The sequence below is a fragment of the Solihabitans fulvus genome (genome assembly GCF_008386585.1).
Taxonomy (GTDB): domain Bacteria; phylum Actinomycetota; class Actinomycetes; order Mycobacteriales; family Pseudonocardiaceae; genus Solihabitans; species Solihabitans fulvus.
In genome coordinates, this window is record NZ_VUOB01000074.1 from 1 (window position 1) to 101,750 (window position 101,750).

The window sequence follows — 101,750 nt, forward strand, 5'->3', positions numbered from 1 at the left end:
GAGGCCCTGGCGGTAGTCCTTGTCCGGCAGGGAGGGGATCCTGTCAGACCACAGCCTCCCAGACACAGCCACCATAACTAAGCAGCGACACGCTACTAGTGGTGCCGAAGCTAGTGATGGAGAAGGCGTCAGTGCGGAAGGCCGCAGCACAGCGGCGCAGCGGGCGGCCGCAGGCGAGTCGGGCACCGGGCGGGCGGGTGCGGGCACGGCCGGTTCGACCGACATCGGCGGCGGCTCGACTGGTCGGAGGCGTTCCTACCTCCTTTTGGGGGCGGACGGAAAACCCTTTGTCAGTCCGTCGCCGGGCACGTTGGGCGGTCATCGGCGACTGCGCATCTACGGCCGGCTGGACTGTCGGAGCGCGTTGCGGGCTATCGCCGCCGGGCACTACGTCCGACATCGGGTGTTCTTCGCCGACGAACGCACCGCGATCGCGTCCGGATACCGCCCGTGCGCGGTGTGCCTACCCGAGAAATATGCCGCCTGGAATAGGTTGAAATTGAGTCGATAAGGTTACGTTACGTAGTGGAGAACGGTAGTGATCGCATTACCGTGCGGCCACTCCCAGTGCAGCACAGGTGCACTCATTCAGAGCAGACAGCGCAATCGGTCGACTCGACAATCACCTTGTACGTCGCACAACGAATCACTTGGGACGTGCGCATCAGTTGATCAGTAACTCTCCGTTCGGCACGCGCGGCCACCGGAAGGACATCAGCACAGACACTGTCACCTGACCGGCGCAACTCGTCACACGCATTTTATGTTTCCGTGTGTGACCAGCTTGCTCAGATAACCGCGTCATGTTTCACTTGTAACGTTCCCGATTCAGGCGTGTGACGCGGTTCGGATGCATTAACACAGACTCCTGCATCCGTTCGGAGGGCAGCTTGTCATACAATTCTGTTGATATATCGAAGACGTTACCTGGGGGAGCATCAGCAGATAGCGCACATTTGCCTCAAGTTCACCAGGCCGATCGCTCGACGGCCCAACTTTCCGGTGAACTCGAAGATGTGCGGCTCGCCCTGGCCTCAGCAATGACCCAAATCACCGAGATGCGGCGGGGGGTCACGGCTGTCGACGAGTTTCTCCGCTCGCTGTCGACAACCGTTCTCAGCCGACCCGGGCACCCCGCCCCACCCGCCAACCCCGAGAGCATCTACCAGGAGGCCCTTCGACAGGTGCCTCGCTGGCATTTCTCGATGCTCAACGACATCGAACGGAACGACGCGTTCGCGGTCGCCCTGGAACGCCGGGTCAGACCGGGATCGCACGTGCTGGACATCGGCTCCGGCACCGGACTGCTGGCCATGATGGCCGTGCAGGCCGGCGCGGGGAAGGTGACCTCCTGCGAGGGCAACCCGCTCCTCGCCGAGATCACCAGGCGAGTGATCGCCGAGCACGGCCTGTCCGACAGGGTCACGGTTATCCCGCGCATGTCCACGGACCTCAGGGTCGGCGTCGATCTGGCCGAGCCCGCCGACCTGATCGTCTCGGAGATCGTGGACTGCGGCCTGATCGGCGAGGGCATCCTGCCGACGATCCAACATGCCAGGAAACACCTGCTCGCCCCGGGCGGCACGCTGCTGCCCGAACGGTCGACGCTGACCGCGGCACTGGTGGACAGCAAGGTCGTCGACGGCCTCAACCGCGTCACCTCGGCAGCCGGTTTCGACGTGCGGCTGTTCAACGAGGTGGCCACGAGGGGGCATTTCCCGGTGCGCCTGCCGACCTGGCCGCACCGGATCCTTTCCGAGCCGGTCGACCTGGTCTCCTTCGACTTCGAGCACGATTCCCTCGACGACGGTTCTGTCGATCTCTCCGTCCCGGTGCTCGCCGACGGCGTGGCGCACGGCGCGGTCGCCTGGTTCAGCATGGAGCTGGGCGGTGGAATCGTGCTGCGAAACTCTCCAGACAACCTCGGATCGCACTGGATGCAGGCATTCGTGCCGCTCCCTGAGCCGATTCCGGTCCATCGTGGACAGTCGTTCGAGTTCACAATCGAATGGCGCGAAGAACGTCTCTGGGCGACCTTCCCACAAGCGAGCGAGAGAGCAGAGGTAACGCGGTGAACTTTTCTCCTGTCTACCAACCTTTCGAGCTGAGCGCGGAGCAACTGCGAGAAGCCGCCCTGCATTTCGCGAGTAACCCGCTGTATCTCGACAACGAGGAGTGGGAGAACGACGACAACCCCTACCGCCGGCAGTTACGGCCGCAGGTCTTGCAGCACCTGGACTTCACCAAGAAGTTGTCGCGGAGCGAGATCCTGAACTACGAGAGCCTCGCCGCGCAGCGCCTGCTCACCACGATCTACGAGTCCGACCTGATGTTTCTCCCGCAGTCCGGCTTCGGCGAGAAGTACGAGGACTTCAAGCGGTTCTACAGTTCCACGAACCGCGCACTCGGCGAGATGATCCGACCCGCGCTCGAGCGTCACTCGTTCGGGTTCCTCGACGACGAGGTCGAGGTCACCGGCAAGTGGACCAGGGCGAGCCTGGAGGCGTTCCTGCGGGACCTGGAGAACGAGCAGCCCCAGCCCTCGCTGGCGGAGACCGCCATCGAGAAGTCCTCGGACCCGGCGCGGGCGGCCCGCATGTGGCTGATCCAGTTCATCCCGGACTTCATGTCCGAGGCGTCGCCGATGATCCGCAACGTGATGGGGCACTACGGGCCGGTGCAGTCGGACTGGTTCAAGGTGATCATCGACGAGTACGGCTACGGCGTGCACGACACGAAGCACAGCACGTTGTTCGAGAACACGCTGTCCTCGGTCGGGCTGCGCACGGACCTGCACCACTACTGGCAGTACTACCTGTCGAGCAGCATGTTGCTGAGCAACTACTTCCACTACCTCGGCAAGAACCACGAGCTGCTGTTCCGGTACCTCGGCGCGCTCTACTACACCGAGACGACGCTGGTGGACTTCTGCCGCCGCGCCGCGAACCTGCTCACCTCGGTGTTCGGCGAGGAGGCCGACGTCACCTACTTCACCGAGCACGTGCACATCGACACGCACCACGGCCGGATGGCGCTGGAGAAGCTGATCCTGCCGATCGTGGACGCCTGCGGCGAAGCGGTCATCCCGGAGATCGTGCGCGGCTTCGAGGAGTTCAAGGTCCTCGCCCAGGTCAACGACGAGGACTTCGCCGCGCAGATCGAGTGGATGGACGGCGGCCCGACCAACAAGGCGCTGCACGAGCCCGTGTGGGAGGGAATCCAGCAGGGGCGGGTCACGGCGCCGATCGCGGACCTCATCGAGCCGAGGGGCGAGTTGTCGAACACGCACTGCCACAACGGTGACGAGCTGTGCCACATCGTGTCCGGCACGATGAAGTTCGTCGCCGGCTTCAACTCGCACCAGATCCTCGAAGCCGGCCAGGGCACGGTGATCAGGAAGAACCGCCTGCACGGCGCGATCATCGAATCCGAGGAATGCGTCTACCAGATCCACTCCGTCGGGGACTACCGCGCATGCTTGTCCTGACCTTCGCGGTGTCCGGGGCGGGCAACTGCGTCGAGGTGGGCGGCGCGCCGTTCGTGTACGCGCGGACGACGCTCGGCTCCTTCGTGTTGCCCGCCAGGTGCAGCCACCGGGGCGGCCCGCTGCATCTGGCCAGGGTCGAGCCTGGTCGGGCGCGGCTGATCTGCCCGTGGCACGAGCAGGCGACGTCGGTGAAACGGTTGGCCAGAACGGGAATCCCCGCGGTGCGGCGGGGCGAGGTCGTCACGGCGGTGTTCGCCGACGCGACACCCGACAACTGGTCGACGGGGCATCTGCCGCTGTCGCCCGATCTGGACGGGACATCGGTGTCGGTCTGAGGCTGGAGGTCGTTCATGGGGTACGCCCCTGGCATGGCGGAGTTCGTCGGGCGTGCCGACGAGGTGATGCCGGCGGACTTCCACACGCTGCCGCTGGCCGAGCAGCGCCGCCGCTACGCGAGCCTCACCGAGGTGTTCCCCATCGAGCCACCGACGGACGTCAGTTGGACCGATGTGACGATCCGGCACGGGGATCACGCGGTGCCGGCGCGGGTGTACCGCCCGCACCGGCTGCGGAGCCGGGCGGTGCTGCCCTACCTCCGCGGCGGCGGTTTCGTGTTGGGTTCGCTCGACACGCATCACAGCCTGGTCGCGGAGCTGGCGGCCGCGACGGGCTGTCGCGCGGTGGCCGTCGATTACCGGGCCGCCCCCGAGCATCCCTTTCCCGCAGCGGTGCGGGACTGCTACCACGCGCTGTGCGGGCTGGCGTCGAGCCCGGAGGTCCTCGGGCTCGACGCCGCGCCAGACGCGGTCGTGGTCTGCGGGGAGAGTTCGGGGGCGAACCTGGCGGTCGCGGCGTGCCTGATGGCCCGGGATCTCGGCGGCCCGGTGCCGCGCGGCCAGGCGTTGATCAGCCCGGTGTTGGACTTCACCAGGTGGCGGCACGGCGGGGAGGACGCGCCGTTGCTCAGCGGCGGGGAGATGGAGCTCTACACCCGTTGCTACTGCCCGGATCCCGAGCAGGCCAAGGACCCGTATGTGTCGCCGCTGCTTGGCGCCGACTTCCACGGCCTGCCACCGGCCTACGTGGCCGGCGCGGAGCTGGACTCGCTGCTGCCCGACGCCGCCGCGTACGTGGAACGGTTGCGGGAGAACGACATTCCGGTGGAGTACGTGGTGACGCCCGGCGTGGTGCACGCGCCGGTCAGGGCCAGGCGGGCCAGCCTGGCGGTCGGGCGGATGTGGGACCGGTTCTGCGCCGCCGTCGGTCGACTGGCGCAGGCGTGATCACGGCAGCGTTCCTGCTCAGCTCGCTCGCGGTGATCATGACGCCAGGCCCCGACCTGGCCTTGATCACGCAGCTGGTCGTGCGGTACCGCAGGCGAGGTCCCGCGTTGGTCGCCGCGACGGGGATGATCAGCGCGGGCGCGGTGCAGGCGCTGCTGGGGTTCGTCGGGCTCGCGGTGTTGCTGCGGACGAATCCGGGGCTGTTCGCGGCGCTGCGCTGGGTCGGCGCGGCCGCCCTGTTGGTGTGGGGGCTGCTGGCGTTCCGCGCCGCGCTGCGGCCGGCCGCGCACGATCCCGCCGAGGCCGTCGTGCCGTCGCGGCGGGCGTTCCTCCAGGGGTTCCTGTGCACGGGATCCAACCCCAAGGTGGGGTTGTTCCTGATGGCGTTCCTGCCGCAGTTCGTGCCGCGCAGCGCGGCCCCGGCTCCGGCCATGGCGTTGCTCGGGGTCGTCTACCTGAGCATGGGCTTCCTGTGGCTGTTGACCTGGATCAACCTGGTGCATCCGTTGCGGCACAGGATGTTCGCGCCGACCTTCGTGCGGATCGCCGACGCGCTGGTCGGCGCGGTGTTCGTGACGTTCGCGGTGCGGTTGGCATTGGGCTGGTAGCGCCAACGCCAACCGCACCGGGAAACCGCGGTCAGACCCTCGTAGCCGGGATCGTGCCCATGCGGCCGGACTGGAAGTCCTCGAACGCCTGGACCAGTTCGTCCCTGGTGTTCATGACGAACGGGCCGTAGGCGGCGACGGGCTCGCCGATCGGCCTGCCGCCGAGGACGAGCACGTCGAGGTCGGGCTCCTTGCCGGACTGGGTCTCGGCCGCGTGCACGGTCAGCGCGTCGCCCGCGCCGAACACCGCGAGTTGACCCTTGCGGATCGGACGCTGCTCCGCGCCGACGGTGCCAGTGCCGGCGAGCACGTACACGAGGGCGTTGAAGTCGGCCCGCCACGGCAGCCGGAGCTGGGCGCCGGGGCTGACGGTCGCGTGCAGCAGGCTGATCGGGGTCTGGGTGGCGCCGGGGCCGGGGTGGCCGTCGATGTCGCCGGCGATGACGCGCACCAGGCTGCCGCCGTCCGGCGAGGACAGCAGCGCCACCTTGGCCGCCTCGATGTCCTGGTACCTGGGCTGGATCATCTTCTTGCTGCTTGGCAGGTTCACCCACAGCTGCACGCCGTGGAACAGGCCGCCAGACACCACGAGGTGCTCCGGCGGGGTCTCGATGTGCAGGATGCCCTGGCCCGCGGTCATCCACTGGGTGGCACCGTTCTCGATGACACCGCCGCCACCGATCGAGTCCCGGTGCTCCATGATCCCGTCGATCATGTAGGTGACCGTCTCGAAGCCGCGGTGCGGGTGCCACGGCGTGCCCTTGGGCTCGCCGGGGGCGTACTCGACCTCGCCCATCTGGTCCATGTGGATGAAGGGATCCAGGTCGCTGGTGTCGATGCCGGCGAAGGCACGGCGGACGGGGAAGCCCTCGCCCTCGAAGGCGCTCGGGGCGGTGGTCACCGACTTCACCCGGCGCTCGGTCGCGGTCGCGGCCGGTTCCGAGATCCTCGGCAGCACCAGTGGGTTGACCACCGTGACAGCTGGCATGGTCCTGCTCCTTCACGCTCGGGCAGGCACTTCACAGTCCCTGCGCGCCCCTCTCCGGGGTTCACCTCCCTCAACATAGTTGACGCTTCAATATTCCGCGTCGCGCCTTCGGGCGAATCCCGCAGGACCTGGGTCACACCCGTGACACCGACCACTGGGTCGGGGACCGAACGGAAGGATTTACCTGGTCAGACGATGCGCAGTCAGCCGATGCGCTGTCAGACGGCGTGCTGCCGGGCGAGGCGACGGCGGTCGACGATCATCGCGCGCCGCTCGGACTCGCCGAGCGCGCCCCACACGCCGTACTGCTCCTCCACCTGGAGTGCGTGCTCGCGGCATTCAGTCCGCACCGGGCACGCGCGGCAGATCGCCTTGGCCCGCTCCTCCCGCCGCTCCCGCGCCGATCCGCGTTCGGCGTCGGGATGGAAGAACAGCGTGCTGTTCGCCCCCCGGCACCGCGCCTGGAGCTGCCAGTCCCATTCGTCCGTGACCGGAACGGGCAGCCTACTGGTCTCGGTCATCGCACTCCCCTCCCTCCGACGAAGGCGCGACGCACTTCCCAGAGGAGACAGGGGACGCCGCGACCACTCCTCTCCTGGCTTTCCAGGACGGACAGGGTTCAAACCGATCAGCCGAGGCGATCTCGGCGATCGGGTGGTGATTCCGCCGAATCGTGGGCAGCGTCGGCCAATGGTGGGATACGACGTCACTCCAGCGGTGCTGGGCAGGCGGACCGGTTGCCTGACAGTGTGTCTGCGGTGGTGTGGTTGGAGGGCGGAGTGGTGGAACAGCAAGGGGCGGAGCAGCTTGCCGAGACGGTGGCGCGGTTGCGCGAGGAGTTGGCCGGGATGCGGGAGGGCCAGCGCGGGCGCGCCATCATCGAGCAGGCCAAGGGCGTGCTGGCGACCGCGTTGGGTGTGACCCCGGAGGCCGCCTTCGACCACCTCAGGACGCTGTCCAGGGCAGGCGACCGCAAGGTCGGGGAACTCGCCGCCCAGCTCGTGAGCGCGGTAGCGCCCGAGCCCGACCCGGTCGCCGTCGCCGAGCTGCCCCCGGCGACGGCCGAGCTGCTGCGCTCGGTGCGCCGGGGGCAGCCGCGCCCCGGCTCCTCGGCCGTCCGGGGCGTGGTGTCGCACCTGGTGCGCCACCACCGGCGCGGCGAGGAGGCCGGGGCGAGCGCCGAGGACCGCGCCGCGCTGCGGCTGGCCGTCGAGCGGGTGCGTGCCGCGGCCGACCCCGCCGACCTGTTGGCGGCCTTCCGCGCCGGCAGCGCGTGGCCGACCGAAGCGACCACCGACCTGCTGTACCTGCTCGAGCCCGACGGCGCGTTGCGCCTGCTCGCTGGCCATGGGTTGGAGCCCGGGGTGCTCTCCGCGTGGCGGCGCATCCCGACCTCGCTGGAGATGCCGCTCACGGTGGTCGCACGCTTCGGGCTGCCGCTGTTCTACGACGACCAGGACAGCGCCGTCGCGGCCTACCCGCAGACCCAGCAGCTCGGCGAGCCGCCGCACGCACTGGCGGTGCTGCCGCTGATCCGCGACGACCGGGTCACCGGGGCGCTGCGGCTCGGCTGGCCGCAGCCGCACCCCTTCACCGCCCGCGACCGTCGCTGTCTCGGCGCGCTGGCCGACGCGGTCGCCGGCTGGGTGGCCGACCACGGCACCGACACCGCCGCGTCCACGGCCGGGCCGCCAGCGCCCGACGCGGTGCTGGAGCCGCCGACGTCGGCGCTGACGATCGTGGTGGAGACCTCGCTGGACCCGATGCTGGTGCTCACCCCGCGCCGAGGGCGGGACGGGCGCAGCGAGGTGACGGACTTCCGGATCGACTACGGCAACAGGGCCGTGGTCGACGCGGACGGCCGCACCATCGAGGAGATCGTCGGGCGCAGCCTGCTCGAGCTGTATCCGTCGATGGCGGGCGGGCGGGTGTTCAACGCGCTGGTCGACGTCGTGCGGCACAACCGGCTCGCCGACATCGACCACCTCACGCCCGACCCGATCCTGGACGCGTCGCCGCTGGCCGGCCGCACCTACCGGATGCGGGCGGCGCGCCTGTGGGACGCGGTGCTGGTGACCTGGCATCCGGTGAGCAGGCCGGCGCCGTGGTCGGACCACACCGAGAACGAGGAGTTGTTGCGCAGCGCCGAAAAGGAGGACGTCGGCCTGTGGGTGTTCCATCCGGCGAGCGGGACGCTGCTCGGCAACCGGGTGCTGAGCACGATCCTCGGCAGCGACCCCGGCGGCGCGCCGGTCAAGCCGGAGGAGCTGCTGGTGCTGTTGGATCCGCGCGACCGCAGCCGCGCGCGGCGGGAGTTCCAGGACGCCGTGACCAGGGGAAACCAGCTGAGCACCGTGCTGAGGCTGGCCAGCGGGCCGGCCCGGCGGCGGCTGCACGTGACGGCCCGCCCCGAGTTCGACCGCGATGGCAACCTCGTGTTGCTGCGCGGGTCGAGCCGGCCGCTCGGCGACTAGCCTGCCAGGCCCCCAACGCGGCGCCAGGGCTCGTCGTCCCGGCTGTGCCCGTCGGTCCGCCTAGGCGGTGGCCGAGACACCAGGATCGTGATGTGCCGGCAGGTGTAGCCGCACCGTGCCAGGGGTATCCGGGTCGGGCGAGCCGAGCGAGAGGAGGCACGTCGGATGGTCGTCCAACTGGCACACCACGTAACGTCATGCCCGTCAGCAGGGTCGACCGTGCGCGCTGTGCCGCGGTCGTCGTGCACCGAGCAGGATGTGCCGAGGTGATCGTGCCCAGTTCCCGCCACAACAACCTGGAGCCGTCGAGTCCGATGTGGGATGTGGAGATTCGCGTACGAGCCAACCCGGAGCACCTGTCGACGGTCCGGGTGGTCGCCGGCGACCTGGCCATGCGCGCCGACTTCGACCTCGACGCGGTCGAGGACCTGAAGCTGGCCGTCGACCAGGTGTGCTCGACGCTGGTGGGTCTCGCCGTCGCCGAGTCGGACCTGACCTGCCGGTTCGAGGTGGCCGAGAGCGAGATCCGGGTGAGCGCCACGGCGGTCTCGGCGGGCGAGGCCCGGCCGGAGGACGACAAGTTCGGCTGGCGCGTGCTGACCTCGCTGACCGATTCGGCGCAGGTGGTGCAGCTGGGTGAGGCCGATCCCGGGAAGAACGGGGTGCGCGTCGAGTTCGTGAAGACGCCCTCGATGGCAGTCAACGGATGAGCCATCCGAAGTCGACGTCCCCGGCGCCCGACACGGCCAGACACGAGTACAGCCACCTCGCCCCGCTGTTCCTGCGCCTGGCGGAGCTGGCAGAGGACGACCCAGCCCGGGGCGAGGTGCGCGACGAGCTGGTCACCGGCCACCTGCCGTTGGCGCAACACATCGCGCAGCGCTTCAGCAACCGGGGCGAGCAGTCCGAGGATCTCGTGCAGGTCGCGACCATCGGCCTGATCAAGGCGATCGACCGGTTCGACCTGACGCGCGAGGTGGACTTCCTGTCCTTCGCGGTGCCCACGATCATGGGCGAGGTGCGCAGGCACTTCCGCGACACCAGCTGGTCCGTGCGGGTGCCGAGGCGGTTGAAGAACCTGCACCTGTCGATCAACTCGGCCGTCGGCGAGCTGTCCCAACAGCTCGGCAGGTCGCCGAGGCCGAGCGAGCTCGCCGCGCACCTCGACGTCTCCGTCGAGGAGGTCTACGAGGGCCTGGCCGCCGCCAACGCCCACCGCAGCACCTCGCTGGACGACCTGTTGGTCAACGACGACTCGACCAGCCTCGGTGACACCCTCGGCGAGCCCGATGTCGCGTTGGAGGAGATCGAGCAGCGGGAGGCCCTGCACCCATTGATCCAGCAGCTGCCCAAGCGGGAGCGGACGATCATCGTGTTGCGGTTCTTCGCGAACATGACGCAGACGCAGATCGCCGAGCAGGTCGGCGTCTCGCAGATGCACGTGTCCCGGTTGCTCTCCAGGACGTTGGCGAGGCTGCGCCGCGACCTCGCCGACGGGGAGTAGTCCAGGTCGCCGGGTCGACCGTCGCGCCGGCCCGGCGATCCGTTTGCCAGCGAACCGTTGTCAGCCAAAGGGGTGCGGCAGCAACAGCTCCACGTTGCGATCCGATGGCGTGCCGGCCCCGATGCTCTCGCGTGCCGCGTTGTCCCTTGTCTGCCAGTAGTTCGCGGCCAGCTCGCGGGACAGTGCGGCGAGCGCGATGGGATCCGCTTCGCCGGTCCAGGCAAGCGGGCCGACGTGGTCGAGCACGGTGCCGACGATCGACAGCGAGCCGTCCCGGTTGTCCAGCAGCTCGACGACCCTGGCCTGCTGCGGCCAGTCGATGTGCGACGCGGTGGTGACCTGCCAGAAACCGCCGGGCAGCACGGCGTTCTCGGCGCGCCGATGGCAGCGCACCGTGTTGGTGTGGGTGTGCCCGTTGACCCACAGCACGACGTTGGGGAACCGCAGCAGCAGGCGCAGCATCGGCTCGGCGAGCAGCCGACCTGACCCGTTGTCGTTGACGAGGCTGTCCAACGGGTGGTGGCTGAACAGCACGAACAGCCGGTCGGTCGCGTCGGGCTGGTCGACGAGCGAGCCGTCCTCGGCGAGGTGGCGGCGCGACCCCGCACGCAGCTGGTCCTCCAGCCACTCGAACTGCGCGAGGTCGAGCGAGCCCTCCCAGTGTCCGTGCGGGTTGACGGTGTCGAGGACGAGTCCGCGCACCACGCCGCTGTCGAAGGCGTAGTAGGCGGTGCCGTCGGCCACGTTGTCGTCGCCGAATCCGTGGCCGCGCGGCTTTCCGTCGGAGCGCAGGTGCTCGGCGACCCACTCGGTCCGCGTCACGTGCCGCCGCTCCGGGTCGGCGGTGACGGACACCATCGGGGATTTCGCGAGCGCGGCCACTGCGGAGGGCTGCGCGCTCGCCAAACCGAGCAGCAGCCCCAGTTCGTCGGCGCCCTCGGGCAGGCCGACCGCCTTGCGGGTGCCGACGGTGGCGCGCGCCAGTTCGACGGTCGGCGGCACGGTGCCCTGCACCATGTTGTCGTGGTTGCCGTGCACCGCGTACCACGGCATGGACAACCCGTTGGCCTGGAACGGTTTCGCGGCGGCGGCGAGCGCGCCGGGAGCCGTCGGGTAGCCGTACGCGGCGCGCGGCAGGTCGTCCGCGCAGCCCTCCGGCGTGCCGTCGGGATGCCAGTACCTGGTGTCGTAGGTGGCCGGATCGCTCGCGTGCACGCCCTCCCACCGGTTCGGGTCGCCCGAGCCGGGCCGCACCGTGCCGCCGTCGAGCACCGCGAGGTAGTTGCGCAACTCGTTGGCCTGGCAGGCATCCGTGGCGTCGCCGGTGGAGATCGCGAACGCCAGCGGCGTCGGCACGTCGTTGACGGCCCGGACCATGGCTTCCGCGACGTGCGTGGTGAACATCTCCTGCGGCCGGTAGGTGCCGACGGCCGGAACCTGCTGCCGGTGCAGGGAGTCCGGGTCCGCGTGGCGTTCGAGGAACTCCACGCGGGTCGGCGACTGCGCGTCCATCACGTGCAGGTCCGACAGGTGCGCGAAGGCCAGCACCGACACGCGGGTGTCGCCCCGACCCGGCGCGGCGGCGGCCAGGTCCTCGCGGACCACGTGCGGCTCGCCGGGGGCGGCCAACAGCCGCTGGTAGCCCCGGTCGTCCTTGCCCGCCCGGACAATGCGGCGACGCGCGGTGTCCACTACTCGCCCTCGGCGAGCAGCACGGGCTGCGGCGCGAACCGGACGGCGGCCTGTGCGCCCGGCTGGAGGTCGGCCGCAGTGACGCTTGGCAGGTCGGCCAGCAGCGTGGTGCCGTCGGGCAGCGTGGCGGTCACCCGCGTCACGGCTCCCCGGAAGCTGCGATCGCTCACCAGCGCCTGGCCATCGGCCTCGGCCGTGAGCGTGACGGATTCGGGCCGCAGCAACACCTTCACGAGTTGTCCGTCGCGTGCGCCGGCCGGTTCCGCCAACGTCAGCCGGTGGCCAGCGACCACGACCTCCTGCCCGGCGACGACACCGGGCACGTGGTTCATGGTGCCGACGAACTCGGCGACGAACGCCGTGGCCGGCCGCTGGTACAGCTCGGCCGGGGTGTCGCACTGCTCAAGTCGGCCCGAGCGCATCACGCCGACCCGGTCGGCGATGGACAGCGCCTCCTCCTGGTCGTGCGTCACGAACAGCGTCGTGATGCCGACCCGCAGCTGGAGGCGGCGGATCTCGTCGCGCAGCTGGGTGCGCACCTGGGCGTCGAGCGCGGACAGCGGCTCGTCGAGCAGCAGCACGCGCGGCTCGATGGCCAGCGCCCTGGCGAGCGCGACCCGCTGCTGCTGGCCGCCGGAGAGCTGGTGCGGGTAGCGGTGCCCGTGCGAGTCGAGGCCGACCAGCTCCAGCAGTTCCTGCGCGCGCCTGCGGCGGGTGGCGGCCGCGACACCGCGCAGCCGCAGCCCGAACGCGACGTTGTCGCGCACCGCGAGGTTCGGGAACAGGCTGTAGGACTGGAAGACCATGCCCATGTCGCGCTTGTTCGCCGGCACACCCGTCACGTCGCCGCCGTCGACGAGGACCTCGCCGGCGTCGACCTGCTCGAGGCCGGCCAGCACCCGCAGCGCGGTCGTCTTGCCGCAGCCGGACGGGCCGAGCAGGGCGACCAGCTCACCCGGCGCGATGGCCAGGTCGAGCCCGTCCAGCGCGGCGACCTCGCCGAACGAGCGGCGCAGCCCTCGGAACTCCACCGAGGTGCCCGCGCGCTTGACGGCCTCGGGTGCGGCTTCGGTAACAGTCATCGACAACGACCTCATGAGGCACTCGGGGTGAACGGCCGGAGTTCGCGGGTGCGGCGGCCGGACACGATGGAGAGCAGGAACAACAGCACGAAGACGATCAGCAGGCTCAGCAGCGACACCGCGACGGACACGCCGGCGTCGGTGCGGCCGGTGCTGACCATCCACACCGGGAAGGTCTGCATCAGCAGGATGCTGGACAGGGTGTACTCACCCATCACCAGCGCCAGGTTCAGCAGCGCCGCGCCGAGCACCGCGGTGCGGATGTTGGGCAGCACCACGCGAAGCAGCACGACCGGCCAGCTGGCGCCGAGCCCGCGCGCGGCCTCGACCAGGGTGGCCAGCGGGATCGCGGACAGCCCGGCGTCCAGCGTCCGGTAGGTGAACGGCAGCGCGAGGATCACGTACTCGAACACCAGGATCAGCGGCGTGCCGTTCACGATCTCGGGGGCGTCCTGGAACACCACGAGCACACCGTTGACCAACACGATCGGCGGAATCACCAGTGGCAGCAGGCTGATTCCCTCGACGAACCGCTTCAGCTTGGGGCGACGCAGGTGCACCCAGCTGACGGTGGGCACCATCAGCAGCAGCGTCAGCGCGACGGTGCCGAACGCGACCCACAGCGAGGTGAACAGCGTGTCCAGCAACCCGGGGTAGGACAGCAGCCTGCCCCACGCGGCGAAGCTGTGCGTGTTGTGCACGTCGCGGAGGCTGAACTCGAGCGAGGCGACCATCGGCAGCAGGAAGTAGAGGCCGGCGACCACCAGCACGATCACGGGCCAACGCGCGGCGCGGCGACGTTGCGTGCTCATCCCAGCCACCTCGCCGTCCGCCGCTGGATCCTGTAGTAGACGGCCATCACGAGCCCAACCACGATGACCATGCCCAGCCCCAGCGCCTTGCCGAGGTTCTGCTGGTCGGCGACGACGTTGCCGGACACCAGGGCGCCGATCTGGATCGGCACCAGGCCGATGATCCCGTTGGTCAGCGCCTCGGCCGTCGCGAACGCCGACAGGGAGTTGGCGAACAACAACAACAGGGACGCCAGGAACGGCGGCAGCAGCACGGGTCCCGCGACGTGCCGCCAGTACTGCCAGCGGGTCGCGCCGAGGTTCTCCGCCGCCTCGCGCCACTGCTCGCGCATGCCCTCCAGCGCCGGGGTGAACACGATCAGCATCAGCGGCACCTGGAAGTAGATGTACACGATCGCGATGCCGGTGAAGCCGAACAGCGTGAAGCCGCCCTGGTAGATGTCCAGGCCCACGGCGGCCAACGCCTTGGTGACGATGCCGATGCTGCCGAGCGTCGCGATGAACGCGAACGCCAGCTGCACGCCGCCGAAGTTGGCGAGCACACCCGACGCGCTCGTGACCGCCTTGCGCAGCACGCCATCCGGCCGACGGCTGAGGACGGCCTGCGCGAGGACGGCGCCGAGCACGGCACCGACGACGGCGGTCAGCGCGGACAGCTCGATGCTGGTGACGAAGGCCCGCCCGTACTGGTCGGACACCGCCGTGGTGACGTTGTCGGTGGTGAACGCGCCGTCGTTGTCCTGGAACGCGCCGACCACGACCATCACCACCGGCGCGGCGAGGAAGAGTCCGGTGTAGGCAAGGAAAGGCAGCAGGCCGAGCAGGCCCGCCGCGCGTGCTACCCACCGGCGTCCGGTGGGCCGGGCGGGCGCGGCGGAGAGTCCCGCCGCGCCCGTCCTGGTCGTCGTGTTGCTGACTGTCATCAGATCAGCCGAGCGCCTTCGCCCACTCCGCCGCGACAACCTTCTTGGCCGCGTCGATCTGGTCGTTGGTCGGGAACTTCACGTCGTTGGACACCTGCGGCAGCGCGGCGACAGCGGCCTTGTCCGCAGTGCCGGCTGCGGTCATCTTCGGCAGCCGCACCGGGCGGGACTGCCCCTTGAGCCACAGGTTCTGGCCCTCGTCGGAGAACAGGAACTCCTCCCACAGCCTGGCGGCGGCGGGGTGCGGCGCGGTCTTGCTGATGGCCTGGCAGTAGAAGTTCGAGTACACGCCGTCCGAGGGGACGGTGACCTTCCAGTCGACCTTGCCGGTCAGCTTCTTGGCGTAGCCGGCCTCGAGGTAGTCCCAGTCGACGGTGATCGGCGTCTGGCCGCTCTCGATGGTCGCGGCGTTCGCGCTGACCGGGATGAAGTTGCCGGCCTTCTTCAGGTCGGCGAAGAACTGGATGCCCGGCTTGATGTCGTCGAAGGAACCGCCGTTGGCCAGCGCCGCAGCGTAGACGCCGGCGAACGCCGCGCCTGCCTTGGTCGGGTCGCCGTTGAGGGCGATCTTGCCGGCGTACTCGGGCTTCTTCAGATCGGCGAAGCTCTTGGGCGGGTTGGGCACCTTGGCGGCGTCGTAGCCGATGGAGATGAAGCCGCCGTAGTCGTTGAACCAGTTGCCGGCAGTGTCCTTCTGGGTGTCGGGGATGTCGGCCCAGGTGGCGACCTTGTAGGGCGCGAGCAGGCCGTCCTTGGTCGCGGACAGGGCGAAAGCGCCGCCGAGGTCGAGCACGTCCGGCGCGCGGTTCTGGCCCTTGAGCTGCTTGACGGCGTTGATCTCGTCCTGGCTGGTGCCCTCGGGGTTGGTCTCGTTGATCTTCAGGCCGTACTTGTTCTTGAAGGCGTCCAGGATCTCGCCGTAGTTGGCCCAGTCGTGCGGCAGGGTGATGACGTTGAGCTCGCCCTCGGCCTTGGCCGCGGCGACCAGCTTGTCCATGCCACCCAGGTCGGCAACGGACACGGCAGTGTCGGGCTTGCCCGAACTGTTGCCGTTGCTCGCGGTGGTCGCGTTCGAGCCGCCCCCGCATGCGGTGGCGGACAGCGCCAGGATGGCGGTACCCGCGACGAGACCAACGAACCTTCTGTTCACTGCGATGTCCTCCGACGATGTGTGGTGTGCCCAGCGGACAGTCCACGAAGTGCGTTGCGTGGAGATGAACTGGTGATGGCGCGTCGCCGCCCCCGAGGTGCACGGTGGGCTGTCGCGCTCACTGTGCGACCACCCGACCTCGGCCGGTCACGAAAATCGGCCTCTGGCGAGCGGAAACGTGCTGGTGGGGGTGTCGAGCGGGGCTGACGGTAGTGCGGGCTTGGCTGGATAGGCTCAAACATGTCCGTACATGTAGGCAAACTTTCGGCGACGCCGACCGACCGGGCGCGGGGCCGGATCCGGCCCGGATAACCTCACTGACATGACGGACAGCCGGGACCACGAACAGAGGTCCCTCTATCGCCGGGTCGCTGACGATCTCAGGGCCGACATCGTCGCCGGCAACTACGGTGCCGGCGCCAGCCTGCCCTCGGAGAGCGAACTGGCCGCGCGCTACGACGTGTCGCGCGGCACGGTCCGCCAGGCGTTCTCGGCGCTGCGCGCGGAGGGTGTGATCGCGTCCCGACGCGGGGCGCGGCGAATCGTCCTGAGTGGACCGAGGCTCCAGAGCTTCACCGAGTTGCTCAGCTTCTCCCGGTGGGCACGGGCAGTCGGCGAGGAACCGGCCGGCCGGGTGGTCAGCCTGGAGCGCCGGGACGCCACCGCGCTGGAACGCGAGCAGCTCAACATCGCCGACGGCAGCCGGATCTACCACCTCACCAGGGTGCGCATGCTGTCGGGACGCCCGGTGATGATCGAGCGCACCGCGTACCCGGACCGGGTCGGCGCGCTGGTCGCGGGGATGGACCCCGACATCGAGTCGATCACCGAACGCCTCGCGGAACTCGGCGTGCTGTTCACCGACGCCGAGCACATCATCGACGCCGTGCCCGCCTCCACCGAGGACGCGCGCCTGCTCGACGTCCGCCCGAGGGTGCCGATCCTGCGGGAGCGCCGCCGCAGCACCGACCCCTCGGGCACGCCGGTCGAGTGGTCCGAGGACCGCTACCTCGGCGACGCCGTCGCGTTCACCGTGCACAACTCCGTCGCGGCCAACGCGCTGTCCCGGCAGCCCGGTCCCGGCCCGTCGACCAAGGCACGCTGACCGCCTCGGCCTGCGGATTGTGCGGCTCCTGTGTGCTTTGCGGGCTCTTGGGTGTTTTGCCGGCTCTTGTTGGTCTTGCGGCGCCTGTGGGTCTTGCGATTCTTGTAGGCTTTGCGGCTCCTGTGGGCTTTGCGGCGCTCAGGACCGCAGCAACCGGGCGAGCAGCGGTCGGAAGTGGTCGAAGCCCGGGGTCGGCGCGTCGGGATCCTTGGCTGCGTCGTCCCAGCGGCGCACGGCGACGGCGGCCCGCGCGTGCGGCAGCGCGGCGAACGCGCTGGCCTGATCCGGCGTCATCGGGCCGCCCTGCACCGACAGCGTGTACACCGACGCCTCGGACAGCGCCGCGACGTAGGCGGGCTCGACCGCGCACAGGTAGCGCTTCGCCGCGACGTGTAGCCGGATCGGCTCGGTGACCTCGGCGGGAAACCACTGCGCCAGCCAGGCCGCGCCGGTGTCGCTGTGCCGGTTGTCCTTGCCCGCCATCAGCTCCTGCCCGGTGACGCTGCCGTGGAAGTGGCCGACGTCGTGCAGCAGCGCTGCGGCGACCAGGTGCTCGGGCGCGCCTGCCGCCTCGGCGAGCGCGCCGGCCTGCATCATGTGCACGGCCACGGTGACGCGTTCGCCCAGGTACTCTCCAGCGCTCTCGCCGGCGAACAGGTCGGCGATGCGGTCGACGGGACTCACAGCCTCGGTCACGCGTCCACCTTTCGGCGCAGCACAGCAAGGGAGCTGATCAGCGAGTCCAGGTCGGCGTAGCAGCCCTGGAGATGACGGTCCCCGGTGTCGGCGAACGCGGTGCGCGCGTGCAGCACCCTGGTGTTGTCGAAGATCAGGCAGTCGCCGGGCGCGAGCCGGAACGTGAGCAGCAGGTCGGGTCGGACCAGCAACTCGGCGAACCGCCGGTAGGCCGCGTAGAACTCCACGATCCGTTGGTAGGGCAGGCGAAGCGGCTGGATGGACCGGTTGTTGAACCGCACCTCCCTGATCCGCCCCGCCGGGTCGACACCGATCAGCGGCCGGTCGGCGCGCAGCGCGGTGTCCGCGTCGGCGAAGGCGAACGGCACCGGTGTCCCGGCGAGCACCGCGAACACCTCGGGGTCCTCGGCGCGCAGCAGCGCGGCGGCCCGGAAGCCGTCGACGAGACCGGTCTCGCCGCCGTCGACCGCGTTGCGCAGGCAGTGCAGCAGTTGGAGGGTCGGCACGGGATCCCGGTAGGGATTGTCGGTGTGCGGCGAGATCGCCAGCCCGGTGAACGCCAGGTTGTTCGGCGTCGCCTCGACCCGCACGTCGAACAGCGAGCCGTAGTTGGTCTCGCGGACGTAGCCGAAGCTCTCCGCGACGTCACGCACCGCGCCGTCCTCGCAGGGCACGTCCCGCAGCAGCACGAATCCCTGCCGCAGCACCGCGTCGAGGCAGCGGACCCGCTCGGCCGGGTCGGCGAGGTAGTCCGCCCAGCTGCCCTCCGGCAGCCTGCCGCGCAGATCGTCTGCCAGCCAGAGCCGTTTACCGCGCTCGGTCCTGCCGTCGCCGGGATCGCCGTCGTCGAGCGCGTTGCCGGCCAGCCAGGACCTGCTGAAGGTGGACCGGTGGCCGTCGGGCCCGAGCACGACGGTCACCTCGGTGTCGGTCTGCTCGACCGCCGTGACGGCGGTGTCCTCGGCGAGGTCGGTTATGCCGAGGAACTTCTGCCCGGTGCGTGGGTCGCGGCACTCCACGCACGGGCAGTTGTCCCGGAGCCACAAGGCGGGGAACCGCAGCGTCGCGCCGTCCGCGTCGACGTCGAGGTGGTCGGAGTCGGCGGCGATCGATTTCGTCATGCTGACCTCCCGATCAAGTACTTGGCTGTACATGTTCAAAGGTGACTAGCCAACATTGACGTCAGGTGACAACGGCTCGACGTGGGGGGAAAGTTCGCACATCCGTCGGTGTACGGATGTCTCGACGGACGTGGGCGGTGATCGTCACGGGTAGCGCGACAGCAGAAACGGAGCCCGCCCATGTCCCCGCACAGCAACCACCTCCCGCACCCGCACGACAGCTGGAACTACGCGGCGCGTGGCGAGACACCGACCCAGCGGCTCGACCGCAACTACGGCGAAATCCTCCAGGAGGTGCGCGTCGCGCAGACCGGAGTGCAACTGCTGCTCGCGTTCCTGTTCACCCTCGCGTTCACCCCGAGGTTCACCGCGCTGACGGACTTCCAGCGCGGCGTGTACGTCACCAGCCTCATCCTCGGCGCGGCGGCGACCGCCCTGCTCATCGCGCCCGCCCCGTTCCACCGGGTGGTCTTCGCGAGGCGCCTCAAGCGATTGCTGGTCCGAGCGTCCGGCCTGTTCGCCGTGTTCGGCCTCGCCCTGCTGATGCTCTCGCTCAGCTCGGCACTGCTGCTGATTCTCGACGTGGTGCTCAACATCGCGCTCGCCGCCTGGATCGCCAGCGGCACGCTGCTGTGGTTCTGCACGTGGTGGTACGCGGTGCCGTTGTGGAGCAGGATGCGGCACGGCCGCGACGCGGCCGAATGGGAACCCGCTGCCGAAACCGCGCCCCCGGTCGCGCCGATCCGGCCCACCACCGACCGACAGGCGGGGTAGGGCGGTTCCGCTCGCGGCTCAGGAAACCCGGCCGGTGCCGGGCCGGGCCGTGGCCTCCCTGGCGATGTCGATGCGCGAGTGCAGGCCGAGCTTGGCCAGCACGTGCGAGACGTGCGTCGCCACCGTGCGCGGCGACAGGTAGAGCCGCGCCGCGATCTGCGGGTTCGACAGGCCGAGCACGACCAACCCCGCGACGGTCGCCTCGGTCGGCGTCAGGCTCTCCCATCCGCTGCGGGCCTGCCGATGCTTCACGCGCGGCCCCCTGCGTATGCCGTAACCGCGGAACCGCGCCTGGAGCCGCGACACGTCCCACGCCGCGCCGAGCGACGCGAACAGGTCGAGCGCCCCGGTGAACGCCGCCCGCGCGGACCCCCGGTCGCCGGCGTCGGCGAACCCGACGGCGGCAGCCTCCAGCGCGGCGGCCCTCGGCAACGGCCGACCCGCCTCGCGGTAGGCGTCGGCGGCCAGCAGCAGCGTCGCGGGATCGTCGTCGAGCAAACCCCGGCAGTACCGGGAGGCGGCGCGGCGGTGCGGTGCGGCGGCTGCCCCGCCGAGGGCCTCCGCGCGTCTGGTCGCGGCGCGGGCCGTCGCGCGGTCACCGACCAGCACGGCCAGCCGCACCGCGTCGGCGAGCAGATCCTCGACGCCGGTCCGGTTGCGCAGCGCGGCGCGGAGCACAGCCAGCGCCTCGACGGGCGTTCCCTCGTGCTCCAGATCCGCGCTGCGCGCAACGGCGAGCTGGCCGATCACCCTGCCGCCCAACTGTTCCGCGTAGGGCGCGGCCGCGGCAAGGTGCCGACGCGCGTCGGCCGGTTCGCCTCGGTGGAAGCAGATCAACGCCGCGACGCCGTGGTCGCAGCACGCGACGGTGGGGTCCTTCGACTCGTCAGCAAGCACGTCGACCTCGGCGATCGCGTCGTCCCAGCGCCCGGTGTCCAGCAGCAGCTGCCCGAGCGCGCTCTGCGCCTGCGCGAGGCGAACCACGCTGCCGGTGCGCTCGGCCGATCGCCGGACCTGCCTGGCCGCGGTCAGCGCCTCCGCAGGCCGGTCGAGTTCGCCGAGCGTGACCGCATGGTTGATCTGCAACAACAACCGCAGGTCCGTCAGCGCGGGATCGTCCTGCGACACGGCCAGCGCCCGTTCGAACATCGGCAGCGCGGCCGGCATCTCGCCGCGCACCATGGCCACGATGGTCAACACGTGCAGGGCCCACGCGGTGGTCCACCGGTCGGTGTCCTCGGCGAGCGCCGCGGTCGCGACCTCGCCGGCCCTGGCCACTTCGCCGAGATGCCAGTGGGTGCGGGCGGCGAGCACCGTGAGCCTGGCGCGCGCCCGCGCCGTCAGGTTCTCCCTGGCAAGCTCTTTGTCAAGCGCGACAAGCGATTCGCGGGCCCGGCCGGCCATCGCGCGGCACTGCATCAGGGTGCAGTGCAGATCGACCACGCGGTCCAGCTCGGCGACCTGCCCCAGCGCGTCGGCGGCGACCCGTTCCGCCGCATCGTGTTCGCCGACCCGGTAGAGCGCGTCGGCGAGCCGGCACAGCAGCACCTCGCGTCCCTCCGAGCCGGCCGGCGCGCTGGCCACCGCCCTGCGCAGGAACTCCACCGCGACCTTCGGCGCCTGGGCCGCGAGCACGGGCGCGGCGTCCACCAGCCACCGCAGCGCCCAGCCGTGTTCGCCCCGCGCCGTCAACGCGTCCGCGTCGGGGCCGTCGAGGGCAGGAAGCAGCTGCCTGGCGACCCGGTCGACCGACGCGCCAGCCTCGGCCAACGCGCGGGCGGCGTCGCGGTGCCAGGCCGCGCGCACGGCGGCCGGCAGCTGGCCGTAGAGCGCGGCGCGGATCAGCGGATGCCGGAACGCGAGCCCGTCGGTGGCCTCGGTGAGGACCCCGGCGGCGCAGGCCTCGTCGAGCGCGGCCACCAGGTCGGCGATCCTTCTGCGCAGCACGATTGCCAGGTCCGCGACGGAGAACTCGACGCCGAGCAGCGCGGCGGCGCGCACCGCGTCCCTGGTCGACGGCGTCAGGAAACCGAGCCGGTCGGCGATGGCGGCCGGCAGCGAGTCCGGCACGGGCACCTCGGCGACCTCGACCACCCCGGAGTCGGCGACCGCGACCCCGTTGCCCCTGGCGAGCGCGTCGACGAGTTCGGTGAGGTACAGCGGATTGCCCGCCGCACCATCGGCCAGCCTGCGCAGCCCGTCGCCGGGTGTTCCGCCGGTCAACTCGGTGAGCAGCCGACGCACGGCCTGCTCCGACAGTGGGCCAAGCCGCAGCAGCCCGTCGGCCTCGACGGATCTGCGCAGCGCGGCCACGTCGTCGCGGCGCGGCACCGGCCGGGTCGCCCCGATCAGCAGCAGCGGCAGCTGCCGCGCCGACCTGGTGAGCCGGCCCCAGACAGCGAGGGTGGCCGGATCAGCCCACTGGAGGTCGTCGATCGCCAGCACGGTCGGCGCCGCCGCGCACAGGTCGTCCACGAGCCCGACCAGCCGCTCGCCGGCTGCGGCGGTCAGGTCCGCGCTGTCGGCGGCCAGTTCGCCGCGCAGCAGTCGGATGATCTCCGTGCGCTCACCGTCCACAGTGGACCGATGAATCCGCAGGCACTCCAACAAAGGCAGCAGCGGCAGCGCCTGCCCCAGCTCGTCACCGGCGCCCCAGAACGCCTGACAGCCGCGCCGTTCGGCCGCGGCGCACGCGGCCCGCAGCAGCGTCGACTTGCCGATGCCCGGTTCACCCTCGACGAGCACCGCGCGGCCCCGGCCCGCGGCGGCCGCGTCGACCCAGCCGACCAGCCGGGACAACTCGTCACCGCGACCGATCAGCGCGCAACCCCGGACCGGGTTCGACATTTCTCGGATAATACTCGGTTAATAAAAGATTAACAATAGCTATACTGCTAAATTATACGAGATATCCGTCGACATTCTTCGGCGGTCTCGACAACGCGCCCCTAGCCACGTTCACGCCCGTCGCGCAGCGTTGGCCCGTTGTTTACCGATGATTCCCTCGCCCGCCATCCGTCCCGTGCGACCTTTGAGCCGCTGGAGCCCCGGACGAATTGTCAGCGGAGGTTCATCATGCGAATCAGACGAATGGTCGCCGCGATCGCCGTCGCTCTCGGCATCGCGCTGGTGTCCGTGACCGGGTTCGTCGCACCCCAGGTCGCGGTCGCCGGCACCGGCGGCACCGACGGCGGCGTCCCCTACGACTAACCACCCGACCGCGAACCCCGGTGGGCGGTGCCGTGACGGCGCCGCCCACCGAGGCGTTCTCGCGAGCCCGGCGCGGCCAAGTGCGATGATCGCCAGGTAGCGATCAAGCCACCTGGAGCACTCGTGAGTTCACTCGTCAACCACATCACCTTCGACAGCGCCAACCCGTACGCGCTCGCACGCTTCTGGAGCCTGGTCACCGGCCACCCGATTGGCGACGACGACCACCCAGGCGACCCCGAGGCCGCCGTGGTCCCACCGAAGGGCACCGGACCGCTGCTGCTGTTCGTCACGGTGACCGACGAGAAGGCCGCGAAGAACCGCGTGCACCTCGACATCCAGCCGACCGACCGCACCCGCGACGAGGAGGTCGAGCGGCTGCTCACGGCCGGCGCGACCCAGGTATCCGACCAGCGCAGGCCCGACGGCTCGGGTTGGGTCGTGCTCGCCGACCCCGAGGGCAACGAGTTCTGCGTCGAGCGCAGCGCCGCCGAGCGGGCCGCGCACTAGCCTGCCGGCTGCGCCGCCGGAGCGAGTTCGACCAGCGCGCACAACGACACCGGCAGCGGCTCGGTGTGCAGCACGCCCAGCCGCTGCGTCGCCCTGGTCAGCGCCACATACAGCTCGGCCGCACCGCGCGGCCCGTCGGCCAGGATCCGTTGCGGCTCAACGATGAGCACCGCGTCGAACTCCAGTCCCTTTGCGCCGTAAGGGGTGAACACCGGAGCCGACACGTCCAACGTCAGACCGTGCGGAGCGATCACCGCGACCGAGCCGTCGCCGACCCGCCCGAGCTCTCCTTCCACGGCGACGGCCACGGCGATCGGCAGGTCGGCGGCGTCGACCCGACGCGACCACGGCGCGATCCCGTTGCGCCGCACCGACTCCGGCGGGCTCATGGCGGGATCCGCCTCGGCGAGCACATCTGCGGCGACCGCCATGATCTCGGCCGGCGTGCGGTAGTTGACGGTGAGCTCCCGATAGGTCCAGCGCCCCGGCACGTAGCTGTCGAGCATGTCCGCCCACGACCTCGCTCCTGCGGCGGACTGCCGCTGCGCCAGGTCCCCCACCACCGTCATCGACCGACTGGGACACCGCCGCATCACCGCACGCCAGTCCATTTCGGATAGTTCCTGCGCCTCGTCGACGACCACGTGCCCGTAGGTCCAGTCACGGTCGGCGGCGGCGCGCTCGGCCAGCAACCGGTGATCGCGCTCGGCGTGCCGATCCGACAGGGCCGCCGCGTCAACCAGGTCGACGGCTCGCAGCAACTCCCCGGCCGGATCCTCTTCGGTGTCCAGGATCTGCAACACGCCCCGCGCGTAGTCGTTGGCAGCACTCCGTTCCCGTTCCGCACTTCGGTCCGCGGGGATCTCGGGACCGAGCAGATCGATCGCCTCGTCCAACAACGGGATGTCCGACACCGTCCACTCATCGCCCCGCGCCCGGAACAGGGCGTCGCGGTCCGCCGCCGGCAGCGACGAGGCGGCCACGGCCAACCTGTCCCACGAGGCGAACAGCTCGGCGAGCAGCCGCTGCGGAGTCAGCGACGGCCACAGCCCGTCCACAGCGGCCCGCAACGCCGAACTGGCGTCGAGTTCGGCGCGCACATCGGCGGCGAGATCCTCGGCGACCTCGTCCTCGCCGCCGACCCGCAGCCAGCCGGTGCCGATCAGCCGAACCGCCCGTTCGGTGAGCGAGGCGATCACCGCGTCCTGGAACACCTCGCGGGCCTCGTTGTGCGGCAGTCCGGTCGCACGAGCACAATCGCGCGCCGACTCGGCGACGCGCCGGTCCAGCCGCACCGTGACGTCCGACAGGTCGATCGCGATCGGCGCGGTCGGCAGCTCCTGCCGGTCGGCCACGGCCGCGACCAACACGTCGACCATGGTGGCCACACCCTTCACGCGCTGGGTGTCCGGCCAGTCGGTCGCCGTGACGGACAACCCGGGAAGCAGCTCGCCGAGCGTCGCGAACACGACGTCGGTCTCGCCGAGTGACGGCAGCACATCGCCGATATAGCTGAGAAATCCCGCGTTCGGACCGATGACGAGGACCGCGCGCCTGGAAAGCCGCTCGCGCTGCGTGTAGAGGAGGTAGGCGACGCGGTGCAGAGCGACGGCGGTCTTTCCGGTACCCGGAGCACCCTGGATGACGAGCACGCCGCCCGAACCGAGACGGATGATCTCGTCCTGCTCCGCCTGGATGGTCGCGACGATGTCCCGCATCGAGTCGGTGCGCGGGGCGTTCACGGCGGCCAGCAGCGCCGAATCGGTGTCCCGCTCACCGTTGACCGTGTCGAGATTGCCCATGTCGAGGACCTCGTCGTGAAAACCGAGAATGTCGCGGGACCTGGTGTGCAGCTGCCGTCGCCGCGCCACGCCCTCGGGATTGGCCGCCGTCGCGCAGTAGAACGGCCGGGCGACCGGGGCACGCCAGTCGACCAGCAGCGGCGCGTCGTCGAGGTCGTCACCGAGCAGGCCGATCCTGCCGATGTAACGCCGTTCACCCGCGTGGCCGTCGAGCCGCCCGAAACACAGGCCGTTGTCAGCGCCGCGCAGCCGCATCACCTGCGCCGACCAGGTCCGCACGGCCACGTCGCGCTGCCACCGCGCCTCGGGGTCCCGGGCCGACGCGTCCCCCAGCGCCCGCTCGAACCGGTCCACCGCAATCATTCGTTCCGCATCGAGACGTTGGTACAGAAAGTCGACGTGGGTGCGCTCCGCGAGCAATTCCAGTTCGCGCCAATGGATTGACAAACCGGCCCCCTGTTGCTACTGTTCTTATTATCAGTCGGCATGTCGCAGCTCCTTTGTGCATGCCGATTTTCCATTGTGCACCTCCTGTCAAGAAACCGCCCTCGCCGTGATCACGGGGCGGTTAGGCTGAGCCATGCAGACCATGATGTCCACGCTGTTAGGCGCGTTCGCCGGCCTCGTCGTGCTGATCGGCCTGGGGATGGCGGTGTTCGGGCTGATCCGCTGGACGTCGAGTCGCTCGCTCGCCAACGCCGGACACCGGGCGACCGGCGTCGTGGTCGACAACCAGATGGTGTCGCGCCAGGAACGCGGCCTGACCTTCCGGCCCGTGGTGACGTTCCGCACCGCTGACGGCGAGGACGTGACAACGACGATCCTCCAGCCCCGCCACCGCTCCTACGTCGTCGGGCGCTCGATCGAGGTGGTTTACCATCCCAACAACCCGACCAAAGCGGATCTCGCCGAGGGCTACCGTTCCATCGGTGTCCCGTCCGCACTCGGGGGATTGGTGATCGCGGCCATAGGGATCGGCTTCTTCTTCCTCATCCAGTCGGCGACAGACTCAGCCCCAACGGTCCCTGGCTTCAGCTCGAACGCGCCCCAGTACCCCACAAACGTCACTCTGCCCCCGAACTTCCAAACCGGGTTCCCGACCTTCAGATAACCACCCCAGGCCCCGGACACCCCCACCACCCACGCACCCAACCAGCCGCCCGCCTGACCAACTGCCTGCCAACAACCCAGCCTGACAACCGGCAGCCGCAGCATCACCCGCCCACTGAACTGCCACCCTGAGGCTGATAACGGAACCCATATCGCCGCCCGCCGATCAGCACCGGCGTCGTCACGCACCGACGCGCCCGATCGACGGCCACCAACGTCTCGGCAAGCAGTTCCGCCATCGCCTCGGGTGACCGACGCTCGGTGAACAGCACCCAATGCGTCCTGACCTCCCGATCAACGCCGGACTCCGGCTTCGTGCCATCCGTCCGCACACACTCGGCATCCCCGTGTCGGCGGCACGACCAGATCGTCGGCAGGTCCGCATCCACCGCAAACTGCACTGTGAACGCGTGACCCTTGGGACAGGCGAACTCGACAGGTCGCCGCGGCGCAAGATCGGTGTCGCGGTCCGGCTCATGGCTGACCGACCCGAGCCGATAACCGCTCAACGCTTCTCGTTGCATCACGACCTCCCCGCCGCAGGTGCTGGCACACCTGATGCACGGCTCGGGCATCCAAATGGTTCACCCCCGCCACCAGTTCAGCCGACGCCCACCCCCACCACTCCCCCTCATCCCCGCAACCACCTCCCCCCAATGTCCACAACAGACGATCACTCCGACACCAACTCTCGCCCTCTTACCAAGCCACAAGCCCCTCATCGTTGAAGAACCCACCCGTCGGCCCGTCCGCTTCGAGCGTGGCGAGCTGAACGGCGATCGCGGCACCCTGCGCGGCGGTCCGAAAGCCGCGGTGATCGTTCAGGTCCGTAGCGCAGTAACCAGGGTCGGCCGCGTTGACCAGGACACCGCTCTCCCTCAGCTCCTTGGCGTACTGCACGGTCAGCGAGTTCAACGCCGTCTTGGACGGTACATACGCTGCGGACGCGGGCATCTCCGCCAGCGGGCCGTTCGGGTCAGCCATCGCGGCCAGCGACCCCACGCCGCTCGAGACGTTGACGATGCGCGGAGCCGCCGACCGCAGCAGCAGCGGCAGGAAGGCGTTGGTCACCGTGATGACGCCGAAGACGTTGGTGTCGAACACTGCTCGCACCAGGTCGACGTCGGCGCTGCTCGGCGACTGCCCGTCACCTCCACTAATGCCGGCGTTGTTGACCAGAACGTCGAGCCGACCGAAACGATCGTCCACCTGCGCGGCGGCCGCCCGCACCGAGGCGGCATCGGTGACGTCGAGCGCGATGGAATGCGCTTCGCCGCCGGCCGCCCGCAGTTCGGCTGCGGCCTCATCCCCGCGACGCGGGTCCCTGGCCGCGAGCAGCACAGTCATGCCGAGTTCGGCGAGCTGAACGGCGATCTGCTGGCCGATGCCCTTGTTGGCCCCGGTGACCAGGGCGATTCGCGACGAACCGGTGGTGTTGTCAGTCATGAACCAAGCTCACCGCGCAAACGAGTGGAGCGCAAATACCGACTTGGTGCACACCGATACCCTCACGGTATGGATGACCCGGAGACGCGGGAACTGGCCTACTTCGTGGCCGTGGCCGAGGAGCTGCACTTCGGTCGAGCCGCCGCGCGTCTCGGTATGGCGCAGCCACCGCTGTCACGAGCGATCAGGCAACTCGAACGGCGGCTCGGCGTGACTCTGCTGGAACGCACCAGCCGTAGGGTGTCGCTCACCCCGGCCGGCGAGGTGCTCCTCCGCGAGAGCAGGAAGGCCCTGGAAGCAGTCGCCGCCGCGGTCCGCCGCACGCAGCGCGCCGGCAGACCGGAGCAGCGGTTGATCGTGGTGATGAAGCCCGGTGTCGACGGAAGCATGATGATGGACATCCTGACCCGGTACGAGGCCGAACTCGCCGCAGTCCCCGTGGACATGCTGGTCTGCGGCATCGGCGAGCAGGCCACGCTGCTGCGCGAGGGCCGCGCCGACATCGGCGTACTGCACAGCCCGTACGACGACTTGAGCGGCTTCGACACCGAGACACTCCGCGTGTACCGCTCCGTCGTGGTGCTGCCAAGAGACCACCGCCTCGCCGAGCGGCTGAGCGTACGCGTGGCCGACCTGCGCGACGAGACGATGCCGCGCTGGCCAGGCGCACCCAAGGACGGCGCTACCGGCCCGATGGTGCGGGACGTGAGCCAGTTGATGCAGCTCATCGCCCTACGGCGCACTATCGCGGTGATGCCGGAGTCGGTGTGCAGCCATCTCCGGGACGATCTGGTGGCTGTGCCTGTCGTCGACGCCGAGTCGACCACTGTGGTGATCGCCTGGCCGAAACGAAGCAGCTCACCTGCACTATCCGCGTTCGTCCGCGTCGCCGCTGCCCTGGCGAACCGCCATCGACTCCAAGCAGTGTCGCTGAACTGAGCCGCGCTCCAGCCTGGGCGAACCGCGCAGAACAGGACCGGAGCCCCGGCGAATCCGACTGTGCTGGAACACTTCTGGCCATGGGGTACCAGGACTACGCCAGCATGCGCGTTTCCATCGACAACGGCGTGGCGTTCGTGACGATCGACCATCCACCCATGAACCTGCTGGACGTGTCGCTGCTCGCGGAGCTGGATCGTTTCCAGACCGAGGTGCGCAACGACGCCGACGTCCGCGTCGTCGTGTTCGACAGCGCTGACCCGGACTACTTCGTGGCGCACTTCGACGTGGCGAACATCCTGAACCGACCACCGAGCCCGCCGCTGGCACCCGGTGAACTCAGTGCGTACCAACAGCTTCTGGAACGCTATCGGTCGCTGCCGCAGGTCACCATCACCGTCATCGAGGGCCGCATGCGTGGAGCGGGCGCCGAGTTCGCGCTCGCGTTCGACATGCGGTTCGGCGCCGTCGGGCTGGCCGTGCTCGGACAGCCGGAAGTCGGACTCGGTCTGGTGACCGGTGGCGGCGCCACCCAGCACCTGCCAGCCATGATGGGCCGCGCCCGCGCCTTGGAGATCCTGCTCGGCTCCGGCGACTTCGATGCCGTGGCGGCCGAGCGGTACGGATGGATCAACCGTGCCCTGCCGGCCGAACAGATCGGGTCGTTCGTCCGCGAGTTGGCGCTGCGCATCGCCTCGTTCCCGACCTACGCCGTCCGACTCGCCAAGCAGGCCGTGGACCTGCCAGCAACTCCCCTCCATGACCGGCTGAGCGAGGAGGCACGGCTGTTCATCCAGGCGAAGGCGGAGCCTGAGGCGATTCGCCGCATGCGAGCCTTCCTGGCGTCCGGTGGCCAGACCCGCGAAGGCGAGCTGGATATGGAGATCCTGCTCGCGAAGCTCGGACCTGGCGACGATGTGCCTGCGCCGTAGCGGCTTTAGCAGCCCGTCAGGCGTCAGGCCTTGGTCGGGTGCAGTCGGCACTGCCACTCAGTCCGTGAGACGGATCCTCTGCTTGGCCGGCTCAGTGCGGTTGGACCGGGCCAAGGCGAGATCAGTCGTCAGGGCATCGGCCCGGCCTTCGATCAGGTGTCCGGCCGGTGATGGGTACGTGGGTTGGCTGTAACGGCGGATCGGCGAGGGGCTCCGGGGCGCGCTCGAAGCGTCGACCGGTGGGGCTGGTGAAGATGAAGTGCCCCGACCCGGGTTGGTCGATCCGCCAGTTGGCCTTGTGCTTGGCGCGGTGGTGATGCCGGCACAGGGCTCCGAGGTTGTGGTGCGCGGTAGGGCCGAGCGGAAACTTCTTCGTATGGTCGAGATCGCAGCCAGCCGCCGGGCGGATGCAACCTGGAAAGCGGCAGGTGCGATCCCGCGCGACGATGTGGTCGGCCAGCGCGGCCGGCGGTCGGTAGGTGCGGCGGCCGTAGTCCAGCAGCGAGCCGTCCACCGGGTCGGTGAGCAGGCGACGCCACGTGCCATCTTCGGCGATGCGGCGGGCCAGAGCCGCCGGAATCGCTCCGTAGCCAACGAGGTCACCGGGGTTGTCGTCGACGCCGGCGAGGGTCGTCGCCGCCACCGTGACCTGGACCTGCGCCTGGATCCCGTTTCCGCCGGTCATCAGCCCGACGAAGGCGTCCGCACGGCGCTCGGCAGCGCTGCGGTCGTCGTTCGGTTTGGCGGATGCCCGAGCTGCCGCGTCCACTCGCTGATAGATGCTGATGGCTTGGTGGGCGGGCAGGTAGGCGATCAGTTCGGCCATGGCCTCTGGTTGGGGAAGGATCCGCACAGCGCGCTGCTTCGAACACACCTCGTGCCTGCGCTGGGCACCTTCGGGATCGACCTTGAGTACCGCACGACGGGTGATCTGTCGCAGCTGAGACACGGTCTGCCGAGGCGCACGTGCCAGGACTGAGGCTTCCACGATCCTGGTGTGGGTGTCCGACAGCGGCACGGTCAGTTCGTCCAGCGCGCGGGCTTTCAGCAGATCGATCTCTCCTCGTTCGAGGCTGCGCAGAGTGGCGGGCAGGCGGTTGGTCAGGCTGACTGCGAGGCCCAGGCGGTTGGCTGCGGCCGTGCGGGTCCACTTGACCGCCGGGGCGATTTCGTCTGCGGCGAACTCGCTGAACTGCCGCCCAGGCTTGTCGCTGGGGCGGAGAGCTGCGAACCGAGCCATTGCACGCAGTTGACGGGCTTCGATCGTGGCGACGAGCCGTTGGCTGTCGATGAGTATTTCCAGTACCTGGTCGGCGTCGAGCTGGTCGAGATCGCGGCCTATCACCTGTTCGAACAGTGCGACTGTGTCCAGGTACGCGAGACCGGGATCGGTCGCAGTGACTGCGAGCCAATCCAGGTCGAGCGATTCCTGTACGGGAGACATGGGTGAAGAATATCGAAGGAGAGGCGGTAAAGCTTCACTCTAAATGATGATCTTTATAGTGCAACCGGAGTGAGGACTCGAGAAAGAGCACGGTTTGAAGCATAACTTTGCACACAGGAAGCTACACACGGAGATACAAAATACCTGTTCAGAGGCATGGAAGGCGACCGGCGAGGTGCGACAAGAAGGAGGAGGACGGGGGCGGCGTCAACGAGACGAAGACCGTGAGATGGGCGTACGTAGAGGTCATTACGGAAGGCGATGCCCTGGAGTTCGACTGCGAGATGCACAGTCGAGCGTAGGACAAGGTAGAGGTAGGACTAGCCGTTAGGTATAGCTAGATACAGGTGACTAGGTATACGTAAGACCCGTACGTGGAAAATAGCCTTGAGAGATGGAAACTTAGGGATAAGGTACGAGGGATCGCGCGCATTGAGGGAGGTCCCGGCCACCGTAGGGTCCGCAGGACACGGCGGATTGCGGACCAGCCGAGAGGAGAGGATCAACGTGAGCACAGCCGGACATGAGGGTCGAGTTACGACGAGACAGAGAAACAGAGGGAAGGGCCGCACAGAACGAGACACGGAGGAGGTTGCCGAGCCGCCGGTGGAGACTGGGCTGATGGAGCGGATGCGGCCGGCTTGGCTGCGAGCCGTCGACCGAGGCCCGTCGCCGTGAGGACGACCTCGCAAGGAGGGTCGATGATGACGCGTCAGCGCAGCTACAGACAGACGACGGAAGGCAGACACAGTCGCCGCGGGACGCCGGGGCGCCCCTGGAAGCACGGGACCGGGTGTCAACGGGCGAGGCTTGACGACGATAGCTAATAAGATTAGCTTTTTAGCTATCGTGAGCAACTTGAGCTGAGAGTGAGTCGTGATGTCTGGGCTGAGGAACGCGAACCTGTTGCTTGCCCTGTTGCTCGAACTCGGCACGCTCGCCGCGGTGGTGTACTGGGGATTCGGCACGGATGCTGGTGTCGCCGTACAGCTGGTCGCCGGGATCGGTGCGCCGATCGTGCTCGCCGTGCTGTGGGGCATGTTCTGCTCGCCGAAGGCGGCCAAGCCGTTGCGTGGTGTGGCCCGCGTCGTTGCGGACGTGGCCTGGTTCGGGTGCGGAGCCGCCGCGCTGGCCGCGTCGGGCGCGATGACGCTCGCCGCAGCGTTCGGGGTGGCTTACGTGGTGAACCGGATCGGCGTGCTCACCTGGCACCAGGGGTCGGAAGCTGCGGCAGCGCCGGGGCGTGCAGCCACGGAGTGAACAGCTCTCCCAGCGTTCGGCCGGCGTGCCGTTCGGCCAGCGCGGTGAACTGGGCCGTGGTGACCGTGCCGTGCCGGTGGGTCGTGGTCCAGTCGGCGAGGAAGGCGAAGAAGACGGTGTCGCCGAGCGTTCGCCGAAGGGCGTGCATGGCAAGCGCTCCGCGCAGGTAGACGCGGTCGTCGAACATTCGCGCCACGCCGGGATCGGCCAGCACGAGATCCTGTGGGAGCGCAGCGACCTTGCGCCAGGCGCGGGCGGCATGTGCCTCGGCCGACTCGCTGCCGGACGCCTCCGACCACAGCCACTCGGCGTAGTTCGCCAGGCCCTCGTTCAGCCAAATATGCCGCCAGTCGGCGACGGTGAGGCTGTTGCCGAACCACTGGTGCGCGAGTTCGTGCGCGACGAGGTTCTCCGCGCCGCGCACGCCGTCGATGTGGTTGGCGCCGAAGATGGACAGGCCCTGTGCCTCGACCGGGATCTCCAGCTCCTCGTCGACCACGACGACCGCGTACTCGGCGAACGGGTAGGGGCCGAAGCAGCGCTCGAACACAGCCATCATCTGCGCCTGCCGGCCGAAGTCGTGGCCGAATGACGAGACCAGTGCGGGTGGGACGGCCGCGCGGATCGGCACCGAGCCGTCGATCACCTCTCCCAGCTCGTACCGCCCGATCTGGACGGTCGCGAGGTAGCTGGCCATGGGCTCGCTGCTCTCGTACAACCAGGTGGTCGTGCTGGCGCCGACGCGACTGGACACCAGCCGCCCGTTGGCGACCACCCGATACGCCGACGGCGCGGTCACCGTGATCCGGTAGCTGGCCTTGTCCGTTGGGTGATCGTTGCAGGGCAGCCAGGACGGCGCGCCGATCGGCTGCGCGGCGACCAGCGCACCATCGGTCAGTTGCTCCCAGCCGAGTTCGCCCCAGTGGCTGGGGATCGGCACCGGGGTTCCGACGTAGCGGACCTCGACCATGAACTCGGCACCCGCGGCGATCGGCCGGGTCGGCCAGATGTTGAGCTTGTGGCCTCGGTGGGTGAAGCGCGCGGCGGCGCGGCCGTCGATCAGCACGCGGTTGATCCGGAACGGGCCGAGGTCGAGGGTGAATCGGGTCAGCGGCTGGGTGGCGACGGCGGTGATCCTGGCTCGGCCGGCGAGGCGGCCGGTGCCGAGGCGGTAGTCGAGCTCCACGTCGTAGTGCTCGGTGCGGTAGCCGCCGTTGCCGTGCTCGGGTAGATAGGTGTCCGTCGAACTGCTCGCGCCGACACCCGCTGGCTGGGCACTCAACCTGCGTCCGCTCCCCTGCTCCGCCGCCGCGCCGTGATGGGTCCGCCCGGTCACCGCGCGCGGCGTGACCGGGCGCTCAGCCTACGTCTGTCCCTTGCCCTGCCACGACGTGATGGGGTTGCCGAGCCACCTGGTGTCCTCGGGGACGTTCTCTCCGCGCATCACCAGCGATGCTGGGCCGACCGTGGTTCGTGCTCCGATTGTCGCGCCGGGCAGCACGATGCCGTGCGGGCCGAGGGTGGAGCCCGGGGCCATCGTGACCGGTGCCATGCTCATGATCCGGTCGTGGAACAGGTGGGTCTGCACCACGCAGCCCCGGTTGACGCTGGCGCCGTCGCCGATGCGCACGAGGTCGGCCTCGGGCAGCCAGTAGGTGTCGCACCAGACGCCTCGGCCGATGCGGGCGCCGAGCGAGCGCAGCCACAGGTTCAGCACGGGGGTGCCGGTGACCGAGCCGGCGAGCCACGGCACGGCGAGCACTTCGACGAAGGTGTCCGCTAGCTCGTTGCGCCACACGAACGAGCTCCACAGCGGGTGCTCGACGGCGCGGAACCGGCCGACCAGCGTCCATTTCGCGGCGGTGGTGACCAGGCACGCCACGAGGCCCGCGGCCAGGAGCACCAGGCCGCCGCACAGCGCGGCCGCACCGAAGCCGGGTCCGGCGGCGATCGCCTCGAACGCGGCCAGGGTGAGCACCGCGAGCGCGACCGCGCACATCAGCGGGACCACCCGGCACAGCTCGACCACGGCCCTGGCGACCTTGAGCCGCCGGGGCGGGGCGAACGTGCGGCTCAGGTCGCCGTGTTCGGCGGCCCTGCGCAGCTTCATCGGCGGCATGCCGACCCAGGACGAGCCGGCCTTGGCGCGCTTCGGGGTGGCGGACAGGACGGCGACGAGACCGCCGTCGGGCACGGCGCGGCCGGGCGCGGTCATGCCGGAGTTGCCGAGGAAGGCTCGCTCGCCGACCCTGGCCTCGCCGATCTTCAGCCAGCCGCCGCCGAGTTCGTAGGAGGCGACCATGGTGTCGTCGGCGAGGAACGCGCCGTCGGCGACCGTGGTCATCTTCGGCAGCGCGAGCACGGTGGACGCCTCGACGTCCTTACCGACTTTCGCGCCCAACAGGCGCAGCCACACCGGGGTGAACAGGCTGGCGTACAAGGGGAACAGCACGGTGCGGGCCAGGTCCATCAGCCGCTCGGTCGCCCACGCCTGCCAGCCGACCCTGCTGTGCACCGAGTGGTATCCCTTGCGCAGTCCGACGCCGAGCAACCGCACGCTGCCAAGGACCAGCAGCGCGAACGTGACCAGCGAGGCGACCGTGGCGAGCGGGACGGCCAGCAGCGCGTGCGCGGTGGCGGCACCGAGGGTGTCCTGGCCGCGCAGGAACAGGCCGATGACGAGCAGGCCTGGGATCGCGCCGACCAGCGGCAGCAGGGACAGCACGAACGACGTCACGCCGTAGGCCAGCACCCAGCCGCGCGAGCGGTTCGGGCGGACGGACGGCCAGGACTGGTTGGCCTTGCCCGCCCTGGTGGCCGGCACGCCGGTCCAGCGCTGGCCGGCCGGCACGGAGCCGACGACGCCGGAGCCAGGGGCGATCTCGGCGCGCTTGCCGATCCGCGCCCCGGGGAACAGCGTGCTGCGCGAGCCGACGGTGGCGCCCGCGCCGATCCGGATCTTGCCGACGTGCACCAGGTCGCCGTCCAGCCAGGTGCCGGTGAGGTCGACCTCGGGTTCCACTGCGCTGCCCTTGCCGAGCTTGAGCATGCCGGTGATCGGCGGCAGGGAGTGCAGGTCGGCGTCGCGGCCGATCTTCGCGCCGAGCGCCCGCGCGTAGTAGGTCATCCAGGGCGCGCCTGCCAGGTTGGCCGCGCCGGTGAACGCGGCGAGCCGTTCGGCCGTCCACAGCCGCAGGTGCACCGAGCCGCCCCTTGGGTAGCTGCCCGGTCGCAGGCCGCGCAGCAGCAGCCGCGCGCCGGCGGCCGAGATGCCCATGCGCCCCAACGGGCTCAGGAACGCGACCCAGCCGAGCAAGACCAGCCACCAGGACACGGTCGGGGCCCACGGGACGGCGCCGAACCAGTGCAGGACGTTGTTGATCGCGGCGAGCGCCACCAGCCAGCGCAGGCCGACGAGGGTGAACAGCGGGATCAGCAGCAGGGTCTGCGCGATCGCCGCGCCTCGGGGCAGCGGGGTGACGGTGCGGCTGGTGGTGGCCGCGACACCGAGCTCGTCGAGGCGCTCGGCCAGCTTGCCGACCTTGGGGTGCTGGTAGATGTCGCTGACCGACACGCCTGGATAGTTCTTGCGCAGCAACGACACCAGCTGCGCGGCGGCGAGGCTGCCGCCGCCGTTGGCGAAGAAGTCGTCGTCGGCCTCGGTGATCTCGACGCCGAGGATCTCGCTGAGCTGGGTGGCCACCCAGTCTGCGGTGCCGCTCAGGCGCTTCTCGGCCTTCCGCCCGCCAGCGGACGCGGGCAGGGGCCACGGCAGTGCGGCGCGGTCGACCTTGCCCGAGGTGCGGGTCGGCAGGGTGTCGACGACGGCGAGCAGCGGCACGAGGGCGGCGGGCAGCACGGTGCGGAGCCGGTTCAGCGCGTCTGCCTGGTCGAAGTCCGCGCCCGAAGAGACGACGTAGCCGACGAGGATCTGGTTGCCAGCCTTGGTGGTGCGCACGGCCGCCGCGGCGCCCGCGACGTTCGGCAGCGCCTGTAGCGCGGCGTCGACCTCGCCGAGTTCGATGCGGCGGCCGCCGAGCTTGACCTGTTCGTCGGCGCGGCCGAGGAACAGCAGGCCCTCGGGCTCGGCGCGGACGAGGTCGCCGCTGCGGTAGGCACGCGTCCAGCCGAGGGAGTCCAGCGGACGGAACTTCTCGGCGTCCTTCTCCGGGTCGAGGTAGCGGGCGAGTCCGACGCCGCCGATCACCAGTTCGCCCTCGCCGCCCATGTCGACAGGTTCGCCGCGCTGGTCGACCACGGCGAGGTCCCAGCCGTCCAGCGGCAGGCCGATGCGGACCGGGCCGTCGCCGGTGAGCTGGGACGCGCAGGCGACGACGGTCGCCTCGGTCGGGCCGTAGGTGTTCCACACCTCGCGGCCCTCGACGGCGAGCCGCTCGGCGAGTTCCGGCGGGCAGGCCTCGCCGCCGAAGATCAGCAGCCGGACCTCGTCGAGGGCCTCGACGGGCCACAGCGCGGCGAGGGTGGGCACCGTGGACACCACGGTGATCTCCTGCCGCATCAGCCACGGGCCGAGGTCCATGCCGGTGCGCACCAGCGAGCGGGGCGCCGGCACCAGGCAGGCGCCGTGCCGCCAGGCCAGCCACATCTCCTCGCAGGAGGCGTCGAAGGCCACGGACAGGCCGGCGAGCACGCGGTCGCTCGGGCCGATGGGCTCCTCGCGGAGGAACAGCCTGGCCTCGGCGTCGACGAAGGCCGCGGCCGAGCGGTGGCTGACGGCGACGCCCTTGGGCTTGCCGGTGGAGCCGGAGGTGAAGATGATCCACGCGTCGTCGGCGGGGGTCGGGCGGCCCGGCGCGCCGATCGGCGCGCCGCGCATGGTCAGCGCGCGGTCCGCGCCGAGCACGGCGCACACGGCCGCCTCGGACCAGACCAGCTCGGCGCGCTCGTCCGGGTCCTCGGCATCGACGGGCACGTAGGCCGCGCCCGCGGCGAGCACGGCCAGGATCGACAGGTACAGCTCGACGGTGCCCGACGGCACGCGCACGCCGACGCGGTCGCCGACTCCGACGCCGGCTTCGGTGAGGTCGATCCGCAGTCTGTCTACTTCGGACAGTAGGCCGCGGTAGTCGAGGGTGGTCGTGCCGTCGTCGATCGCCGGGGCGTGCGGATGGCGGCGCGCGGTGTCGGCGAGTATGTCCAGGAGCGTGCGCTCGTCGGCCGCGGCGTGCGCGGCCAGCAGGAGCCCTTGCCTTGGCAACGTTGCAACGACCGAGTCCAGCAGGGACTGCGGTTCCTCAACGACGGTCATCGAACTCCCGTGGTCGACAGTACGTGGATGGGCACTGGACACACCGAGGATTCGGAACGCCCCAGGCGTTCGTGTGACGACGCCCGACGGAGGAGCTTATCTCGAAACCGGCGACATTGCTGGTGCGACTTCGTCACAGTGTCTTGATTCACAGTCCGTCAGGTTCGCACGATCGAGTGAAATCTGCTGGCCTGCAAGAGTTTACCACTCAGTCGTGCGCGAGTCCTGTTGCCACGGCGTGGATGAAGCCATCCGGATTGTCGAACATCATTGTGTGGCCGGCATTGCGCACCACGTCGAGGCGCACGCCGGCCGCGCGAAGTTCCTCCGCGCCGTCGAGGGGTTCGCCTCGCTCGCCACGGACGAAGGTGCGCGGGATGTCCATACGCAGCAGCATCTCCCGGACCGGAGGGAACGATTCGGCCCAGAATCCCGCAGCCGAGCGGTACAGGCCGACGCGGCCGGCCAGCCGCATGGTGGCGCGCCATTCGGAGTCGACGGCGGCCAGGACGTCCTCGTGGCCGCCGGAGACGAACCCGTCCTCCGTGTGACGACCGATCCGGCCGCGCTCGACGGCCGGGTCGAGGGTCGCCTCGGCCACCACGAGCCGGCTCACCAGGTCGGGCCGGCGCGCGGCGAGCACCACGGCGACCGAGCCGCCCATGCTGTGGCCGACGACCTCGGCTCCGGTCACACCGGCCGAGTCCAGCGCGGCGGCGACCGCGTCGGCGTGGTCCGCGATGCCGTAACCGAAGTCGGCGGGGCGGTCGCTGAGGCCGAAGCCGAACAGGTCGAGCAGGAGTTGCCGGCGGCCGGCGAGCAGCGGGTGCGCCGCCACGTGCGCGAACGACGCGCCGGAGGCGTTGCCCAGTCCGTGCAGGTAGACGCGGGCCGGCTCGTCGCCGGGCAGCTCCGACCAGCGGATTCGCGCAGTGCCGGGGCCAGTTTCCGCGTGTCGCATGACCACTCCAGTTCAGTTAAACCATCGATGTCGAGGTATCTCGGGATGAATATATAACGGACTCGCGATATCGACGCAAGGTGCGCGACACTGTCCGCATGCTGGAGTTGGCCATCCTCGGGTTCCTGTTCGACCGATCGCTACACGGCTACGACCTGCGCAAACGCATCGCCGCGCTGACCGGGCACGTGCGGCCGATCGCGGACGGCACGCTCTACCCCGCGATCAAGCGGCTGGAACAGGCGGGCCTGCTGAGCAGGGAGACGCAGCCGGGCCCCACCGCCGCGCCGCGACACATGCTCACGCTGACCGAGGCGGGTCGCGCCGAACTCAGGCGGCGGCTCGCCGAGCCGCACGAGCTGGACATCAGCGACGAGAACCGCTGGTTCACCCTGCTGGCGTTCCTCCGCCATCTGGCCGACCCGCGCCGGCAGGCCGCCGTGCTGCGCAGGCGGCTGGCGTTTCTCGAGGAACCGAGCAGCTTCTTCTACGAGGAGGACGGACGGCCGTTGGGCGCGGACGACTTCGCCGACCCGTTCCGGCAAGGGCTCCTGCTCATCGCACACGCGACCAGCGAGGCCGAGCTCCGCTGGCTGAGGTCGACCATCGACGCGCTGTGATGGCACCGCCCCCAGCGGGACCTGCGAGTGCAGCTTCTTCTACGAGGAGGACGGACGGCCGTTGGGCGCGGACGACTTCGCCGACCCGTTCCGGCAAGGGCTGCTGCTCATCCCGCACGCGACCAGCGAGCCGAGCTGCGCTGGCTGAGGTCGACCATCGGCGCGTTGTGAGAGTGCGCGCCCCAGCAGGACCTGCGAGTTTCGTCAGGAGTCGACGTGTTGCGCCAACTGAAAGTCAACGATTTTCCTGCGGAATTCCCAGCAGCATCGGGTATCCATTGAGTGACGGTGGCCACATTCGTGGTAGGAGCCCGATGGAGGACGCCGACATGCGCCATCACGCGAAGCACCACCCACCACAGGTCAAATCCCTCAACGACGAGCTCTACCGGATGCTGTCCTCGGGCGGGCGCGACGCCTACGGGGCCGCGCTGTTGGCCCAGTACGGCCTGCCCGGCCAGCGAATCCAGCACACCGGCCTCGGCCTCGGCCTGATCAGCGCGATCTGTTGGCCGGAGTCGGCGGACGTGCCCGCCCGCACCACCCACCTCATCTACGCCGGATGCACTCCGGCCCAGATCAGAACCAACCTCGCGGCGCGGGGGCTCGGCGGGCGCTCGGTCGCCGTGGTCTACCCGCCCGACGTCGACCTGGCGGACCTGGAGCGAGACGAGGACCGCTACCAGTACGCGGCCGAGGTCGACGACCCGTACGACGACTGAACAGCGACTACCGAAGAAGAGACCGCCGAAGAAGGACTGCCGAAGAGGGCTGTTGGGGCGTGCGCGGACGAGGCGACTGCCGAATCGGGCTGCTGGGGGCGTGCGCGGACGGGGCGCGGCCTGGTGCGAGCGTTGCCGCCCGAGGATCTTGGTGCCACGCTGGCGGGGGCGGCGTCCCCAACGGAGGAGCACCTGTGAACGCATCGATTCCGGCGAGCCCCGAGACCGTGTTCACCTACGGGTCGCCCGCGCTGAAGTTCGGGCCCGGCGCGTCCGCCGAGATCGGTTTCGACCTCGCCCAGTACGGGGTTCGGCGGGTCCTGGTGGTCACCGACGCCGGGGTGGCCGCCACCGGGTCGCCGCAGCGGATCGCCGACCAGCTCGGCGGTTACGGGATGCACGCCGAGGTCTTCGACGGGGTGCACGTCGAGCCGACCGACCTGAGCATGCGCGCGGCGGTCGAGCACGCGCGCGCGACGGGGCCGTGGGACGCGTTCGTCGCGGTGGGCGGCGGTTCCAGCATCGACACGGCCAAGGCCGTCAACCTGCTCATCACCAACGCGGGCGATCTGTTGGACTACGTCAACGCGCCGCTCGGCGGCGGGCGGGCACCGAGCGAACCGCTGCGGCCGTTGGTCGCGGTGCCGACCACCACGGGGACGGGCGCGGAGAGCACCACCACGTGCGTGCTGGATCTGTTGGCACTCAAGGTGAAGACCGGCATCAGCCACCCGAGGCTGCGGCCCACGCTCGCCGTGGTCGACCCCGAACTGACCATGACGCAGCCCGCCGGGGTGACCGCCTCCAGCGGGATGGACATCCTGTGCCACGCGCTGGAGAGCTACACCGCCAAGCCCTACACGGCATACGACCACAAACTGGCCGAGCAGCGGGTGCCCTACTGCGGCGCGAACCCCATCTCGGACATGTGGTCCGAGCGCGCGTTGCAGTTGCTCGCGCGGTCGTTCCGGACGGCGGTGCGCGACGGCGACGACGTGGCTGCACGCACCGACATGGCGCTCGCGGCGATGTTCGCCGGCCTTGGTTTCGGCAACGCCGGCGTGCACATCCCGCACGCCGTCGCGTACCCGATCGCGGGGCGGGTCAAGGACTTCCGGCCAGCGGGCTATCCCGCCGACGAGGCGATGGTCCCGCACGGCATGGCCGTCTCGCTGACCGCGCCGGAGGCGTTCCGGTTCACCTTCGACACGCAGCCGGAACGGCACGTCAGGGTGGCTGAGTTGCTTGCGCCGCAGCTGGATCGGCCGAACGACGCGGCCGAGCTGCTGCCGGCCGCGCTGCTCGAACTGATGCGCGACATCGGCATTCCCGGCGGCGTCGGCGCCGTCGGCTACGACGAGTCGGACGTGCCCGACCTGGTGGACGGCGCGATGAAGCAGCAGCGCCTGTTGGCCACCGCTCCGCTGCCGGTCACCGAGGACGACCTCGCCGCGATCATCACCCGGTCCATCGAACTCTGGTAGTCGCGGCGCTACGTTCGGCGTCCTCGCCCGTCAGGTTGTTCGTGGTGCCAACGCCGTCAGGGCGCCAACGCCGTCAGGGGGCCAGCGACACGAGGTTGCCGATGACGTAGCCGGCGAAGGTGCTCGCCAGCGGGCACGGGTCCCGGTAGTCCAGGGAACGCTCGTCGGCGACCTGGACGTCCACGACCACCAGCGACGTGGCCGCGACGCCGACCTCGACCGTGCAGCGTCCGTGGTCGGTGGCGTGCGGGTCGTCCGCGGTGCGCACCGCCGGGTAGCCGTCGACCTCGTCCGGCGTGAACATCGGCAGCGTGGACCGCTTCCGGTACAGGCCCTCCAGGCCGCCCGAGGTGAGGTCGACACCGGCGCGGTAGGACGGCCTTGCCGCCACGTTCGGGTGCCACGCGCAACGCCAGCCGTCGACCACCGAACCCGGCGCGGTGATGCCGAACTGGGCGAGCTGGTCCGCGCGGATCAGCGCGCACGGGTCGGCCCGGTACTTCGTCACTTCGAGGTCTTCCTTGACCAGCGGCGGAGACAGCCGGGACGGCGCGGTCGAGGAGGACGGCGCGGGCTGGGACTGGGGTTGGTCGGACGAGCAGCCCGCGAGCATCGCTGCGGCACCGGCGAGGCAGGCGGTCACGAGGACACCGACGGTCGCGCGCACGCCAGCCACCCACCTCTCGTCGGACCTCCGCGACCACCTTCGCACATCCGGTGTCCGGTCGGGGTGAGTCGGCGGGAACCAAGGCCCCGCCGTGCCCCCGAATGGACCACACGGCGGGGCGCGTGATAGCCAGGGTCCATGTCTCAACCTGACGACCTTCCCGGGCGGCCGCGCACGGCACGCCGCTCGTTGCCGCTGGTCGCGTTCGCGTTGCTCGCCGCGGCCGGCCTCGGGCTGGTCGGCGTGTCCGGCACGCTGATCGACCGGCCGGACGGGTCGGCCGGCAAGGCCCTGCTGCTGGCCGGGACCGCCGTGTTCGTGATCGGCGGGGCCGTCACGACGCGGCTGATCGGCAACGACATCGCGCGGCGGATGGCGCGGCACGGCATGGAGGCGCCCGGCGCGGTGGTCCGGATGGCCATCAGCATCACCGGCTACCTGCTGGTCGCGATCACCGCGCTCGGCCTGTTGTCGGTGCCGCTCCAGCAGTTGCTGGTCGGCGGTGCGGTCACGGGCGTGCTCATCGGCATCGCCGCGCAGCAGACGCTCAGCAACTTCTTCGCCGGCATCATGATCCTCGTGGTCCGGCCGTTCCGGGTCGGCACCGACATCTCCGTGCGCTCCGGTCCGCTCAACGGCCCGTTCACCGGCCGGGTCACCGCGCTCGGCCTGACCTACACCACCATGCTGACCGAGGAGGGGGTGCTGATGATCCCGAACTCCACGCTGCTGTCGGCCGGCATCACCACCCTTGGCGTGAAGCGCAACGACACCGGGCGCGACGATGCCGCGCCGCCCGCGCACAACATCGACTGACTCCGCCAGGCGGTGGGGGTGGGCCGCGATGTCAGTTGACGCAGGGGATGCCGCTGCCGTCCACCGGCAGTCCCTGCGGGCCTGACTCGGTCGTGGCGGGGCGGCCAGAGGTCGGCGCCGCGGTCGTGGTCGGCCCGGTCGTGGTCGCGTCCGGCGATGCCAGCAGGGCGGCCGGCATGGTGAAGTCGGGGCCGAGCGCGATCCGGAGGTGGCCGGCTGCCAACCCGGTGCCCGCCGCGACCTCGAGGCCGCCGAGCAGGGTGGCCGCGTTGTCCGCGTCGGCCTTGGCAGTGCCGCCGTAGGTCACCCCGGACGCGGCGTCGCCCGCGTTGCCCACCTCGCCCTTGACGAACCCGCGCGCCACCAACGCGTCGGCGACCTTGCCGGCCAGACCCGGTGTGCCGGTGGCGTTGTAGACGTCGACCGTGCTGCTCGGCTTCGGCGGCGGGGTCGTCGAGGTGCTCGGGCTTGCGATGCCGAACGCGCTGCGCACCATGGCCTGCACCTTGGCGACGTCGACGAGGTTCACGTCCTGCCCGTCGCGCTGGGCGTAGCTCTCGATGGGCAGCGTCGCGAACTCCAGCTTGCCGCCGGTGAGGTTCTGCGCCTGCTGCGCGAAGGACAGCACGTCCCACCCCGAGGAGATCACCACGTCCTTCTTGGCGACGTCGATGAGCTTCTGGAGCTTGTCGAGATCGGTGAACGTGCCCGCGCTGCGCAGCTTGTGCGCGACCGAGGCGAGGAACGCCTGCTGTCGGTGGGTGCGGTCGAGGTCGCCGTTGTCCAGCCCGTGCCGCTGCCGCACGAACGCGAGCGCCTGCGCGCCGTTGAGGGTCTGGTGTCCTGCCGGGAAGTCCGCGCCGGAGTAGTCGTCCTGCACGGCCTGGTTGAGGCAGACCTCGACGCCGTCCAGCGCGGTCGCCAGGTCGTAGAAGCCGGCCAGGTTGACCTCGGCGAAGCGGTCGATGGGCACGCCGAGGAAGTCGCGCACCGTCTGGATCGTGGCCTTGCGGCCGGCTTCCCTGCCCTGGGTCTCCAGGGCGCGCTGGTCGGTGACGCCCTTCTTGGCCAGATCCTGTTCGGTGTAGAACTTCGTCAGCCCGTACGCCTCCTTGATCTTGGCGTGGTCGTAGCCGGGGATCCCTTTGACCGCAACGAAGTCGTCGCGCGGGATGGAGAACGCGGTGACCTTGCCGTCGTCGTTGGGGACGTGCATGAGGATCAGCGTGTTGGTGTTGTAACCACCCTCGTTGCCGTCGCCCGCGTGCAGCTTGTCCAGGATGTCAGCCGGCAGCGGGTTGCCGTCCTGGTCCTTGCGGGAGTCCAGGCCGATCAGCAGGATGTTCGTCGCGCCGTCCCGCGACCTCGGCGCGTCGCCGCCGAGCGCGTTGGACGTGTTCAGCCCCTGGGTGAGGTCCCGCAGGTGCGTGTAGGCGATGCCGGTGACGAGCAGGATGAGCACGGACACGAGCCCGACGAACACGCGGCCGGCCAGCAACAGCGACCGACGGGACGCGTTGACCGGCGGCGGCACCAGCCGCACGGACCGCGACCCCAGCCTTGAAGCGGACCGACCGGGCCGGCCTCGACCGTCGGGAAACCGCCGCCCACCTTGCTCCGACACACGCTCCCCGTTCCGCGGACAAGCCACTGACCAGCAACAACAGGCACTCGGCGATGCGGGTCGCGGTCGGCGGTGTTGGCCGGCCCGACCGGCGAATGGGGCCCGCAGTTGCGCAATTGGTTGAGGGTAGCGCCACCGTGCCGGTCGGCCAGGTCAACTCGCCGATTCGTCGGAGCCGGCCATGCTCTGGTTGAGGGTGTCGGCGAGGCCGACCCTGGTGGCGACGATCAGCACCCGGTTGCCCTCGGCGAGCTGGTACCGGGGATCGGGCGACCAGTCCAGGTTCCGCGTGCCGTGGGACACCGCGATGGCCCTAACCTCGGTGTCGTTGATCGAGTCGAGCGTGCGGCCGACCAGCGCCGAGGTCGCCGTCACCGGCAGCTCGGCGATGAGCAGCGCGCGCCGCCCTACCGCGATCGTGCCGATGACCTGGCGTTCCACCATCGCCGCCGCGAAGGCGGGCGCGGCGAGGTAGGACACGCTGCGGGAGATGCCGATGCCGAAGTTGTGCTGCACCCGCTCGGCGAGGTCGCCGTCGAACAGCCGCAGCACCACGCGCAGGTCGTCGCGCACCGACCGGGCGTTCAGCGCGGCCTGGAGGTTCGTCACGTCGTCGCTGGTCACGGCCACCATCGCGCGGCTGGTCTCGACCCAAGCCGAGCGCAGCGTCTCCTCGCGGCTGGCGTCGGCGAACACCACGGGCACGCCGAGCCGCCTGGCCAGCGCGACGCCGGAGGCGTCCTGGTTGCGTTCCACGCCGACCACGGGGACGCCGAGGTCACGCAGCTGCGACATGACCCGCGCGCCGACGTTGCCGAGCCCGACGACGATCACGTGGTCCCGCATCCGCCGCACCCGGCCCAGCGTCGAGGACAGCCGGGCGCCGACCACCGCGTCGACGACGGCGGCCGTGACGACCGGGATCAGCGCGATGCCGACGATCGTGACGATCACCTGGGTGACCTTGTTGATGCCGCTGAGCCCGGTGTCGGGCTGCGCGGCGCCGGCCGCGTCGAGCAGCGTCAGGTAGACGGCGTCGGCCCACGGGATGTGGCCGGGCATCGCGAACAGACCGGTGCTGACCACGAGCAGGCCGAGCAGGCCGAGGAAGGCGATGCCGAGCTGCTTGTTCACCAGCACGCGCAGCGTGTCGAGCACCCCGAGCGCCTTGCGGCCGAGCACGCGGTACCAGGTCGGGTGGACCGTGGCCATCTCCAGCGGCGTGCCGTCCGCGACCGCGAGCACGAGGTCTCCCCCGGCCTGCCCGGGCGGCAGCAGTCTTGGCACGCCGGAGTGCTCGGTGTCCGCGATGCCGCAGACCGCGCGCGCGGCCGGCACCTGCTCCCGCCTTGCCACGTACAGGGTGCGGCCGGGCAGCCGCACGTGGTTGGGCGCGAGTTCGCCGAGGCCCGCCGCCACGAACCACGGCGCGGCCATCACCGCGTCCGACAGCACCGCGCAGTCGGCGAACAGGGTCCTGATCTGGTGGCCGAGGTCCATGTTGAAGATCCGGATGACCAGCCGGATGTCGGGGTTGAGCTCGGTGGCCCGCAGGGCGGCGTGGATGTTGCCGACGTCGTCCTGGGCGACCAGGGCGAGCGCGCGGGCGGTGGCGATGCCGGCATCGACGAACGCCTCGACGGACAGGTCGGCCGACTCGACGATGCGCACGCCGGGCAGCTTCGCGATCTGCGGGCCGTGGTTGCGCCGCTTCGACGGCAGGATGACGGTGACTTCCTCGCCGAGCCTGCTCACCAGTTCCTCGACGATGCGCCGGGCCAAGGGCGTGTCGCCGCACACGATGAAGTGCGATCGTTTGTCGCGGCGTAAACGTCCAGGCACGGAGCGGAGTCTAGATCACCTTCATGTGTCGCCGCGGTGTGTTGGCCGGATGCTGCCGACGCCCGCGCGGGCGTCGGCAGCATCCCCGGTGTCAGTGCGCGTTCTTGGCGAACTCCGTGGTGAAGGTCTTGGCGAGGTCGATGGTGTGCCCCTTCACGGTGGGATCGAAGGAGTTCAGCACGGTCAGCACGGTCTGCGGACCGTCGGCCGGCATGATGCCGTCGGTGGTGAACATCGCCTTGCCGGCGTCGAGTGCCTTGACGTAGTCGTCCTTGGTGATGTTGGCGTTGCTGACGTAGTCGGCCGGCAGCTTGTCGGCGATCTCGGCGGCGCTGTGGCTGCCGATCCACTTCAGCGTCTGCACGTAGGTGTTGGCGAGCTTCTGCGCGACGTCCTTGTGCGCGTTGACCCAGCTGGTCGGCATGTACAGGCAGGCGGCGGGATAGACGCCGCCGAGCGCGGCCCGCGCGCCCTCGGCCGTGCGCATGTCGACGAGGACCTTCGCATCGCCCTTCTTGAGCAGGGCGGTGATCGTGGGCTCGGTGGTCATGCCGCCCTGGATCTTGCCCTGTTCCATGGCCGCGATGAAGGTCTGTCCCGCCTCGACGGCCACGGAGTTGACCTGGTCCGGCGAGATGCCGGAGCGGGTGGCCAGGAACTTGGTGAGGAAGTTGGTCGAGGAGCCCAGGCCGGTGACGCCGACGCTCTTGCCCTTGAAGTCGGCGAAGCCGTGCACGTCGGTCGCCTTGGTGGAGACCAGCTCGACCTCGCCGGGCACCTGGGCGAACTGCACGATCGACTCGGTGACCTTGCCCTTGCCCTGGAGGTCCACGTTGTGGTCGTAGAAGCCGACCACGCCGTCGACGTTGCCGGCCAGCATCTGCGTCTCGGCGTCGACGCCGGCAGGCTCGTCGGACAGGTCGACCTGGAGGCCGTTCTTCGCGTACAGGTCGAGCTGCTTGGCCAGGATCGCCGGCAGGTAGATCTGCTTGTTCATCCCGCCGACCATGATCTTCACGTGGTCGGTGCCGCCGGAGCCCGAGCCGGAGCCCGCTGAGGACGAACCGCCTCCGCAGGCGGACAGCGCGAGTGCGAGCAGTGCGCCGATGGCGCAGAGCGCGGTTGTCTTCGTTGACATGACTCTCCTTAGGAAATGCGGGAAAACCGGAGGGGGACGCGGCTGACTCAGGCGGCCGTTTCCATGTCGGACAGCTGCGGCGGGCGCCAGGCGAGCAGGCGGCGCTCCAGCCGGCTGATCGCGGCCTCGGCCACGAGCGCGAGCACCGCCATGATCACCATGGCGGCGAAGACGCCGTCGATGTTGAAGTTGCCCTGCGCCTGGCGGACCAGCAGGCCGAGCCCCTTGTCCGCGCCGAGGAACTCGCCGACGATGGCGCCGATCAGCGCGAAGCCGAAGCTACTGTGCAGGCTCGCGATGATCCAGGTGAGCGCCGATGGCAGCACGACCTGCCAGGTGACCTGCGCGGAGCTGGCGCCGAGGATGCGGGCGTTCGCGATCAGGTTGCGGTCGACCTCGCGGGTGCCCTGGAAGGCGTTGAAGAACACCACGAAGAACACGAGCACGATGGCGAGCGCGACCTTGGAGGACAGGCCGAAGCCGAGCACGACGATGAACACGGAGCCCAACACGATGCGGGGCACGGCGTTGATCGCCTTGATGTAGGGGGCGAACACCTCGGCGAGCAGCCGCACCCGGCCGAGCGCGACGCCGCACACGATGCCGAGCAGCACGCCGATGACGAAGCCGAGCACCGCTTCCTCGAGCGTCACGCCGATCTGCTCCCACAGGGAGCCCGCGTCGGTGCCGGACTGCGCCCACGTCGTGAGCTGGTCGACGATTCCGCTCGGGCTGCCGAAGAAGAAGCTGTCGATCCAGCCCATGCTGCTGGACAGTTGCCAGCCGCCGAAGATGGCCACGAAGAGCCCGAGCTGGATGGCGCGGACGAGGAGCCTGCGGCGGCGCACGGCGCGGCGCGCGCCGACGTCGAGGAAACCGTTGCGGCCGCTGGACTCCGCTGTCTCGGCGGGTTTCCCGGTCGTGGGGTCGGTCCGCACGTCACCCTCCGGTGTGCTGATGGACATGGCTGCTCCTGGTCACTTCGCGAGGGTGGCGGTGCGGGCGTAGGCGACCTGGACCTCGTCGCGCAGCGACTCCCAGATCTGTTGGTACAGCTCGACGAACCGGGGTTCGAACCGGATCTCCTGGACCGTGCGGGGCCTCGGCAGGTCGACGGTGAAGACGTCCTTCACGGTCGCGGGGCCCGCCGTCAGCACGACCACCTTGTCCGCCAAGGCGATGGCCTCTTCGAGGTCGTGCGTGACGAACACGACCGAGGGCCTGGTGACCTCCCAGAGCGCGAGCAGCTCGTCGGACATGATGGAGCGGGTCTGCACGTCCAGGGCACTGAACGGCTCGTCCATCAACAGGATTCTCGGCTCGTTGATCAGGCTCTGGGCGAGCGCGACGCGCTTGCGCATGCCGCCGGAGAGCTGGTGCGGGTGGTGGTTCTCGAACCCGGACAGGCCGACCCTGCGCAGCCAGTCCCTGGCGGCGGCGAGCGCGTCCTTGCGCGCCTCGCCCCGGAACAGCGGGCCCGCGGCGACGTTGGCCAGCACGGTCTTCCACGGCAGCACCGCGTCGGTCTGGAAGACGAACCCGATGCCGGAGCCGATGCCCCGCACCGGGCTGTCGTCGACGAGCACCTGTCCCTCGGTGGCCCGTTCGAGGCCGGCGACCAGGGTCAGCGTCGTGGACTTGCCGCAGCCGGTCGGGCCGACGACCGCGCAGAACTCGCCGGGGGCGACGGTCAGGTCGAGGTCGCGCAGCGCGGTGTACGCGCCGCCGTCCGGGGTGCGGAACCGCTTGGTGACGTTCCTGAGTTCGATGGCTCCGGTGCCGCTGCCACCGGGGCTCTCCTGGCTTCGAGAAGTGGCCATTGCTCCGCCTTGCGCTGCCGGGTGTGACGTGGTGCACAGGACCGTAGGCAGCGGCGACGGCGAGGGCGATCCATGCGCGGCTTGTGCGGTTAGCGCGCATTTCTCGTGGTTGTGAGCCTTTTGCTCGCGGTCAGGCCCTCCCTATTAACCCGCCCGTGTTGCACACTTAACCCACTCAGTAAGCAAAATGGTTACGGAGTGTCACGTGAGGCGCAGCACAAAGCTGTCCACCCGGATTCTGGTCAGCCAGCTGACCATCCTGATCATCACCATGGTGATCGGCTTCGTGCTGTACGCACAACAAACCCGCGCCACCCTGGACACCCAGTACGAACAGCGCGCGCTGGCCATCGCCGAGACCGTCGCCGCCCTGCCCCAGGTGCGCGCGGCCGTGGCGGCCGGCGCGGACCCTTCGGGCACCGTCCAGGCGCTGGCCGAGCAGATCCGGCACGACGTCGACGCCGTCCGCTACGTCGTGGTCATCGACCGCGACGGCATCCGGCTCTCGCACCCGACTCCCGCGCAGATCGACAAGAAGATCGAGGAGCCCGTCGTCGCGCTGGACGGCCACACGCACGTCCGCACCGACCCAGGCAGCCTCGGCGACTCCGCGAACGGCCGCGCCCCCGTGTTCGGTTCGGACGGCAGGCCGATCGGCGAGGTGTCCGCCGGCATCCTCGAGGACAGGGTCGTCGGCCAGTGGTGGCTGGAACTGCCACCCGTCGCCCTCTACACCGCGCTCGCGCTCTGCTTCGGCGCCGCGGTGTCGCTGCTGCTCGCCAGGCGCCTCAAGAAAACGACATTCGGCCTGGAACTACACGAAATCGCGTCCCTGCTCCAGGAACGCGAGGCGATGCTGCACGGCGTCCGCGAGGGCGTGGTCACCTTCGACCAGGACGGCCGCGTCACGCTCATCAACGACGAGGCCCGCAGGCTGCTCGGGCTGCCGGGCAGCGCCATCGGCCAGCGGCTCGACGCGCTGCTGCCCGACGGCTGCCTCCGCGACGTGCTGTCCGGGTCCGTCGAGGGCACCGACCAGATCGTGCTCACCGACGAGCACTGCCTGGTGGTCAACCGGATGGCGGTGAACCTGCGCGGGCAGGCGCTCGGCGCCGTCGCCACCCTGCGCGACCGCACCGAGACGGAGGGTCTGCTGCGCGAGCTGACCAGCACCAGGGGGCTCACCGACGCGCTGCGCGCCCAGCAGCACGAGTTCGCCAACCGCCTGCACACCATCGCCGGGCTGCTCGAACTCGGCCGCACCGACGAGGCGCTCGACTACCTGACCGACACCTCCGGCATCGCGGAGGGCTTCGCCGAGTCCGTCAGCGACAAGATCGGCGATCCAATGGTCGCCGCGCTCGTGGTCGCCAAGGCGTCCGTCGCGGCCGAGCGCGACGTCGCGCTGCTGCTCACCGAAGACTCCTTTGTGGACGGTCTACTCGCCGAGCGGCACGCCGTGGTCACGATTCTCGGCAACCTCATCGACAACGCCATCGACGCGGCGGCAGGCGGTCCGTCGCCAGCGCACGTGACCATCCGGCTGCGCAGCGAGGCGGACCAGCTGTTCATCCGGGTCAGCGACACCGGACCGGGCATCCCGGTCGGCGCGGACGACTCGATCTTCCAGTCCGGGTTCACCACCAAACCGACCCGCGCCAACCTCGACCGGGGACTCGGCCTTGCCATCGTGCGGCGGCTCGCGCGCAGGCTGGACGGGCAGATCACGGTGTCCGAGGGACCCGGCCCGGTCTTCACCGTCACGCTGCCTGACCACGCGTCCGACCGGGGTTCCGGTGGTGCTTCCGACGACGCCGCCGATCACGCGGCCGATCACGCGGCCGACGCGTCAACCGGAGCGGAGCTCGGAGCATCCCCTGGAGCGGCCTCTGGAGCGAACCTCGGAGTGACCCGATGATCCGCACCCTCGTCGTCGACGACGACTACCGCGTCGCCGGCATCCACGCCGCCTACGTGAACAGGGTCGGCGAGTTCACCGTCGTCGGCGAGGCGCACAACGCGGCCGAGGCCGCCGCGGCGATCGGGCGACTGCGGCCCGACCTCGTCCTGCTGGACCTGTACCTGCCGGACGGGCACGGCCTCGACGTCGTCCGCGCCGTCGCCGAGGAAGCCATGCCGCACCCCGACTTCATCGTGATCACCGCAGCACGGGACGTGCAGAGCGTCCGCAAGGCCATGCAGCTCGGCGCGGTGCACTACCTGGTCAAGCCGTTCGGGTTCGGCAAGCTCCAGGACCGACTGGTCGCCTACCGCGATCTGCGCAGGCGGCTGCACCAGCTCGGCGAGGCCAGCCAGGACGACGTCGACGCCCTCTACGCCACCATGCGCACCCCGCCGTCGGCGACGCTGCCCAAGCGGCACTCCGCGCCCACGATGGCGCTGGTCCGCGACGCCGTGCAGCGCGCGGCGGCGGACGTCTCCGCCGCCGAGGTGGCCGCGCTGGTCGGCGTCAGCCGCCCGACGGCGCAGCGGTACCTGTCCTATCTGACCCAACAGGGCGTCGTGGAGCTGAGCCTGCGCTACGGCGGCCAGGGGCGGCCCGAGCAGCGCTACCGGACCAGCCACTGACCCGTCGCCACGGCGTCAGACCTGCGCGTGCGCCGACTCCGGCTCGGTGGCGGTGGCGGCAGCTGGCCGGCGACGGCGGATCAGCACGGCGGCGGCGGCCGCGGCGGCCAACGCGACCAGGATGCCGCCCGCCCAGTACCACCAGCCGGTGGACGAGCCAGGGGCGGCGGCGAGCGCGGTCGCGTCCAGCTCGTCGGAGTCCGTCGAGCACACCGTCGGCCGGTCCTCGCCGCCGACGTAGGCGCACGCCGACGCCGCCAGCCGCGTCGTGCCGGACGGCACCGAATCGAGCTTTCCCTTGCCCACCACCGTGACATCGGAGTTCGGCGGCAGCGAGACCGTCCACTCGATCAGCTGGTCGCCCTGCCGACCGTCGTGGTCCGCCGAGACGAAGCGGAGGCCCGGCGGCATGCTCTGTGTCAATCGCAGACCATCCACAGTGGACGTTCCCATGTTGCTGATCTTGACAAGGTAGGTCAGTTCGGCACCCCTGCCGACCTTCTGCTGACCGTCGTCGATGCTGATGGACAGCGACGGCGGCGCGGCCGGGTCGGCGGTGGCCGGCTGCACGAGCAGCACCGGCGCGCCGAGCGCCGCGGCCGTCAGGACAACTGCTGCGTGAGCTGAACGGTGACGCACGGAGAAGTCAGTTCCCTTCGCGGATGATGGATGGTTCATCGCCTGCTCCCGCGCCTGCGGGCGCCGAGCACGAACAGGCCGCCGGCCATCAACAGCGCCAAGCCGCCGAGCAGCACCGGGTAGACCACCGCGCCGGTGAAGGCCACGACCGGCTCCGGACTAGGCTGCAACGGGGTGGTCGTGGCGCACCTGGGATCGGCGGACCCCGGCGGGCAGTTGTTGCCGGGCGTGGTGGAGAGGACGGCGTTGCGCAACGCGCGGTCGCCGCCGACGGAGTCGTTGACCTTGACGCTGTAGGTGACGGTGGCCGTCGCCCCGACCGGGAGGTCGCCGGTCCACGTCAACTTCGGTGCGGTGTAGGTGGTTGAGCCGATGGTGGCCTTGGCGTCGGCGTTGTAGGCGGCGTTGTCCAGGACCCCGGTCAGGTCGTCGGTGAAGGTCGCGTCCTTGACGACGGTCTGGCCGGTGTTGCGAACAGTCACCTTGTAGGTCACCAGGTCACCGGGGCCCGCTTGCTTGCTGTCGGAGGTCTTCTCGATCGCCACACCCGCGATCGGCGTGGTGGTGGTGCACTTGGGGTCGGTGGATCCCGGCGGGCAGCTGGCGCCCGGCGTGGTCGAGCCGACGGCGTTGCGCAGCTGGAAGGTGCCGGCGGGGTTCTCCTTGACCGTCACGGAGTAGGTGACCGTGACCGACGCGCCGATCGCCAGATCCCCTGTCCAAGTCAGCTTCGGCGCGGTGTAGGTGGTCGAGCCGATGGTCGCCTTGGCGTCGGCGTTGTAGGCGGCGTTGGGCAGGACGCCGGTCAGGTCGTCGGTGAAGGTCGCGGCTGTGAGGACGGTCTGACCGCTGTTGGTCGCGGTCACCGTGTAGGTGACCTTGTCGCCCGGCTTGGTGTCGGCCTTGTCGGCCTTCTTCACGATGTCCAGGCGCGGCACCAACACCGTGGTCGAACACCTCGGGTCGAGCCGGTCGGCGGCGGAGTCAAGGCGTGTTGGCATCGGCACCGGACAGTTGTTGCCCGGCGTGGTGGAGGTGACCACGTTGCCGAGCTTCTTGTCGCCGGTGGGTGGGTCGTTCACGGTGACCGTGTAGGTGACGGTCGCGGTCGCGCCGATGGCCAGGTCGCCGGTCCAGGTCAGCTTCGGCGCGGTGTAGGTGGTGGCACCGGTGGTGGCCTTGGCGTCGGCGTTGTACTTCGCGTCGTCGATGACCTGGGTCATGTCGTCGGTGAAGGTCGCGCCGGTCAGCTCGGTCTGGCCGCTGTTGGTGACGGTGATGGTGTAGGTGACCTTGTCGCCCGGCTTGGCCTGGGTGGTGTCGGCCTTCTTCTGGATCGTCATGCCCGGCAACGGGGTGACGGTGCTGCACTTGGGATCCGTGGACCCCGGCGGGCAATTTCCGCCAGGAGTGTCGGAGGTAATCGCGTTGATGAGCTTGTGGTCGCCGGTGATCGGGTTGTTCACCTTGACGCTGTAGGTGATCGTCGCGGTCGCGCCGATCGGGAGATCACCCGTCCAGGTCAGATATGGCGCTGTGTAGGTGGGTTTCGCGCCGATGGTGGCGGCCTGGTCGTTGTTGAACTTCGCATCATCCAGGACCTTGGTGAGATCGTCGGTGAAGGTCGCGCCCGTCTGGACGGTCTGACCGGTGTTCTTCACCGTGACCGTGTACTTCACGGTGTCGCCGGGCTTGAGCGGATCGGTCGGCTTCGCACCGTCGCGTCCTGCGGTCTTGGTGATCTCCAGGCCGGCGATGGGCGTTGTCTTGCCGCACTTCGGGTCCGTCGAACCGGGCGGACAGTTGTTGCCGGGGGTGTCGGAGGTGACCACGTTGGTGAGCTTGAAATCGCCCTTGACCGGGTTGCTCACCGTCACGCTGTAGGTCACCGTCGCCATCGCGCCAATCGGCAGGTCACCGACCCACGTGAGCTTCGGAGCCGCGTAGGTGGGCGTGCCGATGGTCGCGGACTGGTCGTTGTCGAAGGTGGCGTCGTCGATGACCTTGGTCAGGTCGTCAGTGAAGGTGGCACCGGTCTGCACGGTCTGACCGGTGTTCTTCACCGTCACGGTGTAGGTGACCTTGTCACCCGGCTTAGCGTCCTGCTTGTCGACGACCTTGTCGATCTCCAGACCGGCGATCGGCGTTGTGGTGCCGCACTTCGGGTCCGTGGAACCGGGCGGACAGTTACCGCCAGGGGTATCGGAGGTGACCACGTTGGTGAGCTTGAAATCGCCCTTGACCGGGTTGTTCACCGTCACGCTGTAGGTCACCGTCGCCGTCGCGCCGATTGGTAGATTGCCGACCCACGTGAGTTTCGGCGCGGCGTAAGTCGGCGTGCCGATCGTGGCGGACTGATCGTTGTTGAACGTGGCGTCATCGACGACCTTGGTCAGGTCATCGGTGAAGGTGGCACCGGTCTGCACGGTCTGACCGGTGTTCTTCACCGTCACGGTGTAGGTGACCTTGTCGCCCGGCTTGGCATCCTTCTTGTCGGCGATCTTCGTAATCTCCAAGCCAGCGATCGGCGTTGTGGTGCCGCACTTGGGATCCGTGGAACCGGGTGGGCAGTTACCGCCTGGGGTATCGGAGGTGACGGCGTTGAGCAAGGTGAAGTCGCCCTTGATGGGGTTGTTTACCGTCACGCTGTAGGTGACCGTCGCCGTCGCGCCGATGGGCAGGTCGCCGACCCAGGTCAGCTTCGGCGCGGTGTAAGTGGGCGTGCCGATGGTCGCCGACTGATCGTTGTCGAAGGTCGCGTCGTCGATGACCTTGGTTAGGTCGTCGGTGAAGGTGGCACCGGTCTGGACGGTCTGACCCGTGTTCTTCACCGTCACGGTGTAGGTCACCTTGTCGCCAGGCTTCGCGTCCTTCTTGTCCGCGACCTTCGTGATCTCCAAACCCGCGATCGGCGTTGTGGTCCCGCACTTGGGATCCGTGGACCCCGGCGGACAGTTACCGCCAGGAGTGTCGGAGGCGACCACGTTCGTCAGCTTGAAGTCACCCTTGACCGGGTTGTTCACCGTCACGCTGTACGTGACCGTCGACGTCGCACCGATCGGTAGATCGCCGACCCACGTCAACTTCGGAGCCGCGTAGGTGGGCGTGCCGATGGTCGCCGACTGATCGTTGTTGAAGGTGGCGTCGTCGATGACCTTGGTCAGGTCGTCGGTGAAGGTCGCGCCGGTCTGCACAGTCTGACCGGTGTTCTTGACGGTGACGGTGTAGGTCACCTTGTCGCCAGGCTTGGCGTGGGTCTTGTCCGCGACCTTGATGATTTCCAGGCCCGCGATCGGCGTTGTGGTCCCGCACTTGGGATCCGTGGACCCCGGCGGACAGTTACCGCCGGGAGTGTCAGAGGTGACCACGTTGGTGAGCTTGAAATCGCCCTTGACCGGGTTGTTCACCGTCACGCTGTAGGTCACCGTCGAGGTTGACCCGATCGGCAGGTCACCAACCCACGTCAACTTCGGCGCCGTGTAGGTCGGCGTGCCAATGGTGGCCGACTGATCGTTGTTGAACGTGGCGTCGTCGACCACCTGCGTGAGGTCGTCAGTGAAGGTGGCACCGGTCTGGACGGTCTGACCGGTGTTCTTCACCGTCACGGTGTAGGTGACCTTGTCGCCCGGCTTCGCATTCGCCTTGTCGGCGACCTTGTGGATCTCCAGACCGGCGATCGGCGTTGTGGTGCCGCACTTCGGGTCTGTGGAACCGGGCGGACAGTTACCGCCAGGAGTGTCGGACGTGACCACGTTCATCAGCTTGAAGTCACCCTTGACCGGGTTGTTCACCGTCACGCTGTACGTGACCGTCGAGGTCGCGCCGATCGGCAGGTCGCCCAACCACGTCAACTTCGGAGCCGCATAGGTCGGCGTGCCGATGGTCGCCGACTGATCATTGTTGAAGGTCGCGTCATCGATGACCTTGGACAGGTCGTCGGTGAACGTCGCGCCCGTCTGCACGGTCTGACCGGTGTTCTTCACCGTCACGGTGTAGGTCACCTTGTCGCCCGGCTTCGCGTCCTTCTTGTCCGCGACCTTCGTGATCTCCAGACCGGCGATCGGCGTCGTGGTGCCGCACTTCGGGTCTGTGGAACCAGGTGGGCAGTTGCCGCCAGGAGTGTCCGAGGTGACCACGTTCGTCAGCTTGAAATCACCCTTGACCGGGTTGTTCACCGTCACGCTGTATGTGATGGTCGCGGTCGACCCGATCGGCAGGTCACCGACCCACGTCAGCTTCGGGGCCGTGTAAGTGGGCGTGCCGATGGTGGCGGACTGATCGTTGTTGAACGTGGCGTCGTCCACGACCTGAGTCAGGTCATCGGTGAAGGTGGCACCGGTCTGCACGGTCTGACCGGTGTTCTTCACCGTCACCGTGTAGGTGACCTTGTCGCCGGGCTTCGCGTCCTTCTTGTCGGTGACTTTCGTGATCTCCAGGCCGGCGATCGGCGTTGTGGTCCCGCACTTGGGATCCGTGGACCCCGGCGGGCAGTTGCCGCCAGGAGTGGTGGACGTGACCACGTTGGTGAGCTTGAAATCGCCCTTGACCGGGTTGTTCACCGTCACGCTGTACTTGACCGTCGCCGTCGACCCGATCGGCAGGTCGCCCAACCACGTCAGCTTCGGAGCCGCGTAGGTCGCCGTGCCGATGGTCGCGGACTCATCGCTGTTGAAGGTCGCGTCGTCGATGACCTTGGTCAGGTCGTCAGTGAAGGTCGCGCCGGTCTGGACGGTCTGACCGGTGTTCTTCACCGTCACCGTGTAGGTCACCTTGTCGCCCGGCTTGGCGTTCGCCTTGTCGGCGACCTTGGTGATCTCCAGGCCCGCGATCGGCGTTGTGGTGCCGCACTTGGGATCCTTCGATCCCACCGGGCAGTTGCCGCCGGGGGTCGTGGTGGTGACCACGTTGGTGAGCTTGAAATCGCCCTTGACGGGATTGTTCACCGTGACGCTGTAGGTGACCGTCGATGTCGCGCCAACGGGCAGATTCCCGGTCCACGTCAGCTTCGGGGCCGCGTAGGTGGGCGTGCCGATCGTGGCGGACTGGTCGTTGTTGAACGTGGCGTCGTCGACCACCTGCGTGAGGTCGTCGGTGAAGGTGGCTCCGGTCAACACCGTTTGGCCGGTGTTGTGGACCGTGACCGTGTAGGTGACCTTGTCGCCGGGCTTGGCGTCGGTCTTGTCGGCCGCCTTGCGGATCTCGATGCCCGACACCGGCGTCGACGTCCCGCACTTGGGATCCGTCGACCCGGTCGGGCAGTTGTTGCCTGGCGTGGTCGAGGTGACTACGTTTGCCAGCTTGTGGTCGCCGGCCGCTGGGTTGTTCACCGTGACCGTGTAGGTGATCGTCGCCGTCGCGCCGAGCGGGAGATCGCCGGTCCAGGTGAGCTTCGGCGCGCTGTAGGTCGCCGCGCCAGGACTGGCGGTGATGCTGCCAGCGTTGAAGGTCGCGTCGTCGATGACGTTCGTGAGGTCGTCGGTGAAGGTCGCGCCGGTCAACACGGTCTTTCCGGTGTTGCGGACCGTCACGGTGTAGGTGACCGTGTCGCCGGGGTTCGCGGACGCCTTGTCGGCCTTCTTCTCGATCTCCATCCCGGGCAGGGGTGTCTTGGTGGAGCAGTCGGGATTGGTGGAGCCCGGTTCACAGTTGCCCGGAACCGGCGTGCTGACCACGTTGCTGAGCTGGTGGTCGCCGGTGATCGGGTTGTTCACCCGCACCGAGTACGTCACCGTGGCCGTCGCGCCGATGGCCAGGTCCCCGGTCCACGCCAGGTTCGGCGCGGTGTAGGTGGCGGTGCCGACGCTCGCGGTGATGCTGCCCGTGGTGAACGTCGCGTCGTCGATGACGTTGGACAGGTTGTCGGTGAACGATGCCGCCTGCGCTCCCGTGAGCGGCACCTGGCCGGTGTTGGTGACCGTCACCGTGTAGGTCACCGTGTCGCCAGGGTTCGCCGTCGCCTTGTCCGAGGTCTTCTTGACCGTCATTTCCTTGCCGGGCGTGGTGGTGCTGCACGACGGATCCGTTGAGCCGGGGGGACAGTTGTTGCCCGGCGTGGTCGAGGTGACCACGTTGTTGAGCTTCTTGTCGCCGGGGTCGGGGTTCTTCACCGTGACCGTGTAGGTGATCGTCGCCTTCGCGCCGACGGCCAGGTCCCCGGTCCAGGTCAGCTTCGGCGCGGCATAGGTTGCCGTGCCGGGACTCGCGGTGATGCTGCCCGTGTTGAAGGTCGCGTCGTCGATCACCTGCGTGAGGTCGTCGGTGAACGTCGCGCCGTTCTGAACGGTCTGCCCCGTGTTGGTCACCGTCACCGTGTAGGTGAGCGTGTCGCCGGGCACGACCTGGGTGCGGTCGACCGACTTGACGATGCGCAGCCCGGACACCGGCGTGGACGTCGCGCACTTGGGATCGGTCGAGCCGGTCGGGCAGTTGTTGCCTGGCGTCGTGGACGTCACCACGTTGTCCAGCTTGTGATCCCCGGTGTCCGGGTTGTTGACCGTCACCGTGTAGGTGACCGTCGCCGTCGCGCCGACGGGGATGTCGCCGGTCCAGGTGAGCTTCGGAGCGGCGTAGGTGGCCGCGCCCTTGTCCGCGGTGATGCTGCCCGCGTTGACCGTCGCGTCGTCCACGACCTTGGACAGGTCGTCGGTGAAGGTCGCGCCGGACAGCGGCGTCTGTCCAGTGTTCTTCACGGTCACCGTGTACTGGACGGTGTCACCGGGGTTGGCGCTGGACTTGTTGGGCACCTTGGTGATCTGCATGCCCGAGACCGGCGTGGACGTCGTGCACTTGGGATCCGTCGAGCCGGTCGGACAGTTGTTGCCAGGCGTCGTGGACGTCACCACGTTGTCCAGCTTGTGATCCCCGGTGTCCGGGTTGTTGACCGTCACCGTGTAGGTGATCGTCGCGGCCTCGCCGACGGCGAGGGTGCCCGTCCAGGTCAGCTTCGGCGCGCTGTAGGTCGCCGCGCCCGCGCTCGCGGTGATGCTGCCCGCGTTGAAAGTCGCGTCGTCGACCACCTTGGACAGATCGTCGGTGAAGGTCGCGTTGGTCTGCACGGTCTGACCGGTGTTGGTCACCGTGACGGTGTAGGTCACCGTGTCGCCGGGGTTCGCCGAGGCCTTGCCGGACGTCTTGGCGATCGTCAACCCGGACACCGGCGTCGAGGTCGTGCACTTGGGGTCCGTCGACCCGGTCGGGCAGTTACTGCCCGGGGTCGTGGACGTGACCACGTTGTCCAGCTTGTGGTCCCCGGTGTCGGGGTTGTTCACCGTCACCGAGTAGGTCACTGTCGCAGTCGCGCCGACCGCCAAGGTGCCGGTCCAGGTCAGCTTCGGCGCGCTGTAGGTCGCGGTGCCGGGACTCGCGGTGATGCTGCCCGCGTTGAACGTCGCGTCGTCGATCACCTTCGACAGATCGTCGGTGAACGTGGCGTTGGTGACCGTGGTCTGGCCGGTGTTGCGCACGGTCACCGTGTAGGTCACCGTGTCGCCGGGGTTGGCGCTGGTCTTGCTCGGCACCTTGGTGATCTCGATGCCCGAGATCGGCGTCGTGGTGGAACACAACGGATCCGTCGAGCCCGCGACACAGTTGTTGCCCGGCGTCGTCGACGTGATCGTGTTGGTCAGCTTGTGATCGCCGGTGACCGGGTTGTGCACCGTCACCGAGTACGTCACCGTCACCGACGCCCCGACGGCAAGGTTGCCCGTCCACGTCAGCTTCGGCGCGGTGTAGCTGACCACACCGGCCGTGGACGGGTTGATGGCCTGGTCGTTGTTGAACGTCGCGTCGTCGACGACCTTGGACAGGTCGTCGGTGAAGGTCGCGTTGGTCTGCACGGTCTGACCGGTGTTGGTCACGGTCACCGTGTAGGTCACCGTGTCGCCGGGGTTCGCCGACGACTTGCTGGGCACCTTCGCGATGCGCAGCCCCGAGATCGGCGTCGACGTCGTGCACTTCGGGTCCGTCGACCCGCTCGGACAGTTGTTGCCCGGCGTGGTGGAGGTGACCGCGTTGACCAGCTTGAAGTCCCCCGTCACCGGGTTCTTCACGGTCACGGTGTAGGTGACCGTCGCCGTCGCGCCGACCGCCAGGGTGCCGGTCCAGGACAGCTTCGGCGCGGTGTAGGTCGCCGAGCCGACGCTCGAGGTGACGCTGCCGGTGTTGACCGTCGCGTCGTCGATGACGTTGGTGAGGTCGTCGGTGAAGTTGGCGTTGGTCAACGGGGTCTTGCCGGTGTTGCGGACGGTGACCGTGTACTTCACCGTGTCGCCGGGGTTCGCCGAGGACTTGTCGGCCGTCTTGTTCAGCTCCATGCCCGGCGTGTTGACCGTGGTGGTGCACTTCGGATCGGTCGACCCGGTCTGGCAGTTGCCGGTGTTGGTGCGGATTCCATTGACGAGCTGGTTGTCCCCGGTGTTCGGGTTCTTCACCGTGACCGAGTAGGTGACGGTAATGGTCTGGCCGGCCTTGACGGTGCCCGCCCAGGTCAGGTTCGGCATGGCCGCGGTGATGGTGCCGCCGGCGGGTCGGGCGACCGCGTCGTTGTTCCAGGTGGCGTCGTCCAGGACCTTGGTCAGGTCGTCCTGGAACTGCACGCCGCTGACGTCGACCGGGCCGTTGTTGTTCACCGTCACCGTGTAGGTGACCTTGTCACCCGGGTTCGCGGTGGACTTGTCGGCCTTCTTCTCGAACAGGACGGACTCGATCGGGAGGCGGTAGTCCTCGACCTCGCCGCTGTCGGCCAGTCCGGTCGGGCTCTGCACCTGGGTGGTGTCGTAGCCCGCCCGCAGTCGGGCGTAGGTGTAGCCGGCGACGATGGTGTTCGGCACGGTCCAGCTGAGCGTCACCGACGTGGCCCCCGCGGCGAAGTCGGCGCAGGCGCGCTCACCGGGGTTGTCGAAGACTCCGTTGCGGTTGAAGTCGATCCAGCCGCAGACCCGGCCGGCCTGGGACGCGCCGGACAGCGAGGTGGTGAGGCTGTAGGTCTTCCCGACGTCGGAGGTCGCCAGCCGTGGCAACGGTTTCGTGATGCCGTCGGTGTGCGCCGAGGTGATGTCCGCGCCGGGGGCGACCGCGTTCGGGCTCGGCGTGACCTGGCCGGTGTTGAGGACGTCGGTGTTGTTCGGGTCGACCCTGGCGCCCATTCGCAGGTCGCTGACGATGTGACTGGCGGCGGTGCCCGCGTCGTAGCTGGCCGGGGCGTCGCCGAAGTTCTCGTCGGCCGTGACGCCGAGCAGGTACTCGTCGCCGGTGATCTGCGCGCCGCCGTCGCCGGTCTGGTTGACGGCGAAGGTCAGTGACGAGACGGTGCCGTTGACGGGGACGCTGCCGCATCCTGCTGTGGAGCCGCCCGGCGTGGAGCTGTTGCAGACGGTGTTGCTTCGCTTGTTGATGACCTGGATGGTGTTGCCGCCGGACACCTGGAGGTTGGTCGCCCCCGAGGCGACCGCGGACAGCGAGGCTCCGGTCGGCGCCGAGGAGGTGAGCCGGTGCTGGACCTGGCTGTTCCCGGCGCCGAGTTTGGCGCCGATGCCCGTCAGGTGGAGCACGGGATTGCGTACGGGGCGGTTGAACGACACGGTCAGCGTGGCGAAGTCCCCGCACTGGCTCGAGTTGAAACACCCCGATCCCTGCGGATCGGTGTTCAACACGATGAACGGGGTGCTCGTGGGGAGCGCCGGGGTGTACATCCCCGCCACGACGCCCTTGCTGCCCGCCGTGTTGTTCGAGAGCCGGACGATCGAGAGGGAGTTCGCTACCGCGACGGTCACCTGGAGCCCGGAGGGCAGGGTCGAGGACGCCGATGTGTTCGTGCCGGTGTTGCCGAACCAGGACCCTGCCGGGTGGGTCTGGTACGCCTCGGCGGGCGGGGCCACGCTGGACACCAGCGCGAAGCTGGACAGCCCGAGCAGGACCGCGACCACGGCAGCGACGAACCTACGCACCGGCCTGACACGCATGGGGCTCCTCGATCCAGCTCACCCGCACCGCGGAGGCCGATGACCTCCAGAAACGCCCCGCACGTTAGGTGAATGAGTGGATCACGGCCATCCGAGCCAGGACCGGGGTAACCCGAAGGAGTGAGAAAGAAAGGCGAAACCCCCCGAAAGAATGAAAGCCGCCCCGGCGCTCGTTCCGGGACGGCCGTGGTCGCGATCGATCAGGACGCGCTCTTCCTCGTATAGCTCACCCTGCACGGGCTCTGCGGCCATTTGGTGTGCGCGCCGGGAATCGGTTGCGGATCTGTGTCCACGAGCGTGAAATCGAAGTCGCGCAACAGGTAAGCCAGCGCGAGAGTCATTTCCAGGTAGGCGAAGTGTACGCCGAGGCAGCGGTGCACGCCGCCGCCGAACCCGACGAGCGAGCCCTTGCTCTTCGGGTTGTCGCCGAACCGGTCGGGGCGGAACTCGTCGGGATTGTCGAACAGGTCGGGCAGCCGGTGCGACACCGACGGCGAGATCATCAGCATGGTGCCCTTGGGGATCTCGAAGCCGCCGTAGGAGAAGGTCTCCGCCGCCGTGCGCGCCATGGTGAACGCGACGGGATGCAGCCGCTCGGTCTCGTGCAGCGCGTGGTCGAGGTGCTGGAGCCGGCTGATCTGTTGCAGGCTAGGGGTTTCCGTGCCGGCGAGGACCGTGCTGGCCTCCTCGACGACCTTCGCGAGCTCGTCGGGATGCTGCAACAGGTCGATGATCGCCCAACTGATGTGGCCGGTGGTCGTCTCGTGCCCCGCCCAGCTGAACAACAGGATCAGGTTGATCAGCACGAGGTCGGGGACCTCGTCGCCGTCGTCGTAGCGGGCCTCGATGAGGGTCTGGAGGAAGTCGCCAGGCTCGACGGGCTGCCGGCGGCGCTGCGCGATCAGCTCCCCCATCAGCCGGTGCAGATCCCGCTTGGCGAACCGGCTGCGCACCAGGTGCGGCAGCGGCAACCACTGGGGCATCACGGGATCCATGCCGGCGGAGAACCGGCGGAACTTCTCGAAGAAGCCGTTCTCCAGCTGGGCAGCGAACTCCGGGCCGAGGAAGGCGCGCGCGGCGATCCGCATGACCAGCGGGCCGAGGGTGTGCACCAGGTCGAACTCGCCCCTGTCGCCCATCCAGCGGTCCAGGTCCCTGATCTCCTCCAGCATGGTGTCGACGTAGTTGGCCAGCTGCCTGCCCTGGAATCTCGGCAGCACCAGCGTGCGCTGGCGCTTGTACTCGTCGTTTCCGGCGAAGAAGTAGAAATTGGGGTCGAACATCTTGACGAAGAACGGATACGCGGTCTTGATCGACAGTCGCTTGTCCGTCTCCGAGAAGAAGAACCTGTTGTGCTCTGGGCCGATCATCATGACGGCCCGCTGCCCGGGGATGCGGACCGTGAAGATCTCGCCGCACTCCCGGTAGCCGCGTTCGACGAGTTCGATCGGCTGCCGCAGGAATTCCGCTGCGTGACCGATCAGGGGTTGCGCCCCGGACAGCACCGGGGGACGTCGGGTGCCCACGTTCGCAGTCATACCCGGCAGAGTAACCGGTGTTAACTAAACACCGTATACGCCAATCGAGGGTAGCGAGAACGAAACCGCACACCGTTGGCGCAGGAGAATTTCCGGCGCCGGAAATCAGTTCGGCGCCTCGCCGAGGTCGGTCAGCAGCTCCCTGGTCAGCGCCAGCTCGCTGCGGTAGTAGCGCTCGCACCAGCGGAGCACCGTCACCGGGTAGCTCCAGGCTGGGCGATCCTGCGACCGTAGCAAGCTCGTCCGCACTTCACCAAGCGCTCGCTCGGTTTCGGCGACGTGCCGCTCGGCGAGGTCGCGCAGCCGGTCCTGGTCGGCGAGGTGGCCGAGCCAGACCCGCATCGCCAGGTTGTGCTTGAGCACGGTCGGGTCGACCGGGGCGTGGTTCACCCAGTGCCGCAACGCCTCCCTGCCCGGCTCGGTGATCCGGTAGAGCCGCTTGTTGCGCAGCTCGTCCTGCGGCGCGGCGCGCGAGACGACGTAGCCGAGCTCCTCGAGCCTGCGCAGCTCGCCGTAGATCTGGCTCAGCGCCGGGCTGACGTAGAAGAACGCGACGACGTGGTCGGCCCACTTCTTCACGTCGTAGCCGGACAGCTCCTCGGCGTGCGAGAGCACCCCGAGCACGGCCCATCCGGTGGCCGGCAACCGATCCCGCCGTTCGTCCACGCGGCTCACCATAACAGCGGATTGACCCGACTACTCGAAGTACTACTAATAGAAGTATTCGACGTGGAGGTCGGCGATGAAGTTCTCCATGATCATCGAGGCGCAGACCGCGAACCCCAGTGCCGAGACGGAACGTCAGGTGCTGCACGACTGTCTCGACCAGGCGGTGCTCGCGGAGCAGACCGGATTCGACCGCGTGTGGGCGGTGGAACACCACGGGCTCAAGTGGTACGCGCACATGAGCGCCTCCGAGATCTTCCTCAGCTACGTCGCGGCACGCACCAGCCGCATCCGGATCGGCCACGGCGTGGTGTGCATGCCGTTTCACTTCAACCATCCTGTGCGGGTCGCCGAGCGCGCCGCCATGCTGGACGTGCTGTCCGGCGGGCGCCTCGACCTCGGCGCGGGACGCGGGGCGACCGCCCAGGAGACCGCGCTGTACGGCGTGGATCCCGAGGCGACCCACGCGGAGGTCGAGGAGGCGCTGCGGATCATCGGCAGCGTCTGGCAGGACGAGACCTTCGAATGGCACGGCAAGCTGCTGGACATCGTTCCCCCGCAGGGCAGACAGTTCACCGTGCTCCCCCGGCCGATGCAACGGCCGCACCCGCCGCTGTTCCTGGCCTGCTCCAAGGACACCTCCGTGGTGCTGGCGGCCGAGTACGGCGTCGGCGCGCTGGTGCTCGGGTTCGCCGGCCCCGACGAGGTGGCCAGGCTGCGCGCCATCTACGACAAGGCGATCGCGGCGCGGACCGGCGACCGCCTGGTATCCACCGAGGTCAACAACCACTTCGCGGCGCTGTGCCCGACGACCGTGCTGCCAGACCGGGAACTGGCCGTGCGGACCGGTGTTCGCGGTCAGCGGTTCTTCGCCCAGTCGATCGCGCACTGGTACGGCGCGGGGCCGGTGCCGGACGAGGTGGTGCGGGAGGGGCAGGACGAGGTCGCGGCGATCCGGCAGGCAGGCGACGACATGGTGGCCTACCTGCACGAGGCGCGCATCCCGGTCCGGCCGTCGAGCACGGCGACCTACCACGCGGCGCACGCCTACGGCGATCACCGGGACGCGGTGTCCTACGTCGAGCGGCTGCGCGAGGCGGGCGCCGACGAGATCATGTGCCTGATCCAGATGGGCACGGTGCCGCAGGACATCTGCCTTGAGACCATCCGCCAGTGGGGTGAGCACGTCATCCCGCACTTCCGCGAGGGACGTGCGTGATGGCGCAGCTGGCCGGCAAGGTCGCGCTGATCACCGGCGGCGCCAGGGGGCAGGGCGAGGCGGCCGCGCGCACGTTCGCCGCGCGCGGCGCGAAGGTCGTGCTCACCGACCTGCTCACCGTGCAGGGTGAGCAGGTGGCCGCGTCACTCGGCGCGGACGCGCGGTTCGTGCGGCACGACGTGAGCGACGAGCAGGGGTGGCGGCTGCCGGTCCGGGTGGCGTTGGCGGAGTTCGGCTCGCTCGACGTGTTGGTGAACAACGCCGGCGTGTACTCGACGGCGTGGATCGAGCAGGAGAGCGCCGCACGGTTCCGGCGGCTGCTCGAGGTGAACCTGCTCGGCGTGTTCTTCGGGCTGCGCGCGGTGGTGCCGGCGATGCGGACCGGTGGCGGCGGGTCCATCGTGAACGTGTCCTCGACCGCCGGCATGCAGGGCGTGCCCGGCCACGGCGCGTACGGCGCGAGCAAATGGGCGGTGCGGGGGTTGACCAAGACGGCGGCGCTCGAACTCGGCGAGCACGGCATCAGGGTCAACTCGGTGCATCCCGGCGCGGTGGACACGGAGATGATCCGCGGCTCGGGTCTGGTGGCCGGCAACGGAAACTATCCGAAGGTGGCGCTGCGGCGGCTCGGCACGCCGCAGGACACCGCCGAGCTGGTGGCGTTCCTCGCCTCGGACGCGGCCGCGTACCTGACCGGCGGGGAGTTCGCCGTCGACGGCGGTCTGGTGGCCGGCACCGCGGCACCGGTCCGGGGCGGTGACCCCGCATGCCGTTGAGCGCGCAGGCCGCCTCGCTGGTCGCCGGCCTGAACGAGCGGTTTCCCAAGCTGGGCACCGAGGTGCTGGACGCCGGCGAGGCGCGCAGGCTGGTCGAGCGGGGCTACGCGCAGCGCAAGCCCCTCGCGGTGCACCGGGTCGCCGACCGGGACATCGCCGGACCCGACGGCACGCGGCTGCCGGTGCGGATCTACTGGCCCGGCGGCGACACCGGCAGCGCGCGGCCGATCGTGGTGTTCCTGCACGGCGGCGGCTGGGTGCTGTGCTCGGTCGACACGCACGACCAGACCTGCCGCAGGCTGGCCGTCGGCGCCGACGCGATCGTCGTGTCGGTGGAGTACCGCCGCGCGCCGGAACACCGGTTTCCCACGCCAGTGCACGACGCGCACGCGGCGCTCTCCTGGGCGGCCGGGCACGCGGCCGCGCTCGGCGGCGACCCCGACCGGGTGGCGGTGGCCGGGGACAGCGCTGGCGGCAACCTCGCGGCGGCGGCGTGCCTGCTGGCCAGGGACCTCGGCGCGCCGCGAATCGCGGCCCAGCTGCTGCTGTTCCCGATCCTCGACCACGGCGCCGACACGGCCTCGCACCGGGAGTACCGCGACGGCCACTTCTTCACCTCGGCGCACCTGCGGTGGTACTGGGCGCAGTACCTGGCGGACCGCGCCGACGGCGACCACCCGTACGCGTCCCCGCTGCGGGCCGACCTCGCCGGCCTGCCGCCCGCGCACATCGTCACCGCCGAGTGCGATCTGCTGCGCGACGAGGCAATGGGCTACGCCGAACGGCTGCGAGCTGTTCGGGTGGCAGCCACGTTTCGGTGTTATCCCGGGCTGTTCCATGGTTTTCTGGCCTTCGAGGATCAACTCGACGCGGCCGGGCCCGCCGGTAGCGAGACCTGGGCCCAGTTCGCGCGGATCCTCGCCGGCGCGGAGGGGGCGGCATGAGCCAGGGGATCGACGCGGGGCGGTTCCGCAGGGTGCTCGGGCGGGTGCCGACCGCCGTGACCGTGACGACGGCCGACACGCCGAACGGCCCGGTGGGCCTGGTGATCGGGTCGTTCGTGTCCGTGTCGCTGTCCCCGCCGCTGGTCGGCCTGTTCGTGGACAAGCAGTCCACCAGCTGGCCGCACATCGCGTCGGCGGGCTCGTTCGCGGTGAACGTCCTCGGGCACGACCAGCACGAGCTGTGCGCGCGGTTCGCCCGCAGCGGCGGCGACAAGTTCGAGGGGCTGCGCTGGACACCGTCGTCGCTGGGGCATCCGCTGCTGCCCGGCGCGACGGCGTGGATCGAGTGCGGTCTGCACGAGGTGCACGAGATCGGCGACCACTTCCTCGCGGTCGGCAGGGTGCTCGACCTGGCCGAGGCGGACGCCCCGCATCCGTTGGTGTTCCACAAGGGGACGCTGCGCGTGCTGGCCGCCACCACCTGAGCGGCGGCGGCGCCACCCGAGGTCACGGAGGCAACGATGCCCTTCCTCGCGATCCGTTTCGACTTCCGCAACCCACCCTTCACCGGGGTGGCCATGAGCGACCGGTACGCCGCCGCGCTGGACATGGTGGTGTGGGCCGAGGAGCACGGCTTCGACCAGGTGGTGCTGTCCGAGCACCACGGCGAGCCGGACGGGTTCGTGTCCAGCCCGCTGGTCCTTGCCGCGGCCATCGCCGCGCGCACCAGCCGGATCAGCGTGCAGATCGCGGCGATGATCACCTCGATGCACGACCCGCTGCGGTTGGCCGAGGACCTCGCCGCCGTTGACCTGCTCAGCAGGGGCCGGCTGGCCGTGGTGCTCGCCAACGGTTACGTGCCACGGGAGTTCGCCATGTTCGACCGGCCGATGGCGGAGCGGGTGCCGCGCACCGAGGAGACGGTGCGGACGCTGCGGCAGGCGTGGACGGGCGAGCCGTTCGAGTTCCGGGGGCGGACCGTGCGCGTGACGCCGGCGCCGCACACCCCGGGCGGCCCGAAGATCCTGCTCGGCGCGGCCAGCGAGCGCGCGGCGCGCAGGGCGGCCCGGCTGGCGGACGGGTTCGTGCCGTCGTATCCGCAGCTGTGGGACTTCTACCGGGACGAGCTGCGCGTGCTCGGCCGGCCCGACCCCGGGCCGTATCTCGGCGGCGACACCAGCTTCGTGCACGTGGCGGCCGATCCCGACGCGGTGTGGCCGCTGATCGCGCCGCACGCGCTGCACGAGACCAACGCGTACGGGGACAGCTCGCCGGAGGCGCAGATCGGCGGCTACCGGGCCGTCACGGACGCCGATGAGCTGCGCGCCGCCGGGCACTACCGGGTGCTGACGCCGGAGGAGCTGGTGGCCGAGCTGACCGGGCCGGCCGGACGGCCGTTCCTGGTGTGTCATCCCATGATGGGTGGTATACCGCCTGAGCTCGCCTGGGACGGCCTGCGGCTGCTGGCCGATCGCGTGCTGCCGGCGCTTGCCGAGGCGGACCCCGCAGGTGGCTGAAGCCCTCCGTGGCAGTCTTGGCTGGTGACCACAGATGAGAACGGCCAGCGGGCGCGCGAGTCGTTCGTCGACACGCTGTGGAGCCTGGTCGTCGACGAGGACGGCCACACCGACGGCCACCCGTCGTGGATCGAGTCCCGGCTCAGGGAGTGGCCGGACGGCGACGCGACCTCGACCGCGCTGCACCGGCTCCTGGCCAGCGGCGTCGATCCGGACGACCTGACCGATGTGGTGCGGCAGCTACAGCACGAGCTGCTGTACAACCTCTGCCAGCTGATCGACGATCCGGGGCTGCTCGGCATCGGGCTGGACGAGGAACGGCCCGATGCCGCGGAGTTCGCCTGGGAGCTGACGGCGGTCCGCGAGCAGGAGCGGGTGCCGATCGAGGCGCTGCACGCGTCGCTGGACGAGCGCGATCCCAGCGGGCGGGGCGGCGAGCCACGCGGCAGACCCGTTCCCGTTCGGCTGCCGGGGCAGCCCGAGCACGTCCGAGTGGCTCTTGCCCACGCGCTGGCGGGCGACCGGGTCGCGGCGCTGACCGTCTGGCGGAAGGCGACCGGGGTCCCGCTCGGCGAGGCGAGGGCGGCGCTGGAGCTGCTGGTTGAACAGGTGCGAGGAGAATCCGGGTCGGGTGGCGACAGCTAGGCGTTGCCGACGAACCAGGCCGCGATCTGGGCGCGTGAGGTGAAGCCCAGCTTGGCGAGGATCCGCTCGACATGTCCCTCGGCGGTGCGCTGCGCGATGACCAGCCGTGCCGCGATCTCCCGGTTGCTCAGTCCGGCGGCGACGAGCTCGGCGACGCCGCGTTCCCTCGGGGTCAGATCTCCCTGCGCCGCACGGGGTTCCGGCGCTCTTGGCGGTTCGTCCAGGGCGTAGCCGAGCGCCTCGTCCAGGGTCAGCGCGGCGCCGGCTCGGCGGGCCGCGCGGACGGCGCGTTGGTCGGCGCTGTCGAGCCGCCGCGCGCAGGTGTCCCGGTACTCCACCAGGTGTCGGTACTTCGCCAGCGAGAACCCGATCGACCTCGCCACGGGTTCGTTGGCGCCCAACAGGGTCGCGGCCCGCTCCACCGCACCGGCCTCGGCGGCCACCCACGCCAGCCCCTCAAGGCACAGCGCGATGCCGAGCGGATCGTGCAGCACGGCCTTGAGCCGCAGGCTGTCGCGCAGCGCGTCGGCGGCCCGCGCGCCGTCGCCGTGCCGCCACGCCTCCATCGCCTTCGTCCACAGGGCGTAGGACCGGCCGACGGTGTCGCCGCAGCGCACGCAGATCCGTTCCAGCCGCTCGCACAGCGCCACCGCGCCGACGCCGTCGCCCATCGACGACAGCGTCAAAGCCAGCGGCAGCAGGCTCTCCACCAGCCCGGCGACGTCGTTGCGCGCGGTATGCCCGGCCAGCGCCTCGGTCAGCAGCGCGACCGCGCTCTCGTGCCGGCGCTGGAACATCTCGGCCTGGCCGCGCACGCCCAACAGGTGCTCGCGCAGGTCCGGCCGGCCGAGCGCGTCCGCCAGCGCGCCGGCCAGCGCCAGCAACGGTTCCGCCGCCTCGAAGTCGCCTTGCAGCACGGCGAGGCCGCCTGCCGTGAGCGCCGCGCGGGCCGAGCTGAGGTCCGGTGTCCGGTGCAGCGCGGTGCCGCGCGCCAACCAGTGGCGCCCCTCGGACAGGAAGCCCGCGGTCACCCACCACGGCCGCAGCGCGGCGGCCAACCGCAGCCCGATCTCGGGGTCGCCACCGGCGCGGTAGCTGAACTCCAGCGCCAGCCGCACGTTGGCGTGGTCGCGGTCGAACCGGCCCAGCCACTCCAACTGCCTCGGGCCGTACCACTCCCGTTCGGCGCGCTCCGCCAAGGCGAGGTACCGGTCCCGGTGCCGGCGACGCCAGCCGGCCTCCTCGCCGCGTTCGGCGAGCCGCAGCCTGCCGTACTCCCGCAGCGTCTCGGTCAGGTGGAACCTCGGCACGCCCGCCGCCACCGTCCTGGCCACCACGGACTTGTCCACCAGGCCGGACAGGGCGTCCAGCACGGCGGTGTCCGGCAGTGCCACGGCGTTGGCACCATGGGACTCGGCGTCGGCGCAGACCGCCTCGGCGTCGGCGAGTTCGAAACCACCGGAGAACACCGACAGCCGCTCCCACAGCGTCGCCTCGGCGGGGGAACACAACGCGAAACTCCAGTCGATCAGCGCGCGCATGGTGCGCTGCCTCGACTCCGCGCCGCGATGGCCGAGGCTGAGCAGCCGGAAGCGGTCGCCGAGCAGGTCGGCCACCTGCCGGACGGACAGCGTGCGGAGCCTGGCCGCCGCGAGTTCGATCGCCAGCGGCACGCCGTCCAGCTCCCGGCACAGCCGCGCGACCGCCTCGGCGTTGTCCTGGTCCAGCGCAAAGTCCGGCTGCACCGCGGCGGCGCGGTCGACGAACAGGCAGACCGCCGGGTACCGGGTGAGTCCGGCCGCCGGCAGACCCTCGGTGGGGCAGGACAACGGGAGGACCGTGAACAGGTGCTCGCCCCGCGCCCGCAGCGCCTGCCGGCTGGTGGCCAGCACCCTGAGGTTGGGCAGCGCGCGCAGCAGCGCGGTGGCCGTGGCGGCGCACTCGTCGAGCAGATGCTCGCAGTTGTCCAGGATCAGCAGCACCTGCCGGTCCCCGACGACGTCGCACAGCGACTCGAACGCGCTGCGGCCGGGCGCCTCGCGGACCCCGACGGCCTTGGCAACGGTCTGGTCGAGCAGGCCGGCCTCGCGCAGCGACGCCAGCTCGACAAGCCTTGTGCCGCCGGGAAACGCGCGGCGCAGGTCGGCCGCGCAACGCAGCGCCAACCGGGTCTTGCCGACCCCACCGAAGCCGGTCAGCGTCACCAGGCGGGAGGCGACCAGCAGCCGCCTGACGGTGTCGAGGTCCGCGCGCCGGCCGACGAAGCTCGTGACATCGCAGGGCAGGTCGCCGACCTTCCCGACGCGGCCCGTGCCCACCGCGCCACGGTACCAAGCGCTCGCTCGGGTGGCTACGCCTGACGGAAGCGGGTGGTGCTGTGCACCGGATCGGTGTCCAGCCCGGGAATGACGTGTTCGCCGAGCAACCGCAGCGTCTCCTGGTCCTCCTCGGGCGTCGCCAGGCCCATCGCGAACACCAGCTGGTCGAGGCCGGTGCCGCGCCACCGCTCGCACTGCTCGCGCGCCTCGTCGGGGTCGCCGCACACGATGGTGCCCTCGTTGATCAGGTGCTCGATGCCGTCGAGGTCGTAGTCGGGGATGAGCTGCGGCCACGGCGGAATGCCTTCGGGGCGCGGGAAGGAGTCGTGGTAGCGGAAGACGTTGCTCTGCTGGTAGGCCAGCCGCGCCCGCACCGCGGCCGCGCGGGCCTTCGCGCCGTCCTCGTCGACGAACGCGGCGGTCACCACCACCACGTTGTCGTTGACGAACGCGCCGACCGGTTCCGCGCCGGGGATCGCGCCCTTGTAGGAGCCGATCACCGCTTCCAGGTCGGCGAGCTTGCCCACGTTGAAGCCGAGCACACCGAGCCCCTTGTGCGCGGCCATCGCGTAGCTGGCGCTGCTCCCGGCCGCGTACCACATCGCCGGGTGCGCCTTCCCGTACGGCTTGGGCAGAATCCGGCGCGGCGGCAGCGACCAGTGCTTCCCCTGGAAGCCCTCGTAGACCTCCTGGAGGAACATCTTGGGGAACTCCGCGATGGTCTCCTCCCATATCTCCTTGGTGCCGTTGAGATCCGTCATGCCCGGGATGAAGCCGAGGATCTCGTGCGAGCCAGCGCCCCGGCCGGTGCCGAACTCGAAGCGGCCCTCGGTGAGGTGGTCGAGCATCGCGACGCGCTCGGCCACCTTCGCCGGGTGGTTGACCGGGGCGAGCGGGTTGAAGATCGCCGAGCCGAGGTGGATCCGCTCGGTGGCATGCGCGAGGTAGGCGAGCAGTTCGCCGCTGGCCGACAGGTGCGAGTACTCGTCGAGGAAGTGGTGTTCGGTCGCCCACGCGTACTTGACGCCGTTGCGGTCGGCCGCCCTGATCGCCGCGATGTCGTTGAACAGCGCGGTGTGCTCGAACTCGGGATCGCCCTCCCTGCGGTGTCGCGGCGTGTACGTCTGGACGATCACTCCGAACTCCATGCGAACTCCTCACCAGGCTGGCGCAGTGCTCCCAGTCTGGCAGTCCCGTACCCGTGGGCCACGGGAGAACTACCCGCTCCCCTACCTGTCTTCGCGTGCGGCCGTTCCCGTTCCGCCGCACGAAAGGCCATGCTGCGGACCATGACGAGCGTGGCGGACAGGACGTGGCGGCTGCTGATCGACGGCGAGTGGCGCGAGCCGTCCGGCGGCCACTACCCGATCGTCAACCCCGCGACGGAACAGGTCGTCGGGCACGCGCCGGAGGCCGGGGTCGCCGACGTGGCCGACGCCGTCGCCGCGGCGCGGGCCGCGTTCCCGGCGTGGTCGCGGACCGCACCGGAGGAGCGCGCCAGGCTGCTGGACCGCGTCGCCGATCTCGTGTCGGCACACCAGGACGAGATCGTGCCGCTGGCGCAGGCCGAGACGGGCAGCACGATGGCGATCGCCCGCGCCACGCAGGTGCCGGTCACTGTTCGTAGGCTGCGCCGGTACGCGCGCGGCGCGCTGGAACAGCGGGACGTTCCCCTTGCCCCGCAACTCGTTCCGGCGAGCGCGTTGGCCCCTGGCGCGCTGGTCGGCGCGGTCGCCGCGCGCCGCCCGGTCGGCGTGGTCGGCTGCATCACGCCGTACAACTTCCCGATCGGCACCATGGCCGGCAAGCTGGCCCCCGCGCTGGCGATGGGCAACACCGCCGTGGTGAAGCCGGCGCCGCAGGACCCGTTGGCGTGCCTGCTGCTCGCCGAACTCTTCGCGGAGGCCGGGTTTCCGCCCGGCGTTGTCAACGTGGTGACCGGTTCGACGGCGGAGACCGGCGTGGCGCTGGTCGACTCCCCCGACGTCGACATGATCAGCTTCACCGGCAGCACCGCCGTCGGCACGCGGATCGCGGCGGCCGGCGGCCGCACCATGAAGCGGATGCTGCTGGAACTCGGCGGCAAGGGCGCGGCGCTGGTGCTCGCGGACGCCGATCTGGACACCGCGGTCACCGGCATCTGCGCCACCTGGACGTTTTTGTCCGGGCAGGGCTGCATCCTGCCGACCAGGGCCGTGGTGCACCGGTCGATCTACCGGACCGTCGTGCGGCACCTCGCCGACCGGGCCGGCTCGCTGAAGGTCGGCGACCCGCTCGCGTCCGAAACCGTGCTCGGGCCGGTGATCAGTGCGGCGCAACGGGATCGGGCAGAACAGCTCGTCGAGTCGGCGCGCGCGGAGGGCGGCGCGGTGGTCGCTGGCGGGCGACGGCCTGCCTGTTCGCCCGGCTTCTACGTCGCGCCGACGCTCATCACGAACGTCAACCAGTCGATGACCGTCGCGCGCGAGGAGGTGTTCGGGCCGGTGATCTGCGTGATCCCCTTCGACACCGAGGAGGAGGGCGTCGCGATCGTCAACGACACCCGGTTCGGGCTGCACAACTACGTCTACACCGCGGATCCCGCCAGGGGATACCGGATCGCGGCGCGGCTGCGGTCGGGCTACGTCGGCGTCAACACCGGTCACCAGCACCCCGAGGCGCCCTTCGGCGGCTTCGGGATGAGCGGGATCGGCCGGGACGGCGGGTCGTTCGGCCTCGACGCGTACAGCGAGGTGCAGAGCGTGGTGTGGGCGTAGCTCGGTGTCCAGGTCAGCGGGCTTCGGTAGCCAACCAGCTTCGGTAGCCAACCAGGAGGTGCCATGCGAGGCGTTGTGTACGACGGTGAACAGCTGCGGATCGTCGACGACCTGACCGTGCGCGAGCCGGGCCCCGGCGAGGTGCTGGTGCGGCTGGCCGCCGCCGGGGTGTGCCACAGCGACGTGAGCGTGCTGACCGGCGCCATCCCGTTCCCGGTCCCCGTGGTGCTCGGCCACGAGGGCGCCGGGGTGGTGGCCGCGGCCGGACCCGGCGTCGCGCACGTCGCGGCGGGCGACCACGTCGTGCTGTCCACGCTGGCCAACTGCGGGGCGTGCGCGGAGTGCGGCCGGGGCAGGCCGACCATGTGCCGCAGCACCTTCGGCAACCGGCCGACGCCGTTCACCTGGCGGGACCGGCCGACACACAGCTTCGCCGCGACGTCCACGTTCGTCGAGCACACCGTCGTGCAGGCCAGCCAGGTGGTGCGGGTGCCGGTCGAGCTGCCGCTGACCTCCGCCGCGCTGATCGGCTGCGCGGTGGTCACCGGAGTCGGCGCGGTGCTGAACCGGGCCCGCGTCGCCGCCCTCGACACCGCGATCGTGATCGGCGTCGGCGGCGTCGGGCTGAACGTCGTGCAGGGCTGCCGGTTGGCGCGCGCCGCGCGCATCGTGGCCGTGGACAACAACCCGGCCAAGGAGGAGATCGCCCGCGCGTTCGGCGCGACGGACTTCGTGGACACCACGGGCGTCGACCCGGTGGCGGCCGTGCGCGAGGTCCTACCGTCCGGGGCCGACCACGTGTTCGAGTGCGTCGGCAGCCCCGAGCTGATCCGCGCGTCCGTCGACCTGCTGGACTGGCACGGCCAGCTCGTGCTGGTCGGGGTGCCGCCGTCGGGCACCGAGATGTCGGTGCCGGTCGCGCCGATGTACCTGGACCGGTCGATCCTCGGGCTGCGCTACGGCGCTACCAGCCCGCACACGGACATCCCGCGCTACGTGGAGTTCTACCGCTCCGGCGACCTGCTGATCGACGAGCTGGTCAGCAAGACGTATCCGCTGGAGAACCTGGAGACCATCATCGGCGACATGGCGGAGGGCACCGTGGCGCGCGGCGTTCTCACCTTCTGAGGGAGTGACGATGACGCCGATGCCGCCGGAGTTCCACGACCTGGCCAAGCGGGTGAACAACTGGGGGCGCTGGGGCCGCGACGACCAGCGGGGCACGCTGAACCTGCTGACGCCGCACCATGTTCGCGCGGCGGCCGGGCTGGTTAGGACCGGCCGGACCGTGTCGCTGTCGCTGCCGCTGTCCCAGGACGGGCCGCAGACCGGGATCATCCCAGGGCGGATCAACCCGCACCGCACCATGATCATGTGCAACACACCGATCACCGGGGACACCCGCCAGTTCTGCACCAGCGACGACGTGGTGGAGATGGGCTTGCAGGCCGCGACGCACTGGGACGCGCTGGCACACGTCAGCTACGCGGGCAGGCTGTACAACGGTTTCCCCGCCTCGGTCGTCACCTCGGCGGGGGCCGCGTACTGCGGTGTCGACCGGATCGGCCAGGTGGTCGGTCGCGGCGTGCTGCTCGACCTGCCCAGGATGCTCGGCGTGGACGTGCTGCCGCCGGGATACGCCGTCACGGCGGCGGACCTGGACGCAGCGGAGGAGCTGGCCCGCATCACCGTGTCGACAGGCGACCTGGTGCTGGTCCGCACCGGGCAGCTGCGGCGGCTCAAGGCGGGCGACCGGGACGGTTACGGCGCACCGAGCCCAGGGCCGTCGCTTGGCACGGTGGAATGGTTCCACCGCAGGGACATCGCGGCCGTGGCCACCGACAACCTCACCTTCGAGGTGTACCCCGGTGAGCTGGCCGACGCGCCGTTCGCCGTGCACCTGCTGCACCTGGTGGAGATGGGACTGTTGCAGGGACAGAACTTCGACCTCGAGGAGCTGTCCGAGGACTGCGCGGACGACGGCGTCTACGAGTTCCTGCTGCACGCCACGCCGCTGCCGTTCCGCCACGCGGTCGGCGCCCCAGTCGCGCCCGTGGCGGTGAAGTAGCCGTGGGGCGGGTGCCGCCGGTCCGCGACGGCGAGGACGTGGAGTTCGACGCCTACACCGAGCAGCTGCGCGCGAGCGGCGCCGAGGTGCCCAACCTGACCAGGGTGATGGGGCGCAACCTGCACATCCTGAGCCGGTGGGCGGCGTACAACAACGCGCTGCGGTTCACCTCCTCGCTGTCCGAGCAGACCGCCGAGCTGGTCATCCTGGCCGTCGCGGCGGAGACCGACTGCCGGTACAGCTTCGCCCACCACGTGCACAAGGCGCTCCAGTGCGGGATCGAGCCGGCGAAGCTCGCCGAGCTGCGCGACTGGGAACGGTCGAGCCGCTTCGATGAGCGGGAGCTGCTGGTGCTGCGCGCGGTTCGGGAGATCACCAGGCGGCTGCGGGTCGGCGACGAGACGTTCGCGTTGCTGCGTCGACGATTCCACGCCGAGGAGGTCGTCGACCTCGTGCAGCTGGCCGCGTTCTACGTGTCGCTGAGCATCACGACACGTAGCCTCGACGTCGACCTCGAACCGAGCCATCGGAGCTGGGCCGACTCCTACTGGCCCGACGTGTCGTAGGAGGCAACGCCCATGGCCGAGCTGTTGGCGCCCGGCATCGTCGACCCTGCCGACCTGGACTACTGGGCCGATCCGCACGCGGTGCTCGCGGCGGCGCGGGCGCGCGGCCGGATCGGGCGCACCCCGCACGGCGAGCCCGTGCTGCTTGGCTACGAGGACGCGCACGAGGCGCTGCGCCATCCGTTGCTCGAGACTTTCGGCGTGGCCGCGATCCTGGCCAGGAACAACGTCACCGAGGGGCCGTTCCACGACTGGTGCCAGCTGTTGCTGCTGAGCATGCGGCCGCCGGACCACACGCGGCTGCGCGCGTTGGTGCGCAAGGCGTTCACGGCGCGCCAGGTCGAGCGGGTGCGGCCGGGCACGCGGGACCGGCTGCGCCGGCTGCTGGCGGGGCCTCGCGAGGCGGGCAGGGTGGAGTGGGTCGGCGAGATCGCGCACGAGCTGCCGGTGTGGGTGATCTGCGAGCTGGTCGGCGTGCCGAGCGCGGATCGGGACGTCATCAAGGCGTGGACCGTGGACATCGGGCACGCGTTCACCAACAGCCTGTCCGCCGACCAGCTCCGCAGGGCCGACGACGCCGTTCGCTCGCTGTACGGCTACTTGCAGACGCTGATCATCAGGCGGCGCAAGGCACCCCGCGACGACCTGCTGTCGGCGCTGGTGCACGCCGAGCAGGACGGCGACCGGCTGCGCACCACCGAGCTGTACGCCATCGTGGCGAACCTGTTGGTCGGCGGGCACAACACGACGCGCGGGCTGCTGAGCATCGCGGCTTGTCTGTTGGCGCAGCACCCGGCGCAGTTCGCGCTGCTGCGGGCCGGCGGGGCGGTCGAGGCGACCGAGGAGGTGTTGCGCTACGAGGCGCCGATTCCCAGCACCGTGCGGCTGGCGCGGGCGGACGTCTCGTTGGCCGGGACGCGGGTGGCCGCCGGCGAGGCCGTGCACGTCTCGTTCCTGGCGGCCAACCGGGATCCGGCGCGGTTCGCCTCCCCGGACAGGTTCGATGTTCGGCGCGCGGACGTTCGGCCGATCAGCTTCGGCTTCGGCATCCACCACTGCGTGGGTGCGGCGCTGGCGAGGCTGGAGGCGCAGGAGGCCATCGCGGAACTCGCCACGACCGTCCGGGAGTTGGTGTTGGAGATCGACGAGCCCCGGTGGGAGCCGTTCTTGCAGGTGCGGCGGATCGAGGCGGTGCCGTTGAGCTTCCGGAGCGTGTGAGGGTCAGCCGAAGTTGCCGGCCTTGATGCTGCCGAGCCAGGCGGCTAGTTCCGCGCGGGGGACGGAAATGACGTCTGTGGAAGGGGACTTGCTGTCCCGGATCGCGAATCGACCGTCGGTCAGCGCCGCGACCTCGACGCAGTTGCCGCCCCCGGTACCGCCATCGCCGGAGAAACTGCTCTTACGCCACGCGACGCCTAACTGCGCGTTCTCGCCAGCCATGCCGTGCCGCCCTCCTGCATCGCTCACGCATAGCTCTCCGCAGCGGTGTGGATCAGGTCCACCGACTTCTGCTGAGACAGCGCTCGCTCGGTAAGGATGCCGAACCTCAGGATACAAGTTCGAACATCCGACCGATCTTCGATGTACACACCACCGCCAGGTCCTTCGGCGTATCCGAAGTCCGGAATGGGGTCAGGCAGGGTCAGGATGGAGAACGGGCCGTTCATGGCTGGGCTCGCCCCAGCAGACTTCGGCAGCACCTGGATGGTGACGTGTGCGGTCTCAGCCTCATCGAGCAGACGGCGTAGCTGGTTGCGCATCACGATCGGCGTGCCGATCGGTCGCTCCAGGATGCCTTCGTCAACGATCACGTGGAACTGCAACGGGTTGGACTTCGTCAACACCTGCTGCCGAGCTATACGGGCGATCACTCGCCGCTCCACTACGTCTGCGGCCAGACTTGGGTTCGCGCCGTTGATCAAGGCTCGGGTGTAGTCCGAAGTCTGGAGCAGCCCCGGGACCACCATGGTTTCGAACTGCCTCAGCGCGAGTAGTGCGGCCTCGACGCTGAGGAAGTTATGGAAGTCGTCGGGCAGGTCCTTGCGAAGCGCCAACCAGTAGCCGCGTTCGTGCGCGGTGGCCGCGAGGTCCAGCAGCCAGGTCCGCATGTTCACATCTACGACGGCGTACAGGTCGAGCAGCTGCTCGACCTCACGGACCTTCACCCCTTGCTCTCGAGTCTCGATGCGCTGGAGCTTCGACCGAGACCACTTTCCCGCAGTGGCGCGAAGACGCTCAGCGGCCTGCTCATGGGTGAGGCCTGCCTGATCTCGGAGCTGCCGCAGGGTCTCCGTGAGTTGCCAACGCCGGACGGTTGCGCTGACGACGTCGCCGCTGTCCTGGTTCATTGCCGCCTTCCACACGCGCCTGTCACTCGACCGGGTAGCAATCACGAGTACTCGTTGTGTCTAGTGAGTACCCACTTCACACTGTTCCTACGCACAGTGTCGGAACCAACACAGACAGTAGGAGGTCTCGGATGGTAGTCCGAACGCCCATGCCGCCATGGACTGAAGAGCAGTTCTCCGCGATCCTCGCGGCGATGGTCGCCGACCACGCCCCGCGCGTGTTCGCCGTCGTGCAGGAGTGCGGCGAGCGGCTGGACGGGCGCATCGCGGCCTGGGGTTTCGCGTTCGAGGATCACGCCGAGATCATCGGCGTGCGCGGCGACCTTCGGATGCGACTCAGCAACCCGGAGGACGCGCTGCCCGGCTTCCGCTGGAACGACAACCTCACGCCTCGCCTTATCTGGCTGGACCCCGACGCGACGCTGCCCGCACACGCCCCAGAAACCAGCAAAAGTTAAGTCATCCGATCAGGTGACCGGCCCGCTCAGTGATCGTGCCGGCAATACCCTGGGCCGAACCGCGCCGCCCAGGAGGTCTGATGTCGGTGACCGCGCCGCGCCTTCTCACGCTTGCGGTGATCCTCACTCTCGGCCTGTCCTCGTTGACCGCCTCCGCCGCCGACCTGCCTCCGCCGCCCACCGCCGCGCCCACCGCACCTGCTGCGGGGACGACCACGGCCACCAACATCGTGGTCGACGGCCGCGCGCGCTTCCAGGTGCTGTCGCCGACCCTGGTTCGCCTGGAATACGCCCAGGACGGCCGTTTCGAGGACCGCCCCACCTTCAACGCGGTCAGCCGGCACGCCCCGCTCGCCGTGCGGACCAGCGTGGACAACGGCACCCTGACGATCACCACCGGCCGGATGGTCCTGCGTTACCTGGTCAGCTCCGGGCCGTTCACCCAGGACAACCTCCAGATCTACCTCGACGTCGGCGCCGTTCCGGTGATCGCGCGGCCCAGCTGGTCGCTGCCCGGCTCCTGCGAGTTCCGCACGGCCTGCGAGGCCGAGACGGCGGAACTCCGTGACGGCGCGGAGTTCGCGACCGACCAGGCCGGCTTCACCGGGCGCGGCTACACGGCGCTGCGCGACCGGACCGACGGCCGGATCGGTTGGCAGCAGCACGGAATCCCCTCGGCCGGCGACCACGCGGTGCACCTGCGATACTCCGCCGCCCAACCGCGGACCGTGGTGCTGACGGCCGGCGACCAGACCGTCGACGTGGACCTGCCGGCGAGCGCGGACTGGTCCACTGCGGCCGCCACGCTGCCGCTGCCGGCCGGCGACGTGCCGATGTCGGTGCGGTGCAAGGACTCCGACCAGTGCGGCGTCAACGTCGACAGCGTCGCGGTCACCGAGGTCGGCGAGCCGGACCCAGCCGTCGCGGATCCCGCGCACGCGGCGGCGAACCTCGGCGGCTGGCGGCGCAGCCTGGACAACGCCGACGGCCCGAGGCCGCTGTACGAGGGGCTGCTCAGCCGGGACGGCTGGTACCTGCTCAACGACACCGCGACCGCCATCCTGAAACCGGACTTCACGCTCGACCAGCGCCCGGCCCGCGCCGGATCCGCCTACCAGGACGGCTACTTCTTCGGCTACGGCCACGACTACCGGCAGGGCCTCGCCGACCTGCACGACCTGACCGGGCCGGCCGTCGAACTGCCGCGCTGGGCGCTGGGGAACTGGTTTTCCCGGTACTACCCGTACTCCGAGGCCGACTACCGGGACACGATCCTGCCCGCGTTCCGCGCCAACCACGTGCCGCTGGACGCGCTGGTGGTGGACACGGACTTCAAGTCGCCGAACCAGTGGAACGGCTGGGAGTGGAACCCCGAGCGGTTCCCCGACCCGCAGGGATTCCTGGACTGGGCGCACGACCAGGGGCTGCGCGTCTCGCTCAACATCCATCCGAGCATCGCGCTGCGCGACCCCCGCTATCAGGAGGTGCGCGACGCGCTCGGCCACGACCTGCCGACCGGCGGCTGCCCGCTGCCCGAGCTGTGCGGGGTGTTCGACCTGACCGACCCGGCGCAGGCCGAGGCGTACTTCGCCCTGCACCAGCCCTTCGAGGACCAGGGCGTGGACAACTGGTGGGCCGACACGTGCTGCGACGGCTCGGTGGCGCAGGCGCCGGGCATCTCACCGGACAGCTGGATCAACGCCCTGTACGCGCGCCGCGCCGACCAGCGCGGCCAGCGCGGTTTCTCCTGGAACCGCACCGGAAGCGGCTACACGGGCTACGGCGAGAGCGCGATCTTCCCCGCCGGTCCGTGGGCCGACCACCGTTACAGCGTGGACACCTCCATGGACACGGTCTCCACCTGGAGCCTGCTGGCGTTCGCGGCGCACTACACCGTGGCGCGCGGCAACATCGGCATTCCGTTCGAATCGCACGACATCGGCGCGCACAACTACGGCGGGGACGGGAACCGGCTGCCCGACGACCTGTACGCGCGGTGGATCCAGTTCGGCGCGTTCCAGCCGATCCTGCGGCTGCACTCCAACCACGGCTACCGGCTGCCGTGGGACTACCCGCCCGACGCGGCGGCGGCCGGCCGGAAGTTCATGCAGCTGCGGGAGGCGCTGGTCCCCTACCTGTACACGCTGGCGCGGCAGGCGCACGACACCGGACTGCCGATGTGCCGGGGCATGTACCTGAACTATCCCGACCAGGAGAACGCCTACCACGCGGACGGCCAGTACCTGTTGGGCGATGACCTGTTGGTCGCGCCGGTGACCACACAAGGCGTGCGCGACGTGCCGACCACCGTGTGGTTTCCGCCGGGCACCTGGGTCGACTACTTCACCGGCGAACGGCACATCGGGCCGGGCACCCAGACCGTGCGCACCGACCTCCAGACCATGCCAGTGTTCCTGCGGGCCGGCGGGGTGCTGCCGACCCGCACCGACGAGGTCGACTACGCCGACCAGCGCCCGCTCGACCAGGTGACGTTGGACGTGGCGACGGGTGGGTCCGGCGGCTTCACGCTGTACGAGGACTCCGGCGAGGGGCATGGCGCGCGGAACGGCGAGTCCGCCACGACCGCGACGACCTACGCGGAGAACGGCCGGGGCGGCACGCTGACGATCGCGGCACGGCGCGGCGGTTTCCCCGACGCCGCCGCGAACCGGGCGTGGACCGTCCGGTTCCGGGACACTGGCCCGCCTCGGTCCGTGCGCGTCAACGGGGTGGCCGCGGCCGAGGGGTCCTGGACCTACGACGCGGCGTCGCGGACGCTCACCGTGCGCACGGGGTCGTTGCCCGCCGGCACTTCCGCGACGGTTGCCTTCGGCGGGTAGGCGGAGCTGCGTTGAGTGGGTAGGCGGAGCTGCGTTGAGAAAGTGGGCGGGGCGTCGTCGGCGCGGTCGGTGGGGTTTCGGCTCAGAGGACCATTTTGCTGTCCAGGGCCATCACCTGCGCGGAGATCACCTGGCTGCGCAACAGGAAGCAGGCGAACTCCGCGAACGCCTCCGGCGTGGAGATCCGGTCCAGCGCGATCTGCGACCGGTAGCGCTCCAGCGCGGCGGCGGCGCCCGCCGCGTTGCCCTCGTGCGGGGTCAGGCCGGGGCACAGCGCGTTGACCCTGACGTTGTGTCGGCCGAGGTCCTGCGCCGCGGCCTTCGTCAGGCCGATCACGCCGGCCTTGGCGGCCGCGTAGTCGGCGTAGTTGGGACCGGGCCGCAGCCCGGTGCCCGAGGCGACCAGCAGGATGTGGCCGTCGCGTCGTTCGATCATCGGCGGGGCCACGGCCTTGATCCAGTTGAAGCTGCCCGTCAGGTTCACCTCGATCGTCCGCGCCCACTCGTCCTCGGTCAGCTCCCAGACCGGCCGCCCGGCCGGCAGCGGGCCGCCCGCCGTGTTCAGCAGCCCGTCCACCCTGCCCCATCTCGCCAGGCCCGCGTCGATCACGGCCTTGACCTGCCTGGCATCCCGCACGTCGGCGGGCTCGGCCAGCACGCGGTCGGCCGGGAACTCGGCCGCGATCGCGGCGAGGTCGTCGGCGCGCACGTCGGTGAGCACCAGCCGCGCGCCCTCGGCGGCCAGCCGCCTCGCCGTGGCCGAGCCCATGCCGCCCGCCGCACCAGTCACCACCACCACGTCAGCCGGCACGGGCACGCCACACCTTCTGGGGGACAACGGTTCCGGCGCGCTCGGTCACCGAAAACGACCTCCTCACCGCGCGCCGTACACGGGCTCGGGCGGCGGCGCGGCGGCGATCAGTTCCCGCACCACCGCGCCGAGCTGCTCCGCCCGCCAGCGCTCGCCACGATCGCGACGCGGGCCGTGCCGCCAGTTGTTGGCCAGCGACACCGCGCCGCCGGCCACCTCGAACATCCGCCCGGTGACGTCGGCGGCCTCCTGGCTGGCGAGCCACACCACCAGCGGGGACACGTTCTCCGGGGCCATCAGGTCGAATCCGTCGTCGGGTCGACGCATCGACTCGGTGAAGATCTCCACGGTCATCCTGGTGCGGGCGGCCGGCGCGATGGCGTTCACCGTGATGCCGTACCTGGCGAGTTCGGCGGCCGCGGTGACGGTCAGCGCGGCGATGCCGGCCTTGGCCGCCGCGTAGTTCGCCTGGCCGACGCTGCCGAGCAGGCCGGCGCCCGAGGAGGTGTTGATGATCCGCGCGTCGACCGTGGCGCCCGACTTGGCCCGTTCCCGCCAGTACATGGCCGCGTGCCGCATCATCGCGGCGTGCCCTTTGAGGTGCACGCGAACCACGTCGTCCCACTCGTCCTCGGCCATCGTGACGAGCATGCGGTCGCGCACGAACCCCGCGTTGTTGACCAGCACGTCCAGCCGGCCGAAGTGCCGGACCGTCGTGGCGACCAGCTCTTCCGCTGCCGACCAGTCGGCGACGTCGGACAGGTCGGCGAACGCCTCGCCGCCGAGCGCCTCGATCTCCTTGGCGACCTGCCGCGCAGGCTCCGCCGAACCGCCGCTGCCGTCGGCGTCGACGCCGAGGTCGTTCACCACGACCTTCGCGCCCTGCCTGGCGAACTCGAGGGCGTGCGCCCTGCCAAGACCCCTGGCGGCGCCGGTGATGAGCACGACGCGGCCCGCGCAGATGGGATTCATCATCGCCTCCGATAGGACGGTGACTCACCGCCGCCGTCCACCGTGACCGCCGATCCGGTGATGTGGGCGGCCAGCGGGGAGGCGAGGAAGAGGCACGCGTGCCCGACGTCCTCGGGTTCGGCCAGCCGGCCGAGCGGCACGGTGGCCGCCACCGACGTCCCGTCGCCGTAGTGTTCCTCGGCTGCCGCGGTCCGCACGGGCCCGACAGTGACGGAGTTGACCCGCACGCTCGGCGCGAACTCCACGGCCAGGGTCGCGGTGAGGTTGTCGAGGCCCGCCTTGGCCGCCGCGTAGGCCGCGGCCCCCGGTGCGGGTCGGCGCGCGGACACGCTGCTGACCATCACGACGGAGCCGCCCGCGCGGCGCAGCTCGGGCAGCGCCAGCGTGGACACCAGCAGTGGCGCGAGCAGGTTGAGCCGGATGACCTTGTCGTGGAAGGACATGGACGCGCCGAGGGTGTCAGCTGGTGGAGCCCCGCCCGCGTTGTTCACCAAGACGTCCAGGCTCCCGTGTCGCCGCAGCACCTCCGCGAGCAGCGCGCCGACCTGCGCGGGCTCACGGACGTCGGCCGGCAGGAAGGTGATCCCCCTCGGTGGTGGGGCGGCCGGCGCGGTGCGCCCGCACACCACGACGGCCGCCCCCGCGCGGGTGAACACCTCGGCGATGCCGGCTCCGACTCCCCTGGTGCCGCCGGTCACCAGGACCGTGCGCCCGGCCAGGGAGATCTCGACGGTCATGCTTCTCCTCCCTGGCCAGGGCTCGGCGGCGGTTGCTACGGTATCGAGCTAACCAAACAAACGCTAGGTTTGGCGGTGGCATGGGCGTCAGCACGGAGCGCGATTCCGCCGGCATCGCGGTGATCACCGTCGACTATCCGCCGGTCAACGCGCTGCCGGCGCGGGGCTGGTTCGACCTCGCCGAGGCGCTGCGGCTGGCGGGCCGCGACGAGCGCACCAGGGTGGTGGTGCTGGCGGCCGAGGGTCGCGGGTTCAACGCCGGGGTGGACCTCAAGGAACTGGCCGCCGATCCGGGCCATGCGGCGCTGCTCGCCGTGAATCGGGGCTGTCACGAGGCTTTTCGCGCGGTGTACGAGTGCGAGGTGCCCGTGGTCAGCGCCGTGCAGGGCTTCTGCCTCGGCGGCGGCATCGGGTTGGTCGGCAACTCCGACGTGGTCATCGCAGCGACCGACGCGGTCTTCGGGCTGCCCGAGGTCGCGCGCGGGGCGCTCGGCGCGGCGACCCACCTGTCCAGGCTGGTCCCCCAGCACACCGCGCGGGCGATGCTCTACACCGGCGCCACCGTCGGCGCGGAGGAGCTGCGCCGGTTCGGCTCGGTGTGGCGGGTGGTGCCGCGCGACGAGCTGCTTGGCGCGGCAACGGAGTTCGCGGCGGAGATCGCCGCGCGCGACCCGTTGATCATCCGCAGGGCCAAGGAGTCCCTCAACGGCATCGACCCGGTCGACGTGAACCGCTCCTACCGCTACGAGCAGGGCTTCACCTTCGAGCTGAGCCTCGACGGGGTCGCCGACCGGACGCGCCGCGCCTTCGTGGACGGGGAAAGCTCATGAGGGACAAGGTGATGAGCGCGGACGAGGTGGTGGCGAGCCTGCGCGACGGCATGACCGTCGGCATCGGCGGCTGGGGTTCGCGCCGCAAGCCGATGGCGTTGGTCAGGGCAATACTGCGCAGCTCGGTGACCGACCTGACCGTGGTGTCCTACGGCGGCCCCGACGTCGGGCTGCTGTGCGCGGCCGGCAGGGTGCGCAGGGCGGTGTTCGGCTTCGTGTCGCTAGACTCCATCCCGCTGGACCCACACTTCCGGGCGGCCAGGCAGCGCGGCGCGGTCGAGGCGACCGAGTACGACGAGGGCATGCTGCTCGCCGGCCTGCGCGCCGCCGCCGCGCGACTGCCGTTCCTGCCGACCAGGGCCGGCCTCGGCTCGGACGTGCTGCGGCTCAACCCGGCGCTGCGCACCGTCGCCTCGCCCTACGCCGACGGCGAGGAGCTGGTGGCGATGCCCGCGATCGAGCTGGACGTCGCGCTGGTGCACCTCAACCGGGCCGACCGGCACGGCAACGCCCAGTACCTCGGGCCGGACCCCTACCTGGACGACGTGCTGTGCGCGGCCGCGCGGCGAAGTTACGTGAGCTGCGAACGGATCGTGCCGACCGACGAGCTGCTGCGGGGCGGGCCGCCGCAGTCGCTGCTGGTCAGCCGGATGCACGTGGCCGGCGTCGTGGAGGCCCCGCGCGGCGCGCACTTCACCAGCTGCGTGCCCGACTACGGGCGGGACGAGCCGTTCCAACGACGGTACGCCGCCAGCGGCGCGGATCCCGTTGCGTGGCAGGCGTTCCTGGACGAGTTCCTGGCCGGCGACGAGCGGTCCTACCTGGCCGCGGTGGACGCGTTCCACGGGGCGGCGGCCTGATGGGGCAGGACGGGGGCGTGAGCAGGGCGGAGGTCTGCGTGGCGGCGTGCGCGGACACCTGGCGCGGGGCCGGCGAGGTGCTGGCCTCCCCCATCGGCGCGCTGCCGATGCTCGGCGCGCGGCTGGCGCGGCTCACCGTCGAGCCGGACCTGCTGCTGACCGACGGCGAGGCGATGCTGTTGGCCGCCGAGGACGGCGTCGTCGAGGGCTGGCTGCCCTACGGCAAGGTGCTCGACCTGCTGGCCGGCGGTCGGCGCAGGGTGATGATGGGCGCCAGCCAGCTCGACCGGCACGGCAACCAGAACATCGCGCGGATCGGCCCGGCCACCCGGCCGACGGCGCAGCTCATCGGGTTCCGCGGCGCGCCGGGCAACACCGTCAACCACACCACGAACTACTGGGTGCCCCGGCACAGCCGCCGCGTGTTCGTGGAGCGCGTCGACGCGGTGTCCGGCGTCGGCCACGACCGCGCGGCGGCGGCTGGCCCCTCGGCCCTGCGGTTCCACGACGTGCGGGTGGTGGTCACGAACCTGGCCGTGCTGGACTTCGCCGGTCCCGGCGGCTCGATGCGGCTCCGCTCGGTGCATCCCGGCGTGACCCGCGAGGAAGTGCTTGCCCACACGGGTTTCCCGCTCGCGATCGACGAGGTGACCTCGACCAGGCTGCCGACCGACGACGAGCTGACGCTGATCCGGTCCGTCATCGACCCGCGCGGCCTGCGCGACCGCGAGGTGCCGGCGTGATGCCGCAGCTGATCGACACCGCGCTGTGCCGGCTCGTCGGCGTCCGGCATCCCGTGGTGCAGACGGGCATGGGCTGGGTGGCCGGCCCACGCCTGGTGACCGCGACGGCCGAGGCCGGTGGGCTCGGCATCCTCGCCTCGGCGACGATGACGCTGCCGCAGCTGGCCGCCGCGATCGACGAGGTGCGGCGCGGCACGTCCGCGCCGTTCGGCGTGAACCTGCGCGCGGACGCGGGCGACGCGGCGGAGCGCGTCGAGTTGGTGATCCGCAAACGTGTGCGCGTCGCGTCGTTCGCACTGGCGCCGAGCCGAGTGCTGATCGACCGGCTGCGGGAGGCCGGGGTGGTGGTGATCCCGACCGTCGGCGCGCGGCGGCACGCGGAGAAGGTGGCCGCGATGGGCGTCGACGCCGTGCTGGTGCAGGGCGGGGAGGGCGGCGGGCACACCGGAGCCGTGGCGACCACGGTGTTACTGCCGCAGGTGGTGGACGCGGTGGACCTCCCGGTCATCGCGGCGGGCGGATTCTTCGACGGGCGCGGGCTGGCCGCGGCGCTGGCCTACGGCGCGGCGGGGGTCGCGATGGGCACGCGGTTCCTGCTCACCTCGGACAGCGCCGTGCCGGACGTGGTGAAGCGCCGCTACCTCGCGGCGACGGTCGCCGACACGGTGGTGACCAGCCGGGTGGACGGCCTGCCGCACCGGATGCTGCGCACCCCGCTGGCCGAGTCGCGGCGGGGCGCGCTCGGGGCGCTGCGGCACGCCGCCGCGTTCCGGCAGCTGACCGGGTTGTCCTGGCGCGCGATGCTGCGCGACGGCCTGGCCATGCGGCGCGCGCGGGACCTGGGGTGGGGGCAGGTGCTGCTCGCCGCGAACGCCCCGATGCTGGCCAGGGCGGGGCTGGTCGACGGCCGGACCGAGGCTGGGCTGCTGCCGTCGGGGCAGGTCGTCGGGATGATCGGGACGCTGCCGAGCTGCGCGGAGCTGATCGAGGCCGTGGTGGCCGAGGCGGCGGGGATTCTTCGGGCCGGGCCGTCGTTCCTGGTGTCCGACAGGGGTTCCACGCTGGGCTGAGCCGCAGTGGCCCAACGCCGGAGGGTCGCGCGCGGCGTCGATTTCCGTCCGCTGTTCAAAATCGCGAAGCGGCCCCGGGCCGGAAGCCCGCGCACTATCGTGGCCCGATCATGAGCCTGGACGACCTGCCGCCGGCCCCACCGGTGCCGCTCCCGGCCCGCCGGCCGCGCCGAGGACGCCGGGTGTTGCTGGCCCTTGGTGGGGTCGCGCTCGTGGGGGCGGTCGTCGGCGCGCTGGTCCTGTCCGGCGTGTTCGATCCCGGTCCCGGCGAACCGGGCTGGCACCCCATCGTCGGGTCGGACGTCGGCGGCGACTCGACGACGGGCGAGAAGATCGGGGCCGAGCAGCAGGTCACCAACACGGCGAGCCAGCAGATCACCGTCGAGCGGATCCGCAGCGAACCGCCGAAGGGCTACGTGGAGCTCGACGCGGGATTCGTGCCGGCGAACTCCTGGAAGTGGCTGGACGTGTTCGACCTGGCCCCGGTGACCAAGCCGCCGGTGTCGATCCCGGCCGGGCACAGGGCGGAGCTGTGGATCACCTACCGGGCCTCGTGCCGGCCGGCCCAGCACGTGTCGAGGGTACAAATGCGGGTCGTGCTCACGGTGTCGATGGGAGCGGTGCGGCAGGACGTCGAGGTGCCGGACACGATCTCGATCGCCGTCCCCGCACCGGATCCGGCCCTGCCGCCCTGTCCGTGATCTGCTGCCTTGTCCGTGAGTGCTGCATGGTCAGCGCTTGCGGCTGAGCCTGGCGTTGAGCCGCAGCAGGTTGGGCACCACCAGGTAGACCACGACGGGCACCACGATGACCGTGAAGACCAGCGTCCGCAGCGGCAGCGGCAGGCCGGAGACGACGGGCCCGACCAGCGACTGCACCAGCGTGATCATGGAGTAGACCGCGACCCAGGTCAGCAGCGCCCGGCGGTGCACGGACGGCACGGCGGGGGCAGCGGGAGCAACGGTGGTGGCGGCCGTGGTGGTGATGGTGGTCGTTGCGGTGGTCATCTGAAACATCCCCCAGTGGAACCGGCGTCGGAGCCATCTCCAACTTGCTGGTTGGAGTTTGGCACAGCCGAGACCAGAAGTCCAACCCTTCAGTTGGAATTGCCGTATGCTGGCCCTATGGCATGGGACACGGCACGGACCAGGCAGCTACTGCTGGACGCCGCGGTCGAGGAGTACGCGACGCACGGCCCCGAGGGCGCGCGGATGGACCGGATAGCGGCGAACGCCTGTGTCAACAAGGAACGGATCTACCAGTACTTCGGCAACAAGCGGCAGCTGTTCGGCACCGTGCTCACCGGGGAGCTGGAACGGCTGGCCGCCGCGGTGCCGCTGACCCCCGAACTCGCCGCCGACCTCGGCGAGTACGCGGGCCGCGTCTACGACTACCACCTCAAGCACCCGCACCTGATCCGGCTGATGCACTGGGAGGGACTGCTCGACAACGACGGCGCCGTCCCGGCCGAGGCCGAGCGCACCGCCCACTACGCGGCGAAGGTCGCCACGCTGGCCGGCGCGCAGCGGGCAGGCGCCATCGCCGGCGACGTCGCCCCGGCACACCTCATGTACGCCGTCATGGCGCTGGCCGGCTGGTGGTTCGCGGTGCCGCAGATCATCCGGATGCTGGTGGCGGGCGACCCCGACGACGGGCCGGAGTCGCGCAGGGCCGGCCTGGTCGCCCTGGTGCGCAAGCTGGTGATGGCGCGGTGAGTCGCGCCACCGAGCAGAGCAACCGCCGCATGCTGCGGGCGCGGGACGCGATGGACCGCGCCTACGCGCAGCCGCTGGACGTCCCGACCCTGGCCAGGATCGCCCACGTGTCGGAGACGCACTTCACCCGCACCTTCCGGGCCACCTTCGGCGAGACGCCGCACCGCTACCTCCAGCGCCGCCGGGTCGAGCGCGCGATGTTCCTGCTGCGGGAGACCGACCGCAGCGTCACGGACATCTGCTTCACCGTCGGCTTCGGCAGCCCGGGAACGTTCAGCCGCACCTTCCGCGACATCGTCGGCCGGTCGCCGAGGACCTACCGCAGGGAGGCGGCGTCCGCGGTCGTGCCGACGTGCTTCGCGATGGCGTGGCTAAGACCGAGCACCTGACCGTCGCGCCCGCCGCCAATCTGGTTGTTTTGGATAAGTTTCCGCCCGGCCGGCCCAGTAGCGTCACGTTCATGTTCAACGCCATCACGCACTCGCAGATCTACGTACTCGACCAGGACGAGGCCGTCGACTTCTACGTCGGCAAGCTCGGCCTCGAGATCAACTCCGACGTCGACCTCGGCTTCATGCGCTGGCTGACCGTCAGCGTCCCCGGCGACTCCGGGCGGCAGATCCTGCTGGAGAAGCCCGGCGCGCCCGCGCTGTCCGAGGAGACGGCGCAGCAGGTCCGCGAACTGGTGACCAAGGGTGCGTCCGGCGGCACGCTCATCTTCAGCACGGACGACTGCCAGGGGACCTACGAGACGCTGCTCGCGCGGGGCGTCGAGTTCACCGAGGAGCCGACCGACCGCCCGTACGGCATCGACTGCGGCCTGCGCGACCCCTTCGGCAACAACCTCCGCTTCACCCAGCTGAAGGCCGGCTAGCCGTCAGCGCGCGATGATCCCGTCGCAGAGGATGGTGATGTACTGGTCGGCGATGGTGTCGGTGCTGAGCCGGCCGCGCGGGTTGTACCAGTGCACCGTGGTCCAGACCGTGTCGCGGATGAAGCGGTAGACCAACTTGGGGTTGAGGTCGGCGCGGAACACGCCGGCCTTCAACCCCTGCTGGAGGACCTGGAGCCAGGTGCGCTCGAAGGACTGGCTGATCTGCTTGAGGTAGCTGAACCGCTCGAACTGCGACAGGTACTTCGACTCGTTCTGGAAGATCGCGATCGCCTGCTGGTAGCTGCCGATCGACCGGAACGACACGCGGACCAGCTCGATGATCACCTCGCGCGCGTCGGTGTGCTCGCGCAGCACCTCGTTGTACGCGCGCTGCTGGGAGTCGAGGAAGTCCCGCAGGATCTCGTCGACCATCGACTCCTTCGAGTCGAAGTGGTGGTACAGGCTGCCGGACAGGATGCCCGCCGTGTCCGCGATCTCACGCACCGTGGTGGCCAGGAACCCTTGCGCGGCAAACATCTCCGCGGCGATCGCGAGCAGCTCCTCGCGCCGCGCCGAGCTGCCGTTGGCGGTCTTGCGCTGCACGGACCGTGTGCTCGGCCGGGTGCTTCCGGCGGGTCCGCGTCTGGTACTCACCACGGTGATCATCCTCTCCGCGCGGGTTGCTGGCAGGAACAACCGCGTCAACGCCGCCCTCGGCGCACCTCACGCATGTTGGCTGCTCACCGACACGACCTCACCGGTGAGGTAGGTCGAGTAGTCGCTGGCCAGGAAGACAATAACGTTCGCGACCTCCCACGGCTGCGCGGACCGGCCGAACGCCTCCCGCGCGGCGAGTTCGTCGAGCAGTTCCTCGGAGGTCACCCTGGCCAGGTGCGGGTGCCGCACCAGGCTGGGCGCGACCGCGTTCACCCGCGCCCCGAACGGGGCCGCGTCCAGTGCGGCACACCGGGTCAACGCCATCACGCCCGCCTTCGCGGCGGCGTAGTGCGCCTGGCCCGCCTGCGCCCGCCAGCCGACCACCGAGGCGTTGTTGACCACCACTCCTCCGCCGCCCTGGTCGCGGAACAGCCGCAGCGCCGCCCTGGTGCACCGGAACGTTCCGGTCAGCGTGACGTCGAGGACGCGCCCCCACTGGTCGTCCGTCATGTCCAGGATGGACGCGGTGCCGCCGAGGCCCGCGTTGTTCACCACGACGTCGACCCGGCCGAACTCGGCGACGGCGGCGGCCAGCAGCGCGCCGACCTGCGCCTCGTCGGTCACGTCGCACGGCACGGCGAGCACGCGCGCGCCGGGCCGCCCGGCGAGGTCGGCCGCGACCTCGGCGAGGCGGCGCGGGTGCTGGTCGCTGACCACCACAGCGGCGCCCTCCTCCAGCGCCCGGCGCGCGGTGGCCGAGCCGATGCCGGCGCCGGCGGCCGCGGTCACCACGACCACCCGGTCGCGGAGCAGGCCGTGCGGCGGCGGGCACGCGGGGACCGTCATCGGTTCGGCTCCTTCTGCGGGACCGTCATCCTCGTGGCTCCTTCGGCAAGCCGAGGACGCGCTCGGCGATGATCGTCCGCTGGATCTCGTCCGAGCCGCCGTAGATCGTGTCGGCCCTGCTGAACAGGAACAGCCGCTGGAACTCGTCCAGTTCGTAGGGCTCGCCGGACGCGGTGAGCCCGGCTGGGCCCGCGACGTCCATGGCCAGTTCGCCGAGGCCCCGGTGCCAGCCTGCCCAGCACAGCTTGAGCACGGACGGCGCGATCGCGTCCGGCCCGCCGGTGAGCGCGCGCATCGCGTTGAGCCGCATGATCTCCAGGCCGATCCACGCGTCGGTCAGCCGGTCCCGCACACCGGGATCGTCGAGGCGTCCGTTGGCGCGCGCGAGTTCGACGATCGCGGCCCACTCCCGGCGGAACCCGACCTGCTGCCCGACCGTGCTCACACCGCGTTCGAGACCGAGGGTGCCCATCGCGACCCGCCAGCCGTCGCCGACCGGGCCGAGCACGTTGGCAAGGTCGGTGCGCGCGCCGTCGAAGAACACCTCGTTGAACTCCGAGGTGCCGGTGAGCTGGCGGATCGGCCGCACCAGCACGCCGGGTTGGCGCATCGGCACCAGCAGACAGGAGATGCCGCGGTGTCCCAAGGTGCCGGGATCGGTTCTGGCCAGCAGGAAACACCAGTCGGCGACGTGCGCGAGCGAGGTCCACACCTTCTGGCCGGTGACCACCCACTCGTCGCCGTCGCGCACCGCCCTGGTGGTCAGGGCGGCCAGGTCGGAGCCGGCACCCGGCTCGGAGTAGCCCTGGCACCACAGGTGTTCGACGGCCACGATGGGCGGCAGGAAGCGTCGCTGCTGGTCCGGTGTGCCGAAGGCGATCACGGTCGGGCCGAGCAGGTTCTCGCCGAAGTGGCTGACCCTGGCCGGCGCGTCGGCCAGGGCGTACTCCTCGTGGAAGATCAGCTGCTCGCGCGCGGTCGCCGCCCTGCCGCCGAACCGGGCAGGCCAGCCGAGGCAGGTCCAGCCGTGCGCGGCCAGGTGGCGGTCCCAGGCGAGCCGGACGTCGAACGCCTCGTGTTCGCGGCCGGGTCCGCCGAGGCCGCGCGCGGCGGCGAACTCGCCGCGCAGGTGCTCCGCGAGCCAACCCCGCACCGTGTCCCGGAATGCCGCGTCCGCCGCGCTGTCGGTGAGGTCCAACCGCCCACCCGCCTCGCTCGTCCCGTTCGTCAACCCTAGCAAGCACTTGGTTGTTCGCACTATCGTCGGGACACGGGGACGAGCCGAGGAGCGCGCCATGGCAGCGAGTCCGCAGGAGGTTGTCCGGTACGAGCGGGACGGCGCGATCGGGCGCGTCACGATGAACCGGCCCGAGTACCGCAACGCGCAGAACTCCGCCATGACCTACGCGTTGGACGACGCCTTCTACCGGGCCAGCGCGGACGACGAGGTGCGGGTCGTCGTGCTGGCCGGGGCCGGCGACCACTTCTCGGCGGGGCACGACATCGGTTCGCCTGGGCGCGACGCGCACGTTCCGCACGAGCGCAGGGCCGGGCTGTGGTGGGGCCACACGGATCGGGCGGGCGGCGAGTCGCGGTTCGCCCGCGAGCAGGAGGTCTACCTCGGCATGTGCCGGCGCTGGCGGGAGCTGCCCAAGCCGGTGATCGCCAGCGTGCAGGGCGCCTGCGTGGCCGGTGGGCTGATGCTGGCCTGGATCTGCGACCTGATCGTGGCCGCCGAGGACGCCTTCTTCGCCGATCCGGTGGTGCGGATGGGGATTCCCGGGGTGGAGTACTTCGCGCATCCGTGGGTGCTCGGGCCGAGGCTGGCCAAGGAGTTCCTGTTCACCGGGCGGCGGATCAGCGCGGCCCGCGCCCAGCAGGCCGGGATGGTCAACCGGGTCGTGCCGCGCGACCGGCTCGCGGCGGAGACGACAGAGCTGGCCGGGGAGATCGCGGCGATGCCGAGGTTCGGGCTGGCGCTGGCGAAGAAGGCGGTGAACCAGGCCGAGGACCTGATGGGCCTGCACAACGGCCTCGATTCGGTGTTCGGCCTGCACCACCTCGCGCACGCACACAACGCGGAGACCAGCGGCGACTCGCTGGCCGGCCTGACGGCGCGCGACCTGCGGGAGAAGCCGTGACGGACCTCGCGTTGTCCGCGCGGGAACTGGCCTTCCGGGAGGAGGTGCGGCGCTGGCTGGCGGCGAACGTGCCGCGCGAGCCGCTGCCGTCGCTGGAGACCGCGCCGGGCTTCGCGGCGCACCGCGGCTGGGAGCGGATCCTGTTCGACGCCGGCCTTTCCGCCGTGGCGTGGCCGAGCCGCTACGGCGGCCGCGACGCCACGCTGACGGAGTGGCTGTTGTTCGAGGAGGAGTACCACGCGGCCCGCGCGCCGGCCAGGGTCGGTCAGAACGGCCTGTTCCTGTTGGCCCCCACGCTGTTCGAGCACGGCACCGAGGCGCAGCGACGGCGCTTCCTGCCCGGGATCGCCAGCGGCGAGGTGGTGTGGGCGCAGGCGTGGTCGGAGCCCGAGGCCGGCAGCGACCTGGCCGCCGTGCGCGCGAGGGCCGACCGGACCGACGGCGGCTGGTTGCTGTCCGGCCAGAAGACGTGGAGTTCCCGCGCCGCGTTCGCCGACCGGGCGTTCGGGCTGTTTCGCAGCGACCCCGGCGCCGAACGGCATCGGGGGCTGAGCTACTTCCTGTTTCCGCTGACGGCCGAGGGCGTCACCGTTCGTCCGATCGCGCGGCTGGACGGGAAACCCGCGTTCGCGGAGATCTTTCTCGACTCGGTGTTCGTGCCGGACGAGGACGTGGTCGGCGAGGTCGGCCAGGGGTGGCGGGTCGCCATGAGCACGGCCGGCAGCGAGCGCGGCCTGACGTTGCGCAGCCCAGGGCGGTTCCTCGCCTCGGCGACGCGGCTCGTCGAGCTGTGGCGGACCGAGGGCGGCGGAGGTGCGCTGCGGGACCAGGTCGTGGACTGCTGGATCGCGGCGCAGGCCTACCGGCTCGGCACGTTCGAGACCGCCGCCCGGCTGACCGAAGGCGGGTCGACGGGCGCGGAGGCGAGCCTCGGCAAGATCTTCTGGTCGGAGCTGGACATCGCGATGCACGAGACTGCGCTGGAGCTGTTGGGAGAGAACGGGGAGCTGGACTCGGGCGCGCCGGACTCGTGGACCGCCGGATACCTGTTCGCCCTCGCCGGGCCGATCTACGCTGGGACGAACGAGATCCAGCGAACCGTGGTGGCCGAGCGCCTGCTCGGGCTGCCGAGGGCGGATCGATGACGGCCACCAGGGTGCTGGCCACCGGGGTTGGGGCGGCCGGGGCTGGGGCAGTCGGGGTGGGGGCCGTCGGGGTGCTGACAGCCGGGGTGCTGGCAGCCGGGGCGGGGACCGTCGGAGCCAGGACAGTCGAGGCGGGGGCCGTCGGGGTCCTGGCAGCCGGGGCCGGGGCCGTCGGGGTTGAGGCAGCCGGGATTGAAGCAGCCGGGGTGGGGGCCGTCCGGTGAGGTTCGCCCCGACCGAGGAGCAGGCGGCGATGCGGTACGCGCTGCGGGAGTTGCTCGCCGACGTCGACTCGCCCGCCGTCACCCGGGCCTGGGCGCGGGGCGACGCGGCGCCGGGGCTGGCCGTGTGGCGGCGGCTGGCCGACCTGGGGGTCACCGGCGCGCTGGTGCCCGAGGCGTCGGGTGGCCTTGGCCTGTCGGAGGTCGAGCTGGTGCTGGTGCTGGACGAACTCGGCTATGCCGGGCTGCCTGGGCCGTACGTGGAGTCCCTCGCGGTCGTGCCGGTACTGCTGGCCGGCCGCGACGAGCCTGGCCGGCTCGCCGCCGTCGCCGAGGGTCGCGCGGTGGCCACCGCGCTACTGCCGCCGAGGGTGCCGCGCGCGTTGGACGCCGACCGGGCCGACGTGCTGGTGCGCGGCTCGACCGCCGAGATCGCGTTGGTCGGGGGATCCCTGACGCTGGAGTCCAGTGTGGACGGTGCGCGGCGGCTCTTCCTGGTCGACGGGCCCGCCGTCGTGGTCGCCGAGGGCGCGGCGGCCGGGCGCGTCGTCGATGCGGCGTTTGACGGTGGCGCACTCGGCTGTGCGGCCCAGTTGCTCGGGGTCGGCAGGCGGCTGTTGGCCATGGCGGTGCGGCACGCCGGCCAGCGGCGGCAGTTCGGCCGGCCGATCGGGGCGTTCCAGGCCGTGCAGCACCAGTTGGCGGACGTGCTGCTGCGGCTGGAGTTCGCCGGGCCGCTGGTGCGCGGGGCCGCCGTGGCGCTGCGGGACGGCACGCCGTTCGCGGCGCGGGACGTGTCCTCGGCGAAGCTCGCCGCCGGCGAGGCCGCCAACGCGGCGGCGCGGACCGCGTTGCAGGTACACGGCGCGATCGGCTACACCGCCGAGCACGAGCTGCACCTCTGGTTGGCCAAGGCGCGCGCGCTGCGGTCCGCGTGGGGAACTCCCGGCTGGCACCGGGATCGCGTTGCGGCGAGCCTCGCCACCGGCGCGACCGCCCCGATCGGCGCTGTTGACAGCCGAACTGGAAGAGAATGATAAAGCAAGTGCTTGGTTGGTCGACCAGGTCGGAGGCGCCCGTGCACTTCGCGTTCACGCAGGAGCAGGAGCAACTGCGGGCCACCGTCCTGGCCATGCTCGCGCGCCGGCCGGCCGAGCGGCCGCGCGCGCCGGAGGAGGCCGATCCCGGGTTCGACGCCGTGCTGTGGCGGCGCCTGGCCGGCGAACTGGGGGCGCAAGCGCTTGCTGTGCCTGAGGAATACGGCGGGCACGGCTTCGGCCTGCTGGAGAGCAACCTCGTCGTCGAGGCGTTGGCCGACGGGCTGGTGCACGGCCCGTTCCTCGGCAGCGCGGTGATCGCGGCGCATGCGGTGCTGGCGGCGGGCGACCCGGCGGCCTGCGCCCGGCTGCTGCCCGGCATCGCCACTGGCCGAACCGTCGCCGCGCTCGCCTGGGCGGAGCACGGCGGCTGGTGGCGGATCGGGGCCCAGGCAACCACGGCGACGCGGCGCGGCGACGCGTGGTCGCTGGACGGGGACAAGGTGCTGGTGCTGGACGGCGAGCAGGCCGACGTGGTGTTGGTGGTGGCCGAGACCGGACGCGGTCCCGCGTTGTTCGAGCTGGACCGCTCGGCACTCGCGGGGTCGGTGCGGCGGGAGACGCCGATGGACAGCGGCCGCCGGTCGGCCGCGCTGCGGTTGGTGTCCGCGCCCGCCGTGTTGGTCGGCGCGGAGGGTCGGGGCGCGGAGCTCCTGGCCCGAACGCTGGACGTCGCCTGCGCGGCGATCGCGGCGGAGCAGGTCGGGGCCGCCGCGCGCTGCCTGCGCGACACCGTGGCGTACACGAAGGTCCGCGTTCAGTTCGGCCGGCCCATCGGCGCGTTCCAGGCGGTGAAACACCGGCTCGCCGACCTGTACGTGCGGCTGGAGTCGGCGCGCTCGCTGTCCTACGCGGCGAGTTGGGCCGTGGCGGTCCGCTCCCCGGACGCGGCGGCGCTGGCCGCGGCGGCCAAGTCGTACGGCTCGCAGGCGTACGCGGCGATCGCGGCGGAAGGCGTCCAGCTGCACGGCGGCATCGGCGTCACCTGGGAGCACGGGGCGCACCTGCACCTCAAGCGGGCGCACGCGACCGCCCAACTGTTCGGCGATCCGGTCGCGCAGCGGGTGCGGCTTGGCGGGCTGATCGGCGTCGCGTCGAACGGATCGGAGGCCTGACCGTGCCCATACCGCAGGGCATCGGGGTGATCGACACACTGATCGGCCTCCCGATGCCGGACGACGACAGCAAGGCCACCGAGCTGCACGAGGAGATCTCCTATCTGTACCGGTCGTTTCCGCAGGTGCGCCGGCACGAGAACAGCGCGGCGGACCTGCTGCGGGAGATGGACCGGCACGGCGTCGAGCGGGGCCTGATCCCCGTGCACTACGGGGACGCGGCCGAGGTCGCCGCCGTGCGGGACCATCCGGACCGGCTGCTTGGCTGTCTCGATGTGGACCCGAACGCGGGGATGCGGTCGGTGCGCCAGCTCGTCGAGGCGCGCCAGGACCTTGGCGTGGTCGCCGCGCAGTTCATGCCGTCGATCCTGAGCCCGCCGGTGGCCATCAACGACAAGCGCGCGTACCCGCTGTACGCCAAGTGCGTCGAACTGGACATCCCCATCTTCGTCAACGGCGGGATTCCCGGCCCCCTGGTGCCCTACGAGACCCAGCACCCCGGGCTGGTCGACGAGGTCTGCTGCTACTTTCCCGAGCTGCGCTTCGTGTTCCGGCACTGCTGCGAGCCCTGGGTCGACCTCACCGTGCGGCTGTTGTTGAAGTACCCCAACCTGTACTACTCCACCACGGCGTTCGCGCCGAAGTACTATCCGAGGCAGATCATCGAGTTCGCCAACTCGCGCGGCGCGGACAAGGTCCTCTACGGCGGCTACTACCCGTACGGGCTCACCCTGGACCGCATCTTCCGCGAGCTGGCCGACCTCCCGCTCGCCGACGACGTGTGGCCGAAGTTCCTGCGCGAGAACGCCATTCGGGTGCTCAGGTTGGAGAACTGATCGTGGAGACCGTTCGGTACGAGGTCGGGTCGGGTGTCGCGACGATCACGCTGAACCGGCCCGACCGGCTCAACGCGGTCACCCCCGAGATGGGTGGCGCGGTGAACGAGGCGCTGCGGCGCGCGGAGCTGGATCCGGACGTGCGCGCCGTCGTGCTCACCGGGGCGGGGCGCGGCTTCTGCGCCGGCGCGGACCTCGCGCTGTTCGAGGACGACGCCGCCGCGCTGCGGGACGCGACCTCGGCGGAGGGCCTCCGGCCGGAGCTGGCGCTGCGGTCGCACAAGCCGGTGATCGCGGCCGTCAACGGGCCGGCCGCCGGGGTGGGCTTCGCGTTGATGCTGCACTGCGACCTCAGGTTCGTCGCGGAGCGGGCCAGCCTGACCACGTCGTTCGCCCGGCTCGGCCTGGTCGCCGAGTACGGGATGGGATGGCTGCTGCCCAGGATCGTCGGCGTGTCCGCGGCCATGGACCTGTTGCTGTCGGGGCGGCGGATCAGCGGCACGGAGGCGGTGGAGATCGGCCTCGCGCAGCGGGCGCTGCCGGCCGAGGAGGTGCTGCCGGCGGCCTGGGCCTACGCGGCGGGGCTCGCGCGGGAGTGCTCGCCCCGGTCGCTGGCCGCGATCAAGGCGCAGGTGTACCGGGGCCTGGACGACTCGTTTCCCAAGGCGCTCGACGAGTCTCGCGAGCTGATGGTTCAGTCGCTGCGGTCGCCGGACCTGCCGGAGGGGGCGGCGGCCTTCGCCGAGGGGCGCCCGCCGCGCTTCGCGCCGTTGGACACCCCGGAGTAGCGCCGTGGACCTGCGGTTCTCGGCGGCAGAACAACGGTTCCGCGCCGAGGCGCGGACCTGGTTGCTGACGGCGGTGGCCGGGTTGCCGGCCGAGCCCTCGTTGACCGACTGGCCCGGTCGGCGCAGGTACGACACCGCGTGGCAGCGGCTACTGCACCGGGCCGGGTACGCGGGGATTCACTGGCCGGCCGAGTACGGCGGGCGCGGCGCGACGCCGACCGAGCAGCTGATCTTCCTTGAGGAGGCGGAACTCGCCGGCGCGCCCTACGCGGCGGCGAACTTCGTCGGGCTGATGCACGCCGGGCCGACGCTGATGGCCGAGGGCACGCGGGAGCAGCGGCAACGGTTCCTGCCGCCGATCCTGTCCGGTAACGAGGTGTGGTGTCAGGGTTTCTCCGAGCCCGACGCGGGTTCGGACCTCGCCTCGGTGCGCACGCGGGCGGTGCGGGACGGCGCGGACTACGTGGTGACGGGCCAGAAGGTGTGGACCTCGCACGCGCCCGTCGCGGACTTCTGCGAGCTGTTGGTGCGCACCGACCCCGACGCGCCGAAGCATCGCGGGTTGAGCTGGCTGATCATGCCGATGGACCTTGCCGGCATTCGGATCCGCCCGCTGCGGACCATCCAAGGCTCCGACGACTTCGCCGAGGTGTTCCTCGACGAGGTGCGCGTGCCGGTGGCCAACCTGGTCGGCGCGGAACACGACGGTTGGCGCGTCGCGATGGCCACCTTGGGGTTCGAGCGCGGCACCGTGTTCGTCGGGGAGCTGGTGCACACCAAGGTGTTGCTTGGGCGGCTGGCCCGGTTGGCTCGGGACGTCGGGCGGTGGGAGGACGCCGGGATTCGGCGGGAGCTCGGCGGGCTGGCGGCGGAGTGCGGCGGGCTGTGGGCGTTGACCCTGCGGGCCGTGTCGGCGGCGACCCGGGGCGAGGCGTCGGGGGTCGGCGGGTCGGTGTTCAAGCTGCGGTACACCGAGCTGCGGCAGCGGGTGAACGAGCTGGCGGCCCGGTTGCTCGGGCCGGCCGCGTTGGTGTTGAGCGACCTCGACGGGCTCGGCAACGCGACGCACGCGCAGGAACGGTTGCGGGGGCTGTCGTTGACGATCGCGGGCGGCACCTCCCAAATCCAGCG

The 101,750-nt window shown here is 70.3% G+C and carries 89 protein-coding genes; 51 read left to right on the top strand and 38 right to left on the bottom strand.

The window, feature by feature from the left end; translation table 11 throughout:
* Window positions 1–310: 310 nt before the first annotated feature.
* The 6 genes from F0L68_RS45555 to F0L68_RS35020 all read left to right on the top strand — a co-directional run bounded on the left by F0L68_RS45555 (window position 311) and on the right by F0L68_RS35020 (window position 5,378).
* Entirely contained in the window at window positions 311–511 is a 201-nt protein-coding gene (locus F0L68_RS45555; protein ID WP_223199427.1) for an Ada metal-binding domain-containing protein, read from the top strand.
* A 379-nt stretch (window positions 512–890) separates the two neighbouring features.
* A complete protein-coding gene (locus F0L68_RS35000; protein ID WP_223199408.1) occupies window positions 891–2,075 on the top strand; it encodes a class I SAM-dependent methyltransferase in 1,185 nt (394 codons plus the stop codon).
* Window positions 2,072–3,487, top strand: coding sequence for an iron-containing redox enzyme family protein (locus F0L68_RS35005; RefSeq protein WP_149854187.1), 1,416 nt, complete (start codon window positions 2,072–2,074; stop codon window positions 3,485–3,487). The genes F0L68_RS35000 and F0L68_RS35005 overlap by 4 nt, the downstream gene beginning before the upstream one ends.
* On the top strand, window positions 3,475–3,822 hold the full coding sequence (locus F0L68_RS35010) for a Rieske 2Fe-2S domain-containing protein (RefSeq protein ID WP_188316997.1): 348 nt from the start codon (window positions 3,475–3,477) through the stop codon (window positions 3,820–3,822). The genes F0L68_RS35005 and F0L68_RS35010 overlap by 13 nt, the downstream gene beginning before the upstream one ends.
* 15 nt (window positions 3,823–3,837) lie before the next feature.
* Complete coding sequence (locus tag F0L68_RS35015; protein ID WP_149854189.1) at window positions 3,838–4,770, top strand: alpha/beta hydrolase; 933 nt, start codon at window positions 3,838–3,840, stop codon at window positions 4,768–4,770.
* A complete protein-coding gene (locus F0L68_RS35020) occupies window positions 4,767–5,378 on the top strand; it encodes a LysE family translocator (RefSeq protein WP_149854190.1) in 612 nt (203 codons plus the stop codon). Before F0L68_RS35015 ends, F0L68_RS35020 begins: the two co-directional genes overlap by 4 nt.
* A 31-nt stretch (window positions 5,379–5,409) precedes the next feature.
* Here the strand turns inward: F0L68_RS35020 and F0L68_RS35025 are convergent, their stop codons facing one another.
* Window positions 5,410–6,366 (bottom strand): pirin family protein, encoded by a 957-nt coding sequence (locus tag F0L68_RS35025; RefSeq protein ID WP_149854191.1) that lies wholly within the window; start codon window positions 6,364–6,366, stop codon window positions 5,410–5,412.
* A gap of 218 nt (window positions 6,367–6,584) precedes the next feature.
* Window positions 6,585–6,887, bottom strand: a complete 303-nt coding sequence (locus tag F0L68_RS35030) for a WhiB family transcriptional regulator (protein WP_149854192.1) — start codon at window positions 6,885–6,887, stop codon at window positions 6,585–6,587.
* A gap of 258 nt (window positions 6,888–7,145) precedes the next feature.
* Between F0L68_RS35030 and F0L68_RS35035 the strand changes: the two genes are divergently transcribed.
* From F0L68_RS35035 to F0L68_RS35045, 3 genes are all read left to right on the top strand, one after another.
* On the top strand, window positions 7,146–8,840 hold the full coding sequence (locus F0L68_RS35035) for an ANTAR domain-containing protein (RefSeq protein WP_188316998.1): 1,695 nt from the start codon (window positions 7,146–7,148) through the stop codon (window positions 8,838–8,840).
* 266 nt (window positions 8,841–9,106) lie between these two features.
* Complete coding sequence (locus F0L68_RS35040) at window positions 9,107–9,550, top strand: ATP-binding protein (RefSeq protein ID WP_149854194.1); 444 nt, start codon at window positions 9,107–9,109, stop codon at window positions 9,548–9,550.
* Complete coding sequence (locus F0L68_RS35045) at window positions 9,547–10,344, top strand: RNA polymerase sigma factor SigF (protein ID WP_149854195.1); 798 nt, start codon at window positions 9,547–9,549, stop codon at window positions 10,342–10,344. Before F0L68_RS35040 ends, F0L68_RS35045 begins: the two co-directional genes overlap by 4 nt.
* A gap of 60 nt (window positions 10,345–10,404) precedes the next feature.
* Here F0L68_RS35045 and F0L68_RS35050 read toward each other — a convergent pair whose 3' ends face one another.
* Genes F0L68_RS35050 through F0L68_RS35070 form a run of 5 tightly spaced genes read right to left on the bottom strand, consistent with a single transcriptional unit; the run spans window position 10,405 to window position 16,003 of the window.
* Complete coding sequence (locus F0L68_RS35050) at window positions 10,405–12,036, bottom strand: TIGR03767 family metallophosphoesterase (RefSeq protein ID WP_149854196.1); 1,632 nt, start codon at window positions 12,034–12,036, stop codon at window positions 10,405–10,407.
* Complete coding sequence (locus F0L68_RS35055) at window positions 12,036–13,118, bottom strand: ABC transporter ATP-binding protein (protein ID WP_149854197.1); 1,083 nt, start codon at window positions 13,116–13,118, stop codon at window positions 12,036–12,038. The genes F0L68_RS35050 and F0L68_RS35055 overlap by 1 nt, the downstream gene beginning before the upstream one ends.
* Before the next feature lie 11 nt (window positions 13,119–13,129).
* Complete coding sequence (locus tag F0L68_RS35060; RefSeq protein ID WP_149854198.1) at window positions 13,130–13,930, bottom strand: ABC transporter permease; 801 nt, start codon at window positions 13,928–13,930, stop codon at window positions 13,130–13,132.
* Entirely contained in the window at window positions 13,927–14,853 is a 927-nt protein-coding gene (locus F0L68_RS35065; RefSeq protein WP_149854199.1) for an ABC transporter permease, read from the bottom strand. The genes F0L68_RS35060 and F0L68_RS35065 overlap by 4 nt, the downstream gene beginning before the upstream one ends.
* A 4-nt stretch (window positions 14,854–14,857) precedes the next feature.
* A complete protein-coding gene (locus F0L68_RS35070) occupies window positions 14,858–16,003 on the bottom strand; it encodes an ABC transporter substrate-binding protein (protein WP_223199409.1) in 1,146 nt (381 codons plus the stop codon).
* Between the two features lie 322 nt (window positions 16,004–16,325).
* Here F0L68_RS35070 and F0L68_RS35075 point away from each other — a divergent pair, with 322 nt between their 5' ends.
* A complete protein-coding gene (locus F0L68_RS35075; protein WP_149854200.1) occupies window positions 16,326–17,108 on the top strand; it encodes a GntR family transcriptional regulator in 783 nt (260 codons plus the stop codon).
* Between the two features lie 138 nt (window positions 17,109–17,246).
* Here F0L68_RS35075 and F0L68_RS35080 read toward each other — a convergent pair whose 3' ends face one another.
* Window positions 17,247–17,804 carry an HD domain-containing protein gene (locus tag F0L68_RS35080; RefSeq protein WP_223199410.1) on the bottom strand — a complete coding sequence of 186 codons (558 nt, stop codon included), beginning with the start codon at window positions 17,802–17,804 and terminating at the stop codon, window positions 17,247–17,249.
* Window positions 17,801–18,925 (bottom strand): 2-trimethylaminoethylphosphonate dioxygenase, encoded by a 1,125-nt coding sequence (tmpA, locus tag F0L68_RS35085; protein ID WP_188316999.1) that lies wholly within the window; start codon window positions 18,923–18,925, stop codon window positions 17,801–17,803. Before tmpA ends, F0L68_RS35080 begins: the two co-directional genes overlap by 4 nt.
* 180 nt (window positions 18,926–19,105) lie before the next feature.
* Here tmpA and F0L68_RS35090 point away from each other — a divergent pair, with 180 nt between their 5' ends.
* Window positions 19,106–19,699: a DUF6328 family protein gene (locus F0L68_RS35090; RefSeq protein ID WP_223199411.1), complete on the top strand. Its 594-nt coding sequence runs from the start codon at window positions 19,106–19,108 to the stop codon at window positions 19,697–19,699.
* 18 nt (window positions 19,700–19,717) lie between these two features.
* Here F0L68_RS35090 and F0L68_RS35095 read toward each other — a convergent pair whose 3' ends face one another.
* The gene (locus F0L68_RS35095) at window positions 19,718–22,546 is read right to left on the bottom strand and encodes an ATP-binding protein (RefSeq protein ID WP_149854202.1); all 2,829 of its coding nucleotides are present in this window, start codon (window positions 22,544–22,546) and stop codon (window positions 19,718–19,720) included.
* Window positions 22,547–22,774: 228 nt separating this feature from the next.
* On the opposite strand from F0L68_RS35095, the gene F0L68_RS44660 reads away from it, so the two are divergent.
* Both F0L68_RS44660 and F0L68_RS35100 read left to right on the top strand, forming a co-directional pair.
* Window positions 22,775–22,909, top strand: a complete 135-nt coding sequence (locus tag F0L68_RS44660) for a hypothetical protein (RefSeq protein WP_276313916.1) — start codon at window positions 22,775–22,777, stop codon at window positions 22,907–22,909.
* Window positions 22,910–23,032: 123 nt separating this feature from the next.
* Window positions 23,033–23,419 carry a VOC family protein gene (locus tag F0L68_RS35100; RefSeq protein WP_149854203.1) on the top strand — a complete coding sequence of 129 codons (387 nt, stop codon included), beginning with the start codon at window positions 23,033–23,035 and terminating at the stop codon, window positions 23,417–23,419.
* Here the strand turns inward: F0L68_RS35100 and F0L68_RS35105 are convergent.
* On the bottom strand, window positions 23,416–25,668 hold the full coding sequence (locus F0L68_RS35105) for a helicase (protein WP_438672343.1): 2,253 nt from the start codon (window positions 25,666–25,668) through the stop codon (window positions 23,416–23,418). The genes F0L68_RS35100 and F0L68_RS35105 overlap by 4 nt on opposite strands.
* 145 nt (window positions 25,669–25,813) lie before the next feature.
* Between F0L68_RS35105 and F0L68_RS35110 the strand changes: the two genes are divergently transcribed.
* Complete coding sequence (locus F0L68_RS35110; protein WP_223199412.1) at window positions 25,814–26,332, top strand: DUF3592 domain-containing protein; 519 nt, start codon at window positions 25,814–25,816, stop codon at window positions 26,330–26,332.
* A 103-nt stretch (window positions 26,333–26,435) separates the two neighbouring features.
* On the opposite strand, the gene F0L68_RS35115 is transcribed toward F0L68_RS35110, so the two are convergent.
* A complete protein-coding gene (locus F0L68_RS35115; protein ID WP_149854206.1) occupies window positions 26,436–26,855 on the bottom strand; it encodes an RNA polymerase-binding protein RbpA in 420 nt (139 codons plus the stop codon).
* A gap of 175 nt (window positions 26,856–27,030) precedes the next feature.
* A complete protein-coding gene (locus F0L68_RS35120) occupies window positions 27,031–27,777 on the bottom strand; it encodes an SDR family oxidoreductase (protein ID WP_149854207.1) in 747 nt (248 codons plus the stop codon).
* Window positions 27,778–27,846: 69 nt separating this feature from the next.
* On the opposite strand from F0L68_RS35120, the gene F0L68_RS35125 reads away from it, so the two are divergent.
* Together F0L68_RS35125 and F0L68_RS35130 are read left to right on the top strand one after the other, a co-directional pair.
* A complete protein-coding gene (locus F0L68_RS35125) occupies window positions 27,847–28,716 on the top strand; it encodes a LysR family transcriptional regulator (RefSeq protein WP_149854208.1) in 870 nt (289 codons plus the stop codon).
* A gap of 80 nt (window positions 28,717–28,796) precedes the next feature.
* Entirely contained in the window at window positions 28,797–29,648 is an 852-nt protein-coding gene (locus F0L68_RS35130; protein WP_149854209.1) for an enoyl-CoA hydratase/isomerase family protein, read from the top strand.
* 121 nt (window positions 29,649–29,769) lie between these two features.
* Here the strand turns inward: F0L68_RS35130 and F0L68_RS35135 are convergent, their stop codons facing one another.
* Entirely contained in the window at window positions 29,770–31,092 is a 1,323-nt protein-coding gene (locus tag F0L68_RS35135; protein WP_149854210.1) for an HNH endonuclease signature motif containing protein, read from the bottom strand.
* Window positions 31,093–31,971: 879 nt separating this feature from the next.
* Here F0L68_RS35135 and F0L68_RS35140 point away from each other — a divergent pair.
* Window positions 31,972–32,352 carry a YrdB family protein gene (locus F0L68_RS35140; RefSeq protein WP_223199413.1) on the top strand — a complete coding sequence of 127 codons (381 nt, stop codon included), beginning with the start codon at window positions 31,972–31,974 and terminating at the stop codon, window positions 32,350–32,352.
* Here the strand turns inward: F0L68_RS35140 and F0L68_RS35145 are convergent.
* The 3 genes from F0L68_RS35145 to F0L68_RS35155 form a co-directional block, all read right to left on the bottom strand.
* Window positions 32,294–33,634 carry a M1 family metallopeptidase gene (locus tag F0L68_RS35145; RefSeq protein ID WP_223199414.1) on the bottom strand — a complete coding sequence of 447 codons (1,341 nt, stop codon included), beginning with the start codon at window positions 33,632–33,634 and terminating at the stop codon, window positions 32,294–32,296. The two genes, F0L68_RS35140 and F0L68_RS35145, sit on opposite strands and share 59 nt — an antisense overlap.
* A gap of 81 nt (window positions 33,635–33,715) precedes the next feature.
* A complete protein-coding gene (locus F0L68_RS35150) occupies window positions 33,716–37,621 on the bottom strand; it encodes a Pls/PosA family non-ribosomal peptide synthetase (protein ID WP_149854212.1) in 3,906 nt (1,301 codons plus the stop codon).
* Window positions 37,622–37,829: 208 nt separating this feature from the next.
* A complete protein-coding gene (locus tag F0L68_RS35155; protein WP_149854213.1) occupies window positions 37,830–38,582 on the bottom strand; it encodes an alpha/beta fold hydrolase in 753 nt (250 codons plus the stop codon).
* A gap of 80 nt (window positions 38,583–38,662) precedes the next feature.
* On the opposite strand from F0L68_RS35155, the gene F0L68_RS35160 reads away from it, so the two are divergent.
* The 3 genes from F0L68_RS35160 (at window position 38,663) to F0L68_RS35170 (ending at window position 41,408) form a co-directional block, all read left to right on the top strand.
* Window positions 38,663–39,202 (top strand): PadR family transcriptional regulator, encoded by a 540-nt coding sequence (locus F0L68_RS35160; protein ID WP_223199415.1) that lies wholly within the window; start codon window positions 38,663–38,665, stop codon window positions 39,200–39,202.
* A gap of 314 nt (window positions 39,203–39,516) precedes the next feature.
* Window positions 39,517–39,924, top strand: a complete 408-nt coding sequence (locus tag F0L68_RS43895) for a hypothetical protein (protein WP_223199416.1) — start codon at window positions 39,517–39,519, stop codon at window positions 39,922–39,924.
* A 194-nt stretch (window positions 39,925–40,118) separates the two neighbouring features.
* The gene (locus F0L68_RS35170; protein ID WP_223199417.1) at window positions 40,119–41,408 is read left to right on the top strand and encodes a hydroxyacid-oxoacid transhydrogenase; all 1,290 of its coding nucleotides are present in this window, start codon (window positions 40,119–40,121) and stop codon (window positions 41,406–41,408) included.
* Between the two features lie 73 nt (window positions 41,409–41,481).
* Here the strand turns inward: F0L68_RS35170 and F0L68_RS35175 are convergent, their stop codons facing one another.
* Window positions 41,482–42,075, bottom strand: coding sequence for a DUF3558 domain-containing protein (locus F0L68_RS35175; protein ID WP_149854215.1), 594 nt, complete (start codon window positions 42,073–42,075; stop codon window positions 41,482–41,484).
* A 138-nt stretch (window positions 42,076–42,213) separates the two neighbouring features.
* Between F0L68_RS35175 and F0L68_RS35180 the strand changes: the two genes are divergently transcribed.
* Window positions 42,214–42,891 (top strand): mechanosensitive ion channel domain-containing protein, encoded by a 678-nt coding sequence (locus F0L68_RS35180; RefSeq protein WP_149854216.1) that lies wholly within the window; start codon window positions 42,214–42,216, stop codon window positions 42,889–42,891.
* A gap of 31 nt (window positions 42,892–42,922) precedes the next feature.
* Here F0L68_RS35180 and F0L68_RS35185 read toward each other — a convergent pair whose 3' ends face one another.
* From F0L68_RS35185 to F0L68_RS35205, 5 genes are all read right to left on the bottom strand, one after another.
* Window positions 42,923–44,434 (bottom strand): LCP family protein, encoded by a 1,512-nt coding sequence (locus tag F0L68_RS35185; RefSeq protein WP_223199418.1) that lies wholly within the window; start codon window positions 44,432–44,434, stop codon window positions 42,923–42,925.
* A gap of 234 nt (window positions 44,435–44,668) precedes the next feature.
* Window positions 44,669–46,357 carry a potassium channel protein gene (locus tag F0L68_RS35190; RefSeq protein ID WP_149854218.1) on the bottom strand — a complete coding sequence of 563 codons (1,689 nt, stop codon included), beginning with the start codon at window positions 46,355–46,357 and terminating at the stop codon, window positions 44,669–44,671.
* Between the two features lie 91 nt (window positions 46,358–46,448).
* Window positions 46,449–47,495: an ABC transporter substrate-binding protein gene (locus tag F0L68_RS35195; RefSeq protein ID WP_149854219.1), complete on the bottom strand. Its 1,047-nt coding sequence runs from the start codon at window positions 47,493–47,495 to the stop codon at window positions 46,449–46,451.
* A gap of 47 nt (window positions 47,496–47,542) precedes the next feature.
* Window positions 47,543–48,460, bottom strand: coding sequence for an ABC transporter permease (locus F0L68_RS35200; RefSeq protein ID WP_149854220.1), 918 nt, complete (start codon window positions 48,458–48,460; stop codon window positions 47,543–47,545).
* 12 nt (window positions 48,461–48,472) lie between these two features.
* Window positions 48,473–49,315 (bottom strand): ABC transporter ATP-binding protein, encoded by an 843-nt coding sequence (locus F0L68_RS35205; RefSeq protein WP_149854221.1) that lies wholly within the window; start codon window positions 49,313–49,315, stop codon window positions 48,473–48,475.
* 205 nt (window positions 49,316–49,520) lie between these two features.
* On the opposite strand from F0L68_RS35205, the gene F0L68_RS35210 reads away from it, so the two are divergent.
* Both F0L68_RS35210 and F0L68_RS35215 read left to right on the top strand, forming a co-directional pair.
* A complete protein-coding gene (locus F0L68_RS35210; RefSeq protein WP_188317000.1) occupies window positions 49,521–51,233 on the top strand; it encodes an ATP-binding protein in 1,713 nt (570 codons plus the stop codon).
* Window positions 51,230–51,904, top strand: a complete 675-nt coding sequence (locus F0L68_RS35215) for a response regulator (RefSeq protein ID WP_149854223.1) — start codon at window positions 51,230–51,232, stop codon at window positions 51,902–51,904. The genes F0L68_RS35210 and F0L68_RS35215 overlap by 4 nt, the downstream gene beginning before the upstream one ends.
* 15 nt (window positions 51,905–51,919) lie before the next feature.
* Here the strand turns inward: F0L68_RS35215 and F0L68_RS35220 are convergent, their stop codons facing one another.
* The 4 genes from F0L68_RS35220 to F0L68_RS35235 all read right to left on the bottom strand — a co-directional run bounded on the left by F0L68_RS35220 (window position 51,920) and on the right by F0L68_RS35235 (window position 64,706).
* Window positions 51,920–52,543, bottom strand: coding sequence for a DUF11 domain-containing protein (locus F0L68_RS35220; RefSeq protein ID WP_188317001.1), 624 nt, complete (start codon window positions 52,541–52,543; stop codon window positions 51,920–51,922).
* A gap of 35 nt (window positions 52,544–52,578) precedes the next feature.
* Window positions 52,579–62,502: a DUF7927 domain-containing protein gene (locus F0L68_RS35225; protein WP_149854225.1), complete on the bottom strand. Its 9,924-nt coding sequence runs from the start codon at window positions 62,500–62,502 to the stop codon at window positions 52,579–52,581.
* 200 nt (window positions 62,503–62,702) lie between these two features.
* Window positions 62,703–64,040 (bottom strand): cytochrome P450, encoded by a 1,338-nt coding sequence (locus F0L68_RS35230; RefSeq protein ID WP_223199419.1) that lies wholly within the window; start codon window positions 64,038–64,040, stop codon window positions 62,703–62,705.
* Between the two features lie 105 nt (window positions 64,041–64,145).
* Window positions 64,146–64,706, bottom strand: a complete 561-nt coding sequence (locus F0L68_RS35235; protein WP_223199420.1) for a helix-turn-helix transcriptional regulator — start codon at window positions 64,704–64,706, stop codon at window positions 64,146–64,148.
* Between the two features lie 76 nt (window positions 64,707–64,782).
* Here F0L68_RS35235 and F0L68_RS35240 point away from each other — a divergent pair, with 76 nt between their 5' ends.
* From F0L68_RS35240 to F0L68_RS35265, 6 genes are read left to right on the top strand one after another with little or no spacing between them, the layout of a single operon-like run.
* On the top strand, window positions 64,783–65,925 hold the full coding sequence (locus tag F0L68_RS35240; protein WP_149854227.1) for an LLM class flavin-dependent oxidoreductase: 1,143 nt from the start codon (window positions 64,783–64,785) through the stop codon (window positions 65,923–65,925).
* Window positions 65,925–66,701 carry a glucose 1-dehydrogenase gene (locus tag F0L68_RS35245; RefSeq protein WP_149854228.1) on the top strand — a complete coding sequence of 259 codons (777 nt, stop codon included), beginning with the start codon at window positions 65,925–65,927 and terminating at the stop codon, window positions 66,699–66,701. The genes F0L68_RS35240 and F0L68_RS35245 overlap by 1 nt, the downstream gene beginning before the upstream one ends.
* Window positions 66,692–67,645: an alpha/beta hydrolase gene (locus F0L68_RS35250; RefSeq protein WP_149854229.1), complete on the top strand. Its 954-nt coding sequence runs from the start codon at window positions 66,692–66,694 to the stop codon at window positions 67,643–67,645. The genes F0L68_RS35245 and F0L68_RS35250 overlap by 10 nt, the downstream gene beginning before the upstream one ends.
* Window positions 67,642–68,130, top strand: coding sequence for a flavin reductase family protein (locus tag F0L68_RS35255; RefSeq protein WP_149854230.1), 489 nt, complete (start codon window positions 67,642–67,644; stop codon window positions 68,128–68,130). Before F0L68_RS35250 ends, F0L68_RS35255 begins: the two co-directional genes overlap by 4 nt.
* 36 nt (window positions 68,131–68,166) lie before the next feature.
* Complete coding sequence (locus F0L68_RS35260) at window positions 68,167–69,162, top strand: LLM class flavin-dependent oxidoreductase (RefSeq protein WP_149854231.1); 996 nt, start codon at window positions 68,167–68,169, stop codon at window positions 69,160–69,162.
* A 24-nt stretch (window positions 69,163–69,186) separates the two neighbouring features.
* Entirely contained in the window at window positions 69,187–69,807 is a 621-nt protein-coding gene (locus tag F0L68_RS35265) for a hypothetical protein (RefSeq protein ID WP_149854232.1), read from the top strand.
* On the opposite strand, the gene F0L68_RS35270 is transcribed toward F0L68_RS35265, so the two are convergent.
* On the bottom strand, window positions 69,804–72,125 hold the full coding sequence (locus tag F0L68_RS35270) for an ATP-binding protein (RefSeq protein WP_149854233.1): 2,322 nt from the start codon (window positions 72,123–72,125) through the stop codon (window positions 69,804–69,806). The two genes, F0L68_RS35265 and F0L68_RS35270, sit on opposite strands and share 4 nt — an antisense overlap.
* A 32-nt stretch (window positions 72,126–72,157) precedes the next feature.
* Window positions 72,158–73,273, bottom strand: a complete 1,116-nt coding sequence (locus F0L68_RS35275; protein WP_149854234.1) for an LLM class flavin-dependent oxidoreductase — start codon at window positions 73,271–73,273, stop codon at window positions 72,158–72,160.
* 141 nt (window positions 73,274–73,414) lie between these two features.
* Here F0L68_RS35275 and F0L68_RS35280 point away from each other — a divergent pair, with 141 nt between their 5' ends.
* The 5 genes from F0L68_RS35280 (at window position 73,415) to F0L68_RS35300 (ending at window position 78,733) form a co-directional block, all read left to right on the top strand.
* Window positions 73,415–74,881, top strand: a complete 1,467-nt coding sequence (locus F0L68_RS35280; protein WP_188317002.1) for an aldehyde dehydrogenase family protein — start codon at window positions 73,415–73,417, stop codon at window positions 74,879–74,881.
* 63 nt (window positions 74,882–74,944) lie between these two features.
* The gene (locus F0L68_RS35285) at window positions 74,945–76,009 is read left to right on the top strand and encodes an alcohol dehydrogenase catalytic domain-containing protein (protein WP_149854235.1); all 1,065 of its coding nucleotides are present in this window, start codon (window positions 74,945–74,947) and stop codon (window positions 76,007–76,009) included.
* Window positions 76,010–76,019: 10 nt separating this feature from the next.
* Entirely contained in the window at window positions 76,020–76,949 is a 930-nt protein-coding gene (locus F0L68_RS35290) for a cyclase family protein (RefSeq protein WP_149854236.1), read from the top strand.
* A 2-nt stretch (window positions 76,950–76,951) separates the two neighbouring features.
* Window positions 76,952–77,515: a carboxymuconolactone decarboxylase family protein gene (locus tag F0L68_RS35295; protein WP_149854237.1), complete on the top strand. Its 564-nt coding sequence runs from the start codon at window positions 76,952–76,954 to the stop codon at window positions 77,513–77,515.
* A 12-nt stretch (window positions 77,516–77,527) separates the two neighbouring features.
* Window positions 77,528–78,733 (top strand): cytochrome P450, encoded by a 1,206-nt coding sequence (locus F0L68_RS35300; RefSeq protein ID WP_149854238.1) that lies wholly within the window; start codon window positions 77,528–77,530, stop codon window positions 78,731–78,733.
* A gap of 3 nt (window positions 78,734–78,736) precedes the next feature.
* Here F0L68_RS35300 and F0L68_RS35305 read toward each other — a convergent pair whose 3' ends face one another.
* Together F0L68_RS35305 and F0L68_RS35310 are read right to left on the bottom strand one after the other, a co-directional pair.
* Window positions 78,737–78,982 (bottom strand): DUF397 domain-containing protein, encoded by a 246-nt coding sequence (locus tag F0L68_RS35305; protein ID WP_223199421.1) that lies wholly within the window; start codon window positions 78,980–78,982, stop codon window positions 78,737–78,739.
* Window positions 78,979–79,863 carry a helix-turn-helix domain-containing protein gene (locus tag F0L68_RS35310; RefSeq protein WP_149854239.1) on the bottom strand — a complete coding sequence of 295 codons (885 nt, stop codon included), beginning with the start codon at window positions 79,861–79,863 and terminating at the stop codon, window positions 78,979–78,981. The genes F0L68_RS35305 and F0L68_RS35310 overlap by 4 nt, the downstream gene beginning before the upstream one ends.
* Window positions 79,864–79,994: 131 nt before the next feature.
* Here F0L68_RS35310 and F0L68_RS35315 point away from each other — a divergent pair, with 131 nt between their 5' ends.
* Window positions 79,995–80,321 (top strand): hypothetical protein, encoded by a 327-nt coding sequence (locus F0L68_RS35315; protein ID WP_223199422.1) that lies wholly within the window; start codon window positions 79,995–79,997, stop codon window positions 80,319–80,321.
* An 80-nt stretch (window positions 80,322–80,401) separates the two neighbouring features.
* Window positions 80,402–83,161, top strand: a complete 2,760-nt coding sequence (locus F0L68_RS35320; RefSeq protein WP_149854240.1) for a TIM-barrel domain-containing protein — start codon at window positions 80,402–80,404, stop codon at window positions 83,159–83,161.
* Window positions 83,162–83,243: 82 nt separating this feature from the next.
* Here F0L68_RS35320 and F0L68_RS35325 read toward each other — a convergent pair whose 3' ends face one another.
* The 3 genes from F0L68_RS35325 to F0L68_RS35335 are packed head-to-tail and all read right to left on the bottom strand — an operon-like array spanning window position 83,244 to window position 85,681.
* The gene (locus F0L68_RS35325; protein ID WP_149854241.1) at window positions 83,244–83,978 is read right to left on the bottom strand and encodes an SDR family NAD(P)-dependent oxidoreductase; all 735 of its coding nucleotides are present in this window, start codon (window positions 83,976–83,978) and stop codon (window positions 83,244–83,246) included.
* Window positions 83,979–84,035: 57 nt separating this feature from the next.
* On the bottom strand, window positions 84,036–84,944 hold the full coding sequence (locus tag F0L68_RS35330; protein ID WP_149854268.1) for an SDR family oxidoreductase: 909 nt from the start codon (window positions 84,942–84,944) through the stop codon (window positions 84,036–84,038).
* On the bottom strand, window positions 84,944–85,681 hold the full coding sequence (locus F0L68_RS35335) for an SDR family oxidoreductase (RefSeq protein WP_149854242.1): 738 nt from the start codon (window positions 85,679–85,681) through the stop codon (window positions 84,944–84,946). Before F0L68_RS35335 ends, F0L68_RS35330 begins: the two co-directional genes overlap by 1 nt.
* An 80-nt stretch (window positions 85,682–85,761) precedes the next feature.
* Between F0L68_RS35335 and F0L68_RS35340 the strand changes: the two genes are divergently transcribed.
* The 5 genes from F0L68_RS35340 to F0L68_RS35360 all read left to right on the top strand — a co-directional run bounded on the left by F0L68_RS35340 (window position 85,762) and on the right by F0L68_RS35360 (window position 89,885).
* Window positions 85,762–86,511, top strand: a complete 750-nt coding sequence (locus F0L68_RS35340; protein ID WP_149854243.1) for an enoyl-CoA hydratase family protein — start codon at window positions 85,762–85,764, stop codon at window positions 86,509–86,511.
* A complete protein-coding gene (locus F0L68_RS35345) occupies window positions 86,508–87,371 on the top strand; it encodes a CoA transferase subunit A (RefSeq protein WP_149854244.1) in 864 nt (287 codons plus the stop codon). Before F0L68_RS35340 ends, F0L68_RS35345 begins: the two co-directional genes overlap by 4 nt.
* A complete protein-coding gene (locus tag F0L68_RS35350) occupies window positions 87,371–88,114 on the top strand; it encodes a CoA-transferase subunit beta (protein WP_149854245.1) in 744 nt (247 codons plus the stop codon). The genes F0L68_RS35345 and F0L68_RS35350 overlap by 1 nt, the downstream gene beginning before the upstream one ends.
* An 11-nt stretch (window positions 88,115–88,125) precedes the next feature.
* Window positions 88,126–89,184, top strand: a complete 1,059-nt coding sequence (locus F0L68_RS35355) for an NAD(P)H-dependent flavin oxidoreductase (protein ID WP_149854269.1) — start codon at window positions 88,126–88,128, stop codon at window positions 89,182–89,184.
* 110 nt (window positions 89,185–89,294) lie between these two features.
* On the top strand, window positions 89,295–89,885 hold the full coding sequence (locus F0L68_RS35360) for a hypothetical protein (protein WP_149854246.1): 591 nt from the start codon (window positions 89,295–89,297) through the stop codon (window positions 89,883–89,885).
* Window positions 89,886–89,915: 30 nt separating this feature from the next.
* Here F0L68_RS35360 and F0L68_RS35365 read toward each other — a convergent pair whose 3' ends face one another.
* Complete coding sequence (locus tag F0L68_RS35365) at window positions 89,916–90,191, bottom strand: putative antibiotic biosynthesis monooxygenase (protein ID WP_149854247.1); 276 nt, start codon at window positions 90,189–90,191, stop codon at window positions 89,916–89,918.
* Between the two features lie 117 nt (window positions 90,192–90,308).
* On the opposite strand from F0L68_RS35365, the gene F0L68_RS35370 reads away from it, so the two are divergent.
* The 3 genes from F0L68_RS35370 to F0L68_RS35380 all read left to right on the top strand — a co-directional run bounded on the left by F0L68_RS35370 (window position 90,309) and on the right by F0L68_RS35380 (window position 91,773).
* Complete coding sequence (locus F0L68_RS35370; protein WP_149854248.1) at window positions 90,309–90,899, top strand: TetR family transcriptional regulator; 591 nt, start codon at window positions 90,309–90,311, stop codon at window positions 90,897–90,899.
* Window positions 90,900–90,928: 29 nt separating this feature from the next.
* The gene (locus F0L68_RS35375; protein WP_149854270.1) at window positions 90,929–91,288 is read left to right on the top strand and encodes a helix-turn-helix domain-containing protein; all 360 of its coding nucleotides are present in this window, start codon (window positions 90,929–90,931) and stop codon (window positions 91,286–91,288) included.
* A gap of 71 nt (window positions 91,289–91,359) precedes the next feature.
* Window positions 91,360–91,773 carry a VOC family protein gene (locus tag F0L68_RS35380; RefSeq protein ID WP_149854249.1) on the top strand — a complete coding sequence of 138 codons (414 nt, stop codon included), beginning with the start codon at window positions 91,360–91,362 and terminating at the stop codon, window positions 91,771–91,773.
* Between the two features lie 3 nt (window positions 91,774–91,776).
* Here the strand turns inward: F0L68_RS35380 and F0L68_RS35385 are convergent, their stop codons facing one another.
* The 3 genes from F0L68_RS35385 to F0L68_RS35395 form a co-directional block, all read right to left on the bottom strand.
* On the bottom strand, window positions 91,777–92,376 hold the full coding sequence (locus F0L68_RS35385) for a TetR/AcrR family transcriptional regulator (protein WP_223199423.1): 600 nt from the start codon (window positions 92,374–92,376) through the stop codon (window positions 91,777–91,779).
* A 120-nt stretch (window positions 92,377–92,496) separates the two neighbouring features.
* Window positions 92,497–93,276 (bottom strand): SDR family oxidoreductase, encoded by a 780-nt coding sequence (locus tag F0L68_RS35390; protein WP_149854251.1) that lies wholly within the window; start codon window positions 93,274–93,276, stop codon window positions 92,497–92,499.
* 25 nt (window positions 93,277–93,301) lie between these two features.
* Complete coding sequence (locus tag F0L68_RS35395; protein ID WP_223199424.1) at window positions 93,302–94,474, bottom strand: acyl-CoA dehydrogenase family protein; 1,173 nt, start codon at window positions 94,472–94,474, stop codon at window positions 93,302–93,304.
* Between the two features lie 97 nt (window positions 94,475–94,571).
* Between F0L68_RS35395 and F0L68_RS35400 the strand changes: the two genes are divergently transcribed.
* The 7 genes from F0L68_RS35400 to F0L68_RS35430 all read left to right on the top strand — a co-directional run.
* On the top strand, window positions 94,572–95,417 hold the full coding sequence (locus F0L68_RS35400; protein WP_149854253.1) for an enoyl-CoA hydratase: 846 nt from the start codon (window positions 94,572–94,574) through the stop codon (window positions 95,415–95,417).
* The gene (locus F0L68_RS35405) at window positions 95,414–96,562 is read left to right on the top strand and encodes an acyl-CoA dehydrogenase family protein (RefSeq protein WP_188317003.1); all 1,149 of its coding nucleotides are present in this window, start codon (window positions 95,414–95,416) and stop codon (window positions 96,560–96,562) included. Before F0L68_RS35400 ends, F0L68_RS35405 begins: the two co-directional genes overlap by 4 nt.
* Before the next feature lie 220 nt (window positions 96,563–96,782).
* Window positions 96,783–97,820 (top strand): acyl-CoA dehydrogenase family protein, encoded by a 1,038-nt coding sequence (locus tag F0L68_RS35410; RefSeq protein ID WP_149854254.1) that lies wholly within the window; start codon window positions 96,783–96,785, stop codon window positions 97,818–97,820.
* Window positions 97,821–97,861: 41 nt separating this feature from the next.
* Entirely contained in the window at window positions 97,862–98,995 is a 1,134-nt protein-coding gene (locus F0L68_RS35415; protein ID WP_223199425.1) for an acyl-CoA dehydrogenase family protein, read from the top strand.
* A gap of 2 nt (window positions 98,996–98,997) precedes the next feature.
* On the top strand, window positions 98,998–99,831 hold the full coding sequence (locus F0L68_RS35420) for an amidohydrolase family protein (RefSeq protein ID WP_149854256.1): 834 nt from the start codon (window positions 98,998–99,000) through the stop codon (window positions 99,829–99,831).
* A 2-nt stretch (window positions 99,832–99,833) separates the two neighbouring features.
* Window positions 99,834–100,619 (top strand): enoyl-CoA hydratase-related protein, encoded by a 786-nt coding sequence (locus F0L68_RS35425; protein ID WP_223199426.1) that lies wholly within the window; start codon window positions 99,834–99,836, stop codon window positions 100,617–100,619.
* 4 nt (window positions 100,620–100,623) lie between these two features.
* Window positions 100,624–101,750, top strand: a 1,127-nt coding sequence (locus F0L68_RS35430) for an acyl-CoA dehydrogenase family protein (protein ID WP_149854257.1), incomplete at its 3' end; no start/stop codon positions are given.

Excerpts from the sequence above, each read along its gene's own strand:
- F0L68_RS35365 (WP_149854247.1), bottom strand. The coding sequence starts at position 90,191 with ATGACCACCGCAACGACCACCATCACCACCACGGCCGCCACCACCGTT.
- F0L68_RS35075 (WP_149854200.1), top strand. The coding sequence starts at position 16,326 with ATGACGGACAGCCGGGACCACGAACAGAGGTCCCTCTATCGCCGGGTC.
- F0L68_RS35130 (WP_149854209.1), top strand. The coding sequence starts at position 28,797 with ATGGGGTACCAGGACTACGCCAGCATGCGCGTTTCCATCGACAACGGC.
- F0L68_RS35045 (WP_149854195.1), top strand. The coding sequence starts at position 9,547 with ATGAGCCATCCGAAGTCGACGTCCCCGGCGCCCGACACGGCCAGACAC.
- F0L68_RS35225 (WP_149854225.1), bottom strand. The coding sequence starts at position 62,502 with ATGCGTGTCAGGCCGGTGCGTAGGTTCGTCGCTGCCGTGGTCGCGGTC.
- F0L68_RS35300 (WP_149854238.1), top strand. The coding sequence starts at position 77,528 with ATGGCCGAGCTGTTGGCGCCCGGCATCGTCGACCCTGCCGACCTGGAC.
- F0L68_RS35110 (WP_223199412.1), top strand. The coding sequence starts at position 25,814 with ATGTCCACGCTGTTAGGCGCGTTCGCCGGCCTCGTCGTGCTGATCGGC.
- F0L68_RS35115 (WP_149854206.1), bottom strand. The coding sequence starts at position 26,855 with ATGCAACGAGAAGCGTTGAGCGGTTATCGGCTCGGGTCGGTCAGCCAT.
- F0L68_RS35205 (WP_149854221.1), bottom strand. The coding sequence starts at position 49,315 with ATGGCCACTTCTCGAAGCCAGGAGAGCCCCGGTGGCAGCGGCACCGGA.
- F0L68_RS35030 (WP_149854192.1), bottom strand. The coding sequence starts at position 6,887 with ATGACCGAGACCAGTAGGCTGCCCGTTCCGGTCACGGACGAATGGGAC.
- F0L68_RS35275 (WP_149854234.1), bottom strand. The coding sequence starts at position 73,273 with ATGGAGTTCGGAGTGATCGTCCAGACGTACACGCCGCGACACCGCAGG.
- F0L68_RS35090 (WP_223199411.1), top strand. The coding sequence starts at position 19,106 with ATGTCCCCGCACAGCAACCACCTCCCGCACCCGCACGACAGCTGGAAC.
- F0L68_RS44660 (WP_276313916.1), top strand. The coding sequence starts at position 22,775 with ATGCGAATCAGACGAATGGTCGCCGCGATCGCCGTCGCTCTCGGCATC.
- F0L68_RS35095 (WP_149854202.1), bottom strand. The coding sequence starts at position 22,546 with ATGTCGAACCCGGTCCGGGGTTGCGCGCTGATCGGTCGCGGTGACGAG.
- F0L68_RS35015 (WP_149854189.1), top strand. The coding sequence starts at position 3,838 with ATGGGGTACGCCCCTGGCATGGCGGAGTTCGTCGGGCGTGCCGACGAG.
- F0L68_RS35375 (WP_149854270.1), top strand. The coding sequence starts at position 90,929 with ATGCTGCGGGCGCGGGACGCGATGGACCGCGCCTACGCGCAGCCGCTG.
- F0L68_RS35255 (WP_149854230.1), top strand. The coding sequence starts at position 67,642 with ATGAGCCAGGGGATCGACGCGGGGCGGTTCCGCAGGGTGCTCGGGCGG.
- F0L68_RS35280 (WP_188317002.1), top strand. The coding sequence starts at position 73,415 with ATGACGAGCGTGGCGGACAGGACGTGGCGGCTGCTGATCGACGGCGAG.
- F0L68_RS35215 (WP_149854223.1), top strand. The coding sequence starts at position 51,230 with ATGATCCGCACCCTCGTCGTCGACGACGACTACCGCGTCGCCGGCATC.
- F0L68_RS35390 (WP_149854251.1), bottom strand. The coding sequence starts at position 93,276 with ATGACGGTCCCCGCGTGCCCGCCGCCGCACGGCCTGCTCCGCGACCGG.
- F0L68_RS35285 (WP_149854235.1), top strand. The coding sequence starts at position 74,945 with ATGCGAGGCGTTGTGTACGACGGTGAACAGCTGCGGATCGTCGACGAC.
- F0L68_RS35290 (WP_149854236.1), top strand. The coding sequence starts at position 76,020 with ATGACGCCGATGCCGCCGGAGTTCCACGACCTGGCCAAGCGGGTGAAC.
- F0L68_RS35140 (WP_223199413.1), top strand. The coding sequence starts at position 31,972 with ATGTCTGGGCTGAGGAACGCGAACCTGTTGCTTGCCCTGTTGCTCGAA.
- F0L68_RS35025 (WP_149854191.1), bottom strand. The coding sequence starts at position 6,366 with ATGCCAGCTGTCACGGTGGTCAACCCACTGGTGCTGCCGAGGATCTCG.
- F0L68_RS35245 (WP_149854228.1), top strand. The coding sequence starts at position 65,925 with ATGGCGCAGCTGGCCGGCAAGGTCGCGCTGATCACCGGCGGCGCCAGG.
- F0L68_RS35320 (WP_149854240.1), top strand. The coding sequence starts at position 80,402 with ATGTCGGTGACCGCGCCGCGCCTTCTCACGCTTGCGGTGATCCTCACT.
- F0L68_RS35155 (WP_149854213.1), bottom strand. The coding sequence starts at position 38,582 with ATGCGACACGCGGAAACTGGCCCCGGCACTGCGCGAATCCGCTGGTCG.
- F0L68_RS35230 (WP_223199419.1), bottom strand. The coding sequence starts at position 64,040 with ATGACTGCGAACGTGGGCACCCGACGTCCCCCGGTGCTGTCCGGGGCG.
- F0L68_RS35315 (WP_223199422.1), top strand. The coding sequence starts at position 79,995 with ATGGTAGTCCGAACGCCCATGCCGCCATGGACTGAAGAGCAGTTCTCC.
- F0L68_RS35380 (WP_149854249.1), top strand. The coding sequence starts at position 91,360 with ATGTTCAACGCCATCACGCACTCGCAGATCTACGTACTCGACCAGGAC.
- tmpA (WP_188316999.1), bottom strand. The coding sequence starts at position 18,925 with ATGACGAAATCGATCGCCGCCGACTCCGACCACCTCGACGTCGACGCG.
- F0L68_RS35180 (WP_149854216.1), top strand. The coding sequence starts at position 42,214 with ATGTCTCAACCTGACGACCTTCCCGGGCGGCCGCGCACGGCACGCCGC.
- F0L68_RS35340 (WP_149854243.1), top strand. The coding sequence starts at position 85,762 with ATGGGCGTCAGCACGGAGCGCGATTCCGCCGGCATCGCGGTGATCACC.
- F0L68_RS35310 (WP_149854239.1), bottom strand. The coding sequence starts at position 79,863 with ATGAACCAGGACAGCGGCGACGTCGTCAGCGCAACCGTCCGGCGTTGG.
- F0L68_RS35200 (WP_149854220.1), bottom strand. The coding sequence starts at position 48,460 with ATGTCCATCAGCACACCGGAGGGTGACGTGCGGACCGACCCCACGACC.
- F0L68_RS35400 (WP_149854253.1), top strand. The coding sequence starts at position 94,572 with ATGGCAGCGAGTCCGCAGGAGGTTGTCCGGTACGAGCGGGACGGCGCG.
- F0L68_RS35010 (WP_188316997.1), top strand. The coding sequence starts at position 3,475 with ATGCTTGTCCTGACCTTCGCGGTGTCCGGGGCGGGCAACTGCGTCGAG.
- F0L68_RS35350 (WP_149854245.1), top strand. The coding sequence starts at position 87,371 with ATGGGGCAGGACGGGGGCGTGAGCAGGGCGGAGGTCTGCGTGGCGGCG.
- F0L68_RS35065 (WP_149854199.1), bottom strand. The coding sequence starts at position 14,853 with ATGACAGTCAGCAACACGACGACCAGGACGGGCGCGGCGGGACTCTCC.
- F0L68_RS35250 (WP_149854229.1), top strand. The coding sequence starts at position 66,692 with ATGCCGTTGAGCGCGCAGGCCGCCTCGCTGGTCGCCGGCCTGAACGAG.
- F0L68_RS35150 (WP_149854212.1), bottom strand. The coding sequence starts at position 37,621 with ATGACCGTCGTTGAGGAACCGCAGTCCCTGCTGGACTCGGTCGTTGCA.
- F0L68_RS35135 (WP_149854210.1), bottom strand. The coding sequence starts at position 31,092 with ATGTCTCCCGTACAGGAATCGCTCGACCTGGATTGGCTCGCAGTCACT.
- F0L68_RS35060 (WP_149854198.1), bottom strand. The coding sequence starts at position 13,930 with ATGAGCACGCAACGTCGCCGCGCCGCGCGTTGGCCCGTGATCGTGCTG.
- F0L68_RS35345 (WP_149854244.1), top strand. The coding sequence starts at position 86,508 with ATGAGGGACAAGGTGATGAGCGCGGACGAGGTGGTGGCGAGCCTGCGC.
- F0L68_RS43895 (WP_223199416.1), top strand. The coding sequence starts at position 39,517 with ATGGAGGACGCCGACATGCGCCATCACGCGAAGCACCACCCACCACAG.
- F0L68_RS35260 (WP_149854231.1), top strand. The coding sequence starts at position 68,167 with ATGCCCTTCCTCGCGATCCGTTTCGACTTCCGCAACCCACCCTTCACC.
- F0L68_RS35360 (WP_149854246.1), top strand. The coding sequence starts at position 89,295 with ATGAGCCTGGACGACCTGCCGCCGGCCCCACCGGTGCCGCTCCCGGCC.
- F0L68_RS35055 (WP_149854197.1), bottom strand. The coding sequence starts at position 13,118 with ATGACTGTTACCGAAGCCGCACCCGAGGCCGTCAAGCGCGCGGGCACC.
- F0L68_RS35125 (WP_149854208.1), top strand. The coding sequence starts at position 27,847 with ATGGATGACCCGGAGACGCGGGAACTGGCCTACTTCGTGGCCGTGGCC.
- F0L68_RS35120 (WP_149854207.1), bottom strand. The coding sequence starts at position 27,777 with ATGACTGACAACACCACCGGTTCGTCGCGAATCGCCCTGGTCACCGGG.
- F0L68_RS35195 (WP_149854219.1), bottom strand. The coding sequence starts at position 47,495 with ATGTCAACGAAGACAACCGCGCTCTGCGCCATCGGCGCACTGCTCGCA.
- F0L68_RS35335 (WP_149854242.1), bottom strand. The coding sequence starts at position 85,681 with ATGACCGTCGAGATCTCCCTGGCCGGGCGCACGGTCCTGGTGACCGGC.
- F0L68_RS35370 (WP_149854248.1), top strand. The coding sequence starts at position 90,309 with ATGGCATGGGACACGGCACGGACCAGGCAGCTACTGCTGGACGCCGCG.
- F0L68_RS35330 (WP_149854268.1), bottom strand. The coding sequence starts at position 84,944 with ATGAATCCCATCTGCGCGGGCCGCGTCGTGCTCATCACCGGCGCCGCC.
- F0L68_RS35240 (WP_149854227.1), top strand. The coding sequence starts at position 64,783 with ATGAAGTTCTCCATGATCATCGAGGCGCAGACCGCGAACCCCAGTGCC.